At 60.3% G+C, this 113609-nt stretch carries 106 protein-coding genes and 1 pseudogene (2 of these 107 cut by a window edge); 45 read left to right on the top strand and 62 right to left on the bottom strand.

Annotated elements, in window-relative coordinates; all coding sequences use genetic code 11:
* The 3 genes and pseudogenes from ABIE16_RS24070 to ABIE16_RS24080 all read left to right on the top strand — a co-directional run.
* On the top strand, positions 1 to 219 hold the 3' portion of the coding sequence (locus ABIE16_RS24070) for a PP0621 family protein (protein WP_057713250.1). 15 nt of this gene lie to the left of the window's left edge; the window shows 219 of its 234 coding nt (coding positions 16–234); the start codon falls outside the window, past its left edge; the stop codon is at positions 217 to 219.
* 31 nt (positions 220 to 250) lie between these two features.
* Positions 251 to 568: pseudogene (locus ABIE16_RS24075) on the top strand (hypothetical protein); the annotation flags it as partial.
* A complete protein-coding gene (locus ABIE16_RS24080) occupies positions 565 to 1902 on the top strand; it encodes a sigma-54-dependent transcriptional regulator (protein WP_429522102.1) in 1338 nt (445 codons plus the stop codon). The pseudogene ABIE16_RS24075 and the gene ABIE16_RS24080, both read left to right, overlap by 4 nt.
* A 128-nt stretch (positions 1903 to 2030) precedes the next feature.
* Here ABIE16_RS24080 and thiO read toward each other — a convergent pair whose 3' ends face one another.
* Genes thiO through ABIE16_RS24115 form a run of 7 tightly spaced genes read right to left on the bottom strand, consistent with a single transcriptional unit; the run spans position 2031 to position 6117 of the window.
* On the bottom strand, positions 2031 to 3131 hold the full coding sequence (gene thiO, locus ABIE16_RS24085) for a glycine oxidase ThiO (RefSeq protein ID WP_429522103.1): 1101 nt from the start codon (positions 3129 to 3131) through the stop codon (positions 2031 to 2033).
* Positions 3132 to 3187: 56 nt separating this feature from the next.
* Positions 3188 to 3589 (bottom strand): type IV pilin protein, encoded by a 402-nt coding sequence (locus tag ABIE16_RS24090; RefSeq protein WP_429522104.1) that lies wholly within the window; start codon positions 3587 to 3589, stop codon positions 3188 to 3190.
* Positions 3590 to 3603: 14 nt separating this feature from the next.
* The gene (locus tag ABIE16_RS24095; RefSeq protein ID WP_429522105.1) at positions 3604 to 4017 is read right to left on the bottom strand and encodes a hypothetical protein; all 414 of its coding nucleotides are present in this window, start codon (positions 4015 to 4017) and stop codon (positions 3604 to 3606) included.
* The gene (locus ABIE16_RS24100; RefSeq protein WP_429522106.1) at positions 4004 to 4483 is read right to left on the bottom strand and encodes a pilus assembly PilX family protein; all 480 of its coding nucleotides are present in this window, start codon (positions 4481 to 4483) and stop codon (positions 4004 to 4006) included. The genes ABIE16_RS24095 and ABIE16_RS24100 overlap by 14 nt, the downstream gene beginning before the upstream one ends.
* A gap of 10 nt (positions 4484 to 4493) precedes the next feature.
* On the bottom strand, positions 4494 to 5201 hold the full coding sequence (locus tag ABIE16_RS24105; protein ID WP_057713243.1) for a PilW family protein: 708 nt from the start codon (positions 5199 to 5201) through the stop codon (positions 4494 to 4496).
* Positions 5198 to 5647: a type IV pilus modification protein PilV gene (gene pilV / locus ABIE16_RS24110; RefSeq protein WP_057713242.1), complete on the bottom strand. Its 450-nt coding sequence runs from the start codon at positions 5645 to 5647 to the stop codon at positions 5198 to 5200. Before pilV ends, ABIE16_RS24105 begins: the two co-directional genes overlap by 4 nt.
* A complete protein-coding gene (locus ABIE16_RS24115) occupies positions 5644 to 6117 on the bottom strand; it encodes a GspH/FimT family pseudopilin (RefSeq protein WP_429522107.1) in 474 nt (157 codons plus the stop codon). Before ABIE16_RS24115 ends, pilV begins: the two co-directional genes overlap by 4 nt.
* Positions 6118 to 6247: 130 nt before the next feature.
* On the opposite strand from ABIE16_RS24115, the gene ABIE16_RS24120 reads away from it, so the two are divergent.
* Positions 6248 to 6787 carry a GspH/FimT family pseudopilin gene (locus ABIE16_RS24120; protein WP_349736301.1) on the top strand — a complete coding sequence of 180 codons (540 nt, stop codon included), beginning with the start codon at positions 6248 to 6250 and terminating at the stop codon, positions 6785 to 6787.
* On the opposite strand, the gene ispH is transcribed toward ABIE16_RS24120, so the two are convergent.
* The 6 genes from ispH to murJ form a co-directional block, all read right to left on the bottom strand.
* Positions 6756 to 7703 carry a 4-hydroxy-3-methylbut-2-enyl diphosphate reductase gene (gene ispH / locus ABIE16_RS24125; RefSeq protein WP_090451485.1) on the bottom strand — a complete coding sequence of 316 codons (948 nt, stop codon included), beginning with the start codon at positions 7701 to 7703 and terminating at the stop codon, positions 6756 to 6758. The two genes, ABIE16_RS24120 and ispH, sit on opposite strands and share 32 nt — an antisense overlap.
* 168 nt (positions 7704 to 7871) lie before the next feature.
* Positions 7872 to 8309, bottom strand: a complete 438-nt coding sequence (fkpB, locus tag ABIE16_RS24130) for an FKBP-type peptidyl-prolyl cis-trans isomerase (protein WP_172435403.1) — start codon at positions 8307 to 8309, stop codon at positions 7872 to 7874.
* A 7-nt stretch (positions 8310 to 8316) separates the two neighbouring features.
* Positions 8317 to 8829 carry a signal peptidase II gene (gene lspA / locus ABIE16_RS24135; RefSeq protein WP_015096890.1) on the bottom strand — a complete coding sequence of 171 codons (513 nt, stop codon included), beginning with the start codon at positions 8827 to 8829 and terminating at the stop codon, positions 8317 to 8319.
* A complete protein-coding gene (gene ileS / locus ABIE16_RS24140) occupies positions 8822 to 11653 on the bottom strand; it encodes an isoleucine--tRNA ligase (protein ID WP_057713238.1) in 2832 nt (943 codons plus the stop codon). The genes lspA and ileS overlap by 8 nt, the downstream gene beginning before the upstream one ends.
* Positions 11654 to 11666: 13 nt before the next feature.
* Positions 11667 to 12605, bottom strand: coding sequence for a bifunctional riboflavin kinase/FAD synthetase (gene ribF / locus ABIE16_RS24145; RefSeq protein ID WP_057713237.1), 939 nt, complete (start codon positions 12603 to 12605; stop codon positions 11667 to 11669).
* A gap of 129 nt (positions 12606 to 12734) precedes the next feature.
* Positions 12735 to 14273, bottom strand: coding sequence for a murein biosynthesis integral membrane protein MurJ (murJ, locus tag ABIE16_RS24150; RefSeq protein WP_429522108.1), 1539 nt, complete (start codon positions 14271 to 14273; stop codon positions 12735 to 12737).
* A 252-nt stretch (positions 14274 to 14525) separates the two neighbouring features.
* On the opposite strand from murJ, the gene rpsT reads away from it, so the two are divergent.
* Positions 14526 to 14804 (top strand): 30S ribosomal protein S20, encoded by a 279-nt coding sequence (gene rpsT, locus ABIE16_RS24155; protein WP_007970922.1) that lies wholly within the window; start codon positions 14526 to 14528, stop codon positions 14802 to 14804.
* 180 nt (positions 14805 to 14984) lie between these two features.
* On the opposite strand, the gene ABIE16_RS24160 is transcribed toward rpsT, so the two are convergent.
* From ABIE16_RS24160 to rplU, 5 genes are all read right to left on the bottom strand, one after another.
* On the bottom strand, positions 14985 to 15449 hold the full coding sequence (locus tag ABIE16_RS24160; protein ID WP_218432484.1) for a CreA family protein: 465 nt from the start codon (positions 15447 to 15449) through the stop codon (positions 14985 to 14987).
* A 12-nt stretch (positions 15450 to 15461) separates the two neighbouring features.
* Positions 15462 to 16580 (bottom strand): glutamate 5-kinase, encoded by a 1119-nt coding sequence (gene proB / locus ABIE16_RS24165; RefSeq protein ID WP_057713234.1) that lies wholly within the window; start codon positions 16578 to 16580, stop codon positions 15462 to 15464.
* A 137-nt stretch (positions 16581 to 16717) separates the two neighbouring features.
* A complete protein-coding gene (gene cgtA / locus ABIE16_RS24170) occupies positions 16718 to 17941 on the bottom strand; it encodes an Obg family GTPase CgtA (RefSeq protein WP_008052064.1) in 1224 nt (407 codons plus the stop codon).
* A 195-nt stretch (positions 17942 to 18136) separates the two neighbouring features.
* On the bottom strand, positions 18137 to 18394 hold the full coding sequence (rpmA, locus tag ABIE16_RS24175) for a 50S ribosomal protein L27 (protein ID WP_003281574.1): 258 nt from the start codon (positions 18392 to 18394) through the stop codon (positions 18137 to 18139).
* A 35-nt stretch (positions 18395 to 18429) separates the two neighbouring features.
* Entirely contained in the window at positions 18430 to 18744 is a 315-nt protein-coding gene (rplU, locus tag ABIE16_RS24180) for a 50S ribosomal protein L21 (RefSeq protein ID WP_003176051.1), read from the bottom strand.
* Between the two features lie 239 nt (positions 18745 to 18983).
* Here rplU and ABIE16_RS24185 point away from each other — a divergent pair, with 239 nt between their 5' ends.
* The 3 genes from ABIE16_RS24185 to ABIE16_RS24195 all read left to right on the top strand — a co-directional run bounded on the left by ABIE16_RS24185 (position 18984) and on the right by ABIE16_RS24195 (position 20954).
* Positions 18984 to 19952 (top strand): polyprenyl synthetase family protein, encoded by a 969-nt coding sequence (locus ABIE16_RS24185; RefSeq protein WP_090451493.1) that lies wholly within the window; start codon positions 18984 to 18986, stop codon positions 19950 to 19952.
* A gap of 203 nt (positions 19953 to 20155) precedes the next feature.
* Positions 20156 to 20497, top strand: a complete 342-nt coding sequence (locus ABIE16_RS24190) for a zinc ribbon domain-containing protein YjdM (RefSeq protein WP_008154270.1) — start codon at positions 20156 to 20158, stop codon at positions 20495 to 20497.
* A 199-nt stretch (positions 20498 to 20696) separates the two neighbouring features.
* Positions 20697 to 20954: a PA4570 family protein gene (locus tag ABIE16_RS24195; RefSeq protein WP_008052059.1), complete on the top strand. Its 258-nt coding sequence runs from the start codon at positions 20697 to 20699 to the stop codon at positions 20952 to 20954.
* Positions 20955 to 21092: 138 nt separating this feature from the next.
* Here the strand turns inward: ABIE16_RS24195 and ABIE16_RS24200 are convergent, their stop codons facing one another.
* The 3 genes from ABIE16_RS24200 to ABIE16_RS24210 all read right to left on the bottom strand — a co-directional run bounded on the left by ABIE16_RS24200 (position 21093) and on the right by ABIE16_RS24210 (position 22814).
* Positions 21093 to 21710 carry an FKBP-type peptidyl-prolyl cis-trans isomerase gene (locus ABIE16_RS24200; RefSeq protein WP_008022510.1) on the bottom strand — a complete coding sequence of 206 codons (618 nt, stop codon included), beginning with the start codon at positions 21708 to 21710 and terminating at the stop codon, positions 21093 to 21095.
* A gap of 121 nt (positions 21711 to 21831) precedes the next feature.
* Positions 21832 to 22122 carry a DUF6482 family protein gene (locus ABIE16_RS24205; RefSeq protein WP_218497994.1) on the bottom strand — a complete coding sequence of 97 codons (291 nt, stop codon included), beginning with the start codon at positions 22120 to 22122 and terminating at the stop codon, positions 21832 to 21834.
* Between the two features lie 203 nt (positions 22123 to 22325).
* A complete protein-coding gene (locus tag ABIE16_RS24210; protein WP_007970904.1) occupies positions 22326 to 22814 on the bottom strand; it encodes a TIGR00645 family protein in 489 nt (162 codons plus the stop codon).
* A 171-nt stretch (positions 22815 to 22985) separates the two neighbouring features.
* On the opposite strand from ABIE16_RS24210, the gene ABIE16_RS24215 reads away from it, so the two are divergent.
* On the top strand, positions 22986 to 24815 hold the full coding sequence (locus ABIE16_RS24215) for a hypothetical protein (protein WP_429522109.1): 1830 nt from the start codon (positions 22986 to 22988) through the stop codon (positions 24813 to 24815).
* 6 nt (positions 24816 to 24821) lie between these two features.
* On the opposite strand, the gene ABIE16_RS24220 is transcribed toward ABIE16_RS24215, so the two are convergent.
* Both ABIE16_RS24220 and ABIE16_RS24225 read right to left on the bottom strand, forming a co-directional pair.
* Positions 24822 to 25163 (bottom strand): hypothetical protein, encoded by a 342-nt coding sequence (locus tag ABIE16_RS24220; RefSeq protein ID WP_008052055.1) that lies wholly within the window; start codon positions 25161 to 25163, stop codon positions 24822 to 24824.
* Positions 25164 to 25403: 240 nt separating this feature from the next.
* A complete protein-coding gene (locus ABIE16_RS24225; protein ID WP_223500343.1) occupies positions 25404 to 27842 on the bottom strand; it encodes a Lon protease family protein in 2439 nt (812 codons plus the stop codon).
* Between the two features lie 420 nt (positions 27843 to 28262).
* Between ABIE16_RS24225 and ABIE16_RS24230 the strand changes: the two genes are divergently transcribed.
* The 3 genes from ABIE16_RS24230 to ABIE16_RS24240 all read left to right on the top strand — a co-directional run bounded on the left by ABIE16_RS24230 (position 28263) and on the right by ABIE16_RS24240 (position 31550).
* Entirely contained in the window at positions 28263 to 28751 is a 489-nt protein-coding gene (locus ABIE16_RS24230; RefSeq protein ID WP_007970900.1) for a DUF3015 domain-containing protein, read from the top strand.
* A 232-nt stretch (positions 28752 to 28983) separates the two neighbouring features.
* Complete coding sequence (locus ABIE16_RS24235) at positions 28984 to 30837, top strand: DUF4105 domain-containing protein (protein ID WP_429522110.1); 1854 nt, start codon at positions 28984 to 28986, stop codon at positions 30835 to 30837.
* A gap of 218 nt (positions 30838 to 31055) precedes the next feature.
* Entirely contained in the window at positions 31056 to 31550 is a 495-nt protein-coding gene (locus ABIE16_RS24240) for a GreA/GreB family elongation factor (protein ID WP_057713229.1), read from the top strand.
* Here the strand turns inward: ABIE16_RS24240 and gdhA are convergent.
* On the bottom strand, positions 31547 to 32884 hold the full coding sequence (gdhA, locus tag ABIE16_RS24245) for an NADP-specific glutamate dehydrogenase (RefSeq protein ID WP_057713228.1): 1338 nt from the start codon (positions 32882 to 32884) through the stop codon (positions 31547 to 31549). The genes ABIE16_RS24240 and gdhA overlap by 4 nt on opposite strands.
* 347 nt (positions 32885 to 33231) lie before the next feature.
* Positions 33232 to 34896, bottom strand: coding sequence for an energy-dependent translational throttle protein EttA (gene ettA / locus ABIE16_RS24250; protein WP_090451500.1), 1665 nt, complete (start codon positions 34894 to 34896; stop codon positions 33232 to 33234).
* A gap of 289 nt (positions 34897 to 35185) precedes the next feature.
* Between ettA and ABIE16_RS24255 the strand changes: the two genes are divergently transcribed.
* The 5 genes from ABIE16_RS24255 (at position 35186) to ABIE16_RS24275 (ending at position 43670) form a co-directional block, all read left to right on the top strand.
* Positions 35186 to 39034: a bifunctional diguanylate cyclase/phosphodiesterase gene (locus ABIE16_RS24255; RefSeq protein ID WP_340314619.1), complete on the top strand. Its 3849-nt coding sequence runs from the start codon at positions 35186 to 35188 to the stop codon at positions 39032 to 39034.
* A gap of 249 nt (positions 39035 to 39283) precedes the next feature.
* A complete protein-coding gene (gene glyA, locus ABIE16_RS24260; protein ID WP_057713225.1) occupies positions 39284 to 40537 on the top strand; it encodes a serine hydroxymethyltransferase in 1254 nt (417 codons plus the stop codon).
* A gap of 351 nt (positions 40538 to 40888) precedes the next feature.
* The gene (locus ABIE16_RS24265) at positions 40889 to 42202 is read left to right on the top strand and encodes a C4-dicarboxylate transporter DctA (RefSeq protein WP_090451504.1); all 1314 of its coding nucleotides are present in this window, start codon (positions 40889 to 40891) and stop codon (positions 42200 to 42202) included.
* A 57-nt stretch (positions 42203 to 42259) separates the two neighbouring features.
* Positions 42260 to 42964: a FadR/GntR family transcriptional regulator gene (locus ABIE16_RS24270; RefSeq protein WP_218497991.1), complete on the top strand. Its 705-nt coding sequence runs from the start codon at positions 42260 to 42262 to the stop codon at positions 42962 to 42964.
* Positions 42965 to 42989: 25 nt separating this feature from the next.
* The gene (locus tag ABIE16_RS24275) at positions 42990 to 43670 is read left to right on the top strand and encodes a GntR family transcriptional regulator (protein ID WP_218497990.1); all 681 of its coding nucleotides are present in this window, start codon (positions 42990 to 42992) and stop codon (positions 43668 to 43670) included.
* Positions 43671 to 43792: 122 nt separating this feature from the next.
* Here the strand turns inward: ABIE16_RS24275 and yjiA are convergent, their stop codons facing one another.
* From yjiA to ABIE16_RS24290, 3 genes are all read right to left on the bottom strand, one after another.
* Entirely contained in the window at positions 43793 to 44764 is a 972-nt protein-coding gene (gene yjiA, locus ABIE16_RS24280; RefSeq protein ID WP_057713220.1) for a GTPase, read from the bottom strand.
* Between the two features lie 162 nt (positions 44765 to 44926).
* Positions 44927 to 45124 (bottom strand): YbdD/YjiX family protein, encoded by a 198-nt coding sequence (locus ABIE16_RS24285; protein WP_007895266.1) that lies wholly within the window; start codon positions 45122 to 45124, stop codon positions 44927 to 44929.
* Positions 45125 to 45139: 15 nt separating this feature from the next.
* Complete coding sequence (locus ABIE16_RS24290) at positions 45140 to 47206, bottom strand: carbon starvation CstA family protein (protein ID WP_090451508.1); 2067 nt, start codon at positions 47204 to 47206, stop codon at positions 45140 to 45142.
* A gap of 160 nt (positions 47207 to 47366) precedes the next feature.
* Between ABIE16_RS24290 and ABIE16_RS24295 the strand changes: the two genes are divergently transcribed.
* Entirely contained in the window at positions 47367 to 47735 is a 369-nt protein-coding gene (locus ABIE16_RS24295) for a PilZ domain-containing protein (protein ID WP_150813500.1), read from the top strand.
* Positions 47736 to 47866: 131 nt separating this feature from the next.
* Here ABIE16_RS24295 and radA read toward each other — a convergent pair whose 3' ends face one another.
* Positions 47867 to 49234 carry a DNA repair protein RadA gene (gene radA, locus ABIE16_RS24300; RefSeq protein ID WP_429522111.1) on the bottom strand — a complete coding sequence of 456 codons (1368 nt, stop codon included), beginning with the start codon at positions 49232 to 49234 and terminating at the stop codon, positions 47867 to 47869.
* 631 nt (positions 49235 to 49865) lie between these two features.
* Between radA and mscL the strand changes: the two genes are divergently transcribed.
* A complete protein-coding gene (mscL, locus tag ABIE16_RS24305) occupies positions 49866 to 50279 on the top strand; it encodes a large-conductance mechanosensitive channel protein MscL (protein ID WP_150813502.1) in 414 nt (137 codons plus the stop codon).
* A gap of 41 nt (positions 50280 to 50320) precedes the next feature.
* On the opposite strand, the gene ABIE16_RS24310 is transcribed toward mscL, so the two are convergent.
* The gene (locus ABIE16_RS24310; RefSeq protein WP_090451514.1) at positions 50321 to 51097 is read right to left on the bottom strand and encodes a ferredoxin--NADP reductase; all 777 of its coding nucleotides are present in this window, start codon (positions 51095 to 51097) and stop codon (positions 50321 to 50323) included.
* A gap of 306 nt (positions 51098 to 51403) precedes the next feature.
* Between ABIE16_RS24310 and ABIE16_RS24315 the strand changes: the two genes are divergently transcribed.
* Together ABIE16_RS24315 and ABIE16_RS24320 are read left to right on the top strand one after the other, a co-directional pair.
* On the top strand, positions 51404 to 52117 hold the full coding sequence (locus ABIE16_RS24315; RefSeq protein ID WP_429522112.1) for an autoinducer binding domain-containing protein: 714 nt from the start codon (positions 51404 to 51406) through the stop codon (positions 52115 to 52117).
* Positions 52118 to 52292: 175 nt separating this feature from the next.
* Positions 52293 to 53417: a methyltransferase gene (locus ABIE16_RS24320; RefSeq protein ID WP_218497987.1), complete on the top strand. Its 1125-nt coding sequence runs from the start codon at positions 52293 to 52295 to the stop codon at positions 53415 to 53417.
* A gap of 64 nt (positions 53418 to 53481) precedes the next feature.
* Here ABIE16_RS24320 and ABIE16_RS24325 read toward each other — a convergent pair whose 3' ends face one another.
* From ABIE16_RS24325 to ABIE16_RS24335, 3 genes are all read right to left on the bottom strand, one after another.
* A complete protein-coding gene (locus ABIE16_RS24325; RefSeq protein WP_015096916.1) occupies positions 53482 to 53649 on the bottom strand; it encodes a DUF2474 domain-containing protein in 168 nt (55 codons plus the stop codon).
* Between the two features lie 86 nt (positions 53650 to 53735).
* Entirely contained in the window at positions 53736 to 54743 is a 1008-nt protein-coding gene (cydB, locus tag ABIE16_RS24330) for a cytochrome d ubiquinol oxidase subunit II (RefSeq protein WP_056728750.1), read from the bottom strand.
* A 3-nt stretch (positions 54744 to 54746) separates the two neighbouring features.
* Complete coding sequence (locus ABIE16_RS24335; RefSeq protein WP_057713213.1) at positions 54747 to 56183, bottom strand: cytochrome ubiquinol oxidase subunit I; 1437 nt, start codon at positions 56181 to 56183, stop codon at positions 54747 to 54749.
* Between the two features lie 470 nt (positions 56184 to 56653).
* Here ABIE16_RS24335 and ABIE16_RS24340 point away from each other — a divergent pair, with 470 nt between their 5' ends.
* Complete coding sequence (locus ABIE16_RS24340; protein WP_429522113.1) at positions 56654 to 57904, top strand: MFS transporter; 1251 nt, start codon at positions 56654 to 56656, stop codon at positions 57902 to 57904.
* 6 nt (positions 57905 to 57910) lie between these two features.
* Here the strand turns inward: ABIE16_RS24340 and ABIE16_RS24345 are convergent, their stop codons facing one another.
* Both ABIE16_RS24345 and ABIE16_RS24350 read right to left on the bottom strand, forming a co-directional pair.
* The gene (locus ABIE16_RS24345; protein ID WP_057713211.1) at positions 57911 to 58462 is read right to left on the bottom strand and encodes a DJ-1 family glyoxalase III; all 552 of its coding nucleotides are present in this window, start codon (positions 58460 to 58462) and stop codon (positions 57911 to 57913) included.
* A 67-nt stretch (positions 58463 to 58529) separates the two neighbouring features.
* Complete coding sequence (locus tag ABIE16_RS24350; RefSeq protein ID WP_429522114.1) at positions 58530 to 58976, bottom strand: DUF4879 domain-containing protein; 447 nt, start codon at positions 58974 to 58976, stop codon at positions 58530 to 58532.
* 222 nt (positions 58977 to 59198) lie between these two features.
* Between ABIE16_RS24350 and ABIE16_RS24355 the strand changes: the two genes are divergently transcribed.
* On the top strand, positions 59199 to 60494 hold the full coding sequence (locus tag ABIE16_RS24355) for an NCS2 family permease (protein WP_057713210.1): 1296 nt from the start codon (positions 59199 to 59201) through the stop codon (positions 60492 to 60494).
* Positions 60491 to 61570, top strand: coding sequence for a tRNA (uridine(54)-C5)-methyltransferase TrmA (gene trmA / locus ABIE16_RS24360; RefSeq protein WP_429522115.1), 1080 nt, complete (start codon positions 60491 to 60493; stop codon positions 61568 to 61570). The genes ABIE16_RS24355 and trmA overlap by 4 nt, the downstream gene beginning before the upstream one ends.
* A 30-nt stretch (positions 61571 to 61600) precedes the next feature.
* Here the strand turns inward: trmA and ABIE16_RS24365 are convergent, their stop codons facing one another.
* Positions 61601 to 62071 (bottom strand): DUF2442 domain-containing protein, encoded by a 471-nt coding sequence (locus ABIE16_RS24365; protein WP_090451526.1) that lies wholly within the window; start codon positions 62069 to 62071, stop codon positions 61601 to 61603.
* Positions 62068 to 62496, bottom strand: coding sequence for a DUF4160 domain-containing protein (locus ABIE16_RS24370; protein ID WP_150813511.1), 429 nt, complete (start codon positions 62494 to 62496; stop codon positions 62068 to 62070). Before ABIE16_RS24370 ends, ABIE16_RS24365 begins: the two co-directional genes overlap by 4 nt.
* Positions 62497 to 62722: 226 nt before the next feature.
* Here ABIE16_RS24370 and ABIE16_RS24375 point away from each other — a divergent pair, with 226 nt between their 5' ends.
* From ABIE16_RS24375 to ABIE16_RS24385, 3 genes are all read left to right on the top strand, one after another.
* On the top strand, positions 62723 to 63634 hold the full coding sequence (locus ABIE16_RS24375; RefSeq protein ID WP_090451530.1) for a LysR family transcriptional regulator: 912 nt from the start codon (positions 62723 to 62725) through the stop codon (positions 63632 to 63634).
* A 140-nt stretch (positions 63635 to 63774) separates the two neighbouring features.
* The gene (gene aroQ / locus ABIE16_RS24380) at positions 63775 to 64215 is read left to right on the top strand and encodes a type II 3-dehydroquinate dehydratase (protein ID WP_429522116.1); all 441 of its coding nucleotides are present in this window, start codon (positions 63775 to 63777) and stop codon (positions 64213 to 64215) included.
* A gap of 5 nt (positions 64216 to 64220) precedes the next feature.
* Positions 64221 to 65075 (top strand): shikimate dehydrogenase, encoded by an 855-nt coding sequence (locus ABIE16_RS24385; protein WP_340314645.1) that lies wholly within the window; start codon positions 64221 to 64223, stop codon positions 65073 to 65075.
* A gap of 36 nt (positions 65076 to 65111) precedes the next feature.
* Here the strand turns inward: ABIE16_RS24385 and ABIE16_RS24390 are convergent, their stop codons facing one another.
* Both ABIE16_RS24390 and quiC read right to left on the bottom strand, forming a co-directional pair.
* Positions 65112 to 65789, bottom strand: a complete 678-nt coding sequence (locus ABIE16_RS24390) for a TetR family transcriptional regulator (RefSeq protein WP_057713206.1) — start codon at positions 65787 to 65789, stop codon at positions 65112 to 65114.
* Between the two features lie 102 nt (positions 65790 to 65891).
* On the bottom strand, positions 65892 to 67793 hold the full coding sequence (gene quiC, locus ABIE16_RS24395; RefSeq protein ID WP_429522117.1) for a 3-dehydroshikimate dehydratase QuiC: 1902 nt from the start codon (positions 67791 to 67793) through the stop codon (positions 65892 to 65894).
* A gap of 505 nt (positions 67794 to 68298) precedes the next feature.
* Here quiC and ABIE16_RS24400 point away from each other — a divergent pair.
* Positions 68299 to 69636 (top strand): MFS transporter, encoded by a 1338-nt coding sequence (locus tag ABIE16_RS24400; protein WP_057713204.1) that lies wholly within the window; start codon positions 68299 to 68301, stop codon positions 69634 to 69636.
* Positions 69637 to 69748: 112 nt separating this feature from the next.
* Here ABIE16_RS24400 and ABIE16_RS24405 read toward each other — a convergent pair whose 3' ends face one another.
* From ABIE16_RS24405 to ABIE16_RS24420, 4 genes are all read right to left on the bottom strand, one after another.
* Positions 69749 to 70627, bottom strand: coding sequence for a DMT family transporter (locus ABIE16_RS24405; RefSeq protein WP_090451535.1), 879 nt, complete (start codon positions 70625 to 70627; stop codon positions 69749 to 69751).
* Between the two features lie 149 nt (positions 70628 to 70776).
* The gene (locus tag ABIE16_RS24410; RefSeq protein ID WP_429522118.1) at positions 70777 to 71592 is read right to left on the bottom strand and encodes a sugar phosphate isomerase/epimerase family protein; all 816 of its coding nucleotides are present in this window, start codon (positions 71590 to 71592) and stop codon (positions 70777 to 70779) included.
* 2 nt (positions 71593 to 71594) lie between these two features.
* On the bottom strand, positions 71595 to 72650 hold the full coding sequence (locus tag ABIE16_RS24415; RefSeq protein WP_429522119.1) for a Gfo/Idh/MocA family protein: 1056 nt from the start codon (positions 72648 to 72650) through the stop codon (positions 71595 to 71597).
* 179 nt (positions 72651 to 72829) lie between these two features.
* Positions 72830 to 73606, bottom strand: a complete 777-nt coding sequence (locus tag ABIE16_RS24420; protein WP_218497978.1) for an IclR family transcriptional regulator — start codon at positions 73604 to 73606, stop codon at positions 72830 to 72832.
* Positions 73607 to 73781: 175 nt separating this feature from the next.
* On the opposite strand from ABIE16_RS24420, the gene ABIE16_RS24425 reads away from it, so the two are divergent.
* The 4 genes from ABIE16_RS24425 to ABIE16_RS24440 all read left to right on the top strand — a co-directional run bounded on the left by ABIE16_RS24425 (position 73782) and on the right by ABIE16_RS24440 (position 78427).
* Positions 73782 to 75530 carry an FAD-dependent oxidoreductase gene (locus tag ABIE16_RS24425; protein WP_429522120.1) on the top strand — a complete coding sequence of 583 codons (1749 nt, stop codon included), beginning with the start codon at positions 73782 to 73784 and terminating at the stop codon, positions 75528 to 75530.
* Positions 75514 to 76347 (top strand): aldo/keto reductase, encoded by an 834-nt coding sequence (locus ABIE16_RS24430; protein ID WP_429522121.1) that lies wholly within the window; start codon positions 75514 to 75516, stop codon positions 76345 to 76347. The genes ABIE16_RS24425 and ABIE16_RS24430 overlap by 17 nt, the downstream gene beginning before the upstream one ends.
* A 226-nt stretch (positions 76348 to 76573) precedes the next feature.
* The gene (gene ypfJ, locus ABIE16_RS24435; protein WP_057713197.1) at positions 76574 to 77467 is read left to right on the top strand and encodes a KPN_02809 family neutral zinc metallopeptidase; all 894 of its coding nucleotides are present in this window, start codon (positions 76574 to 76576) and stop codon (positions 77465 to 77467) included.
* Positions 77468 to 78427, top strand: a complete 960-nt coding sequence (locus tag ABIE16_RS24440; RefSeq protein WP_429522122.1) for an alpha/beta hydrolase — start codon at positions 77468 to 77470, stop codon at positions 78425 to 78427.
* A gap of 143 nt (positions 78428 to 78570) precedes the next feature.
* Here ABIE16_RS24440 and ABIE16_RS24445 read toward each other — a convergent pair whose 3' ends face one another.
* The 3 genes from ABIE16_RS24445 to ABIE16_RS24455 form a co-directional block, all read right to left on the bottom strand.
* Positions 78571 to 79164 (bottom strand): HAD family hydrolase, encoded by a 594-nt coding sequence (locus ABIE16_RS24445; protein WP_008052432.1) that lies wholly within the window; start codon positions 79162 to 79164, stop codon positions 78571 to 78573.
* Complete coding sequence (tesB, locus tag ABIE16_RS24450) at positions 79161 to 80030, bottom strand: acyl-CoA thioesterase II (protein ID WP_090451550.1); 870 nt, start codon at positions 80028 to 80030, stop codon at positions 79161 to 79163. The genes ABIE16_RS24445 and tesB overlap by 4 nt, the downstream gene beginning before the upstream one ends.
* A gap of 106 nt (positions 80031 to 80136) precedes the next feature.
* The gene (locus ABIE16_RS24455) at positions 80137 to 80706 is read right to left on the bottom strand and encodes a GNAT family N-acetyltransferase (RefSeq protein WP_150813523.1); all 570 of its coding nucleotides are present in this window, start codon (positions 80704 to 80706) and stop codon (positions 80137 to 80139) included.
* 79 nt (positions 80707 to 80785) lie between these two features.
* Between ABIE16_RS24455 and ABIE16_RS24460 the strand changes: the two genes are divergently transcribed.
* Entirely contained in the window at positions 80786 to 81706 is a 921-nt protein-coding gene (locus tag ABIE16_RS24460) for a histone deacetylase family protein (protein WP_223500261.1), read from the top strand.
* A gap of 283 nt (positions 81707 to 81989) precedes the next feature.
* Complete coding sequence (locus ABIE16_RS24465) at positions 81990 to 83231, top strand: TIGR03862 family flavoprotein (protein ID WP_429522123.1); 1242 nt, start codon at positions 81990 to 81992, stop codon at positions 83229 to 83231.
* Between the two features lie 117 nt (positions 83232 to 83348).
* On the opposite strand, the gene ABIE16_RS24470 is transcribed toward ABIE16_RS24465, so the two are convergent.
* On the bottom strand, positions 83349 to 84689 hold the full coding sequence (locus ABIE16_RS24470; RefSeq protein ID WP_429522124.1) for a DEAD/DEAH box helicase: 1341 nt from the start codon (positions 84687 to 84689) through the stop codon (positions 83349 to 83351).
* A gap of 65 nt (positions 84690 to 84754) precedes the next feature.
* The gene (gene yedA / locus ABIE16_RS24475; RefSeq protein WP_057713189.1) at positions 84755 to 85696 is read right to left on the bottom strand and encodes a drug/metabolite exporter YedA; all 942 of its coding nucleotides are present in this window, start codon (positions 85694 to 85696) and stop codon (positions 84755 to 84757) included.
* A gap of 165 nt (positions 85697 to 85861) precedes the next feature.
* Between yedA and ABIE16_RS24480 the strand changes: the two genes are divergently transcribed.
* Positions 85862 to 86317: an Lrp/AsnC family transcriptional regulator gene (locus tag ABIE16_RS24480; protein ID WP_057713188.1), complete on the top strand. Its 456-nt coding sequence runs from the start codon at positions 85862 to 85864 to the stop codon at positions 86315 to 86317.
* Positions 86318 to 86454: 137 nt separating this feature from the next.
* On the opposite strand, the gene ABIE16_RS24485 is transcribed toward ABIE16_RS24480, so the two are convergent.
* From ABIE16_RS24485 to ABIE16_RS24495, 3 genes are all read right to left on the bottom strand, one after another.
* Complete coding sequence (locus tag ABIE16_RS24485; RefSeq protein WP_150813529.1) at positions 86455 to 87060, bottom strand: 3'-5' exonuclease; 606 nt, start codon at positions 87058 to 87060, stop codon at positions 86455 to 86457.
* A gap of 22 nt (positions 87061 to 87082) precedes the next feature.
* A complete protein-coding gene (locus ABIE16_RS24490) occupies positions 87083 to 87562 on the bottom strand; it encodes an NYN domain-containing protein (RefSeq protein WP_007990686.1) in 480 nt (159 codons plus the stop codon).
* A 120-nt stretch (positions 87563 to 87682) separates the two neighbouring features.
* Positions 87683 to 88456: a DUF2076 domain-containing protein gene (locus ABIE16_RS24495; protein WP_349736279.1), complete on the bottom strand. Its 774-nt coding sequence runs from the start codon at positions 88454 to 88456 to the stop codon at positions 87683 to 87685.
* Positions 88457 to 88634: 178 nt separating this feature from the next.
* Between ABIE16_RS24495 and ABIE16_RS24500 the strand changes: the two genes are divergently transcribed.
* Positions 88635 to 89309, top strand: coding sequence for a YciC family protein (locus tag ABIE16_RS24500; RefSeq protein ID WP_057713185.1), 675 nt, complete (start codon positions 88635 to 88637; stop codon positions 89307 to 89309).
* 66 nt (positions 89310 to 89375) lie between these two features.
* On the top strand, positions 89376 to 90455 hold the full coding sequence (locus ABIE16_RS24505) for an endonuclease/exonuclease/phosphatase family protein (protein WP_429522125.1): 1080 nt from the start codon (positions 89376 to 89378) through the stop codon (positions 90453 to 90455).
* Positions 90456 to 90599: 144 nt separating this feature from the next.
* On the opposite strand, the gene ABIE16_RS24510 is transcribed toward ABIE16_RS24505, so the two are convergent.
* The 5 genes from ABIE16_RS24510 to ABIE16_RS24530 form a co-directional block, all read right to left on the bottom strand.
* Positions 90600 to 91433, bottom strand: a complete 834-nt coding sequence (locus ABIE16_RS24510) for an ABC transporter ATP-binding protein (protein ID WP_429522126.1) — start codon at positions 91431 to 91433, stop codon at positions 90600 to 90602.
* Positions 91421 to 92224 carry an ABC transporter permease gene (locus ABIE16_RS24515; RefSeq protein WP_007990681.1) on the bottom strand — a complete coding sequence of 268 codons (804 nt, stop codon included), beginning with the start codon at positions 92222 to 92224 and terminating at the stop codon, positions 91421 to 91423. The genes ABIE16_RS24510 and ABIE16_RS24515 overlap by 13 nt, the downstream gene beginning before the upstream one ends.
* An 8-nt stretch (positions 92225 to 92232) precedes the next feature.
* Positions 92233 to 93219, bottom strand: coding sequence for an ABC transporter substrate-binding protein (locus ABIE16_RS24520; RefSeq protein WP_057713182.1), 987 nt, complete (start codon positions 93217 to 93219; stop codon positions 92233 to 92235).
* Positions 93220 to 93609: 390 nt separating this feature from the next.
* Positions 93610 to 94980 carry an aspartate aminotransferase family protein gene (locus ABIE16_RS24525; protein ID WP_218497968.1) on the bottom strand — a complete coding sequence of 457 codons (1371 nt, stop codon included), beginning with the start codon at positions 94978 to 94980 and terminating at the stop codon, positions 93610 to 93612.
* 21 nt (positions 94981 to 95001) lie between these two features.
* Positions 95002 to 96492, bottom strand: coding sequence for an aldehyde dehydrogenase (locus ABIE16_RS24530; protein ID WP_429522127.1), 1491 nt, complete (start codon positions 96490 to 96492; stop codon positions 95002 to 95004).
* A gap of 227 nt (positions 96493 to 96719) precedes the next feature.
* Here ABIE16_RS24530 and ABIE16_RS24535 point away from each other — a divergent pair, with 227 nt between their 5' ends.
* Positions 96720 to 97640 carry a LysR family transcriptional regulator gene (locus tag ABIE16_RS24535; protein WP_057713179.1) on the top strand — a complete coding sequence of 307 codons (921 nt, stop codon included), beginning with the start codon at positions 96720 to 96722 and terminating at the stop codon, positions 97638 to 97640.
* 128 nt (positions 97641 to 97768) lie between these two features.
* Here ABIE16_RS24535 and hrpB read toward each other — a convergent pair whose 3' ends face one another.
* Positions 97769 to 100285: an ATP-dependent helicase HrpB gene (hrpB, locus tag ABIE16_RS24540; RefSeq protein WP_429522128.1), complete on the bottom strand. Its 2517-nt coding sequence runs from the start codon at positions 100283 to 100285 to the stop codon at positions 97769 to 97771.
* 109 nt (positions 100286 to 100394) lie between these two features.
* Here hrpB and ABIE16_RS24545 point away from each other — a divergent pair, with 109 nt between their 5' ends.
* Positions 100395 to 100814: a hypothetical protein gene (locus tag ABIE16_RS24545; protein WP_057713177.1), complete on the top strand. Its 420-nt coding sequence runs from the start codon at positions 100395 to 100397 to the stop codon at positions 100812 to 100814.
* 42 nt (positions 100815 to 100856) lie between these two features.
* Positions 100857 to 101753, top strand: a complete 897-nt coding sequence (locus tag ABIE16_RS24550) for a cation diffusion facilitator family transporter (protein WP_349736274.1) — start codon at positions 100857 to 100859, stop codon at positions 101751 to 101753.
* On the opposite strand, the gene ABIE16_RS24555 is transcribed toward ABIE16_RS24550, so the two are convergent.
* Positions 101747 to 102790: a DUF6515 family protein gene (locus ABIE16_RS24555; RefSeq protein ID WP_429522129.1), complete on the bottom strand. Its 1044-nt coding sequence runs from the start codon at positions 102788 to 102790 to the stop codon at positions 101747 to 101749. The genes ABIE16_RS24550 and ABIE16_RS24555 overlap by 7 nt on opposite strands.
* Before the next feature lie 437 nt (positions 102791 to 103227).
* Between ABIE16_RS24555 and ABIE16_RS24560 the strand changes: the two genes are divergently transcribed.
* Together ABIE16_RS24560 and ABIE16_RS24565 are read left to right on the top strand one after the other, a co-directional pair.
* Entirely contained in the window at positions 103228 to 103707 is a 480-nt protein-coding gene (locus ABIE16_RS24560; protein ID WP_007937367.1) for an Lrp/AsnC family transcriptional regulator, read from the top strand.
* A 213-nt stretch (positions 103708 to 103920) separates the two neighbouring features.
* Positions 103921 to 104130 (top strand): DUF2788 domain-containing protein, encoded by a 210-nt coding sequence (locus ABIE16_RS24565; RefSeq protein WP_008022976.1) that lies wholly within the window; start codon positions 103921 to 103923, stop codon positions 104128 to 104130.
* On the opposite strand, the gene ABIE16_RS24570 is transcribed toward ABIE16_RS24565, so the two are convergent.
* From ABIE16_RS24570 to ABIE16_RS24585, 4 genes are all read right to left on the bottom strand, one after another.
* Positions 104125 to 104760, bottom strand: a complete 636-nt coding sequence (locus ABIE16_RS24570) for a pseudouridine synthase (protein ID WP_102670798.1) — start codon at positions 104758 to 104760, stop codon at positions 104125 to 104127. The two genes, ABIE16_RS24565 and ABIE16_RS24570, sit on opposite strands and share 6 nt — an antisense overlap.
* Before the next feature lie 72 nt (positions 104761 to 104832).
* A complete protein-coding gene (gene amn / locus ABIE16_RS24575; protein WP_191622263.1) occupies positions 104833 to 106332 on the bottom strand; it encodes an AMP nucleosidase in 1500 nt (499 codons plus the stop codon).
* Positions 106333 to 106484: 152 nt separating this feature from the next.
* Complete coding sequence (locus tag ABIE16_RS24580; RefSeq protein WP_218497964.1) at positions 106485 to 108146, bottom strand: acyl-CoA dehydrogenase family protein; 1662 nt, start codon at positions 108144 to 108146, stop codon at positions 106485 to 106487.
* A 74-nt stretch (positions 108147 to 108220) separates the two neighbouring features.
* Positions 108221 to 110605, bottom strand: a complete 2385-nt coding sequence (locus tag ABIE16_RS24585; protein ID WP_429522130.1) for a 7TM diverse intracellular signaling domain-containing protein — start codon at positions 110603 to 110605, stop codon at positions 108221 to 108223.
* A 395-nt stretch (positions 110606 to 111000) separates the two neighbouring features.
* Between ABIE16_RS24585 and ABIE16_RS24590 the strand changes: the two genes are divergently transcribed.
* The 3 genes in view from ABIE16_RS24590 to hemL are tightly spaced (at most 31 nt apart) and all read left to right on the top strand, a layout consistent with a single transcriptional unit that may run on beyond the window.
* A complete protein-coding gene (locus tag ABIE16_RS24590; RefSeq protein WP_057713171.1) occupies positions 111001 to 111798 on the top strand; it encodes a hydroxymethylpyrimidine/phosphomethylpyrimidine kinase in 798 nt (265 codons plus the stop codon).
* 31 nt (positions 111799 to 111829) lie between these two features.
* Positions 111830 to 112453, top strand: a complete 624-nt coding sequence (gene thiE / locus ABIE16_RS24595; protein WP_057713170.1) for a thiamine phosphate synthase — start codon at positions 111830 to 111832, stop codon at positions 112451 to 112453.
* Between the two features lie 10 nt (positions 112454 to 112463).
* A protein-coding gene (gene hemL, locus ABIE16_RS24600) for a glutamate-1-semialdehyde 2,1-aminomutase (protein ID WP_429522131.1) crosses the window boundary here: on the top strand, positions 112464 to 113609 show its 5' portion. 138 nt of this gene lie beyond the right edge of the window; the window shows 1146 of its 1284 coding nt (coding positions 1–1146); the start codon lies at positions 112464 to 112466; its stop codon lies beyond the right edge, outside the window.

The raw sequence follows: 113609 nt of genomic DNA on the forward strand, positions 1-113609 counted from the left end.
TTCTGGATTGCCCTGATTGCCGCTGCAGTGTGGTTCTGGCGCAAGTTCAAGGGTCAGGCTTCCACCCCCAGGCCCCCTGCCGAGCGGGACGCGGCGCCCATGGTCCGTTGCGCCCATTGTGGCGTCCACCTGCCCCGCGACCGCGCGCTGAGCCTCGACCAACGTTGGTATTGCAGCCAGGCTCACCTCGAGCAAGACAAGGATTCCAGCGGCCGCTGACACGTCACCCGAAATAGCGGCCGATTAAGGACTATCGCGCGCACCCAAGGAACTGAAAGGTGCAGATCGACGTCTGACACAGATTATTCAAGACCTCTCTCTGCGAATGAACCGGGTAATCGAAAACGTCCTGCACCTGCAGCGCCGCGAGCAAATGTCGCCGCTACGGCTCGAGCTGAAATCACTGGAAATACTCGAAAATGAAGCCCCAGCCCGCCATATCAAGGGCCTGGGGCTTTATCTGTCCGGCCAGCCGGGCGAAAGCATTCTGTCCCGCCTAGACTTCAAGGCACGCCAGGAAAGCGGCTGCTTTTGCATGACCTTTGCTCTCGGACGGAACCCACGTTGAACACCAGACCACGACAAAAAGTCTTGATTGTCGATGACGAACCGGACATTCGCGAACTCCTGGAAATCACCCTGGGAAGGATGAAGCTGGAGACGTTCAACGCCCGCAACGTCGGCGAAGCGCAATCCCTGCTCAAACGCGAAACCTTCGATCTATGCCTGACCGACATGCAGTTGCCGGACGGTACCGGCCTGGAGCTGGTGCAGCACATCCAGCAACGCCACCCCCGGGTCCAGGTGGCGATGATCACCGCCTATGACAGTCTCGAAAACGCGATCAGTGTGCTCAAGGCCGGGGCATTCGACTTCCTGACCAAACCGGTGGACCTTACGCGTCTGCGTGAGCTGGTCACCAGCGCCCTGCTGGTTCCTGCCCGCGGGGTCGGCATCGATCGTCGCTTGCTGGGCGACTCATTGCCCATGCGCAACCTGCGCGAACACATCACCAAACTGGCTGGCAGCCATGCGACGGTATACATCAGCGGAGAGTCCGGCAGCGGCAAGGAGTTGGTCGCGCGCCTGATCCACGATCAAAGCCCTCGCGCCAATCAGCCGTTCATTGCGATCAACTGCGCGGCGATTCCCTCGGAACTGTTGGAGAGCGAGTTTTTCGGCCATCGCAAAGGCAGTTTCAGCGGCGCTATCGAAGATAAGCCCGGTCTGTTCCAGACAGCCCACGGCGGCACCCTGCTGCTCGACGAAGTCGCCGACCTGCCGCTGTCCATGCAAGTCAAATTGCTGCGCGCGATTCAGGAGAAATCCGTACGCTGCGTTGGCGGGCAGCAGGAAGTGGCGGTGGATGTGCGCATTCTCTGCGCCACGCACAAGGACCTTGGTACCGAAGTCGCCGCCGGACGATTTCGTCATGATCTTTACTACCGTTTGAACGTGATCGAACTCCGGGTGCCGCCCTTGCGCGAGCGCCGTGATGACATCGAAATGCTAGCCAGCCACATTCTCAAGCGTCTGGCCGCCGATACCGGTCAACCTGCGGCGAGACTCCACCCCCTAGCCCTCGATGCGCTGAAGAGCTATCGCTTCCCGGGCAATGTGCGGGAACTGGAAAACATGCTCGAACGGGCGCACACCTTGTGTGAGAACAAACAGATCGAAGCCGGTGACCTGCGCCTGGCTGAAGGCAACTGTGGGGCTGAGGGTGGCGTGCCGGACCTGACCCGGATCGACAATCTGGAAGCCTACCTGGAAAACATCGAACGCCAACTACTGCTCCAGGCCCTGGAGGAAACCCGCTGGAACCGCACGGCGGCGGCTCAGCGGTTGAACCTGTCATTCAGGTCGATGCGCTATAGGCTCAAGAAGTTTGGATTGGATTGAGGCCCTTATCGCGAGCAAGCCGCTCCCACAGGGTCATTGGTGAACACAACAACTGCGAACACCTCAGAACCATTGCAGGAGCGAGCTTGCTCGCGATAGCGACCGGGTAAACGACAGCGATCCAGCAGTCAGAGCCGCCCGGCAGGCGCATAAGGCGCCGGATCGATAATCGGCGCACGGCCCAGCATTACATCGGCAAACAACTGGCATGACGCTGGCGCCAGCACCAGCCCGTTTCGGTAATGCCCACAGTTGAGCCAGAGCCCGTCAAAACCCGGCACCGGGCCGATGTAGGGAATGCCCTCGGGTGATCCCGGGCGCAATCCGGCCCAATGCCCCACCACTTCGGCATCGGCCAGCGCCGGGATCAATTCCACCGCGGACGCCTTCAGGCTTTCCAGTGCCGACCCGGTCGGCGTCTTGTCAAAGCCTTCATGCTCCAGCGTACTGCCGATCAATATGTGCCCGTCGCGCCGGGGAATCGCATAACGGCCCTTGGCCAGGACCATGCTCGGCAGGAAGTCCGCCGCACACTTGTAGAGAATCATCTGCCCTTTCACCGGTTCGACCGGCAGCGTCAGATCAAGAAGCTTGAGCAAATCACCGCTCCAGGCCCCCGCCGTCAGGACGACTTGATCGCCCGGGACAGCACCTGTGGAGGTCTGCACGCCGACCACTTTGTTGCCCTCACGAACAAACCCGCTGACTTCGCACTGCTCATGGATCGTCACGTTCGGCAGCGCCAGCAACGCAGCCTTGAGTGACTTCACCAGACGCGGATTACGCACGTTGGCGACGTCGGCCATGTAGATCGCCCGGGAAAAACCGCTGCCCAGCACCGGCACGGCGTCGTGTGCTGCCGAAATATCCACCGCGCTAAGCGGGCGATTTTCCCGGACAGCCCAAGCCAGCGCTTCAGCCTCGTCATCCAGATCCAGCCAGTACAGACCGGTGGTGTGCACTTCAGGATCAACGCCAGTGGCGGCAAACAAGCGCTCGCCCAGCTGTGGATAAAAGTCCTGGGACCAGTGAGCCAACGCGGTGACCGCCAGGCTGTATCGCCACGGGTAAAGCGGCGAAACGATGCCGCCGCCGGCCCAGGACGATTCCTGGCCGACGCTCGAGCGATCCAGCAGCACAACGCTTTGCACTTCGGAGGCGAGATTGAAGGCCGTCAGCAATCCAATCACCCCACCGCCGACAATCACCACTTGCTGTTGCCTGGTCATGTTCTGATCCAATCGTTAAATAGACAGAGGGTACAAAAGGCACCCGAAATAGAAACTCAGCGCCCCCAGCAGTCTTTGCTGGTCAGGCCGGATTTCGCGTTGACCATACCGAGCACACCGGTGTTGGTGATGGTCAGATCACCGCACTTGTCAGAGGCCATGCTCGAGTCAGCCTTGCGCACCGCCGTCAGCAGAAAGGTCTGGTCGGTCAGGGTCGGTGTGATGCTGTAGTAATCATTGCCGGTACTGAGGCCCGTCGCATCGGTGTAGGCATTTTTCTGCGAGTAGAAGCGCTCCAGGAGCTGCGCCTGCTCCGAGAGCAGACCGGCTACTTCTGCGCGACGGCCCTTGTTCAGGTATTCGGTGAAACTCGGGGCAGCAATGGTCATGACAATACCGATGATCGCAATCACGATCATGATTTCGATCAGGGTAAAACCGCGGTTGGAACTACGCATGCCTCAATTCTCACTCACTGTATTTGTCGCCACATGATGCGACGGCTGCCGCCGGATTTTTCCATCCCCGCAGTACCGTCGCCAGTGGAATCGTTCACGGCCCCGCCATTGTCGCTGGCGTCCTGGGTCGAATGTTCCCCGATAAAGATCACGCCATCGGATAGCGTGTCGCTGTTGTCGACCACTCCATCGGCGTTGCTGTCGAGCATCTTAACGCTGATCGCAGCGGGCAGCTTCAGGCAGACGGCCTTCAACCCCTGATTGCCATGGTAAAAACCGTACCAGTTGCCATTGGCCAGACAGGTGGGCCGGTTCAGCGCTGGCGAATCCGCTGATATGGCAGCGTGCGCCGACACCGACAGGTTAAGCGCGACGACGGCACCAAACAGTTGTGGCCATAACCTGACAGGTCGCTCAGTACTTCGCATAGATGCTCTCCACCACACTGCGCGAATGCCCCGCGATGCCGACCGCCGTTACCCGATACAACATCGCCCGGGTATTGATTGGCACATTCACCGCATCTTCGCTGTCACCAATATTTTGCACACCATAAAAGCCGTTGCCCGATGCAATCCAGGTCACTCCAGAAGAAGCGTTGAAACCGGCAGCGGTAATAGTCGAAGACTCGGACGGTGGCGCACATTGAACGGTGCCGCTACAAACAGGTAGCGCATAACTGTCCCGTTGCACTGTACTCTCGCCCACCCGCAATGCGGCTTCGGCACGCTGAAACGACTGGTTGCGCAAGGCGACACTACCGGCCATTTTTTCCTGCAGGGTGGCGCTTTGCATCGATGAAAGGCCAATCAACGTCAGCAAGAGCAAGAACACCAGGCTGACCAATAGGGCCATGCCGCGCTGGGTGTAACACGTCATGGGAGACCGATTCATTGGCACCCTCTCATGGCAAGCGGTTGCGCAGAGCGGCAACCACGTTGAAGGTTTGATCGCTCACGCGGTGGTTCGGATCGGTGAGGGTCAGGCTCAGGCGAACGCTACGAATCAGCGCGGGGTTCGGCGGGTTGCTGCTGTAGCGCGAAGCAGCCAGATCAGTGGCCGTGCTGGCCAGGCCGAAGCTCACGTCGAAAGCGCCGACGTTATCCACCAATACCTGGCCTGCTGCATCCCCGCCCTTCATGAGCAGTTGGTTGTTGTTGAAGCTGTAAATCAGCCGCCGGATCGGAAATGCCAGTTGCCCTGCCACTGGTGTCCGACCTTCACTGTAGGCCGTCGAATTGGTTCTACAATCGGAAAGCACGGTCCAGTCCGGCTTGTCGCCATTGCTGCCGACATCCGCCGTAACCAGCGTCAAACTGCGACTGCCATTGTCCCAACGGATCGGCGTTACACGATTGGCATGGAAATCACCTTTCTTGCTGGAATCAGTGATCCTTTCCAGGCAACCGAACATGCCGACCATGCGAATCTCCTGAATCATTTTGCTCAAAACGAAACGTGCGTCCTCCTGCATGTTCGCGGCCGCATTCTGGCTGAGATAGGTGTTCTTGGCCGCGATGAAAACCTGCACCACGCCCAGCACCACGATCAGGCTCAACGCCATGGCGATCAGCAACTCGACCAGGCTAAAACCCTTGCTGCGGCGCCTCACGGGATCACCATCGGATCAATGGCCGCGCGGCTGCTCAGGATGAAGCTGCGTCGTGAATCGGCAGTATTCGCGGCCCGTGAGTCGTCCCAGGTAATAGTGATGGTGTACACCTGCCGGTTGACGGTCACACTGCCCGTCGCGGAGGCTCCGAGTGAACTGACGATGTTGGCGTTGAAATCAAACAGGTCCTGATCCCGGGTAACGTCCGGATTGCCCGAGGCCGGCGGCGCAATGGTGTAATCCGCTGCGGCGTTGGCGCGAATGCGGTCCATCAGGTCGTAGGCGATAAAACTGGCCTGACTGGTCATGCGCGCACTGTCCGTGTACTTCAGCGCATTGAGCTGAACCGCCGCCGCCCCCAGCAGGCCCACTCCCAGAATGACTAACGCCACCAGGACTTCGACCAGCGTCATGCCCTCCTGCGCGCCTTGCCTCCCTGCCCTCATCCGCAACTCCCACCCAATAGAATTCGTCCGTTCAAACACACCGTCAGCGTCCTGCTTTGTGCTCCCCGCCCATAGCTGATCACCACCTCTGAGGACGGTGATGACAATCCGCCCATGCTGTTGAAATCGATGGCAGTGACGTCAGAGGTTAGTGCCAGAGTTGCACCGCCGCTCATCGCCGGAACAACCCGCAATACATTGGCCAAAGCGCCAGTACCGTCGTAAACCGTCAGTTCCCCACTCCAGGCAACCCCACCGGCCGTCGGTCGCACCCGTGTGGCATTGCCCCGCTCGATGGCTTCGAGCCGGGCAAAATTCAGGGCTCGTCGCAGGTCAGCGATTTCAGTATCCGCCCTCGTTGTTTGCATCGGGCGGGTAAACGCCGGGACAGCCAGAGTCAGCAGAATCAGAAGGATCGCGATCGCGACCAGCAACTCGATCAGCGTGAAACCTTTTGTAGGATGATCCATCGGGGCCTTCTGTTTCCTTCGGCTATACCTGCTCTTGCGCAGCACAACATTCGAGCGATGCGGTGCGTTTGCGTTGCCATTTCTCGTGCAGGGATTGCGCGGGCCACAGCACGCCACGGAGGGAGATGTCATGCGGCAACAAGGCTTCAGCCTGATCGAACTGCTCATGGGACTGGCAATTACAGGAATTGTTCTGCAGTTGGTCAGCCCGGCGTTCGCAACGCTGATCGAGTCGAACCAGAGACAGCAAGCGGCGCAGGCCCTTTTCAGCAGTATTCGCACCGCCCGGAGCGAAGCCATCGTCCGCAACCAGGCCGTGGTGATTCACGGCATCAATGGCGACTGGAGCCAAGGCTGGCGGATGATTCTGGATATCAGCGGCAAGGGGGAGATGGACAGCGACAACCCACTGCTGGCCGAACGCCAGAGCGGCGCACGCGTGTCGATTGTGGGGAACGGTCCGGTCGAAAGCTCCATACGATTCAGAGGTCAGGGCGAGTCACTGATTGGAGGGACGTTATACATTTGCACCGTTCGCGAACCGGTAAGCCAACATCAAGTGGTGTTGGCACGGACCGGTCGCGTCAGCCTGCGCAACGACAAGGTTGGGCAGCCGTTATGCGAAAAAGGGAATAAATTCAGAGCAACGAACGAACGCGCAGTTCTTTAGGCATAGAGAACGTGATGTTCTCCTCGCGACCTGCCAATTCATCGGCTCCGGTGGCACCCCAGGCCTGCAACTGCTGGATCACGCCGCGCACCAGGACTTCCGGGGCGGATGCGCCAGCGGTGATGCCGATACGCTCGACGCCGTCGAACCAGCTCTTTTGCAGGTCTTCGGCGCCGTCGATCAGGTAGGCCGGAGTGGACATGCGCTCTGCCAATTCGCGCAAGCGATTGGAGTTCGAGCTGTTCGGACTGCCGACCACCAGCACCACATCACACTCGTCGGCCAGTTGCTTGACCGCGTCCTGACGGTTTTGCGTGGCGTAGCAAATGTCGTCCTTGCGCGGTCCACCGATGGCCGGGAAGCGCGCACGCAGAGCGTCGATAACGCGACTGGTATCGTCCATCGACAATGTGGTCTGGGTCACGAAGGCGAGCGCTTCAGGGTTTTTCACCTGCAAAGCCGCGACATCCTTCTCGTCTTCGACCAGGTAGATCGCGCCGCCATTGCCAGCATCGTACTGGCCCATGGTGCCTTCGACTTCCGGGTGACCGGCGTGGCCGATGAGAATGCACTCTCGGCCGTCACGGCTGTAGCGCGCCACTTCGATGTGGACTTTGGTCACCAGCGGGCACGTGGCGTCGAACACTTTCAACCCACGGCCAGCCGCTTCGCTGCGCACGGCCTGGGAAACGCCGTGGGCACTGAAGATCACGATGACGTCGTCCGGCACCTGATCCAGCTCTTCGACGAAGATCGCACCACGGGAGCGCAGGTCCTCGACGACAAATTTGTTGTGGACCACTTCGTGGCGCACATAGATCGGCGGCCCGAAGACTTCCAGGGCGCGGTTGACGATTTCGATCGCCCGGTCCACACCGGCGCAGAAGCCACGGGGGTTGGCGAGTTTGATTTGCATGCTGTGCCTCGTGTCTTGCGCGCGAAAACAATGAAAAACAAACTGTGGGAGCGAGCTTGCTCGCGATGGCGGAGTGTCAGTCAATATCAATATTGAATGTCAGGTACTCATCGCGAGCAAGCTCGCTCCCACAGGGTCCGGTGGCAACAGAAGCTGCCCCGTAATGCCTTACAGCGCTTTGACGGAGATGATCTCTACGTCAAAGGTCAACGTCTTGCCCGCCAGCGGGTGGTTGAAGTCGATGGTCACTTGCGCGTCATCGAACTCTTTGACCACGCCCGGCAGTTCAGTATTGGCCGCATCGTTGAAGATCACCAGCAAACCTGGCGACAGCTCCATGTCCTGGAACTGTGAACGCGGGATGATCTGCACGTTTTGCGGGTTGGGCTGGCCGAAAGCGTTTTCCGGCTCGATGCTCAGCGTGCGCTTGTCACCGGCCTTGAAACCAAACAGCGCCGCTTCGAAACCTGGCAACAGGTTGCCGTCACCGACCTTGAAGGTCGCCGGGGCTTTATCGAAGGTGCTGTCCACCGTGTCGCCGTTCTCCAGGCGCAATGCGAAATGCAAGGTGACTTCCGTGTTCTGGCCGATGCGTTGCTCAGCCAATACCTGTTCAGTCATGAACGGTTTCTCCGGTCTTTTTACTTTTGAACATATCCAGTGCCAGCATGACAGCACCAACCGTGATTGCGCTGTCGGCAAAGTTGAACGCCGGGAAATACCAGCGATTCTGCCAATGCACCAGAATGAAATCGATCACATGGCCCAGGGCAACGCGGTCATACAGATTGCCCAGCGCGCCGCCGAGCACCAGTGCCAGCGCAACCGCCAGCCAGGTCTCGTTGCGCCCCAGACGCTTGAGCCACACCACCAGCACCGCACTAACCACGACAGCGATCAACGCGAACAGCCAGCGCTGCCAGCCGGAGCTGTCAGCCAGGAAGCTGAACGCCGCACCCGTGTTGTAGGCCAGGGTCCAGCTGAAGTAATCGGGGATGATTACAATCTGCTGGTACATCTGGAGCTTGCCTTCGAAGTAGAACTTGCTGGCCTGGTCGATGACCAGGACCAGCAAACTCAACCAGAGCCAGCTCAGCCGTCCGAAACGGCCAACGGCATTAGGCATAGTGACGAACCTCGCCAGCGCCGCTGATGTTGTCGACGCAACGGCCGCAGATTTCCGGATGCTCCGGGTTCACACCGACGTCTTCACGGCAGTGCCAGCAACGAGCGCACTTGGCGTGGCCCGACTTGACGATTTTCAGCTTCAGGCCGCTGACTTCAGTGACCACGGCATCGGCCGGTGCCTGCACCAATGGCGCAACACTGGCGGTCGAAGTGATCAGTACAAAGCGCAGTTCGTTGCTCAACTTGGCCAGGTCGGCGGTCAGCGCGTCTTCGGCGAACAGCGTCACTTCGGCCTGCAGGTTGCCACCGACAGCCTTGGCTGCACGCTGGATTTCCATTTCCTTGTTGACCGCGACCTTGACCGCCATGATCCGGTCCCAGTAAGCGCGATCCAGCTCGATGCCTTCCGGCAATTCGCTCAGGCCTTCGTACCAGGTGTTGAGCATGACAGACTCGTTACGCTCGCCCGGCAGGTACTGCCACAGTTCATCGGCGGTGAACGCCAGGATCGGCGCGATCCAGCGCACCAGCGCTTCGGAGATGTGGAACAGCGCGGTCTGGCACGAACGGCGGGCCTTGCTGTCGGCGCCAGTGGTGTACTGACGGTCCTTGATGATATCGAGGTAGAAGCCGCCCAGTTCCTGCACGCAGAAGTTGTGGATCTTCGAGTACACGTTCCAGAAGCGGTATTCGCCGTAGTGCTCTTGCAGTTCGCGTTGCAACAGCAGGGTACGGTCCACGGCCCAACGGTCCAGAGCAAGCATTTCTTCGGCCGGCAGCAGGTCGGTGGCCGGGTTGAAGCCGGTCAGGTTCGAAAGCAGGAAACGCGCGGTGTTACGGATACGCCGGTAGGCGTCCGCACTGCGTTGCAGGATCTGCTCGGAAACCGCCATTTCACCCGAATAGTCGGTCGAAGCGACCCACAGACGCATGATGTCGGCGCCCAGGGTGTCGTTGACTTTCTGTGGCGCGATCACGTTGCCTAGGGACTTGGACATCTTGCGGCCGGACTCGTCGACCGTGAAGCCGTGAGTCAGCAGTTCGCGATACGGTGCGTGGTTGTCGATGGCGCAACCGGTCAGCAGCGACGAGTGGAACCAGCCACGGTGTTGGTCCGAACCTTCCAGGTACAGGTCGGCGCGCGGGCCGGTTTCGTGACCCATCGGGTGCGAACCGCGCAGAACGTGCCAGTGCGTAGTACCCGAGTCGAACCAGACGTCGAGGGTGTCGCTGATCTTGTCGTACTGCGGCGCTTCATCGCCCAGCAGTTCGGCGGCGTCCAGCTTGAACCAGGCCTCGATGCCTTCGACTTCAACACGCTTGGCAACTTCTTCCATCAGCTCGACGGTTCGTGGGTGCAGCTCGCCGCTTTCCTTGTTCAGGAAGAACGGGATCGGCACGCCCCAGTTGCGCTGACGGGAGATGCACCAGTCCGGACGGTTGGCGATCATCGAGTGCAGACGCGCCTGGCCCCAGGCCGGGACGAACTTGGTGTCTTCGATGGCCTTGAGCGAACGCTGGCGCAGGGTGTCGCCGGTGGTCGGCTGCTTGTCCATGCCGATGAACCACTGCGCGGTAGCGCGATAGATCAGCGGGGTCTTGTGGCGCCAGCAGTGCATGTAGCTGTGTTCGATGACGGTGGTGTGCAGCAGCGCACCGACTTCGGTCAGCTTGTCGACGATGGCCGGGTTGGCCTTCCAGATGAACTGGCCGCCGAAGAACTCCAGCGACGGCACGTAAACGCCGTTGCTTTGTACCGGGTTGAGGATGTCATCGTTGACCATGCCGTACTTCTTGCAGGTCACGAAGTCGTCCACGCCGTAGGCCGGAGATGAGTGAACCACACCGGTGCCGGCGCCCAGTTCAACGTAGTCGGCCAGGTATACCGGCGACAGACGGTCGTAGAACGGGTGACGGAAGTTGATCAGTTCCAGCGCTTTACCGGTGGTGGTCGCAACGACCGAGCCTTCCAGCGAGTAGCGCGCCAGGCACGACTCGACCAGCTCTTCAGCCAGCACCAGCAGTTTGTCGCCGACGTCGACCAGGGCGTAGTTGAATTCCGGGTGAACGTTCAGCGCCTGGTTGGCCGGGATGGTCCACGGGGTGGTGGTCCAGATCACGATCGAGGCAGGCTTCGCCAGCGACGGCAGACCGAAAGCGGCAGCCAGTTTGGCTTCATCGGCAATCGGGAAGGCCACGTCGATGGTTGAGGACTTCTTGTTTTCGTACTCGACTTCCGCTTCGGCCAGGGCCGAACCACAGTCGAAGCACCAGTTCACAGGCTTCAAGCCCTTGAACACGAAACCGCCCTTGACGATTTCGGCCAAGGCACGGATTTCACCGGCCTCGTTCTTGAAGTCCATGGTCTTGTACGGGTTGGCGAAGTCACCCAGCACACCCAGGCGGATGAACTCGGACTTCTGCCCTTCGATCTGCTCGGTGGCGTAGGCCCGGCACAGTTCGCGGGTCTTGTCCGCGCCCAGGTTCTTGCCGTGGGTCACTTCGACCTTGTGCTCGATCGGCAGGCCGTGGCAGTCCCAGCCCGGAACATAAGGCGCGTCGAAGCCCGACAGGGTCTTCGAGCGGATGATCATGTCCTTGAGAATCTTGTTCAGCGCATGACCGATGTGAATCGAGCCGTTGGCGTACGGAGGGCCGTCGTGCAATACGAACTTCGGACGATCCTTGCCAATCTCGCGCAACTTTCCGTACAGGCCAATACTGTCCCAGCGCTGCAGGATCTGCGGTTCGCGCTGTGGCAGGCCGGCCTTCATTGGGAAGGCGGTGTCCGGAAGGTTTAGCGTGGCTTTATAGTCGGTCATTTAAGGCTCTTCATTAGCGATGGGCGCTAGGTGCGGCTAGTGCACGGGCGGCGGCGACATCCGCGTTGATCGCCGTTTTCAACGCCTCCAGAGAGGCGAAACGCTGCTCTTCACGCAGCTTGTGGTGGAAAACCACCGTTAAACGCCGGTCATACAGATCGCCGGCAAAATCTAAAAGATGTATTTCGAGGTGGGCCTTGCCATCACCTTGTACCGTTGGCCGCACGCCGATATTGGCGACGCCTGGCCAGGTCTTGCCGTCGATGTCGACGTTGACCAGGTAAACCCCGGAAAGCGGAACGCGACGGCGCTTGAGTTGTATGTTGGCCGTGGGCGTACCCAACTGGCGAGCCAGCTTCTGGCCGTGGAGTACCCGCCCGGTAATCTGGAACGGGCGACCTAGCAGTCGCTCGGCCAAGGCAAAATCAGCTGCGGCCAGGGCATTGCGGACCTGAGTGCTGCTGACGCGAAGACCATCCAGCTCAACGGTTTGCGCCGCCTCGACGGTAAAACCCTGAACGATGCCGGCCTGTTGCAGGAAATCGAAATCTCCCGCGCGGTCACAGCCGAAACGGAAGTCATCCCCGACCTCCAGGTGCTGGACGCCAAGACCATCGACCAGAATGGTATCGACGAACTCACTGGCACTGAGCTTGCTCAGGCGCTGGTTGAAAGCCAGGCACAGAACACGGTCGACGCCTTCGGCAGCCAGCAATTGCAGCTTGTCCCGCAGGCGGGCCAGACGGGCCGGCGCGGTGTCCGGAGCGAAGAACTCTCGCGGTTGCGGCTCGAAAATCACCACGCAACTGGGCACGCCCAACTCGAGCGCACGCTCACGCAGGCGCGCCAGGATAGCCTGGTGGCCGCGGTGTACACCGTCAAAGTTGCCAATAGTGGCGACACAGCCCCGATGCCGGGGGCGCAGATTGTGGAGGCCTCGAACCAGCTGCATAACGCGCTTCTTGCTCATAAAGTGGTCGATTATAACCACACCCGGCGGCCGACGACAGGCAACACCGTAACCCAAAGTGATCGAGCCGACAAAACCGCCGGCTCGCCCGTGTTTATCAAGGCCAGAACCTCAGCCCAGTGCCTTGCGATTGAAGTCGCGCAAACGGAAGCCCATCAACACTAACATGCCGAAATAAGCCACCACACCGGCAACTACCAAGGCACCCAGACGCAGGAAACGCTCAAGCATCTGCCCCTCGCCCCAGACCGGCATGAAATGCATCCCTGCCAGCAACACGCCAGACATCACCGCTACCGCAACCACCAGCTTGAAGCCGAACTTTGCCCAGCCCGGTTGCGGCTGGTACATCTGCTGTTTACGCAGCTGATAGAAGAGCAGCCCTGCATTGAGGCAGGCGCCGGCGCTGATGGCGAGCGCCAGGCCCGCGTGAGCCAGCGGACCGATCAGCAACAGGTTGAACAACTGAGTGACGACCAACGTGAAAATTGCGATTTTTACCGGCGTGCGAATGTTTTGTTGCGCATAAAAGCCCGGCGCGAGCACTTTGATCACGATAATTCCGAGCAAACCGACGGAATAGGCGATCAACGCGCGCTGAGTCATGGCCGCATCATGGGCATCAAACTGGCCGTACTGGAACAGCGAAACCGTCAACGGTTCGGCCAGAATCCCCAGCGCGAAGGCGCAAGGCAATACCAGCACGAAGCATAGACGCAGGCCCCAATCGAGGATGCGCGAGTATTCGTGGCGATCCTTGCTGGCGTAAGTCTTGGCCAGAGTCGGCAGCAGAATCGTCCCCAGCGCCACGCCCAACACGCCGGATGGCAACTCCATCAAACGGTCGGCGTAGTACATCCAGGACACGGAACCCGCGACCAGGAACGAAGCGAAAATCGTATTGATGATCAGCGAGATCTGGCTCACCGATACGCCGAGAATCGCCGGCAACATCTGCTTCATCACCCGCCAGACGCCGCTGTCGCGCAGGTTCAGGCGCGGCAACACCAGCATGCCGATCTTTTTCAGGTGCGGCAGCTGATAGAGCAACTGTGCCAGACCACCCACCAGCACCGCCCAACCGAGCGCCATTACGGGCGGATCGAAGTACGGTGTCAGGAACAACGCAAAAATAATCATGCTGACGTTAAGCAGCGTCGGCACGAATGCCGGGACCGAAAAACGGTTCCAGGTGTTGAGGATCGCACCCGCCAGCGACGACAGGGAAATCAGCAATATGTAAGGAAAGGTCACACGCAACAGACTCGTGGTCAGCTCGAACTTCTCGGGCGTATCGATGAAACCCGGCGCGGTCACCCAGATGACCCACGGGGCGGCAATCATGCCCAATGCCGTGACGAGTGCCAGCACCAGCGTCAGCAGGCCGGAAACATAGGCAATGAAGGTTCGCGTCGCCTCATCCCCTTTCTGACTTTTATATTCGGCAAGAATCGGTACGAATGCCTGGGAAAACGCCCCTTCGGCGAAAATCCGCCGCAACAGATTGGGCAGTTTGAAGGCGATGAAGAAGGCGTCGGTCGCCATTCCCGCGCCGAATGCACGTGCAATTAGGGTGTCACGAACAAATCCCAAAACCCGGGAAAGCATCGTGATAGAGCTGACGGCGGCCAACGATTTGAGCAGATTCATTGAAAGAGTTTGTGCCTGTCGATAAACAGCAGGCGAACTAAGCGCCCACTTATGCGATACTCCGCGCCGCAACAGCACAGAGCCAAAGCTCGCGAGTTTACAGGTCGCACGCTGGAAAGAAATATCCAGAGGTGTAGCGCCTACCACTTAGCGGAACGTCTCAACCGCCCTTGACAAGACCTCAACTCATCGGCATGATTCGCGGCCTATTTTGTTTGCTATTTCCTAAAAAGTCTTTCGAGGAGCTCGACGGTGGCCAACTCACCTTCCGCCAAAAAACGTGCAAAACAGGCTGAGAAGCGTCGCAGCCACAACGCCAGCCTGCGTTCCATGGTTCGTACCTACATCAAGAATGTAGTTAAGGCCATCGACGCAAAAGACGCTGCCAAAGCTCAAGCTGCTTACGTTCTGGCTGTGCCAGTTATCGACCGTATGGCCGATAAAGGCATCATCCACAAGAACAAGGCCGCTCGTCATAAGAGCCGCCTGAATGGCCACGTGAAGGCCCTGAACGTTGCCGCTGCTGCCTAAGCGACTCGTTCATTAAAAAACCGACCTCAGGGTCGGTTTTTTATTGCCTGCGATTTTATGGGCACAAAAAAACTGTGGGAGCGAGCCTGCTAGCGATAGCGGATATCCAGCCAATGTAGATGCTGAATGTTAATCCGTCATCGCGAGCAGGCTCGCCCCCACAGTTTGACTTGCGTGAAATTACTGAGCGTGCGCCCACGGCAAAATCGGAATCGCCGTCACCGCATTCTGCGGACTACCCTCGATCAGGCGATCGCTGTACACCAGATACACCAGCGTATTGCGTTTTTTGTCGAGGAAGCGCACCACCTGCATGGTCTTGAACACCAGGGACGTGCGCTCCTTGAACACCTCGTCACCATCCTTGAGCTCGCCCTTGAAGCTGATCGGTCCGACCTGCCGGCAAGCGATAGACGCTTCGGCACGGTCCTCGGCCAAACCAAGACCACCCTTCACCCCGCCGGTCTTGGCCCGCGACAGATAGCAGGTCACGCCGTCAACCTTGGGATCATCAAAGGCCTCGACCACGATCCGATCATTCGGCCCGACGAACTTGAACACCGTCGACACCTGACCGATCTCTTCGGCCGACGCCAGCAGCGGCATCGTCAACAGCAATCCCAACAATCCTTTTGCCACGCGCATTCAGGTATTCCTTCAGACCAGGATCAGGTTATCGCGGTGAACCAGCTCCGGTTCCGCCATGTAACCCAACAGACCGACAATCGCCTCAGACGACTGACCGATGATTTTTTGCGCCTCCAGTGCACTGTAGTTGGCCAGGCCACGGGCAATCTCGCGACCGTCCGGCGCCACGCAAACCACCATCTCGCCGCGACGGAAGCTGCCCTGCACCAATTTGACCCCAACCGGCAGCAAGCTCTTGTTGCCCTGAGACAACGCAGTCACCGCACCCGCATCCAGCACCAGAGTGCCACGGGTTTGCAGATGACCGGCCAGCCACTGCTTGCGCGCCGCCAACATGCCGCGCTCCGGCGACAGCAGGGTGCCGATGCGCTCGCCCGCCTTGAGGCGATCCAGCACACGCTCAAGCCGCCCGCCAACGATGATGGTGTGAGCACCGGAACGGGCCGCCAGACGCGCAGCACGCAATTTGGTCTGCATACCACCACGCCCCAGCGCACCACCGGTGCCACCCGCCACCGCGTCGAGCGCCGGATCATCGGCGCGCGCCTCGTAAATCAGCTGGGCATCCGGATTGTTGCGCGGATCAGCATCGAACATGCCGTCGCGATCCGTCAGGATCACCAGCAAGTCCGCCTCGACCAGGTTCGCCACCAGCGCCGCCAGGGTGTCGTTGTCGCCAAAACGGATTTCGTCGGTGACCACGGTGTCATTCTCGTTGATCACCGGGATAACCTTCAGTTCGACCAGCGCACGCAAGGTGCTGCGGGCGTTCAGGTAGCGCTTGCGGTCGGACAAGTCGTCGTGAGTCAGGAGAATCTGCGCGGTATGCCGGCCATGCTTGGCGAAGCTCGACTCCCAGGCCTGCACCAACCCCATCTGGCCGATTGCGGCGGCAGCCTGAAGTTCGTGCATCGCACTGGGTCGCGAGGTCCAGCCCAAACGGCTCATACCGGCCGCCACCGCCCCGGAGGACACCAGCACCAGCTCGACACCCGCCTCATGCAAGGCCACCATCTGCTCAACCCAGACACCCATTGCCGCGCGATCCAGGCCTTTGCCGTCCGCCGTCAGCAAAGCGCTGCCGATCTTCACGACCCAACGCTGCGCACCTGTCACCTTGCTCCGCATCATCTTCAACCTTAGCTTGAGGGCAGCGCGACCCAGCGCTGCCCGTGACGTTATTCGTGGTTACTCGTGACCAACAATCGATTTCCAGATACCAAAACGCCGCTCGATTGAGCGGCGCTTAAGTTTATCGCAACGAATCAGTCACGCACGTAAATGATTTCCGGACCGTCTTCGTCATCCACATCTTCTTCGTCCCAGTCATCGTCGCCGATGTCGTGGACCGACTTCACGCCGCTGCGACGCAGGGCACGCTTGTCATCCAGCGCCTGCAGTTGCGCGCGAGCTTCGTCTTCGATGCGCTGATCGAGATCAGCCAGCTCTTCCTTGTAGGCCGGGTCATTGGCCAGGCGATCGGCACGATCTTCCATGTAACGCATGATGTCGTGGCACAGACGCTCGGTACCGAGCTTGGAGATGGCCGAGATCACGTAGACCGGACCAGTCCATTCCAGGCGATCAACGATTTCCTTGACGCGAGCATCATGCTCTTCATCAAGGATCTGGTCGCACTTGTTCAGGACCAGCCAGCGATCACGCTCCGCCAGGGACGGGCTGAACTTGATCAGCTCGTTGACGATCACTTCAGCGGCATCCGGTGCGCTAGCATCATCCAGCGGCGCCATGTCCACGAGGTGCAGCAGCAGACGCGTACGCGCCAAGTGCTTGAGGAAGCGAATGCCCAGACCAGCACCTTCGGAAGCGCCTTCGATCAAACCCGGAATATCGGCAATGACGAAGCTCTTCCAGCGATCGACGCTGACCACACCCAGGTTCGGCACCAGCGTGGTGAACGGGTAGTCGGCAACTTTCGGCTTGGCAGCCGAAACCGAACGGATAAAGGTACTTTTACCGGCGTTCGGCAAACCCAGCAGACCTACGTCAGCCAGTACTTTCATTTCCAGCTTCAGGTCGCGCTGCTCGCCCGGCTTGCCCGGAGTGGTCTGGCGCGGCGCACGGTTGGTACTGGATTTGAAACGGGTGTTGCCCAGACCGTGCCAGCCGCCCTGCACCACCATCAATTTCTGACCGGCCTTGGTCAGGTCGCCGATGACTTCCTGAGTCGCGGAGTCGATCACCGTGGTGCCGACCGGAACACGCAGGATCAGGTCTTCACCCTTCTTGCCGGTGCAGTCGGTGCTGCCGCCGTTGGAGCCACGCTCGGCATCGAAGTGCCGGGTGTAACGGTAGTCCACCAGGGTGTTGAGGTTTTCGTCGGCCATCATGTAGATGGAACCGCCGTCGCCGCCATCACCGCCGTTCGGGCCACCGTTCTCGATAAATTTTTCCCGACGGAAACTCATGGCGCCATTGCCGCCATCACCAGCCTTTACGCGAATCGATACTTCATCAACAAACTTCATAACAAACGCCTCTCGCCATACGGACGAGCCGAAAAACAATCAAGACATAAGACTCTTGCAAAAATGAGCGCAGCGACCCTGAACCACGATACCTACATCGTACGCCGACAGCCCATACAAACAGCTTTGCAAGAGACTCACCCCACAAACGAAAAAGCCCCGTCGCGAGACAGGGCTTTTCCAGCGATCGCGCAATTAAGCTGCGACTACGCTCACGTAACGACGACCGAAGGCGCCTTTTACTTCGAACTTGATCACGCCTTCGACTTTAGCGAAGAGGGTGTGATCTTTACCCATGCCAACGCCGTAGCCAGCGTGGAATTGGGTGCCGCGCTGACGCACGATGATGTTGCCTGCTTTGATAGCCTGGCCGCCATACATCTTCACGCCAAGGCGTTTGGCTTCTGAGTCGCGACCGTTACGGGTACTACCACCAGCTTTTTTGTGTGCCATGAGTTCAATTCTCCTAGTGAGGAATTAGGCTGTAATTAAGCCTGAATACCGGTGATTTTGATCTCGGTGTACCACTGGCGGTGGCCCATACGCTTCATGTGGTGCTTACGGCGACGGAACTTGATGATGCGGACTTTATCGTGACGACCTTGGGAGATCACTTCAGCCACAACGGTAGCGCCAGCAACAACTGGAGCGCCGATATTCACGTCATCACCGTTGGCAACCAACAGAACGCGATCAAAGGTAACGGATTCGCCGGTAGCGATTTCCAGTTTTTCGATCTTCAGGTATTCACCTGGGGCGACTTTGTACTGCTTGCCGCCAGTAACGATTACTGCATAAGACATGGTATTTCTCCGATAATCCTGCTCACCCAGCTCTTTATAAGAAGAGGTATTGGCTGGCATGGCTGCGTGGGGCTGGAGGCCCGCTTGCAATTGCGTAAGGCAGGTGCTGCCCAGGAAGTTCAGGGTGCGCGATTGTACGCAAGCCACGCTAGCCTTGCAAGAGGCCGTCCATCGCGCCTTGACACCTGCAAGCGTGGGTCCTAGCATGCCGCGCAACCCTTCTGGAGCGACTGTCGCTGATGCAACCCCAAGCTTTCTACCGCGCGGTGGCGGACGATTTTAGCGCCGTCGACGGCATCATCAAGAAGCAGCTGACTTCCCGAGTGCCGCTGGTATCGAAAATCGGCGATTACATTACCTCGGCCGGCGGCAAACGCCTGCGCCCTTTATTGGTGTTGCTGTGTGGCAAGGCTCTTGGCCGTGAGGGCGACGAACTGCGTCTGCTGGCCGCGACCATCGAGTTCCTGCACACCGCCACCCTGCTGCATGACGATGTGGTCGACATGTCCGGCATGCGCCGTGGCCGCTCGACCGCCAACGCCATGTGGGGCAACGCGCCAAGCGTACTGGTCGGCGACTTCCTGTATTCGCGCTCATTCGAAATGATGGTCGAACTTGGCTCGATGCCGGTGATGAAGATCCTTTCGCAAGCCACGCGCATCATCGCCGAAGGCGAAGTATTGCAGCTGTCGAAGGTGCGGGACGCCAGCACCACCGAAGAAACCTACATGGAAGTCATCCGCGGCAAGACCGCGATGCTTTTCGAAGCCTCGACCCACAGCGCCGCCGCCCTGTGCCAGGCCACGCCGGAACAGGCCGAAGCCCTGCGTACATTCGGTGATCATCTGGGCGTGGCCTTCCAACTGGTCGACGACCTGCTCGACTACAAAGGCGACGCCGAAACCCTGGGCAAGAACGTCGGTGACGATCTGGCCGAAGGCAAGCCGACCCTGCCACTGATCTACACCATGCGCGAAGGTACGCCGGAACAGGCCGCCCTGGTGCGCAAGGCGATCCAGAAAGGCGGAATCGAAGACCTGGAAAGCATCCGCGAAGCCGTGGAAGCCTCGGGCTCGCTGGAGTACACCGCACAACTGGCACGCGACTATGTGGCACGCGCAATCAAGTGTCTCGAAGCGCTGCCTGCCAGCGAGTACCGCGATGCACTGGTTGAACTGAGCGAGTTCGCGGTCGCGCGTACGCACTGACAACACTGCAAGCCCCCTGTGGGAGCGAGCTTGCTCGCGATTAGGCACTTACATTCAACATTGTTGTTGACTGAAAGGACGCCATCGCGAGCAAGCTCGCTCCCACAGGTTTGTTCCCCACAGGTTTTCCTGCGCTGCACCCCTCCCGGCTAAAACCCTATATAATGTGCGCTTTTTAGCGATCCTGAATCCAAGGAGCCTTAGTGAGCACGTTGCCACCCTGCCCAAAATGCAATTCCGAATACACCTATGAAGACGGCGCCCAGCTGATCTGCCCCGAGTGCGCCCACGAATGGTCCGCCAGCGGTGAAGCCGAAGCTGTGTCCGATGACACAGTGAAAAAGGATTCGGTCGGCAACGTCCTGCAAGACGGCGACACCATCACCGTGATCAAGGACCTCAAGGTCAAGGGTACGTCTTTGGTGGTCAAGGTCGGCACCAAGGTCAAGAACATCCGCCTGTGCGATGGCGATCACGACATCGACTGCAAGATCGACGGCATCGGCCCGATGAAACTCAAGTCCGAGTTCGTCAGAAAAGTCTGAGCCTGCTGTTATCCATCCCGCGCCTGGCGCGGGATGCCCTCCCTCCCCGCTTCACCCAATAAATCCTCGCAATAGCCAAACGCCGGTCGGTTTGACCTGACGCAATCTTTACCCGGAAAAAAGCGCAAACCGCCAATAGGCCCTTGCTATTTGATGAATAAGAATTATTCTCATCAAACCTTCAATGGAGATGAGAACCATGACTTATCTGATCGATGCCTGGCTGGACCGCCCACACCCTTACCTCAGGATCCTGCATCGGGAAACCGGGGAAGTCTGTGCAGTGCTTGAAGAAGAAGCCTTGAGCGAACTGCAGGACCAAGGTGATCTTGACCTCAATGGCCTGAGTTCCAGCGAGCCGGTGGTGCTCAAGGAACTGGTGCGTAATCTGTTTCTGTTCTGCTATGCCAGGGCGTTGCGCCCGCACAGTGAACTGCACCACAAGATCGAAATATGAAAAACGCTGCAAAACTTTGTAGGAGCGAGCTTGCTCGCGAAGAACTCAAACACACCGCGTTCATTCAGGATGGCCGCGTTATCGTTAACGCCCATCGCGAGCAAGCTCGCTCCTACAGGTACAGGTAATCAGCGGGTCTTACAGAACGTCGAGCAGTTCGACGTCGAATACCAGTACGCTGTGCGGCGGAATGCTGCCAACGCCTTGAGCGCCGTATGCCAGCTCGCTCGGCACGTACAGGCGCCATTTGCTACCGGCGTTCATCAGTTGCAGGGCTTCGGTCCAGCCAGCGATCACGCCGCCAACCGGGAACTCTGCTGGCTGGCCGCGCTCGTAGGAGCTGTCGAACACAGTGCCGTCGATCAGGGTGCCGTGGTAATGAGTACGCACGGAGTCTTCACGGGATGGCTTGGCGCCTTCGCCAGCGGTCAGGACTTCGAACTGCAGGCCGGAAGCCAGAGTGGTGATGCCTTCACGCTTGGCGTTTTCAGCCAGGAAGGCCAGGCCTTCGCCAGCAGCCGCTTCAGCCTTGGCTGCAGCTTCGGCCTGCATGATTTCGCGGATGACTTTGAAGCTGGCGGACATTTCTTCCTGACCCACACGGCTTGGCTTGCCGGCGAATGCGTCGGTCAGACCCGCCAGGATCGCGTCCAGGCTTACGCCCGGTGGCGGGTTGTCGCGCAGTTGGTCGCCCAGCTGACGGCCAATACCGTAGCTGACGCGGGTTTCGTCGGTGGACAGATTTACTTCGGACATGACACTGCTCCGCTGTGCGGACGGCTCGGGAACTTGCCATGCGTGCACAGCGCGTCCCGGAGCGCCCGGAACCAAAAGGGCCAGCAGACTAGCACAGATGTCATGCCATTGATGAGGGGCCTCAGGCGATCGGCACCTTCAGGTTTTCCTCAACATCGGCAACCAGACCGCACATTTCGTCGTGCACGACCGTGTGCACAAGGTTGAAGTGCAACTTGGGAAAGGAGCGCAGCACATCACGGGCATGCTCCACCGAACGCAGGCTCATCATGTGTCCGTGGGTATCGCTCAATGGATACGCCGCGCCATGCATCCGCGCCTCCAGCAGGTAGATGCCCCCCTCCATCGAGATCAGGTTCAGCTCATCGACCTTCCCGGCGACGGCATACGCATTCAACTCATTCAGGGTCATGAGCGCACCTCACGCAGTGGCGAACCAACATACTTACAGGGATAGGCCTCGGCGCATCAAAGCACAAGCCACAAACGACGCCGCCCGTCTGTTTTGCAACCCTGTGGGAGCGTGGCTTGCCCGCGATGGCATCACCTCGGTCTAACGATGAACCGCAGTGATGCCATCGCGGGCAAGCCACGCTCCCACAATGGAAGTTGAAATCAGTGCTTGGTGACTTTATCCAGGTAACCCATGGCGAAGGCCGAAACCACGAAGGTCATGTGGATGATCACGTACCACTGCAAATGCTCGGGATCGACGTTCTTGGCGTCCATGAAGATGCGCAGCAGGTGAATGGACGAGATCGCCACGATCGATGCGGCCACCTTCATCTTCAGCGACGAAGAGTCCATGGTGCCCAGCCAGTTGAGCTTTTCCTTGCTGTCGTCGATGTCCAGTTGCGAGACGAAGTTCTCGTAGCCGGAGATCATCACCATCACCAGCAAACCGCCCACCAGGGCCATGTCGATCAGCGACAGCAGCACCAGGATCAAGTCCGATTCGGCCATCGAAAACACGTTCGGGATGACGTGGAAGACTTCCTGGAAGAATTTCAGTGCCAGCGCCAGCAGTCCGAGGGACAGGCCGAAATAGATCGGCGCCAGCAGCCAGCGCGAGGCGTACATTGCATTTTCGATAAAGCGTTCCATTGAATCTCACACGTTGGACTGGAAATGGCGGCGAGTATACCAGCCACCCGTCCATACCCAGAAGCAGCCAGAAACCGTCGAAAAATCCGTCACCTGCGCCTGTGTATCAAAGTTTTTCTGCTAGTGTCCAAATCATTGACTGCTCAGTGATGGCGGACAGGAAGACTGGAAATGGATGTGCAATTGCCTTTGACGAGTGCCGGAATTTGCCTGGCGCTGCTGCTGAGCGGCTGCTCACCCAGCGAAGAGAAACGCCAGGTCAGCCTCGAAGAAAAAACCGCGCAGTTCGAAAAGTCGCTGGACGCCATTCAGGATCCGAAGCTCAAGGATGCCGTGTCGGAACTGGGTGGCTCACTGCTGCTGCTCGAACGCGCGCAACTCAAGCTCGACAGCAAGCCGGTGGAAACCGAATACGGCGAAGACGCCCTCGCCATGCTCAAGCACTACCCGAGCCCGCAGGCCCTGGTCGACACCTACATCAACGGGGTGTTCGTGCTGCAAAAGGACTCCGGTTCCGACTATCTGATCGATCTGCAGCCAGTGTTCCCCTTCACGTTCAGCGTTCCTGCCGCGTTTTTGTTTCCCCATGGCCTGGAATGGCAGTCGGTCACGCTAAGCAACAAACGAGTGATTCCCTTCCAGCCGGAATGGTCGGAAACCGACCCCGGCATTCAGCTCAGCCCATCGAGCTCCAACCTGACCAACCCCGATGACCTGACCGTGGCCTACCCCTTCATCGAAGGCCTCGACATTGACAGAAAGCAGCAACCGCAACCGGTGAGCCTGCAAGGCAAAGTCGAAGTCATCGCGCCACGGCGCCTCTACAGCTTCGACCTGACGAAAAAGGACGTAGGCCAGACCCGCACCAATGACAACCTGAGCGTCACCCTCCTCACATTGACGAACAACTACGCGGAAATCGAATACAACAACAGCACGCCGCTGGCCCCCGAAGTCAGTGAAGCACCGCTCAACCCGCTGATCGTCCAGGCCAGGGACAGCACCGGGCAATTCATCGCGCGCGCCGGTTCAATCAACGAAACCTCGGTACAAATTGCCTTCTATCAGCAGCAACTGGCCAAGATGCAGCAGCAAAAGAGCTGGAGCGAGTCCCTGGAAAAACAGCTCGATGAAGAACAACGCAACTTTGAGAAACAGCAGGCTCGACATTATTCGAAGGTGTACTTCAACGGGACGATCGAAACTCTCGAAGTCAGCATGCTGGATTTTTCCGCCGTCACGGTCACCCGAAAGGACCTCGACCTGCCGATCCGGCGCTTCGATGCCTATACCACGGACAAGTCCATCCAGCCCTTGAACCTGTCCGTGGTGGTCTATGACGACCAGGCGGCGGGCTGGCTGAAAGGGGCAACGCTGAGTGAGGATCAACTGAAAAAGAACGTCAGCATCAGTCAGTCGGTCGACGACCCCAGCGCTGCGCGAATCGAATTCACTCACCTGCGTACCTTCAACGATGAGCTGCTCGGCACATCGTTCAACCCCGGTGAAAGTCCGGTGAGCTTCTTTACCGAAGACACTCGTGGCAATCGCGACGAGCCGATCGAACTGCCGTCAGAGGCATACCAGATCGATCCCCTGCGCGGCATCATCACTTACGATCTGAATCTGTTTCCACAAACCCCGGCCTATGCGGTGGGCTCGATGCCGTTGTTCCTGGCCACGGTCGACAAGCAAACCGTCGAAGCCCGTCAACTGCCCAAGGGCCTCGCGCTCAAAGACAATGCACTGGTGGTGGACCTGAAGGTATTTCCCGCCCAGGACTGGCGCTTTTTCGCCAAGGACGACAGCGGTAGTTACTTGAAGGAGATTCTATCGGTCAGTCATGGCGCGAGCGCACAGGGGCCGGCGCAGTTTGCCGTGCATTACTTCTACGGGCAGCCTACGCGCCTGGAAACCTATCAGCGCACTGATCTCACCACCGTGCAATATGGTTTCGAAGTCAAACTCGACAAGGCCGACATGACGCGCCTTGATCAATAGTGCCACTCAGTGCTCGGGGTGAAACTCGAAGCCGCCCATGTTCCGGCAGCGACCACCGTTGATTTCCCGCAGTTGGGCTTGCAGGTGCAGGCACCAGATTTGCGGATCGTCGGCCAACTCGTAGCCGTGCAGGGTCAGGCTTTCAACGATGGTGTCGAGGATTGATTCAGCGACGAACGGACCGTGGAACGGGCCTTGGGCCTTGATGGCCGAAGGTTGTTCACCGGCCATTCCGGCGGCGAACAGCAGAGTCCACATGCCCGTATCTCCCGCCAATGGACGGATGGCACATTCGATACGGGTCACAAGGCCCAGGCATTGACGGGTGAGGCAGAGGTTGCGCGACATGGCGGCGACCCTCGGTAGATCCGGTGTTCAGCCCCCATGGGAAGGCTGTTTCGATCCTGTGATTACGTCGATATCCTTGAGCAGAGAATAGAAGAAAAGTCTGCCTTGCAGGCCGAGACAAGACCGAAAGGCGCCGAATGGTCATAGTGTGAATATTGACGTCAGTTCGACGACGCTTTTCCAGGGTTCACACAAACAAATGTGGGAGCGGGCTTGCCCGCTCCCACATGAGTTACTGCATCAGGCCGGCTTGGTTTCCGCCAAAGCCTCTTGCGCCAACTCCTTCTCGGCTTCCTTGAGATCATCTTCGCTGATCATTTCCGCGATAACCCGCAGGCGCTCCACGACCCGCGCGTTCACGCTGCCTTCAGGGAACTCGCCATTCTCGTCCGGTTCGCCGGCCGGCTCGCCGACCAGCAGACTCAAGGCTTCGTCGGCCTGACGGACCGCGTAGACATGGAACTGACCCGCACGCACCGCCGCCAGCACCTTCTCATCGAGCATCAGGGTGGCGACGTTGGCGTGAGGAATGATTGCCCCCTGCTCGCCGGTCAACCCGCGGGCTTCGCACAAACGGAAGAAGCCCTCGATCTTCTCGTTGACTCCGCCGACCGCCTGCACTTCGCCGAACTGGTTGATCGAACCGGTGATGGCAAAGCACTGCTTGAGCGGGGTTTTCGACAAGGCCGAAATGAGGGTGCAGGCCTCGCCCAGGGAAGCACTGTCGCCATCGACATAACCGTAGGATTGCTCCAGGGCGATGCTCGCGGAAATCGCCAGCGGAAACTCCTGGGCGTAACGGCTGCCCAGATAACCGGTAAGGATCATCACGCCTTTGGAGTGGATCGGCTGCCCGAGGTTGACCTCGCGCTCGATGTCGACGATACCGCTGCCGCCCGGGTACACCGTGGCGGAAATCCGCGCCGGTATACCAAAGGCCGAGTCGCCGACTTCCAGCACCGTCAAGCCATTGCACTTGCCGACCGCCGCGCCCGCGGTGTCGATCAGGATGATCCCGGCCAGCATGTCATCGAGAATCCGCGCCGACACACGACCGGTGCGGGTAGCCTTGGCCTTGAGCGCGCGTTCGATGTGCCCCGCGTCGGTCCGTTCATCGCCGGCCAGATGGCGGATGAAGTCCGCCTCGCTGACCAGTTGGAACAAGTCACCGATACGCGCCGACAAGCGCCCCTGGTGCTCGGCCAGACGTGCACTGTAGGTCGCCAAACGTGCCACCGCATCAGCGGTCAGCGGTGCCATGCCTTCTTCGGAAGTACGGGTCTTGAGCAACTGGGCGAACTGCTCCAGGCTCTCGTCGACCATCGGGATGTCTTCGTCGAAATCCACCAGGACGCGGAACATCTCCTGGAAGTCCGGATCGAGGTCTTGCAGCGTGTAATACAGCTGACGGGCACCGATGATGACGACTTTGACCTGCAACGGAATGTGTTGCGGCGTCAGGGTTACGGTCGCAAAACGGCCCATCTCCCCCAACGGCGATTCCATTTTCAGTTTGCGTGATTGCAGGGCGCGTTTCAGTGCATCCCACACGAACGGCTCGCTGAGCATTTTGTCCGCTTCAAGGATCAGGAAACCGCCATTGGCCCGGTGCAAGGCACCCGGCCGCAGTTGGCGGTAGGTGGTGTAAAGCGCACCCTGATCGGTGCTGTATTCGATCCGGCCAAAAAGGTTTTCGTAGGTCGGGTGCGGCTCGAACACCACCGGCGCACCGCCGCTGGCCGAGTGACCGACCACCAGGCTCGGCGCGTATTGTTCTTCCAGCAACTTGCGGGCGACAGCGTCGGTCTTGCTGTCGTCTACCAGCTGCTCGACCACGGACTTGAGCAAGTACACCTGCATCGCCTGCAGATAACCGCATACCGCCGCGTTCTCGGCGTACTTCTCCGACAATGGCGACAACAATGGCTGCAAGGCCAGGGTAATGGTTTCTTCGTTCAGATGACGCAGCTGGTTGCTCGACTCGCGTTTCCATTGCGGCAGGCTGGCGAGCTCTTCGTTCAGGCGCTCCTCCAGTGCCGAAATATCCTCGTGAAAGCGCTCGCGCTCGGCTTCCGGCAACTGGGCGAACTCAGCTTCGTCCAACGCCTTGCCGTCGCTCATCGGGGTGAAGGCGATGTTGCTGGCGTCGCGGTACAGCGCAACTTCCTTTTCCAGCGCCAGTCGCTCGATGACGTCCAGGGCCTTGTCGTAGCGCTGGTTGAAGGCGCGGTCGATACTGCTTTTCTTCTGCTGGTAGGACGGATGCTCGAATACTGCCGGAAATGTCGCCAGCAGGTTGTCGATCAAACCGTTGATATCACCAATGAAGTTACCGGCAGTGCCCGACGGCAACTCCAGGGCACGTGGTTCGCGCGGTTCATCGAAGTTGTTGACGTAGACCCAGTCCGCCGGGGTCTGCAGGCGCTTGCCTTCGGCCTTGAGGTAGCGTTTGACGAACGAGAACCGGCCAGTACCGGGCTCGCCCATGACGAATACGTTGTAACCGGGGCGTGGCATGGCCACACCGAACTGCAAGGCTTCGACCGCACGTTCCTGGCCAAGCACACCGCGAAAGGGCTCCAGATCATTGGTGGTAGAGAAGCTGAACTGTTCAGCGGAAAACGGACGGGTCAGCGCTTCGGGCGCTAGACGCAAGCTGGCAGCAACAGGATCAGGCATCGGGCTTCCTTAACAATCAGGCGGGGCAGATGGCAGCATTCTGGCGCCGCCCATGCCCGACTGGCAAGGAGCGCCGCAGGCCTGATCACCGTCAACCGGCCAACCCCAGGCGGGCCGGGCTTGCGCGGCCGTTTTCCATGAATGTTTTGCAAAAAATCACGGAACCCTGTGATCGTGCCTAAACTCCAAACTGCGCGGCTGGACTAATGACCGGCCCACTGGCACCGGAAGGGTCTGCAGGAAAACTCGCCGAGCGGCGATCAGGCAAGGCGAAAGCAGGCGAGGAAGCGGAGTGTAGGGGCCTACATGAGCATTCCGAGCCTGCTTTCAACGCAGCATGATCGTCGCGCAGGCAGTTTGCATGCAGAGCCGAGGCCAGACTCCCTTGTCTATTGGTACGCACACAAAGAGAACAAAGCTATGAAACGGATTCTTCTTGGTACTCTCTTCACCGCTGTATCCATCAATGCCATGGCGCAAGCGCCTGGCGGTCCGGATTGCGGTTGGGGCAACATGCTGTTCGAAGGCCAGCGTGGTACTCCAGCTCACTTCCTGGCATCCACCACCAACGGCACCTCCGGCAACGCAACCTTCGGCATGACCTCCGGCACCAACGGTTGCGCAACCAATGCGTCGCTGACCTATGGCGGCAAATCCTGGTTTGCCATGAATGGCATGATGAACGAGCTGTCCGAAGACATGGCCAAGGGTCAGGGCGAAGCGCTGACCACCTATGCCGTGGTACTGGGCGTGGCGCCGGAAGACCGTGCGCACTTCGCCGCCGTCACTCACGAGCACTTCCAGCAGATCTTCAGCAAGGCTGACGTGACCGCAGAAGACGTGCATACCAACACCCTGGCCGTGCTCAAAGCCGACCCTCGTCTGGCCAAGTACGCGACTCAGGCTTAAGCTCGACCCGCCCCGCTTCTTTCGGGAAGCGGGTTTTGTTTTTTGGACCTGCCCCTCTTTGGGTAATGTCGCTGACTGTAGGAGCTGGCTTGCCAGCGATGGTCGTTAACGATCACGCGTGTTTACTGGATAAACACAGCGCCTTTGAAACCATCGCTGGCAAGCCAGCTCCTACAGGCAAACGGCATCCACCTCGTTGGGTCTTTATTTTTCCCTGTTTAAGTTGCCTTCTATGCTCAAACGCCTTGCCTGGCTGGCGCTGTGTGTCTGCGCCCCGCTATCCGCCGCGCCTCACATCGAACCACAACGTTTGCAGCAACTGGCCAACGACCCTTTCTGGATATCCCTGGGCCATTACGAAACCGCCAAGCTCGGCGGCTGGCGCAGCTATGTCAGTGACCGCAAGTTCTTCCTCGCCGCTGACGGCAATGAACATCCGGACCATGAACTGGCGGCGACTGTACAAGCCTTGTACGCCCCGGCCAGTGCCGGTGAAACACACGCTCAATGCGTCTACCCGGCCCGCACCCGCTGGCTGAAAGAGCAACTCGGCCTGGCCGGACTGCCGACGCCGGACTGCGCCGGGTTCAAGCAATGGTTCAAGGATGTCTCGCCCGACAGCGCGGTGATGATCTTCCCGGCGGCTTACCTGAACAGCCCGTCCTCGATGTTCGGCCATACCCTGTTGCGCATCGACCAGGCCGAGGTGAAGAGCGACAAGACTTCGCTGCTCAGTTACGCGATCAACTTCGGCGCCTACATCGAGGGCTCGGACAACAGCATCATCTATGCCTGGAAAGGCCTGATGGGCGGCTATCCCGGCCTGTTCGCGATGGTGCCCTATCAGGAAAAGCTCTCGGAATACCGCAGCCTGGAAAACCGCGACCTGTGGGAGTACCGCCTGAACCTGACGCAACAGGAAACCGCGCGCATGGTCGAGCACGTCTGGGAGCTGAAGCAGATCAAGTTCGACTATTTCTTCTTCGACGAAAACTGCTCATACCGCTTGCTGGAACTGCTGCAAGTGGCCCGACCGGGCCTGCGCCTGACCGAGCAATTCCCACTCACCGCCATCCCGACCGACACCGTCAAAGCCGTGAAAGATGCCGGATTGGTGGAATCGATCCAGTATCGTCCGTCCCGGGAGCGCGAGTTGCTCAGCCGCGCCGAGCCGTTGGACCCTGAAGAGCAACAGTGGGTGCTGAAAGTCAGCGCCGATCAGAAACAATTGCAGGACCCGGCGTTCAAGGCGCAAGCCCGCGACCGTCAGGCACTGATCATCGATGCGGCCTATCGTCTGGAGCGTTACCGCGCCAATGGCCAGGAACGCGACCCGGCACGCGCCCAGCGCAGCTTCGAACTGCTGCGGGCCATCAACCAGAACCCGGCGCCGGAGCTGGATATCCCGCAACCGGGCCTGCCTGAAGACGGTCACGAGTCCCGCACCTGGCAGCTCGGCCTCGGCAGCCATGGAGATAAAGCCTTTGGCGAGTACGGCTTGCGCATGGCTTATCACGACCTCAACGACAACAACGAAAGCTTTCCCCTTGGCGCGCAGATCGAAATCCTGCAATTGAAACTGCGCCAGTACGAAAGCAATGAATGGCAAGTGCAACAACTGGACCTGGCAACGATTCGCTCCCTGACCCCGCGTAACGAGCTGCTGCAACCGCTGTCATGGCAAGTCGCCGGTGGTCTGGAGCGAGTGCCGGGCAAGCACGATGACCAAACCCTGGTCAGCCACGTCAACGGCGGTGGCGGTGGCACCTGGCAACTGGGCGATGACCTGCTCGGATTTGCCCTGGGCACTGTGCGCATCGAGCACAACAACGATTTCGCCGCTTTCATTGCCCCGGCCGCCGGGTTCAACAGTGGTGTGCTGTGGAAAAACCCGCTGGGCAATTTGAGCCTGGAAGCCAAGGGCGACTTTTTCACCAATGGTGAAGTGCGCCGTAGCCTGAGCCTGAATCAGCAATGGGAAATATCCCGCAATCTCGGACTGCGCTTGAGCGCCCAGCGCGAATTCAGCCATTTGGCGACGGCCGAGAACGAAGTGATGCTTGAGCTGAAGTGGTATCACTACTGACCTGACACACCTCCCACCCTGTGGGAGCGAGCTTGCTCGCGATGGCGGCCTTTCAGCCAGCACACTTGTTGAATGTCAGTCCCTCATCGCGAGCAAGCTCGCTCCCACTGAGAATCGTCGGTTGCAGACAGGCTATCACTCGCCGTAAGTCGCTTTCAGACATCCAGTGAAACCAAATGCCTGCGACCATGGCCCAAATCCTATACCGGGAGAATTCCATGAGCCGTGCCTTCGTCAATGAAGATAGTGCCGCCGCGCAAGCCGATCAGCCAGTCGAACGGCAGGTCAGCGCGCAGACCAATTACGTCACGCCGCAAGGCCTGAACCTGTTGCAGGGAAAAGTCGCCGAACTGCAATCCCTGCACGCCGAACAATCGGCAAAAGGCGAACAGGCCGACAAGCAGCGCCTGGCGGATCTCGAACGTGATTTGCGTTACTTCAAGCAGCGCCTGGGCAGCGCTCAAGTGGTTCCCGCCGCGACTTCGACCGAGAAAGTGCAGATCGGCAGTTGGGTGACCTACGCCGATGAACACGCCACCGAACGCCGGGTACAATTGGTGGGCGAAGATCAGGCCGATGCCGCCCACGGCCTGATCAATTGGAGCTCACCGCTGGGTCGGGCGCTGCTCGGCGCACGACTCAACGACGAAGTGCTGTGGCAGCGCCCCGCCGGGGATCAACTGATTGAAGTGATCCGTATCGAACCGACTTAGACGACGCCTTGGGCGAGCATGGCATCGGCGACTTTGACGAAGCCAGCGATGTTCGCGCCCTTGACGTAGTTGACCCGGCCATTCTCTTCGCCGTAATGCACGCAAGCGTGGTGAATCGACTGCATGATCGCGTGCAGTTTGCTGTCCACTTCGCCACCGGTCCACGCCAGGCGCATGGCGTTCTGCGACATTTCCAGCCCGCTCACCGCCACGCCGCCGGCGTTGGATGCCTTGCCCGGCGCAAACAGAATGTTCGCCTCGATGAACAGGTCCACCGCCTCAAGGGTGGTCGGCATGTTCGCGCCTTCGGCCACGCAGATGCAGCCGTTGCGCAGCAAGGTGCGAGCGGCTTCGGCATCCAGTTCGTTTTGCGTCGCGCACGGCAGCGCGATGTCGCAGCTCAGGCTCCACGGAAGCTCACCTGCGCGGAACTCCAGGCCAAAACGGTCGGCCAGTTCACGGATACGCCCGCGCTGTACGTTCTTCAGCTCCAGCACCGCCAGCCATTGCTCCTCGGTCAAACCGCTTTCGCAATACAGCGTGCCTTCGGAGTCGGACAGCGAAATCACTTTGCCGCCCAGGTCCATGACCTTGCGCGCCGCGTATTGCGCGACGTTGCCGGAACCGGAGATCGCTACGCGCTTACCTTCCACGGCCAGGCCCCGACGCTTGAGCATTTCTTCGGCGAAGTACACGCAACCGAAACCGGTGGCTTCCGGGCGAATCAGGCTGCCGCCGTAACTTGGGCCTTTGCCGGTCAGCACGCTGGTGAACTGGTTGCTCAGGCGCTTGTACTGGCCGAACAGGAAACCGATTTCCCGCGCGCCGACACCGATATCACCGGCCGGTACGTCAACGTCGGCGCCGATGTGGCGGTACAGCTCGCTCATGAAGGCCTGGCAGAAGCGCATGACTTCCGCATCACTTTTACCTTTCGGATCAAAGTCCGACCCGCCCTTGCCGCCGCCCATGGGCAGCGAGGTCAGGGAGTTTTTGAAGGTTTGCTCGAACGCGAGGAATTTCAGGACGCCCATGTTCACCGACGGGTGGAAACGCAGGCCACCCTTGTACGGGCCGATCGCGCTGTTCATCTGGATGCGGAAACCACGATTGACCTGGACCTTGCCCTGATCGTCGACCCACGACACGCGAAACACCACCGCCCGCTCCGGCTCGCAGATGCGCTCCAGGATGCCGGAGGTCAGGTAATGCGGATTGGCTTCAAGAAACGGCCACAGGGTACGCAGGACTTCTTCGACAGCCTGGTGAAATTCGGGTTGGTCCGGGTCGCGTTTTTTCAGGCGCGCAAGGAAGGATTCGACGGATTCGATCATGGAAAAGTCTCGGCAAATTTATTGTCGTTGGAGGAGATTGAGCCGGACTGTAACAAACGATTCACGCACAGGAACAGAGCAGAATGTCGCATTCATGAAATTAAATGGTGCACAGGATATAAATTATTCCGGTTTTCTGGCCTTTTTTGCACCCGAACAGGGATTCAAGATCTGGCTTTTGCACCACAAGGGAGATCGCTATCGCGAGCAAGCTCGCTCCCACAGTTTGAAATGCATTCCCCTGTGGGAGCGAGCTTGCTCGCGATGAATGCGCCGCGGTATCACTGAAAAAACGCGCAAAAAAAACGGAGCCCGAAGGCTCCGCTCTTTATGCAACCAACCCGAAATCAGGCCAGTTTCTTGTGGCGTACACGATGCGGCTGGGCAGCTGCTTCGCCGAGACGCTTTTTGCGATCAGCTTCGTATTCGCTGTAGTTACCTTCGAAGAACACCGCTTGCGAGTCGTCTTCGTACGCCAGGATGTGCGTCGCGACGCGGTCAAGGAACCACCGGTCGTGGGAGATCACAATGGCGGCGCCCGGGAAGTCCAGCAAGGCCTCTTCCAGGGAGCGCAGGGTTTCGACGTCGAGGTCGTTGGACGGTTCGTCGAGCAGCAGGACGTTGCCGCCCTCTTTCAGGGTCAGGGCCAGGTGCAAGCGACCGCGCTCACCACCGGACAGATCCTTGACGAACTTCTGCTGATCGCCGCCCTTGAAGTTGAAGCGACCGACATAGGTACGCGACGGGATCTCGTAGTTGCCGATGCGGATCTGGTCGGAACCGTCGGAGATCTGCTGGAACACGGTCTTGCTGCCGTCCAGGTCCTCACGGCTCTGGTCCACGCAAGCGAGCTGCACGGTTTCACCGACTTCGATGCTGCCCGAATCCGGTGTTTCCTTGCCCATCAGCATGCGGAACAGGGTCGACTTACCGGCACCGTTACCGCCGATCACGCCGACGATGGCACCTTTAGGCATGGAGAACGACAGGTTGTCGATCAGCACGCGATCGCCATAGCCCTTGGTGACGTTCTTGAATTCGATGACCTTGTCGCCCAGGCGTGGACCGGCCGGGATGTAGATCTCGTTGGTTTCGCTGCGCTTCTGGAATTCCTGCGACTGCATTTCTTCGAAGCGTTGCAGACGAGCCTTGGATTTCGACTGGCGGGCCTTGGCGCCTTTGCGCACCCACTCCAGTTCTTCCTTCATGGCTTTTTCGTGAGCCGACTGCTGCTTGGATTCGGCAGCCAGACGATCGGACTTGGCTTCCAGCCAACCCGAATAGTTACCCTCGTAAGGAATGCCCGCGCCGCGGTCGAGTTCCAGGATCCAGCCTGCAACGTTGTCCAGGAAGTAACGGTCGTGCGTGATCGCGACCACGGTGCCCGGGAAGTCGTGCAGGAAGTGCTCCAGCCAGGCGACGGAATCGGCGTCCAGGTGGTTGGTCGGTTCGTCGAGCAGCAGCATGTCCGGTGCGGACAGCAGCAGACGGCACAGGGCCACACGGCGTTTTTCACCACCGGAGAGGACTTCAACCTTGGCATCCCACGCCGGCAGACGCAGTGCATCGGCGGCGACTTCCAGCTGACGCTCCAGGTTATGGCCGTCGCTGGCCTGCAGGATCGCTTCGAGCTTGGCCTGTTCGGCAGCCAGCTTGTCGAAGTCGGCATCCGGATCGGCGTAGGCGGCGTAGACCTCGTCCAGGCGTGCCTGGGCGTCCTTGATCACGCTGACCGCTTCCTCGACCACTTCACGCACGGTCTTGGTCGGATCCAGTTGTGGTTCCTGGGGCAGGTAGCCGATGTTCAGCTCCGGCATCGGACGGGCTTCGCCCTCGAACTCGGTGTCGACGCCAGCCATGATTTTCAGCAGCGTGGATTTACCCGAACCGTTGAGGCCGAGCACGCCGATCTTGGCGCCGGGGAAGAACGACAGAGAAATGTTTTTCAGGATTTCCCGCTTCGGCGGAACAACTTTGCCCAGCCGATGCATGGTGAATACGTATTGAGCCATGGAGAACCTAGGGTCAGTGACTGATGAATGATTGGAGCGCAGGCAATGCCCGGCCAGACTGTGCGCGTCGCCCGCTTGAGGAGATCAAGACGTGCGCGCTGAAAAAAGTCTGAGTCTAGGAGCTGGAACGCTCCCGCGTAACCCGCAAAGCTACCTTAATGACCGGTGGCAGTCCAGCCGACGGACAGGGGCTGGCACTTCGCCACAACTCAAGGCATGCTAGCCGCCCTTCGGGCGTCCGGCTTATAGTGCATGTCGCGCCAGTCCAGCCAAACCGCAGGATTACAGCTTGTCCATTGTCCCTCCGCCTCCGATTTCCAGTGCGCCGGCCACAGTGCTCGGCTCCCCCCTGCGCGGGACTTTGAAGGGCACCTTGGCGACACTCGTATTATTGCTGCTGGCCCTGCTGTTCTGGCAGTTGCTCGACCAGTTGCGCGAAACCCAGAAGAACCAGCGTCAGTACACCATCGACTACACCGCCGATCTGGCCGCGCAGGTCAGCCTGAACATGGCGCTCAACGCGCAGATCGCCCTCAACCTGTTGCCGATCGTCGAGCAACCGCAGGGCGCCGATGAACTGCAGGCCCTGTTGCGCAAGCTGCAACAGTCGCTGCCTGATCTGCGCAGCCTGGCGTTGCTCAGTCCCTCGGGAAGAGTCATCAGTGACAGCGCTCCCGACAGCGATGACAACAACTACCTGGGTGAACTGGTACGCCGCAGCCACGCCCAGGCGCACTACTTCAGCAACGCCACCGACGGTTCCGTGGTGCATTTATTGTTGCATCAGGCCAGCGGCAGTTCCCGAGGCTATTGGGTCCTGCGCCTGACGCCCACCTTCTTTTCGTCCCTGACCAAGCAACGCGAGGCCGGTGGCCGCCCGTTGTGGCTGGTGGAGAACCGCATCAGTCATCAAATAATCAGCCGCGACGAAGCGCTGCCCTCGGTCAATCCGGGCACGCTGACCGAGGACGATGTCGCCAACAGCGTGCTGACGGTTCCGCTGAGCAGCAGCGATTGGCAATTGCGCGGCCTGTTCGACCGTCAGCGCGTGCTGGAAGAGCTGCTGCCGGCGTTCATCGGCAAATGTCTGCTGGGCCTGGCGTTTTCCATGCTGCCGTTCCTCGCCTTGCTGAACACGCGCCGGCGTCAGCGCCAGTTGAATGAAGGCCGCCGGCGTTACCAGGACATTTTCGAAGGCACCGGCGTGGCCTTGTGCGTCCTCGATATGTCCGGGCTCAAGGTCTTTTTCGACAAGGCACAACTGCAGGGCAGCGAGCAACTGCAAGCGTGGCTGGCGATCCCGGAGCAACGCCGGCCATTGCTCAAGGAACTGCGGATCACCGAGGTCAACCAGGTGGCGTTGCAACTGCTTAATGTCGATAGCGCCGACCAAGCCTGGAAACTGCTGATCGACGGTAATCCGCAGGACGGCACCGCCATCGGCAACCAGGTGCTCGACGCGATGCTCAACCAGCAGCAACAGCTTGAGCTGGAAATCAAGTTGCAGGACGCCAGCGGCCGCGTCCAGCACCTGTGGCTGGTGCTGTGTCTGCCGCAAACCCCGGACGACTACAATGCGGTGATCCTGAGCATCACTGACATCACCAGTCGCAAGCTCATCGAGCTGTCGCTGCAGGAGCGCGAAGGCTTCTGGTCGGACGTGGTGCGCACCGTGCCGGATCATCTGTATGTGCAGGATGTGATCAGCCAGCGCATGATCTACAGCAACCACCATCTGGGCCAGACCCTGGGTTACAACCGCAACGAACTGCACCAGATGGGCGAATACTTCTGGGAAATCCTCCTGCATCCCGAAGACGCCGACTATTACCACCGCTCTCGCCAGATCCAGCGCCAGGCCGGTTATCGCCAGTTGATGCAGTGCCAGTTGCGTTTCCGCCATCGGGACGGCCAGTGGCGACGCTTCGAGATTCGCGAGCAGGCACTGGCGCGGGACAAGGACGACCAGGTCACGCGGATCATCGGCGTGGCCAAGGACATCACCGACCAGATCGAAGCCAGCGAATCGCTGCGCGACAGCGAGCAGCGCTACCGCATGCTTGCCGAAAGCATCAGCGACGTGATCTTCTCCACCGACAGCCGCCTTAACCTCAATTACGTCAGCCCTTCGGTACTAGCAGTGCTGGGCTACGACGCCGAGTGGATTTTCCAGAACGGCTGGCAATCGACCATTGCCAACCCGCAACAACTGACCGGCATCTACCACCTGATGGACCGGGTCAGCAAAGCGCTGGATCAACCGGACCAACTGGCGCTGTTGCGCAGCCAGGTGCAAACCCAACTGTTCCTGTTCGATTGCCTGCGGGCCGACGGGCGCAAGATCCCGATCGAACTGCGCCTGGTATTGGTCTGGGACGAATACGGTACGTTCGAAGGCGTGCTCGGCGTCGGCCGCGACATCAGCCAGCAACGCCGGGCCGAAAAAGATCTGCGCATGGCCGCCACGGTATTCGAACACTCGACCTCGGCGATCCTGATCACCGACCCGGCCGGCTACATCGTCCAGGCCAACGAAGCCTTCAGTCGTGTCAGCGGTTACGCCGTGGAGCAGGTCCTCGACCAACTGCCGAACATGCTGACCGTCGACGACCAGCAAGAAGCCCATCTGCGTTATGTGCTCAAGCAATTGGGCCAGCACAGCACCTGGGAAGGCGAAGTCTGGCTCAAGCGTCGCAACGGCGAGCACTACCCGGCCTGGGTCGGGATCACCGCCGTACTCGACGACGAAGGCGACCTGGCCAGTTATGTGTGTTTCTTCAGCGACATCAGCGAGCGCAAGGCCAGCGAGCAACGGATCCACCGCCTCGCCTACTACGACGCCCTGACCCACCTGCCCAACCGTTCACTGTTCCAGGATCGCCTGCACACGGCCCTGCAATCGGCCGAACGGCAGAAGTCGTGGGTGGTGCTGATGTTCCTCGACCTCGACCGTTTCAAGCCGATCAACGACTCCCTGGGCCACGCCGCCGGCGACCGCATGCTCAAGGAAATGGCCACGCGCCTGCTCGGTTGCGTCGACGAAGACGACACCGTGGCGCGCATGGGCGGTGACGAATTCACCTTGCTCCTGCAACCGCGAGCCAACCGTGAAATCGCCCTGAACCGGGCGATCCATGTGGCCGAACAGATTCTCGCCAGCCTGGTGAAACCATTCGTGCTCGAAGGCCGCGAGTTCTTCGTCACCGCCAGTATCGGCATCGCTCTGAGTCCGCAGGACGGCAACGAACTCAGCCAGTTGATGAAGAATGCCGACACTGCGATGTACCACGCCAAGGAGCGTGGCAAGAACAACTTCCAGTTCTATCAGGCGGACATGAACGCCAGTGCGCTGGAACGTCTGGAGCTGGAAAGCGACTTGCGCCATGCCCTGGAACAGAACGAATTCGTGCTGTATTACCAGCCGCAGTTCAGCGGTGACGGCAAGCGCCTGACCGGTGCCGAGGCACTGTTGCGCTGGCGCCATCCACGCCGTGGGCTGGTGCCGCCGGGGGATTTCATTCCGGTGCTCGAAGAGCTCGGGCTGGTGGTGGATGTCGGCGACTGGGTGATCAGCGAAGCCTGCCGTCAACTCAAGGCCTGGCATCAGGCCAGGGTACGGGTGCCGAAGGTGTCGGTGAACATCTCGGCGCGACAGTTCTCCGACGGCCAGCTCGGTACGCGTATCGCCACCATCCTCAAGGAAACCGGCCTGCCGCCGGCGTGCCTGGAACTGGAACTGACCGAAAGTATCCTGATGCGCGAAGTCAGCGAGGCGATGCAGATCCTCGACGGCCTGAAAAACCTCGGCCTTAGCATTGCGGTCGACGATTTCGGTACAGGTTACTCATCGCTCAACTACCTCAAGCAGTTCCCGATCGACGTTCTGAAGATCGACCGCACCTTTGTCGATGGCCTGCCCAGCGGCGAGCAGGATGCACAAATCGCCCGGGCAATCATTGCCATGGCCCACAGCCTCAACCTGGCGGTGATCGCCGAAGGCGTGGAAACCCATGAGCAGCTGGATTTCCTGAGGGAGCACGGTTGCGACGAGGTACAGGGTTATCTGTTCGGTCGGCCGATGCCGGCGGGCCGGTTCGAAGGGCAGTTCAGCAATGATGCCCTGTTCATGTTCGATTGAGATTTGCGGCGCGGCAACTGGCCTCATCGCGAGCAAGCTCGCTCCCACAGTGGATCTACAGTGTTCGCACACTTTGTGTACACCCGAGAGCCCTGTGGGAGCGAGCTTGCTCGCGATGAGACCGGCACGATCACCGCTGACCCCGTCATGAAGCCCGCTTGTCTGCGACATGATGCCGTTTCATATGCCATCTAAAACCCATTAGGTTAGAATGCCCCCCTTTTCCGCCCCCGATCCTTGAGGACCGCCATGTTCAGCCGTGATTTGACTATTGCCAAGTACGACGCCGATCTCTTTGCCGCCATGGAGCAAGAAGCTCAGCGCCAGGAAGAGCACATTGAGCTGATCGCTTCGGAAAACTACACCAGCCCTGCGGTGATGGAAGCTCAAGGCTCGGTACTGACCAACAAGTACGCCGAAGGTTACCCGGGCAAGCGCTACTACGGTGGTTGCGAGTACGTAGACATCGTCGAGCAGCTGGCTATCGACCGCGCCAAAGAGCTGTTCGGCGCCGACTACGCCAACGTTCAGCCGCACGCTGGCTCGCAAGCCAACAGCGCCGTTTACCTGGCCCTGCTGTCGGCCGGCGACACCATCCTGGGCATGAGCCTGGCCCACGGTGGTCACCTGACTCACGGTGCCAGCGTTTCGTCCTCCGGCAAGCTGTACAACGCCATCCAGTACGGCATCGACGCCAACGGTCTGATCGACTACGACGAAGTCGAACGCCTGGCCGTTGAGCACAAGCCAAAAATGATCGTGGCCGGTTTCTCTGCCTATTCGCAGATCCTCGACTTCCCGCGCTTCCGTGCAATCGCCGACAAGGTAGGTGCCTACCTGTTCGTCGACATGGCCCACGTGGCCGGCCTGGTTGCCGCTGGTGTCTACCCGAACCCGGTTCCATTCGCTGACGTGGTGACCACCACTACCCACAAGACCCTGCGTGGTCCACGTGGCGGCCTGATCCTGGCTCGCGCCAACGCCGACATCGAGAAGAAGCTGAACTCCGCGGTATTCCCGGGCGCCCAGGGCGGCCCGCTGGAGCACGTGATCGCGGCCAAGGCGATCTGCTTCAAGGAAGCGCTGCAGCCTGAGTTCAAGGCTTACCAGCAACAAGTGGTGAAGAACGCCCAGGCCATGGCCGGCGTGTTCATCGAGCGCGGCTTCGACGTAGTGTCGGGCGGTACTCAGAACCACCTGTTCCTGCTGTCGCTGATCAAGCAGGAAATCTCCGGTAAAGACGCCGATGCCGCTCTGGGCAAAGCGTTCATCACCGTGAACAAGAACTCCGTGCCAAACGACCCACGCTCCCCGTTCGTCACCTCCGGCCTGCGCTTCGGCACCCCGGCTGTGACCACTCGTGGCTTCAAGGAAGCAGAGTGCAAGGAACTGGCTGGCTGGATCTGCGACATCCTGGCTGACCTGAACAACGAAGCGGTGATCGATGCCGTTCGTGAGAAGGTCAAGGCTATCTGCAAGAAGCTGCCGGTATACGGCGCTTAATCAGCCCCGCTAAACCGCAGTCATGAGAAACCGGCCAGAGATGGCCGGTTTTTTTTCGCCCGTGAAATGCTTCTATAGGAGCGAGCTTGCTCGCGATGATTTCAATGATGATGCGTTGAACCAGCAAGCACTCGTTATCGTTGACGACCTTCGCGAGCAAGCTCGCTCCTACAGGCCCAGCACCAACTGGTAAGACCGGTCATGCCAATTTTCTAATTTTTACTTGCGAACACCTAAAAATAGCGCCTAGACTGCGCCTGCACTGGACATACCGGTAAGACCACAATAATTAAGTCCTGAAGTCGATGCGCCTTGCGCACGGCAGCCAGGACACCGACCAGGATTCCTCCCATGCTCAGATGGTGCTCGCGTTCAATCTTCCTCCAAGTGGTTCTCGGACTGGTGCTCGGCATCGTCTGTGGGCTGACCCTTCCCGAATACTCCGCTCAGCTCAAACCGCTCGGTGACGGTTTTATCAAGCTGATCAAAATGCTCATTGGCTTGATTGTGTTTTGCGTAGTGGTCAGCGGCATCAGCGGTGCCGGCGACCTGAAGAAGGTCGGCCGTATCGGCCTCAAATCGGTGATCTACTTTGAAGTGCTGACCACCATCGCCCTGGTGATCGGCCTGGTGTTCGCCTTCAGCACCGGCATCGGCAGCGGTGCGAACATTCACCTGGAGCAGCTTTCCGCAGCCGACATGGGCGACATTGCCCAGCGCGGACAGCACATGCACACCACCACACAGTTCCTGATGGACCTGATTCCGACGTCGGTGATCGGTGCCTTTGCCGATAACAACATCCTGCAGGTCCTGCTGTTCTCCGTGCTGTTCGGCAGTGCACTGAATCTGGTGGGCGAGGCGGCATCGGGTATTTCGCGGCTGATCAATGAACTCAGCCACGTGATTTTCCGCATCATGGGCATGATCGTGCGACTGGCACCGATCGGCGTATTCGGCGCGATCGCCTTCACCACCAGTAAATATGGCCTGGACTCGCTGCAACACCTGGGCAACCTGGTCGGCCTCTTCTACCTGACCTGTGTGGCCTTCGTGGCCCTGATTCTCGGCCTGGTGATGCGCCTCTCCGGCTTGAAGATGTGGCCATTGCTCAAGTACCTGCGCGAAGAGTTGCTGATCGTCATGGGCACCGCTTCGTCCGACGCTGTGCTGCCACAAATCATGCGCAAGCTCGAACATCTGGGCATCGGCAGTTCGACGGTGGGGCTGGTGATTCCAACGGGTTACTCGTTCAACCTCGACGGCTTCTCGATCTACCTGACCCTGGCCATCGTGTTCATCGCCAACGCCACCGGCACGCCGTTGGCCATGACTGACCTGCTGACCATTTTGCTGGTGTCGCTGATCACCTCCAAAGGTGCCCACGGGATTCCCGGATCGGCACTGGTGATTCTGGCGGCAACCTTGACGGCGATCCCGGCGATTCCGGTGGTCGGTCTGGTGTTGGTGCTCGCGGTGGACTGGTTCATGGGCATCGGCCGCGCGCTGACCAACCTGATCGGCAATTGTGTCGCCACCGTGGCCATCGCCCGCTGGGAGAAGGACATCGATATCCAGCGTGCGAACAAGGTGCTTTCCGGCCAGATGGGTTATACCTTCCAGCCGAAAAAACCGGTCGCGCCGGCGCATCAGCAGGAGTTTTGAATCATGTGGGAGCCCGCCAGATGGCGGGTTCCCCTGCCTTTATCCATGGAGCACACAGTGATTACCACCTCAACGGTCGTCAATTCAGTCGTAGAAAAACTTCGGGCCGCACTGGCCCGTGGTCAGTGGCGCTCCGGCGAAATGCTGCCGGGGCAACGCGAGCTGGCCGAACAACTGGGTATCAGCCGCCCAAGCCTGCGTGAAGCGGTCATCGTCCTGGAAACCCTTGGCCTGGTGCGTTCGATGCCGGGCAAAGGCGTCGTCGTACTCGAGACCAGTCTCAGCGATGACCAGCCCTACGACAGCGCGGTGGCCGCCGCGAGCCTGGAAGACGTGCTGCAACTGCGCTACACCCTGGAGCCATTCATCGTCGGCCTCGTGGCGCAGTCGATCAGCAGCAAGGAAGTCGGGCAACTGCGCCTGACCCTGATGGACATGCGTGAAGCCCTGGAGGCCAATGACAGTGAAGCCGGCGTAAGCGCCTACATCGCGTTCCACGAAGAGCTGTTCACGCTGACGTCAAACCCGATCTTCCAGAGCGTGGTCCAGCAAACCAGCAATGCCCTCAAGCAAAGCGCCGAAGTGTTGCGCAACTCCCCGGAGCATCTGGCTGAACGCCTTGAAGAAAACGAAGCCGTGGTGCGGGCGATCCGCAGCAAGAACAGCGCGCAGGCCAGCGCCGAGATGCGTCGGCACATTTTGCGCGAAGGCCAGCGCATGGGCATCGAACTGAACATCCCGGAAGACAACCTCGGCAGTTGAAACCTCTTCGATCTGGAGATTGGCCATGAACAGCTTCGCTTCGCCACAAACGCTCGCTACCCTGCCCGTCCGCCCTTCGGTGAATGATCTGTATTCGCGGGTCCTCGATGCCATTTTCGAGCAGCGCATCCATTCAGCCAGTCGCTTTACCGAAGAAAGCCTGGCGCAGATGTTCGGTGCAAGGCGCAGCGACATGCGTGATGTGCTGACGCGACTGTCCCACCAGCAAATCATCATACTTCGAGCCAACCATCGTCCCCGCGTCGCCGAACTTGATGCCGAGCAGACCCGGCAGACACTGCATGCCCGGCGTCTGGCCGAGATCATGCTGGTACGGCTGGCGTGTCAGCGGCCATGCGCGCAAGACTTGAAGCGCCTGCGGACACTGGTCGATAACGAGCGTCAATGCGCCGAGCGTGGCCAGGCGATTCGTTTGTCGGGAGAGTTTCATTTGCAGTTGGCCGAAATGGCTGGAAATGCACCGCTGGCGCATTTTCTTGGCAGTCTGGTGCCGCTGACGTCATTGGCGATTGCGCAGTGTGAGGAGCAGACGCACAGTTTTTGCGCGTGGCAGGAGCATTTGGCGATTGTTGATGCTGTTGAACGTGGAAATGCTGCGACAGCGGCCATGCTGATAAACCGGCATCTGGATCATCTGGAGCAGACACTGCTCAATACACCCCGTGAACATTGTGTTGCCGGCTAGATCGCATCGCGGGCAAGCCCGCTCCCACAGTGTTCGAGGCCAAGCACAGACTTTGTGTTCAACCAGAAACCTGTGGGAGCCGGGCTTGCCCGCGATGGCGTCCTCACAGACGCCATAAAACTTCAGACCGCCGCCACCCGCGCAAATCCCTCGCGAATCTTTTCCTCCGGCAAGTCATCGGCAATGAACACGATCACGCTCTCGCGCACCTCGTCTTCAGCCCACTCGGTATCCCAGTCGAAACCATAAAGTTTCAGCACCCCCTGAAACACCATGCGACGCGATTCGCCGAGGATGTTCAACACGCCTTTGTAGCGCAGCAACTGCTTGCCATGCTCCTCCAGCAACTCGTTCATGAACTCGCTGAGCTTGTCGATATCCAGCGCTTTTTCAGTGCGCAGCACCAGGCTGGAAATGCGGTCGATGGACGGTGCCTGGCTGACCGGGCGCAAACTCACGCCGCCACCGAGGTCGGCATTGAGGTTGAAGCCGCGCACGTCGAGCAATTCGGCCAGGTCGATCTTTCCGTGATCAACCACGCGGATCGGGGCGCGTCGGTTGATACGGGTCAGGCGCTCGCTCAACGCGGTGAATTTTGCTTCGTCCACCAGGTCACGCTTGCTCACCAGCAAGCGGTCGGCGAAACCGATCTGCGCCTGGGCGATGGTCTGGGTCAGATGCAAGTCGGCATGTGCCGCGTCGACCAGGGTGATGATGCCGTCGAGGATATAGCGCTCGCGCAACTCTTCGTCGATGAAAAAGGTTTGTGCCACGGGCGCCGGGTCGGCCAGGCCGGTGCATTCGATCACCAGGCGGTCGAAGGCGATGTCGCCCTGGTCCAGACGCTCGAGCAATAGATAAAGCGCTTTGGTCAGGTCCGTGTGGATGGTGCAGCAAACGCAGCCGTTGGACAGTGTCATCACTTGTACCGGCTCATCGCCCAACAACTGGGTATCGATACCGGCATCGCTGAATTCATTCTCGATCACGGCGATTTTCAGGCCGTGCTCGGCCTTGAGCAGGTGACGCAACAAAGTGGTCTTGCCGGCGCCGAGGAAGCCGCTGAGGATCGTGACCGGGATGGGAGAGGACAAACTGGATCTCCTTTTTCACACAGTGAAAAAACAACACAAAACAAATGTGGGAGCGAGCTTGCTCGCGATAGAGGCTTAACATTCAACATCACTGTTGATTGACAGTCCGCCATCGCGAGCAAGCTCGCTCCCACAGGTATGGCTGTTAATCCGACAACCGGATCAACAGCATTTCGGCCCACCCTTGCCACCGTAACGGGCTTCCTGACGCTCCCGAAAGAACATCTCATAGCTCATCACCGGTTTGTCCGGGTGCTTGGTCTGCATATGCTCGACGTAGTTGTCGTAGTCGGGCATGCCGACCATCAGGCGCGCGGCCTGACCGAGGTATTTACCGAGGCGACTCAAGTCATTGAACATGCTGCAATCCTCTGGTTACGCATCCGGCAGCGCCTGGAATGGCGATTCTTTGTCCGTACGTTCCTTTTTACCCCAGGCGGCAATGCCGACCTTGAGTGCATAGAACAGGATGCTGAATACCACGAACAGGAACAGCGCAGTCAGCGTTGCGTTGGTGTAGGCGTTGAAGATCACGTGCTGCATCTGGGTGATGTCCTTGGCCGGGGCGAGGATCTGGCCGTTGGCCAAGGCATCGCTGTATTTCTTGGCCAGGGCCAGAAAGCCGATCGCCGGGTTGGCGTCGAACAGCTTGATGAAGCCCGCCGTCGTGGTGCAGATCAACAGCCATACCGCCGGCAACATGGTGACCCAGACATAACGCTGGCGCTTCATCTTGATCAGCACCACGGTGCCGAGCATCAGCGCGATACCGGCCAGCATCTGGTTGGAGATACCGAACAGTGGCCACAGGGTATTGATGCCACCCAACGGATCGATCACCCCCTGGTACAGCAACCAGCCCCACATCGCCACGCAGCCTGCGGTGGCGATCAGGTTGGCGGTCCAGGATTCGGTGCGTTTGAGCGCCGGGACGAAGGAGCCGAGCAAGTCCTGGAGCATGAAGCGCCCGGCACGGGTGCCGGCGTCGACTGCGGTGAGGATGAACAGCGCTTCGAACAGGATCGCGAAGTGGTACCAGAACGCCATGGTGTTCTCGCCCGGCAGAACACTGTGCAGGATCTGCGCGATCCCGACCGCCAGGGTCGGCGCACCACCGGCACGGGCCAGGATGGTGGTTTCACCGATGTCGTGGGCCACCGCTTGCAGGGCTTCCGGGGTGATTGCAAAGCCCCAGTTGCTGACGGCTGTCGCAACGGCCACCACATCACCGCCGACCACGGCCGCCGGGCTGTTCATGGCGAAGTACACGCCAGGCTCGATCACGGAAGCGGCAACCATGGCCATGATTGCCACGAACGATTCCATCAGCATGCCGCCGTAACCGATGTAGCGAGCGTTGGTTTCGTTATCCAGCAGCTTCGGCGTGGTGCCGGAGGAAATCAGCGCGTGGAAACCCGACACCGCGCCACAGGCGATAGTGATGAACAGGAACGGGAACAGACCGCCCTTCCATACCGGGCCGGTGCCGTCGACGAACTGGGTCAGGGCCGGCATTTTCAGCTCGGGCATGGTCACCAGGATGCCGATGGCCAGGGCAACGATGGTGCCGATTTTCAGGAAGGTGGACAGATAGTCACGGGGCGCCAGGATCAGCCACACCGGCAATACCGCCGCGACAAAACCGTAGCCGATCAGCATCCAGGTGATCTGGATACCGGTAAAGCTGAATGCCTTGGCCCACACCGGATCGGCGGCGATCTGCCCGCCGAGCCAGATCGAGCCCAGCAGCAGCAATACGCCGATCACCGAGATTTCACCAATGCGACCCGGGCGGATGTAGCGCATGTAGATGCCCATGAACATCGCGATCGGGATGGTCGCCATCACCGTGAAAATGCCCCAAGGGCTTTCGGCCAAGGCCTTCACCACGATCAGCGCCAGCACCGCGAGGATGATGATCATGATCAGGAAGCAGCCGAACAGCGCGATGGTGCCGGGGATGCGGCCCATTTCTTCGCGGACCATGTCGCCCAGGGAACGACCGTTGCGGCGGGTGGACATAAACAGGACCATGAAGTCCTGCACCGCACCGGCCAGCACCACGCCGGCGATCAGCCACAGCGTGCCGGGCAGGTAGCCCATCTGCGCCGCCAACACCGGACCGACCAAAGGCCCCGCGCCGGCAATGGCCGCGAAGTGGTGACCAAAAAGAATGTGCTTGTTGGTCGGCACGTAGTCCAGACCGTCATTGTTGAGCACAGCGGGAGTGGCCCGTCGCGCATCGAGTTGCATGACATTGTTAGCGATGAACAGACTGTAGTAGCGGTAGGCGACCAGATAGATGGCGACGGCTGCGACCACAATCCACAAGGCGTTGATTGCCTCGCCTCGGCGTAATGCCACGACACCCAGCGCACACGCACCTACGATTGCCAGCACCAGCCAAGGCAAATGGCGTAGCGGGCTATTATTATTTTTCATTTTATTATTCCAGCCAGAGTGGACAAGAAAGACAGCAATCCCGAGTTTAGCTCTCCTGACGGCAATGACCATAGCCCGACATTGGTCTGGACACCTGCACGCGCTGGCAGCCTTTGATCATGCGGGTCTATAGTCAGCGTACATTTCCGAGGATCGCGCCATGAGCGAGTACCCTGCCGAACGTCGCCGCTTCAAACGTATTGCGTTCGATGCCCGAACCGAGCTGAGTCAGGGGGAGTCCACTTGGCCGGTGAAGTTGATTGACCTGTCGCTCAAGGGCTTGCTGATTGAACGACCCGAACACTGGCAGGGCAATCCGCAGCAGGATTTTCTGGTCGACATTCATCTGAGCGAAGAAGCCGACATCACCATGGATGTGCAACTGGCCCACGACGACCATGGTCAGCTCGGCTTTGTCTGCTTGCACATCAGTCTGGAGTCCATCGAGCGCCTTCGGCGATTGATCGAGCTCAACCTGGGCGACCAGCAGGAGCTTGAGCGCGAACTGGGTGCCCTGATCGAAGTCTGACCGCCCGGCATCCATCCAGTGTGGGAGCGGGCTTGCTCGCGAAGAGGCCGTTACATTCAGCATCTCTGTTGACTGACACACCGCTTTCGCGAGCAAGCCCGCTCCCACAGGGTTTGTGTTTCCTCTGTGAGTTACTCGAACAACGCGTCCAACGCTTGCTCCAGACGCGTGACGGCAATGATCTGCAACCCGGCCGGCGCCTCTTTCGGCGCATTGCCCTTGGGCACGATGGCCCGCCTGAACCCGTGCTTGGCGGCTTCCTTCAATCGCTCCTGACCGCTCGGCACCGGACGCACCTCACCGGAAAGCCCGACCTCACCGAACACCAGCAGATCGTGGGGCAACGGTCGGTTACGCAAACTGGACATCACCGCCGCCATCAACGCCAGGTCGGACGCCGTTTCCAGCACCTTGACCCCGCCGACCACGTTGAGAAACACGTCCTGATCGTGGGTCGGAATGCCACCGTGACGGTGCAGCACCGCCAGCAACATCGCCAGCCGGTTCTGATCCAGCCCCAGCGTGACCCGACGCGGATTGGCCAGGTGACTGTCGTCCACCAGCGCCTGTACCTCCACCAGCATCGGCCGCGTGCCTTCCCAGGTTGCCATCACCACGCTACCCGGGACTTCCTCCTGGGCACGGGTCAGAAAAATCGCCGAGGGGTTGGAGACTTCTTTCAGGCCCTTGTCGGTCATGCCGAACACACCCAGCTCATTGACTGCACCGAAGCGGTTCTTCACCGCCCGCAGCAGACGCAGGCGCCCGTCGGACTCGCCTTCGAAATACAGCACGGTGTCGACCATGTGTTCCAGCACCCGAGGGCCAGCCAGAGCACCTTCCTTGGTGACGTGGCCCACCAGGAAAATCGCCGTACCGCTCTGTTTGGCATAACGCACCAGCAACGCTGCACTTTCACGCACCTGGGACACACCGCCCGGTGCCGATTGCAGTTGCTCGGTAAAGATCGTCTGGATCGAGTCGATCACCATCACCTTGGGCTTTTCCTGACGGGCCGTGGCAATGATGGCTTCGATGCAGGTTTCGGTCATGACCCGCAGTTGATCCTGGGGCAACCCCAGGCGCCGTGCACGCATGGCCACTTGCTGCTGGGATTCCTCACCGGTGACGTACAGTGCCGGCATGCTCTTGGCGAGGTTGCACAAGGTTTGCAACAGAATGGTCGACTTGCCGATGCCGGGGTCGCCACCGATCAGCACCACCGAGCCATCCACCAGACCACCACCCAGAACCCGGTCGAGCTCGCTGGAAGCGGTGGAGAAGCGCGGAATTTCTTCGACACTGACTTCGGCCAGGGTCTTGATTTGCGCCTGCTGGCCGGCCCAGCCGGTACGACCACTGGGGGCGGCTGCCCCGCCGCTTTCCACCATGGTTTCGGTGAGCGTGTTCCAGGCTCCGCACTCACCGCACTGGCCGGCCCATTTGGGGAAGGTTGAGCCGCACTCGGTGCAGCCGTACATGCGCTTGGCCTTGGCCATCGGAACTCCCGGAAAAAAACGCGATGATAGCTCAGCTGAAGCGCGCGAGTGCGGCCGGATACTTCGCAACCCTTTTGATGATTACAAATACCCCCATAAAAATCAGGTATATTGATAAACACCCGCCAAACAAAACCTTGTATAGGTTTTTCGTTCAATATACTCAACAAACTCTAAGGGCATGCCTGTCTGAACAACCTGAAAACTTATACAAACTTTATTCACTTACACACTTAATGTACAACTCTGAATCACTCACACAGAGCACAGTGATTAATTCAGGGAAGCACGCTACTTGCTAACTAACGAAACAGTTAATATCGCTACAACTGCAATCAATTTCAATACCGCCCCTGACCACTAACTACACGACCAACTTTAACGTCCCGCTTCAGGGATGGCCTCCCTCAACCTTGGTTTGCTCACACAAACGAAACCATATCGCTGAAAAAACATCACATTCAAAACACCGCGCAAGGCCCGGCCGCCCACAGATGAGATCAATCGGTGAATTTTTTACACCACCCGGTGTCGATTGCTGGCAAGCACGGCAGGCAGTTGATTCAAGCAGAATGCGATTTGCTGATTTACACTGCGTTCATCAACCTCATCTGTAACAAGGAAATAACCTATGGGCGTGCTAAATGAGTTCAAGGCCTTCGCGGTCAAAGGCAACGTGGTCGACATGGCCGTCGGCATCATCATCGGTGCGGCCTTCGGCAAGATCGTTACCTCGTTTGTCGGTGACCTGGTCATGCCGCCAATCGGGATGCTGATCGGTGGCGTGGACTTCAGTGATCTGGTCATAACGCTCAAGGCAGCGGAGGGCGAGATTCCGGCGGTGGTGCTCGCCTATGGCAAATTCATCCAGACCATCATCGACTTCGTCATCGTCGCTCTCGCGATCTTCATGGGCGTCAAGGTCATCAACCGCCTGAAGCGCGAAGAGGCCGTGGCCCCTAGCCTGCCGCCGGTTCCAACCAAGGAAGAAGAGTTGCTGGGCGAGATCCGCGACTTGCTCAAGGCCCAGAACAACCGGCCTTGACGGCATTAGCAAAAAAACGGCGCCTTCGAGGCGCCTTTTTTTTACCAGAAATTTTCCACTGCCACCTGACCAGGTCGCCGGCTGAGGCTCAAGTGCATGTCCCGCTGTTTAAGCAGCTTGCGCGTATCATCGATCATCTGCGGATTGCCGCACAGCATGACCCGTGAATGCTCAGGCGTCAGCGCAACACCCGCGACCCGCTCCAGTTCGCCGTTTTCAATCAGCGCGGTGATCCGCCCGTTCAATGAGCCGGGATGCTGTTCACGAGTGACCGTGGTGATCAATTGCAGTTTATGGGCGTACTCCGCCAGATAATCACGCTTCGCCAGCCCTGCGATCAGCTCCTGATACGCCAGTTCCCGGGCTTCGCGAACGCTGTAGACCAGAATGATCCGCTCGAATCGCTCCCAGACTTCGAAATCCTGGAGTATCGACAGGAACGGCGCGATGCCCGTGCCTGTGGATAACAACCACAGATCACGCCCATCGACAAACCGGTCCAGCGTCAGATAACCGAAGGCCTGGCGGTCGACCAGCAATGCATCGCCAACACCCAGTCGGCTCAGCTCGCTGGTGAACTCACCGCCCGGTACGACAATGGAAAAGTACTCGAGGAACTCGTCAAAAGGCGAGGACACCATGGAATAGGCGCGCCATACCGTGCTGCCGTCAGCCTTGGTGACGCCCAACCGGGCAAACTGCCCCGCCCGAAAACGAAACCCTGCATCCCGGGTGGCACGCAAGGTAAACAGGCTCTGGGTCAGCGGATGAACCTCAAGCAAGGTCTGACGGGTAAATTTTTCTTCACTGACGGACATGGAAGGCTCCAATCAAAAGACACCCCAGTGTCCCGCAAAGAAAGCAGCGTAACCACCGACAGTTTGTAGTGACATTAATCTGCACTAGTGACTGTTTACCAAATGTGGCGCATACCCATCATTATAAAATGACATATGGCATTTTATATCCCATCGATTGCCTAAGAACCTGAAATACACTTTTCCAACAGTCAAAAGAGCAAAATTGTCGCAGCATCACCGTAGGAATTATCCTACACTTCGTGACGTGCCGAATCTTGGATCCAAGATCGCACCCAGAAGAAACGGTGATGGAGAGACCCTTGTATGGAAATCTGGAAGGAGTCACAGCTCAAGCAATTGTCACACACGCAAGAGATCAAAACCGCCTATCGAATCGCGCTCAACTTCGCTAGAAACCTTGGATATAAATTTTGTGGCTTTTCAATTACTTCGAACTCAGTCGGAGTCGATAGCAGTGCGGTGAACCTGAATAATTTCCCCCATGAGTGGAACACTCAATATGAAAAAAACAACGCCACGCAAATAGATCCGATAGTGGCGCATTGCAATCGTTCAACGCTGCCTGTTCTCTGGAGCGAAGAGCTTTTTTCCAAGACGCCATGGCTATGGCACTTGCTGCAGCAACAAGGTTTGCAGCATGGCTGGTCCCAGGCGATCTCTGATGAGGAAACCGGTCAGCGCAGTATTCTCAGCCTGGCCAGAAGCCACTGCCCGATTTCAGCCTATGAGCTGTACGAGCATCTTGGATTCTCGGTGTTCATCACTCGCCATTTGCACGCGCTGGCGATCGCAAGGCAACCGAGAAAACCGGCTCACCCCCAGGCTGCCCCCTTGTCACGGCGGGAACTCGAAGTATTGAAACTGTCGGCCGATGGCAAGACGGCCTATGAAATTGCCAGGATCCTCAGTTTGAGTGAACGCACAATCAACTTTCATGTGCACAGGGCTATCGAGAAGCTCGGCGTCAACAACAAGATGGCGGCCGTCATCGCCGCGGCCCGGTCCGGAGCCATCTGAAAGCGCCCGGCTGCGGGAAAACCTGCGAGTAATCCAGGCAAAAAAAACGTACCATTTGCGGTCCCTCCTGAGTGATGGCGTGTAAACCTTCACGACGTATTACACTCGGACGGCTCCGCCCGCTCCACCGCCTTCGGGCAGCGGGACATCCGTTGATTACCCAGAGCCCCGCCCCATGCCTTTGCTCGAAACACCCTTCGCCAGCCTCGACCTGATCCGCCAGCCCGAACAGCAGAATGAACCGCTGCAAGCTTTCGATGCGGCCGATGAATACCTGCTCAATCATCTGGCCGAACAGCAACCGGCTTCGGACACCCGGGTATTGGTGCTCAATGACAGTTTCGGCGCGTTGGCGGCCAGCCTGGCGGGCAAGGTGCGGGTGATCAGCAGCGGTGATTCGTTCCTGGCTTTCCAGGGTCTGGAAAAGAACCTGGTGCGCAACGGCCTGGCCTTTGATGCCGTGCCGAGCGTACCCGCCAGCGAAACCCCTGCCGGGCTGTTCGACTGCGTGCTGATTCGTGTACCGAAAACCCTGGCCCTGCTGGAAGAACAACTGATCCGCCTGCAAGGTCAACTGGCACCTGGCGCCCAAGTGGTTGCCGCAGCCATGATCAAGCATTTGCCCCGGGCGGCGGGCGACTTGCTGGAGCGTTACATCGGCCCCGTGCAAGCCTCGTTGGCGGTGAAGAAGGCGCGGCTATTGATTGCCACCGCCGAAGACAAAACCCCGGCGGTGTCGCCCTACCCAACGCGATACAGACTCGACGAACCGGCCATCGAACTGCTCAACCACGCCAATGTGTTTTGCCGCGAAGGCCTGGACATCGGTACCCGGGCGTTTTTGCCACACCTGCCGAAAAACCTCGGTTCGGCGCGGGTCGCCGATCTCGGTTGCGGTAACGGCGTCCTGGCCATCGCCAGCGCCCTGCAAAACCCCGAGGCCCACTACACACTGGTGGACGAGTCGTACATGGCCGTGCAATCGGCCTCCGAAAACTGGCGCGCAGCGCTGGGTGAACGGGAAGTGATCGTGCGCGCCGGTGATGGCCTGGCCGGCCAGGAACCGCAATCGCTTGACGTCGTGCTGTGCAATCCACCGTTTCACCAGCAACAGGTGGTGGGCGACTTCCTGGCCTGGCGGATGTTCCAGCAGGCCCGCGAAGCGCTGGTGGTGGGCGGCGCGCTGTACATCGTCGGCAATCGTCACCTGGGTTACCACAGCAAGCTGGCGCGATTGTTCCGTGGCGTCGAGCAAGTGGCGGCCAATCCGAAATTCGTGATCCTCAAGGCGCGCAAGTAACAGGCAAAAAAAACCCTCCGGCAGGAGGGTCGTAAATCCGTGCCTCGAGGCCACGGGAGAGATGTCAGTGCGTGGTCAGGCCGGCCGCGTTCATGAACAGACGCATCAGGCTGGCGACGATGAACAGGGCGCCCACGCTGCCGACCCAGATCAGGGCCAACCAACCGAGCCGCTGCCACAGCGGCTTTTTTTCGGCTTCTTCAATGTCGTGCAGGGAATGTTTGCCGTTCATTGATAAATCCTCCGATGTAGATCAATGGCGTCTGTCAGGACGCCATCGCGAGCAAGCTCGCTCCCACAGATTCGTTGTGCAGCAGACTAGTGGTAACCATCTTCATGGGTGACCTTGCCGCGGAACACGTAGTAGCTCCAGAAGGTGTAGCCCAGGATGAACGGGATGATGAACAGCGTGCCCACCAGCATGAAGCCCTGGCTTTGCGGCGGCGCGGCGGCGTCCCAGATCGAGATCGACGGCGGGATGATGTTCGGCCACAGACTGATGCCCAACCCGCTGTAACCGAGGAAGATCAACACCAGAGTCAGCAGGAACGGCGTGTAATGCGCGTTGCGGGCCACGGCGCGGATCAGTCCGTACATCGTCACCAGCACCAGGATCGGCACCGGCATGAACCAGAACAGATTTGGCATGGTGAACCAGCGTGCGGCGATATCCGTGTGGGCCAACGGGGTCCAGATGCTGACAATACCGATCACCGCCAGCAGCACGAAGGCCAATGGCCGTGCCAGGTCATGCATCTGCTCCTGCAACTTGCCTTCGGTCTTCATGATCAGCCAGGTGCAACCGAGCAATGCATAGGCCACGACCAGCGCCGCACCACAGAACATCGTGAACGGTGTCAGCCAGTCCAGTGAACCACCGGCGAACTGCCGGTTGACCACAGGCAGCCCGTCGATGAACGCGCCAAGCGCAACGCCTTGGAAGAACGTCGCGGTGACCGAGCCACCGATGAACGCCTTGTCCCACAGATGGCGCTTGTCGTCCCTGGCCTTGAAGCGGAACTCGAAGGCCACGCCGCGGAAGATCAACCCGATCAACATCAGGATCAGCGGCAGGTACAACGCCGAGAGCACCACCGAATAGGCCAGCGGAAACGCGCCGAACAACGCCGCGCCACCCAACACCAGCCAGGTCTCGTTGCCGTCCCAGACCGGGGCGACGGTGTTCATCATCACATCGCGATCAGTCTTGCCCGGAATGAACGGGAAGAGAATCCCGATGCCCAGGTCGAAACCGTCCATGACCACGTACATCATGATGCCGAAGATGATGATCACGGCCCAGATCAGCGGAAGATCAATACCCATGATTCAAATCTCCTTGGTCAGGCTGTGGCCGGCATCGGCGTGATCGTCGTCGGCGGCGGACAGCGGCCGGGCCGGTGTGCGCTTCTGGCCGGGGCCACCGTCGTTGGTTTCCTTGCCTTCGTCGATCTTCGGCCCCTTGCGCACCAGGCGCATCATGTAGCCAAGACCGGCGCCAAACAGCGCGAAATAAACCACGACAAACAGGATCAGGGTGATGCTCATCTGCATGAAGCTATGGTTGGACGACGCATCCGCCGTACGCATCAGACCATAGACCACCCAAGGCTGACGGCCGATTTCCGTGGTGAACCAGCCGGCGAGAATCGCGATCAGGCCGGACGGCCCCATCCACAGCGCCAGGTACAGGAACGGCCGCGAGGTGTAGAGGGTGTCGCGCTTGCGCAGCCACAGGCTCCACAATCCGGTGAAGATCATCAGCAAGCCCAGCCCCACCATGATCCGGAACGACCAGAACACGATGGTCGAATTCGGCCGGTCTTCAGGCGGGAACTCCTTGAGCGCCGGCACCTGTTTATCCAGGGAGTGCGTGAGAATCAGGCTACCCAGGTACGGGATTTCGACAGCGAATTTGGTCTTCTCCTCCTTCATGTCCGGCCAGCCGAACAGGATCAGCGGCGTCGCCTCGTCGCCCTTGTTTTCCCAGTGGCCTTCGATGGCGGCGATTTTCGCCGGCTGATGCTTGAGCGTATTGAGACCGTGGAAGTCGCCGATGACCGCCTGTATCGGCGCCACGATCAACGCCATCCACATGGCCATCGAGAGCATTTTGCGGATCGCCGGATTGTCCTTGCCGCGCAGCAAATGCCAGGCCGCGGAGGAACCGACGAAGAAGGCCGTGGCGACGAAGGCTGCCGTGGCCATGTGCATCAGGCGATACGGGAACGAAGGGTTGAAGATAATCGCCAGCCAGTCGGTGGGTATGACCTGACCGTTGACGATCTCGAAGCCCTGCGGGGTCTGCATCCAGCTGTTGGAAGCGAGAATCCAGAACGTGGAGATCAACGTACCGATGGCCACCATCACGGTGGCGAAGAAGTGCAGGCCACGCCCGACCTTGTTCCAGCCAAACAGCATGACACCGAGGAACCCGGCCTCGAGGAAGAATGCAGTGAGCACTTCATAGGTCAGCAACGGCCCGGTCACGGAACCGGCGAAGTCCGAGAAGCGGCTCCAGTTGGTGCCGAACTGATAGGCCATTACCAGCCCGGAAACCACCCCCATGCCGAAGTTGACGGCAAAGATCTTCGACCAGAAATGGTAGAGGTCGCGGTAGGTGTCGTTATGGGTTTTCAGCCACAGGCCTTCGAGTACCGCCAGGTAACTCGCCAGGCCGATGGTGATGGCCGGAAACAGGATGTGGAACGAGATGGTGAACGCGAACTGAATTCGGGCGAGATCAAGTGCCTCTAAACCGAACATAAGTCTTCCTCTGTCAGGTAGTACGGCTGCGGGCTGGAAGCCTGCACCCACGGCCCCCACGGGTATGGAGTGTGGCGAATCCCCTTTTGTTCTTTTTTTGCACGCATCACAACGCAGGGAGTCTGGCCTTGCGGCCGCCGGATCAATTCCTTTTGTGGGTTTTGATCTGGATCAATCAACGTTGAAAGAGTAGTCCCAATTTCGGGGATGAACCGCGTGGTCTTTTGCCGCGTGACAAGTTGCCTCACGGCCGGGGTAACAGGCAGAAACATATCTCCTTGTGGGAGCGAGCTTGCTCGCGAAGGGGGCATCAGCTTCAACATCAATGTCGACTGACACTCAGCCTTCGCGAGCAAGCCCGCTCCCACATGAAAATCGATGTCTGGCTAACTAAATCTTTTGTCACAGCAACTTTTTGTTACAGGCTGGTGATAATCTCGCCACTCCCCTCTCCCCAGATCTTCGCGAAGATGCCCAGCCAAGAGCCCTTGCTGTTACGTCACCATCGCCCTTTTCTCGCGTTCTGGCTGGCCCGGGTATTTACCGCCAGCGGCTTCCAGATGCTCACCGTGGCCATCGGCTGGAACCTGTACCAACTGACCGGCAATGTGCTCGACCTGGGTCTGGTCGGCCTGGTCGAGTTCGCCCCGCGCGTACTGTTCATGCTGCACACAGGGCACGTCGCCGACCGTTATGACCGGCGCAAGGTCGCGGCGATCTGCCAGTCCCTCCAGGCATTAATCGCCCTGTCGCTGGCCATCGGCAGCGCCACCGACCATGTCACCCGGGAAATGATCTTTATCCTGGCCTTCCTGCTCGGTGCCGCTCGTTCCTTTGAAATGCCGACCACCCAGGCCCTGTTGCCCAGTATCGTGCCCAGCGCGTTGTTTCCCCGTGCAGTGGCCGCCGCACAATCGGCCCAGCAATCGGCAACCATCGTCGCTCCAGCCCTCGGCGGCTTGCTCTACGCCTTCGGCAGCGTCTGGGTGTATAGCCCGACGGTGCTTTTGTATGTCATCGCCTGCTCGCTGATGCTCAACCTGCCGGCCCGACAAACCCCGCTGAACAAGGGCAAGGCCACTCTGGATTCGCTGCTGGCGGGCATTCGCTTCATCCGCAGTCGTCCGGACATTCTCGGGGCGATCTCCCTCGATCTGTTTGCGGTGCTATTGGGTGGCGCCACAGCGCTGCTGCCGGTGTTCGCCAAGGACATTCTGCTGACCGGCCCGTGGGGGCTTGGCCTGCTGCGCTCGGCGCCGGCGGTAGGCGCGCTGCTGATGTCGCTGTTCCTGGCGCGGTTTGCCGTGGAACGCAACGTCGGACGGGTGATGTTCACGGCCGTGGGCATCTTCGGCGTGGCGACCATCGCCTTCGGCCTGTCGACCTCGTTCTGGTTTTCCCTGGCGGTGTTGGTGGTGTTGGGCGCGGCAGACATGATCAGCATGGTGATCCGCGCCTCGTTCGTTCAACTGGAAACCCCGGACGAAATGCGCGGCCGGGTCAGCGCCGTCAATGGACTGTTCATCGGTGCCTCGAACCAGTTGGGCGAATTCGAATCGGGACTGACTGCCCACTGGTTCGGCACCGTGCCAGCGGTGGTCATGGGCGGGATCGGCACGCTGGTGGTGACCGGGGTGTGGGTCAAACTGTTCCCGACACTGGCCAGCCGCGATCGCATGCACATGGCTAAAGATGAAGAGAAGGAAGAGGCGAAGGTCTGACACTCTCTAAACGAGCAACTCCCCCGCCACGGCCATACGAGTGGCTTTACCGCAGAGTTGCTCCACCAGCGCCAGGGAAAATGCCAATGCGCCGGCCGAGCCTTGGGCGGTGATGCAATTGCCGTCGACCACCACTGGTTGATCGACGAAGGTACAGCCCAGCAGTTGATGGCTGGCCGAGGGCAGGCAGGTCATGCGCCGCTGACGCAATACGCCAAAGGCCTGCAGTGCCACGGCGGGCGCTTCGGCGATGCCGGCGAACAGGCGACCAGCCGCCGCCTGATCCTTGACCAATTGTTGCAGGGGTTGGTGGGCTGCCAGGTGCTGCGAACCCACCGCTCCACCGGGCAAGGCAATCAGGTCGAAGGGTTGCGCCAGCAAGTCCACCAGCATCGCATCGGACGTCAGGCGAGTGCCGCGGGCGCAAGTGAGCATGCGCCGCCCTTCGATACTGGCCACCACCACTTCTATTTTGGCGCGGCGCAGCACGTCGATCAGGGTCACGGTTTGCAGGTCGTCGGTGCCCTCGGCAAGGGCAATCAAGGCTCTAAAAGTCATCGGGTACTGTCCACAGAATGATCTTTTAAGCGTAGTCAGCTTTCTGACCCTTGTTCGATACGTGCGGTTACTGGATATAAAGCTGCGTCGACATCGTATTGCCGGGCGCGTTGATCGAGGTATTGCTGAAAGTCAGCGTGCCTTCCTGCTTGCCCGCCAGATCGAGGGCATACAAATAGCCGACGGTTTTTTCCCCGGGAGTGCAGCTGGTCAGGTTGCCGTTCTTGAACGCACAAACGGGTGTGCGGGTGCCATTCACCTCGAAACCGTCCAGGGCGACATGGGCCTCACGCCCATAACCCACTTCCAGCACGTACACCATGATGTTCGGGCCAATGTGATCGCAGCGAGTCCGGGTTTGCCCTTCGTCGATATTCTCGACACCACAGGACGACGACGCGACCTTGAGCACTCTCAATTGCGTCAGCGGTGGAGCCGAAGCCGCCACGGCCGTTTGCGCCCCGAGAAACAACGCTCCCCCTATTCCGAGGGCGGCAACCAGACGCTTTTTCATGCAGGACCCATCCACCCCAAAAAACCAGCGCGCAGTATGGCGCACTTGGCTTTGTCGCAAAACATCGACGACGATCACCGCCAAAGCAGCCATATTCCCAAGCTACTGGTATGATGCGCGGCTTTTTCCGGCCCACAGTAATTTCCAGGCGCGTTCTGCTGCCTGTGCTTTGCTGTTGAGGTCGATACATTCACGGCGCCCGGCGCGCCACGGGGAGCAGACATGCTGGAAAGGCTGTTTCAACTCAAGGCACACAACACCAACGTGCGGACCGAGATTCTGGCGGGCGTCACGACCTTTTTGGCCATGGCCTACATTCTGTTCGTCAACCCGAGCATCCTCGGCGAGACCGGCATGGACAAGGGCGCAGTGTTTGTCGCCACCTGTCTGGCAGCTGCCATCGGCTCGACGACCATGGGCCTGATCGCCAACTACCCGATCGCACTCGCACCAGGCATGGGCCTGAACGCCTTCTTTACCTACACCGTGGTCCTGCACATGGGCCATACCTGGCAAGTGGCGCTGGGTGCGGTGTTCATCTCGGCGGTGTGCTTCTTCCTGCTGTCGATCTTCCGCATCCGTGAATGGATCATCAACAGCATCCCGCTGCCGCTGCGCTCGGCGATTGCTGCCGGTATCGGCCTGTTCCTGGCACTGATCGCCCTGCACAACGCCGGCATCGTGGTCAGCAACCCGGCGACCATGGTCGGCCTCGGTGACCTGAAACAACCGGCCCCGATCCTCGCCACCCTCGGTTTTGCCCTGATCGTCGCCCTCGAAGCCCTTGCCGTGCGCGGCGCAGTGCTGATCGGTATTCTGGTGGTGACCATCATTTCCATCGTGATGGGCTTCACCCCGTTCGGCGGCGTGATGTCGATGCCGCCGTCCCTGGCCCCGACCTTCCTGCAACTGGACATCAAGGGTGCGCTGGACATCGGTCTGGTCAGCGTGATCTTCGCCTTCCTGTTCGTCGATCTGTTCGATAACTCCGGCACTCTGATCGGTGTGGCCAAGCGCGCCGGTCTGATGCGCAAGGACGGTCACATGCCGAAAATGGGCCGCGCGCTGATCGCCGACAGCACCGCCGCCATGGCCGGTTCCCTGCTGGGCACCTCGACCACCACCAGTTACATCGAGTCCGCAGCCGGCGTGAGTGCCGGTGGCCGCACCGGCCTGACCGCCATCGTGGTGGCGATCCTGTTCCTGCTGGCGCTGTTCTTCTCGCCACTGGCCGCCAGCGTTCCGGCCTTCGCCACTGCGCCGGCACTGCTGTTCGTCGCCGTGCTGATGACATCCGGCCTGGCCGAAATAGACTGGGACGACATTACTGTCGCCGCGCCGGTGGTGATCACCGCGCTGGCAATGCCGTTCACTTACTCCATCGCCAATGGCATCGCCTTCGGTTTCATTTCCTGGACCGCCATCAAGCTGATGTCCGGTCGTGGCCGTGAGCTGAACCCGGCGCTGGTGATCCTGTCGATTCTGTTCGTGATCAAGCTGGGTTGGTTCAACGCATGACTTTTGATTCCCAGGCCTACGCCGTTCAGCTCGAAGAAAAGGTCACGCGCCTGCGTGACCTGCTGGCCCCGTTCGATGCACCGGAGCCAGCCGTTTTCGATTCGCCGCTGAAAAACTTCCGCCTGCGCGCCGAGTTCCGCCTGTGGCGCGAGGCCGGCGAGCGTCACTACGCGATGTTTTCCCAGGAAGACAAACGCACGCCAATCCTGATCGAAGAGTTCCCGATTGCCAGCCTGCGCATCAACCAGTTGATGCCGCAGCTGAAGGCAGCGTGGCAAGCCAGCGCGCCCCTGAGCCACAAGCTGTTCCAGGTGGAGTTCCTGACCACTCTGGCCGGTGACGCGATGATCACCCTGTGCTATCACCGCCCGCTGGACGAGCACTGGCATGCGGCGGCGTCGAAACTGGCGACGGACCTGAACGTCAGCATCATCGGCCGCTCCAAGGGCAAGCGCGAAGTCATCGGTCACGATTACGTGGTCGAGAAGCTGGAAGTCGGCGGCCGCACCTTCAGCTATCGCCAGCCTGAAGGCGCGTTCACCCAGCCCAACGGCACGGTGAACCAGAAGATGCTCAACTGGGCATACGATGCGCTCGGCGATCGCTCCGATGATTTGCTGGAGCTGTACTGCGGCAACGGCAACTTCACCCTGCCCCTCGCCACCCGCGTGCGCAAGGTGCTGGCCACCGAAATCAGCAAGACCTCGGTCAACGCGGCCTTGAGCAATCTCAGCGAAAACGCGGTAGATAACGTCACCTTGGTGCGTTTGTCCGCCGAAGAGCTGACCGAAGCCCTGAACGAAGTCCGTCCGTTCCGCCGCCTGCACGGCATCGACCTCAAGAGCTACGAGTTCGGTAGCGTCTTTGTCGACCCGCCCCGCGCCGGCATGGACCCGGACACCTGCGAGCTGACCCGGCGCTTCGACAACATCCTGTACATCTCCTGCAACCCGCAGACCCTGGCAGCCAACATCGCCCAACTGCACGACACCCACCGCATCAGCCAATGCGCGATGTTCGACCAGTTCCCGTGGACCCATCACATGGAATCCGGGGTGATGTTGACCCGGCGTTGATGACACCTGCCAGGCACAAAAAAGCCGTCTTCACGACGGCTTTTTTGTGGGTACCGGCAAGACAACATCGACCTTGCGCGGGCGCCCGCCCTTCTTGCCATTGGCCCGCGCAGCTTCAGACTTTGCGGCGCTGCTCTGGCGACCATTGCGCGAAGCAACGACCGACGCCGCCATGGCCATCAGGGGCTTGCTCGCAGAAATCAACCCGGCAATAGATACATGCAGGTCCTTGCCTTCATGGCACAGGGCAGTACCCGCGTAGCCAACAGTCAGACTGGCAAGTTCCTCGCCCTCAAAATCATCGAACTCCGGATAGTTGGCTACGGGCAACAATACGCCGCTGCCGTCTTCGAAGCTGACGGCCAGACAGGGGGGCAGGTAGGTAACCGCCGTCGCTTGCAGGCTATTTTTTCTACGTAACTCGCCACGTTCAATGGCTTTGTCCAGGCTGCTTTCCGTTACGGGATTATCGGCCTGAACCTTGGCTTTTATCGTTTTCATAACTCGATCTCTACACTTTCCTGTGTGCCTATCAGGGACAGCAACGTCTTGTTCGATTCAGGTTCGTAGCAAGCCGACCCAATCATGTTGGTCGTACTGACAACCCTTTTCACCACAACGACTTCGTTGCTTTGCCAGTCCCACAATTGATTATCAAGACAAGCCGTTTGCAATTTTCGCCACCAGATGCCCCGGGCGCGCCGCAAATGGGCAGGCTGCTGGAGCGATTGGCGCAATCCCTCAAGCACTGCTAACGGTGGCCGACGCGAAAGCGGAACTACATCCCAGAGCTCGACACCGTTGTGCCAAAAGCTGAACCTGAACCTCGCACTCCATGTACCCGCCTCCACATGCGCATGAGGCGGACAATGCTCGTCTCGCAACATGATCACCACCGACAGTCCCTTGTGATTACATACCTTCATGCTAACCCATCCGTTAGGTTTATGAGTCCGAGGATTCGACATTCCCTGGAGAATCCGACCGCTGGCATTGGCCGTCGAATCAATTCTTGCGTCCTCAGACTAGCGTCCTGGCGTTACCCGGCCCTGCGGAACACCACGCGCAATGGTAAGAAATCCTTTCATTACGACGCTGGCACCTGATAAATACTGGTCCAGTTTCTTCATCTGATCCCCGGTGTAATCAATCATGCAGCGACAATTCGACGATCTTCAGTTGGGCAGCATCGAGCTGTTTTGCCTGGCCGCCGAGGCCGGCAGTTTTACTGCCGCGGCGCTGGTGGCGGGTGTCACCCCCGCTGCCGTGAGCCGTTCGGTGTCGCGCATGGAAGAACGCCTTGGTGTGCGCCTGTTCGCGCGCACCACGCGTAGTGTGAAGCTGACCGACAGTGGTCGCCGTTACTACGAAGAATGTCGCCAGGCCCTTGCGCAACTGGTCGAGGCCCAGCGCGAGGTGATGGGTCAGCAGCAAGTGCCGTCCGGTACGTTGCGCATCAGTATTCCGACCACCTACGCGCATCATCGAATTCTGCCGCTGTTGCCCGAATTTCGGGCGCGTTATCCGGCGGTGAAGGTCGAGTCGCACATCAGTAATCGCAACATCGATTTCGTCGGCGAAGGCTACGACATGGCGATTCGCGTGCGAGCCATCCCGGATTCCGGCCTGATCGCCCGACCGTTGGAAGATGCCGCCCTGGTGATGATCGCCAGTCCTGATTACCTGAAACGGGCCGGCACTCCGCAAACCCTCGACGACCTCGAAAACCACGAATGCATCCAGTACGAATTGCCCAGCAGCGGCCGACGCATTGCCTGGCTGTTCAACGATGAAGGCGTGCCCCGGGAGATTCTGGCCGAGGGCAACCTCAGTTGCTCCGACGATGTGCTGGGCGGTGTGACCTTGGCCAAACACGGGGCGGGGTTGTTTCAGACCTACCGGTTTATCGTGGAAAAGGAACTGGCCGACGGCTCGCTGGTGGAAGTGCTCAAGCCCTATGGCGGGCGCTCGCGGCCGTTTACCTTGCTGTACCCGCAAAGTCGCCATGTACCGCTGCGCTTGAGGGCGTTTATCGATTTCCTCGTGGAGCACCTGCCGCGCTGACCTGCGAAAGTGTCCGATCACCGCCCACAAACAGCCTGCATACCTTCACTTCAATTGACCAAATTAACCAGTTAGTACAATTTATCTCCACAGGCTGAAACACTCGGCCGATTCCAAAAATAACAAGTGGAGAGATTCCGATGCCCCCTATCGTTCTGGTGCTCAACGGCCCGAACCTGAACCTGCTCGGCACCCGTGAACCGGCGACTTACGGCCACGAAACCCTGGCAGACATTTCGGCCCTGTGCGCGCGCGCCGCCGAAGAGTTCGGCCTGGCGGTGGAGTTTCGCCAGACCAACCATGAAGGCGAATTGCTCGACTGGATTCACGCCGCCCGCGGTCGTTGCACCGGGATCGTCATCAATCCTGCCGCGTGGACCCACACCTCGGTCGCCATCCGCGACGCCCTGGTCGCCAGCGAACTGCCGGTGATCGAAGTCCACCTGTCCAACGTGCACGCCCGCGAGCCCTTCCGCCACCATTCGTTCGTATCCGCCATTGCAACGGCGGTGATGGCCGGTTTTGGCAGTCATGGCTATCGCCTGGCGCTGGAACACTTCAGTCATCGTTTGAAGGGGTGATCGCCGTGACTCAGAACCACGTGATACTGGCCGGGCTGATTGGCGCCGGCATCCAGGCTTCCCGCACACCGGCCATGCATGAGCATGAAGGCGATGCCCAGGGGCTGCGCTACCTGTATCGCCTGATTGATCTTGATCAGTTGAAGCTCGACAGCAACGCCCTGCCCGACCTGTTGATGGCTGCCGAGCGCATGAACTACACCGGGCTGAACATTACCTTTCCATGCAAGCAGGCAATCATCCCGCTGCTCGACGAACTTTCGCCGGAGGCCCGCGGTATCGGTGCGGTCAACACGGTGGTGCTCAAGGATGGCAAACGCATCGGCCACAACACCGATTGCCTGGGCTTTGCCGAGGGGTTTCGCCGGGGTTTGAAAGGCGTTGCCGTTGAACGTGTCGTACAGATGGGCGCTGGTGGCGCAGGTGCGGCGGTGGCCCACGCGTTATTGAGCGAAGGCGTACAACAGCTGAGCATTTTTGACGTGGACATCCGCCGCGCTCAGGATCTGGCTGACAACCTCAATCAGCATTTCGGCGTCAGTCGGGCGGTGGCCGGGTATGACCTGCCCGACGCCTTGGCCCAGGCTGACGGCCTGGTGAACACCACGCCGATGGGCATGAAAAAACTGCCGGGCATGCCCGTGCCGGTCGAGCTGCTGCGAACCGAATTGTGGGTGGCGGAGATCGTTTACTTCCCACTGGAAACCGAACTGCTGCGCAACGCCCGCGCCCTCGGTTGCCGGACGCTGGACGGCGGCAACATGGCGGTGTTTCAGGCGGTCAAAGCATTCGAGTTGTTCAGCGGCGTAGTCCCGGATGCCCAGCGGATGCTTGAGCATTTCCAGAGCATGAATGACTGAATGAGTGAAGTGAGGGGGCAACCCCCTCACCTCGCCTCAGGCTTGCAGGTACCGCAGAACCGACTCGCAAATCATCTCCCGATGACGCTGCTTGATACGTTCGTCCGGCAGGTCGATCTGAAAAATCTCACCAAAGGTATGGCGGTTCGAGACGCGATAGAAGCAGAACGAACTGATCAGCAAATGCACGTCCAGCGGATCAAGCCCGGTACGGAACAGCCCCTGCTCGGCGCCGCGACGCAGAATCTCGCCCAGTGAATCGAGGATAGTGTTGTTCATCGCCTTGATCGCATCGGAGCGCTTCACGTACTCGGCGTTGTGAATGTTCTCGATACTGACGATGCGCACGAAATCGACGTTGCGATCATGGTGATCGAAGGTGAACTCCACCAGCCGCCGAATGGCTTCGACCGGCGCCAGCTCTGCCAGGTGCAGGCGATTTTCGGTGTTGCGGATATCGCCGTAGAGTTTCTCCAGCACCTCGACGTAGAGCTGTTCCTTACTGCCGAAGTAGTAATAGATCATGCGCTTGGAGGTGTGGATGCGCTCGGCGATGGCATCGACACGGGCACCGGAAAGCCCCTGCTGGACGAATTCGACAATCGCCTCCTGCAGGATGTTTTCGCGGGTCTTTTCCGGGTTGTTCTTGCGACTCTTGCGCGGCTCGGCACCAGGTTCTACGGAGGCTGCGGGGAGTTCTGAAGTCATTGTCATTGCGGGCTCACGGCCATCACTGCACAGGCTGGCGATTATGGGCTGCACGGCACAGTGAAGGAAGCCGCGCGGCCCACGTTTAATCCCGCGTTTACGAATTACCTACAACTTCGCCTGGCGCAATGCACCGCTACGGGATTTGGCCATGGCCGCCAGGCGCACCGCGACGTTGGCCGCGCCGTAGCCGGCATAACCGTTTTTACGCTGGATGATCTCGAAGAAGAACCGCCCCTCGAACGGCTCGGTGTACACATGAAACAGTTCACCGCCCTGGGCGTCGCGGTCGTACAACACATTGTAGTAGGCCAGCTCACTGAGGAACTCGTCGTCGAAATCGAACCGCGCCGCCAGGTCATCGTAGTAGTTGAGCGGAATATCCAACAGCGGCACGCCCGCCTCTTTTGCACGGCTGACCTGGGCAAAGATGTCATCACAATCAAACGCGATGTGGTGCACGCCGGAGCCGCGATAACTCGACAGCGCGTGTGAGATCGCGGTGTTGCGGTTCTCGGAAATGTTCAGTGGCAGGCGGATCGAACTGTCCCGGCTACGCAAGGCACGGCTCTTCACCAGACCATAAGGATCCGGCAGCACGACTTCATCGTCTGCCTCGAAATCCAGCAGGCTCTTATAGAACAGCACCCAGCTGTCGAGGCTGTCGGCCGGCAGCGCCATGGCCATGTGGTCGATGCGCTTGAGGCCACCGCTGACCGGTGCATCCGCCAGCAGATTGAAGTCGGTACCGTAGACGTCGGCATCCTGGTCCACCAGATAAATCAGGCTGCCATCCGGCGCACGTACCGCCGCCAGTTCCAGTTCATTGGGGCCCACCAGCCCGCGATAGGGTTGACCCTTGTAAGCCACGGCTCGTGCCAGCGCACTGGCGCTGTCCTTGACCCGCACGGCGGTAGCGCACAACGAAGGGCCGTGGGCTTCGAAAAAGCTGTGGCCGAAGGAGTAAGGTTCGGAGTTGAGGATCAAATTGATATCGCCCTGGCGCATCAGGCTGACGCTCTTGGAACGATGCTGCCCGGCCTTGACGAAACCCAGTCGCTCAAGCCAATGCGAGAGCTTGGCGCCGAGGCTTTCGTCCACGGCGAACTCGAGAAACTCGATGCCGTTGTACTCACTGGCCTTGGGCGTCTCGAACAGAATCTCAGAGTTGGCCGCAGGCTTGGCTTCCTGGGCCAGACGCTCGCGGGTTTTCTCTTCCAGATACAGCAACGAACGCAAGCCGTCGGCGGCGTTGGCTCGTGGCGGCGCGGCGCGGAAGCCATCGTTGAAGATTTCCAGCGACAGAGGCCCGGTGTAGCCACTCTTGATGATCGGCGCGAGGAACCCCGGCAAGTCGAATTCACCCTGGCCCGGGAAGCAGCGAAAATGCCGGCTCCACTCCAGCACGTCCATGGCCAGGATCGGCGCGTCAGCCATTTGCACGAAGAAAATCTTGTCGCCGGGAATCTCGGCGATAGCACTTGGATCGCCCTTGAGCGACAGGGTGTGAAAGCTGTCCAGCAACACGCCGAGGCTTGGGTGATCGGCCTGACGCACGATGTTCCACACCTGTTGCCAGGTGTTCACATGCCGGCCCCAGGCCAGTGCTTCGTAGCCGATGCGCAGGCCACGTGCCCCGGCGTGCTCGGCCAGCAGTCGCAAGTCGTCGACCAGAACCTGTTCATCACCGATGGACTCGGCCGAGGCATTGCTGCACACCAGCACCAGGTCAGTGCCCAACTCCTGCATCAGGTCGAATTTACGCTCGGCGCGCTCCAGGTTGCGCGACAGGCGATCGCGGCGGCAACCTTCGAAATCACGGAACGGTTGAAACAGGGTGATGGCGATCCCGAGATCGGCGCACATCTGTTTAATTTCCCGTGGACTACCGTCGTAGTAGAGAAGGTCGTTCTCGAAAATCTCGACGCCGTCGAACCCGGCGGCGGCAATGGCTTCGAGTTTTTCCGGCAGGGTACCGCTCAAGGATACGGTGGCAATGGAACGCTGCATGTTTCGGCTCCCGGTGGAGGCTTCGGCTACAGGGAATTTGCGCCGCTTTTAAAAGAGTGAACGGATTATTGAGCTGGTCGATGCATTGAGCAATTTAAAGTGTACTACCCAGTTAGTTTTGCGTGCGATTATCGAACACAATGGCCGATAGCGAATTGACGATTTTTTGTTCACTGCGCAACATCAACACCACATTGGGTCCGGTCTTGAAATCGTCGGCCCCGGTCAACAAGACCCAGAACACCACATAAAAATTTCAAAAAACGGGTATACGCTCATGCGCTCATTCAACGCCTTGCTCACTCGCTCTACCGTCATTACGCCTTGCCTGGCGTCCATCCGAACCCCGCGCTCCGCCGGCACAACCGTGCCGCTCGCTGAATAACCCGTCAGCCGACGAACACAGCCGATCAGCCCTTTCGCGCACGCCGCGACAGACCGATTGATCACGCGCCCTTGAAGTCACGACGAGCCCCGCTTGTCAGTCATTGAACGGATGGCACACATGATTCCTTCTCAAAGTTCTCGCATGGCACCTGCCATGAGCACCGCCACAGGTGGCATCGGCGACAAGATTCGCGGCGCCATGGCAGTCGGCAAAACCCGTTGGGGCATGCTGGCGCTGGTGTTTTTCGCCACCACCCTGAACTACATCGACCGCGCCGCCCTGGGCGTGATGCAGCCTATCCTGGCCAAGGAAATGAGCTGGACGGCGATGGACTACGCCAACATCAACTTCTGGTTCCAGGTCGGTTACGCCATCGGTTTCGTGCTGCAAGGCCGTTTGATCGACCGGGTCGGCGTCAAGCGCGTGTTCTTCTGCGCCGTGCTGCTCTGGAGCCTGGCGACCGGTGCCCACGGCCTGGCCACTTCGGCGGTCGGCTTCATGGTCTGCCGATTCATCCTCGGCCTGACCGAAGCGGCCAACTACCCGGCCTGCGTGAAAACCACGCGCCTGTGGTTCCCGGCCGGTGAACGTGCGGTAGCCACCGGTATTTTCAATGCCGGGACCAACGTCGGCGCGATGTTCACGCCGATGCTGCTGCCACTGATCCTGCACGTCTGGGGCTGGCAGGCCGCGTTCCTGTGCATGGCATCACTGGGCGGGATCTGGCTGCTGTTCTGGGGCTTGAAGTACTTCAACCCGGAAGACCACCCGAGCGTGAAACAGTCGGAGCTGGACTACATCCAGAAAGAAGTCGAGCCGGAACAAACCCGCGTGCCGTTCTCGAAAATCCTGCGCATGCGCGGCACCTGGGCCTTCGCCCTCGCCTACTCGATCACTGCGCCAGTGTTCTGGTTCTACCTGTACTGGCTGCCACCGTTCCTCAATCAGCAATACAACCTGGGCATCAACGTCACCCAGATGGGTATCCCGCTGATCATCATCTACCTCACTGCCGACTTCGGTAGCGTTGGCGGCGGCATCCTCTCCTCGTTCCTGATCGGTCGCGGCGTCAACCCGATCAAGGCGCGACTGATGTCCATGTTCCTGTTCGCCTGCTGCATCATCGGCGTGATCATGGCGGCCGGTTCCAGCAACCTGTGGGTTGCGGTGGCCGCCATCTCCCTGGCCATCGGCGCGCATCAGGCCTGGACCGCGAACATCTGGAGCCTGGTGATGGACTACACGCCCAAGCACATGATGAGTACGGTGTTCGGCTTCGGTGGCATGTGTGCGGCGATTGGCGGGATGTTCATGACCCAACTGGTCGGCCACATCCTGACCATCACCAACAACAACTACACCGTGCTGTTCACCATGATTCCGGCGATGTACTTCATTGCGCTGATCTGGATGTACTTCATGGCACCGCGCAAGATTCCGACCGTCACCGAATAAAACATCGTCACCCTCTGTGGGAGCGAGCCTGCTCGCGAAAGCGGACTGTCATTCAACATTGATGTTGTCTGATACATCGCCTTCGCGAGCAAGCTCGCTCCCACAGGTTTTTTTACCGGCGGCTTTGCTGCCAGGCCGCCGCCAACCCGCTGCAGCAGATCACGGCGATGCCGAGCACGGTGGTCAGTGTCGGCGTATGGGAAAACAGCAGCCAGCCCAGCAGGCCGGCGAAGATGATCTGGCAATAGCTGAACGGTGCCAGCAGTGCCGGTGCCGCGAGGCGGAAAGCCTGGGTCAGGAACAGGTGAGCCGTCATCCCGCAGGCCCCCAGCGCCAGCATCATCGCGCCATGCACCAGGTTCGGCGTCTGCCAGAAGAACGGCACCAGCGCACTCATCACCAGCGTGTTGCACAAGCCTGCGAAGAAGTTACTGGTGGTCGGGCTGTCGATCTCGCTGAGCTTGCGGGTCAGCAGTTGGTAGAAGCAAAAAAACAGCGCCGAGCAGAACGGCAGCAACACCGCCGGGGTAAACAGATCGCCCCCGGGGTGAACGATGATCAGCACTCCGCTAAAACCGAAAATCACCGCCAGCCATTGCCCCCGGGTCACCCGCTCGCCAAGCAGCGGTACCGACAGCGCGGTGACCAATACCGGAGCGAGGAAGTTGACCGACGTGGCCTCGGCCAGCGGGATGTACATCAGTCCCGTGGTGAAAAACAGACTGGTGCCCAGCAGGCACAGCGCCCGGATCACCTGCAGCAATGGCCGTTTGGTGCGAAGCACCCGCAACCCGGACTGCGGCAGGAAAATCCCGGCCATCAACAAGGTGTGAACCACGTAGCGCGCCCAGACCACCATGACAATGGGATAGAAACCGGAGAGGTATTTGGAAAAGGCGTCGTGGGTGGAAAACAGGAAGGTTGCGACAACGATCAGCAGGATCCCTTTGAAGGGCTGATTGACGCCGGAAAGCGGGGTGCTGACGGTCATTGGGTTTCCTTTATTACATCCTTATTTTGTAGGAGCGAGCTTGCTCGCGATGAACCTGAGGGCGCCATGTTTTTCCAGGCAGCCTTCATTATCGTTGACGACCATCGCGAGCAAGCTCGCTCCTACCAGCGAAAGGTGCGCAGCACCGATTAGAGCCGCGCAAACAATTCCCGGGTTTTATCCAGCGCCATCTGCGCCCGCTCCAACCCACTCACGCCCTGCTCCAGCAACTGCACGGTGGGAATCTCCAGGCTCAATGGAATGTCAGCCGGCAAACCGCGCAACAACCCCGGCAGGTCACAATCGCCATCGCCGGGGAAACGCCGCTCGTTACGCGCCTGACGCAAGATCTCCGCCATATCCGCCGGCCGTGGTCCTGCGACGTCACACAACTGTGCATACCGTAACCGTGAGGGGGCAACTTTGACCAGTTCTTCCAACAGCGATCCAGAGCGGTCGAAGTGAAAGGCGTCCACCAGTACGCCGCCATTTTCACGCCCGGCGTTTTCCACGATTCGCGCGGCTTGTTGAAGATTGCGCGCATCGGTCCAGGGCATGAACTCCAGATGCGGGTGCAGCCCATAGAGTGCCGCCAGATCACAGAGTTCGGCAAAATGTTCCGTCAGCCGTTGTTCATCAGGGTCGTTACCGGCCACCAGCAACTCACTGGCGCCGAACTCGGCACCCACAGCGAGGACTCTTTCGAAATCGGCGACGACGGTTTCCGGTTTGAGCCGCAGGATTTCGACGTCCAGCACCCGAATACCGGTATCGCGCAGACGCGCCAGGGTCTGGCGCCGCAGTTCGTGGTCGGCCACCAGGGCAAAATGGTGCTCCTCCGGGGTTGCCGGTACCAGACGCAAGCCGACATGGCTGTAACCGGCCCGCGCGGCGACCTCGACCATATCGGGCGGTGACAACTCCAGCACGGTCAGGCTGGCCAGAGAGAAGATACGCTCGCTCATGCTCACCCCTCGATCAAGGATGGCGCGCAGGCACGCCCGGTTTCGGCGGCTTCGCGGATGGCTTCGATCAGCGCCAACGTACGCGCGGCATCGGCGGCACTCACCAGCGGCTCGACCTCCCGGCGTGCAACACGCACGAAGTGCTGCAACTGCAGACGCAGGGCTTCATCGGCACTGAAGTTTTCCTGGGTTGCCAGCAACGGTTGATGCCAGCCGCCATCGACATCGTTGTAGTGCCAGCGTTTAAGCTGCGGAATGCTCAGCGCCCCACCTGTCCCGGCCAGCAAGTAGCACGGTTGATCAGGATGACGCGGGTACACCGGGTTCTCCCCCGAATCCAGCTCCCAGCTCCAGGGCGCAGCCACCGCATCGGAGCCGGTCAGGCTGCCCAGTGCACCGTTGTCGAATTGCAGCAGTACCGCCGCGCAATCTTCGTTGGCAAACCCACGAATGGCGTTGCTGGTGATGGCCTGAACCTGGCGCACTTCACCGCACAAATGCCGCAGCAGATCGAGGTCGTGGATCAGGTTGGTCAACAGCATCCCCGCGCCGGCCTCGCGCCGCCAGGGTGTTTCAAAATAGCTGTCGGGCTTGCGCAACTGCCAGAGCGCCGTGACCGTGGTCAACCGACCCAATGCGCCGCTGTGGACAAGCTCGTGGGCGCGGGCGATCAACGGGTTGTGGCGACGATGATGTCCGACCAGTACCGGAACGCCACTGGTCTTCGAGGCAGTCACCAGCTCCCTGGCTTCATCCAGGTGCACGCCCACCGGTTTTTCCAGCAATACCGGCACGCCGGCCGCGAGGCAATCGAGGGCCGTGCTGACGTGCAGCGTGTTCGGGTTGGCGACTATCACGGCGTCCGGTTTCGCCTGCTCCAGCATCTGACGATGATCGGCGAAACAGGCTACGCCCCATTGCGCCGCAAGACTGGCCGCCTGCGGTCCCGGATCGGCCACGGCGCACAACGTCGCTTCAGTCAGGGATTGCAGATGCTGGTAGTGCTGCTGGCCCATGTTGCCAGCACCGATCAGGGCGATGCGAAGTGGCGAATTCAAGATACGGTCCTCTTGTGAGTGTTATTGGAGCGATGAACTCCAATAATTTAGAACCTGGTTCCAGATTCTTACACAGACCTATCCTGAAAGTGTTCGAACAGCGCACAGCTTCTCAAGCTGGACACTGTTCAAAATGTGGGAGCGGGCTTGCTCGCGAATGCAGTCGATTTGCACAGGCCTTAGTTGAACAACTCCGACGCCAGGCTCGCTGCACTCAACTCCTCGGTGTACGCCAGCAACAACGGCGCCAGCTCATGCAGCCGCGCCCCCGGCATCCGTGCACTCGGCCCGGCGACGCTGAGCACGCCGATCACCCGCCCATCGGCGGGATGGCGCACCACTGCCGCAATCGCCGAAGTGCCGACCGCCGAGCTCTCCTCGACCCAGGCGTAGCCCTGGTCCCGCGCCAGACGCAGGCGTTCGAGCAATTCGATGTTCGAGCGCGGCGCGTTCGGCCCCACATGTTCCGGCACTTGTGCGCCCTGCCGCTCCACCAGCGACAAGGCTTCGGCATCGCTCATGCAGGCCAGCCACGCATGCCCCGAGGCTGTGTAAAACAACGGCGCATCGCGGCCCATGTCCGGGTCGTAACGCAGACCGGAGCGCGCGCCCTGGGACTTGGCGATCCAGGTCTGACGCTCACCGTCGATCACCCCGAGACGCACCAGTTCGCCGGTTTCCTGCGCCAAGCGGTCAAGCACTGGCTGCACGATGTCGGCACCGCTGCTCGACAGGTAACGGAAGCCCATCGCCACCAGTTTGGTCGAGAGGTGATAACGCAGATTATCCGGATTCTGCCGCACGTAACCGAGGCGGATCAGCTCGGCCAGCAGGCGATGGGTCGCGCTCTTGGGGATATCCAGTTGCTCTGCCAGGGTCTGCATCGGCAGGCCACGGGGATCGCTGGTGAGGCTTTCGAGCACACTGAAAACACGTTCGATCTGACTGCCGGCCATGGTCGCTTCCACGCAAAATTTGCTCGATTCTAGAAGACATCTGAACGAATGCGAAATCTGGAACTGAACGTTCGATAACCGCCCGTTTTACACCCTCAAGACTTGTTCGGCTTCACCTGATTCCTATATTTTCTGGAACAAGATTCCAAAACAATAAAACACCGGAGTTCAAACAATGCCTGCCCAAGCGCACTTTCTTCCCGACATCGACTGCGATGTGCTGATCGTTGGTTCCGGTGCGGCGGGACTGTCGGCGGCCGTGACCGCCGCGTGGCATGGACTGAAAGTCATAGTGGTAGAAAAGGACCCGGTGTTCGGCGGTGCCACGGCCTGGTCCGGTGGCTGGGCCTGGGTGCCTTGCAACCCGCTGGCCCGACGCGCAGGTATCGTCGAAGACGTTGAACTGCCGCGCACTTACCTGAAACACGAACTGGGCGAGCGCTTTGATCCGGCAATGATCGACGCTTTCCTGGAAGCCGGCCCGCGGATGGTGTCGTTCTTCGAGCAGTACACCTCGCTGCAATTCGCCGACGGCAACGCCATTGCCGACATTCATGGCGACACGCCGGGGGCCGGCACCGGTGGACGCTCGGTAATCGCCGCCCCGTACGACGCACGAAAAATCGGCACACTGCTCAAGCGTCTGCGCAAAACCATGCGGGAAACATCGTTCATGGGCATGCCGATCATGGCGGGGGCGGACCTCACGGCATTCCTCAACCTGACCCGTTCACTGTCGGCGGCCTGGCACGTTACGCGGCGCTTCAGCCGCCACCTGTTCGATCTCGTCGTACATGGCCGGGCGATGCAACTGGTCAACGGCGTGGCCTTGGTGGCGCGCCTGGCGAAATCCGCCGATGACCTCGGTGTGTTGCTCTGGGAATCAGCGCCCGTGAGTCGATTGCTGCGCGAGAATGACCAGGTACGAGGTGCGGTGGTCAACACCGGCAAAGGCTCGGTGCGCATCCATGCACGCAAGGCCGTGGTGCTCGCCGCGGGTGGTTTCGCCAATGACATCGACCGCCGCAAGGCACTGTTCCCCCGCACACCGACCGGGCATGAGCATCTGGCCTTGCCGCCCCTCGGCGTTTGCGGCGATGGCCTGCGCCTGGGCGAAAGTGCCGGTGCCCGGGTCAATAGCGACATGGCGTCCGCCGTCGCCTGGGCACCGGTTTCGCAGGTGCCGCACAGCGACGGCAGCACGGGACACTTCCCGCACATCATCGAGCGCGGCAAACCGGGCATCATCGGTGTGCTGAGCAACGGCCAGCGCTTCGTCAATGAAGCCAACGGCTACTACGACTACGTCACGGCCATGGTCGCCGCCGCCCCGCCGGGTGAGGAAGTGGCGTCGTGGTTGATCTGCACCCATGGTTTTCAGCGTCGATATGGCCTGGGCATCTCTCGGCCATTTCCGGTGCCGCTGTCATCCTTCATCCGCAGCGGCTATCTGAAAACCGGCAACACCCTTGAGGAATTGGCTGCAGCCTGCGGCATCGACCCGGTTGGCTTGCGCACCACCGTGTCGGACTACAACCGCCACGCGCGCAACGGCGAGGACCCGCAATTCGGCCGTGGTTCCACACCCTACAACCGCAAGCAGGGTGACGCACTGCAACAGCCCAACCCATGCGTCGCACCGATCGAACAAGGCCCCTTCTATGCCGTGAAAGTCCAGCCGGGCTGCTTCGGTACCTTCGCCGGGCTCAAGGTCAACCATCATGCCCAGGTCCTGGATGGCGCGGCGCAACCCATCGCCGGGCTGTACGCGGCGGGCGGCGACATGGCCAGCATCATGGGCGGTCACTACCCCGCTGGCGGCATCAATCTCGGCCCGGCGCTGACCTTCGGCTACATCGCCGCGCGCCATATCGCAGGTGTCACTGCTTATGAAAAGGAGATCGACCATGCAGCACATCATTAACGCTCAGGGTTTGAACATGCCGAAACTCGGCCTCGGCACCTGGCCAATGCTCGGCGAGGAATGCACCCGAGCAGTGGAGCAGGCTCTGGCCCTGGGTTACCGGCACATCGACACGGCAGCGGCATACAACAACGAAGACGCTGTCGGTCAGGCGCTGGCGAACAGTCCGACACCCCGCGAACAGATCCACGTCACGACCAAAGTCTGGTGGGACCAACTGCAACCCGATGCCATGCGCCACTCCATGGACCGTAGCCTCGAAGCCCTGCGCAGCGAATACGTCGACCTGTTCATGCTCCATTGGCCAACCACCGATTGGGATTTGCCGCGCACCATAGAAACCCTGGTGTCGTTCAAGGAGCAAGGCCTGGCGCGCAACATTGGCGTGGCGAATTTTCCACTACCCCTGCTACGCAAAGTCGTCGAAGAACTGGGGGCGCCGCTGTCGGCGATCCAGGTCGAGTACCACGTGCTGCTCGGACAAAACGCCCTGCTCGACTACGCCCGTCAACAGGATCTTGCGCTGACAGCCTACACGCCACTGGCGCGCAACAAGGTATCCGACATTCCGGCCATCCGGCTGATCGCCGCGAAACACGGCGTACTGCCGACGCAGGTCGCGCTCAAATGGCTGCTTGATCAACCCAACGTGGCCGCGATCCCCAAGGCCAGCAGCGAGCCCAATCAACTGGCCAATCTCGCGGCGCTGGATGTGCGACTGGATGATGAAGACCGTGCCTTGATCGCCAGCCTGTCCAAACGCGAGCGCCAGGTCAGCCCTGACTTTGCGCCGGTGTGGGATGCATTCGACGAATAATCCGCAGGACCGGCGATCGCTCTCACGATAAAAACCCATCGCCCGAGGGAATTCGATGGGTTATCCGTGTTCAATACAAGCCTGAGACCTTCTCGGCAACCCTTCACGGGTAGCCGAGAATCAACCTGTGCGCGGAAAAAAGACGGACGGCCGGACTGGCGCCGCTCCCACTTGGCAGCAACACTCATCGGACGACGCTTTCCCCGGAACAGAAGAGGATTCCCACATGCTATGGAAAAAAGGCCGACGCAGCGACAACGTGGTCGACGCCCGTGGCGATGATGTCGGCGGTGGTGGCGGCGGCATGCGTTTTGGCGGTGGCAAGGGTTTGAGCCTGACGGCGATCCTCCTGATTGTCGGCATCGGCTGGATCACCGGCCAGGATCCACTGCAGATCCTCGGACAACTGACCGGGCAAATGGAGCAGCAATCGGCGCCCGCCACCAACCAGAGTCGCCAGGCACCGCCGGCCAATGATGAGAGCGCGGAATTCGTGCGCTCGATCCTCGGCGATACCGAAGACACCTGGGGCGCGATATTCCAGCAGGCCGGCCGCCAATATAAGGACCCGACCCTGGTGTTGTTCAGCAACCGCGTGAATTCGGCCTGCGGTCTGGCCACCTCGGCGACCGGCCCCTTCTATTGCCCGGGCGACCAGAAGGTCTACCTGGACATGGCATTCTTCCAGGAGATGTCCCAACGCTTTTCCGCCGCGGGCGACTTCGCCCAGGCCTACGTGATCGCTCACGAAGTCGGACACCATGTGCAGACCCTGCTTGGGGTGTCCACGAAAATTCAGGCAGCGCGCCAACAAGGCCGGCAGATGGAAGGCGACGGTGGTTTGCTGGTTCGCCAGGAACTTCAGGCCGATTGCCTGGCCGGCGTCTGGGCCAACAATGCGCAGAAGCGCCTGAACTGGTTGGAACCGGGCGACATCGAAGAAGCACTGAACGCCGCGAACGCCATCGGCGACGATCGTTTGCAGCAACAGGGTCAGGGCCGTGTGGTCCCGGACTCATTCACCCATGGTACGTCGGCGCAACGGGTGCGCTGGTTCAAAACCGGTTTCGCCCAAGGCCAGGTTGGCCAGTGCGATACCTTTGCGGCGAAAAATCTGTAAATGAAGAAGTGGTTGTTGGTTGTTCTGTTTACTTGCACAACGTCCCAGGCCACCGAGCATGGGGTCAAGGAACTCAGCTCAGGGCGCCTGCTGTTGAAGTCAGGTGAAATCGCGGTGGGCATCAGCCCCGCCCCGGCAAAAATCGAACGGGTGCTGATCATCCTCCACGGTCGCTTGCGCAATGCGCAAACCTATCTGCAGAGTGGTGAGCACGCGGCCGAACTGGCGGGGCAAAGCGCAACGACCCTGGTGATCGCCCCGCAATTCCTCAATGAAACCGACGTTGCGGTCCATCCGGTGGCCGACACCGTTTTGCGCTGGCAAGGCAATGAATGGATGGCCGGCGGCGAATCCACGGCACCCTTTCGGCTGAGTTCCTACGCGGCGCTCGACGAAATCATCGCCCGCTTGGGTGACCGTCAGCAGTTTCCGGATGTGAAGCAAATCGTCATCGCCGGGCACTCCGGCGGCGCGCAGGTGGTTCAGCGCTATGCGTTGCTCGGCCACGCGCAATCCGACCTCGATGCAGCCGGCGTGCAGGTGCGCTACGTGATCGCCAATCCGTCCTCCTACGCTTATTTCGATGAGCGCAGGCCCGTGGCGTTCAGCCACGCCGGCTGCCCGAATTTCCATCGCTGGAAGTACGGGCTGGCGGATTTACCGGCTTACGCCGAAGGACAAACCGCAGCACAGTTGCAGGAAAGTTACCTCAAGCGTGAAGTTGTTTATCTGCTGGGGCAGCAGGACACCGACCCGAATCATCCGGCGCTGGATAAAAGCTGTGAAGCCAGGGCGCAAGGGCCGTCTCGATTGGCCCGCGGGCGTTTTTACTTCGATTATCTGAAGCGGCTGCAACCGCAAGGGTTGAAGCAGCAATTGGTTGAAGTGCCCGGGGTCGGGCATAACGGGGATGGGATGTTTACCTCGCCAGAGGGACAAAGGGCGTTGTTCAGTCAGTAAGTTTTGCAGTGCCGCGTCTGACGCCATCGCGAGCAAGCTCGCTCCCACATTGGAATCAATGTGAACACATGATTTGTGAACACCAGGGAATCATTGTGGGAGCGAGCCTGCTCCCGATGGCGATTTACCAGGCAACCACCTGATCAGGCTGAAAGCATCTGCCGCAACTCGACACAATCCGCCGCATGCCAATCGGTCAATTCCGGCCATGGATTATCCGGCAGATTCACCAACACAGTCCGCGCTCCCGCTGCCCGCCCACAATCGAGATCGAAGCGGTAATCACCGACCATCACCATCTCGCTCGCCGGCACCTTCCATGCTTCGGCCAGTTTCAGCAACCCGCCCGGATGCGGCTTGGGCGGAGCATCATCGCGGCCCAACACATCCTCCAGCGCAAAGCAGTCGGCCAGGCCAATGGCCTCCAGCGTGACATGCGCCAGCTCCCGGGCGTTGCGCGTGAGAATGCCCAGGCGATAACCACGCCCGGCCAGTTCGCGCACCAGTTCCACCGCGCCCGGCGCCGGTTGCGAACCAAGGGCTAGGTCCCGCTCGTGCTCCAGCAGCCATGCATGTTTGGCTGCGGCTTCATCGGCCGGCAGTGCGGCGAGGTGGGTCAGGATGTCGTGTTCGGCAGGGATCGCCAACGCCACGCGAATCGCCGCGAAGTCGTGTACGGCCACCGTCAGGGTGCCGTCCATGTCGAACACCCAGTGACGCACGTCGGCCAGGCTCATGCCCAATCCTTGCGGTGACGGATCAAGCCTTCCTGGGTGACCGAGGCCACCAGTTGCCCGGCGCGATTGAACACGCTGCCACGGGAGAAGCCACGGGAATTGCCCGCCCACGGACTGTCCATCGCATAGAGCAACCAGTCATCGGCACGCAGATCCTGGTGGAACCACAGCGCGTGATCGAGGCTGGCGACCTGCATATCCTTGTGCCACACCGACTTGCCGTGGGGCTGCATCGAGGTAACCAGCAGACCGAAGTCCGATGCATAGGCCAGCAGATATTTATGCAGCGCCGGCGAATCGGCCAACGCCCCGTCGGCGCGGAACCAGACGTACTTGACCGGATCGGAGGGCAGCGGGTTGTAGGGATCTTTCTCGGTCACCGGGCGAAATTCGATCGGCTTCGGGCACAGCAGTTTTTCGCGCATTTTCTCGGGGATCAGGTGCGCGCGCTGCTGGGTGATCTCCAGTTCCGATGGCAGGTTTTCCGGACCGACCACTTGCGGCATTTCGGTCTGGTGCTGAAAGCCTTCTTCGTCGTACTGGAACGACGCACTGCACGTGAATATCGGGTGGCCCTTCTGGATCGCCGTCACCCGACGCGTGCTGAAACTGCCACCGTCACGCACCCGGTCAACCTGATACACCACCGGCAACCCGGCATCGCCTGGGCGCAGGAAATAGCCGTGCATCGAATGCACATGGCGCGCCTCTTCAACCGTCTGACTGGCCGCCGACAGCGACTGACCGAGCACCTGACCACCGAACAGCTGACGAAAACCCAGGTCTTGGCTACGGCCACGGAACAGGTTTTCTTCGATCGGCTCCAGCGTCAGCAGGTCGACCAGATCTTCCAACACTTGGCTCATTCAGACTCTCCTCACACAACGCAATACCGCGCAGTCTTGGCTGCGGCGGTCGATTCAGTTTCTGGCCCGGGCCAACATGTGGTCCATTGTAAACGTCCGTGTCAGGTTATCCATGCAAGGTTTGCAGCCATTGTTCACGGCTGATGCGGTACAACACGTGGTGATGCAGGGGATGATCGACGGAGAGCTTGGGATGATCGAAGTCATCGGCCGGATCGTGATGCATGCCAATCGCCTGCATGACTTTCTGCGACGGCAGGTTACTGTCAGCGGTAAAGGACACGACTTCGCTCAGCAGCAAGCGGTCAAACCCGCAGCGCAGAGCGGTCCACGCCGCTTCACTGGCGTAACCCAACCCCCAGTGCTCGCGGGCCAGGCGCCAGCCGATTTCCGTGGCCGGGGTGAAAGGCGCGTCGAAACCGACCACACCGAGCCCGGTAAAACCGATGAATTGGCCGGTGTCCTTGCGTTCCAGAGCCCATAGGCCGAAACCGTGCTCGGCGAAATGACCACGGATTCGCCCGATCAATGAGGCGCTCTCCAGCCGACTCAAGGCTGCCGGGAAATAGCGCATCACCTGCGGATCGGCACACATCGCCGCAAAGTCAGGTAAATCTTCATCGCGCCACTGGCGCAACAGCAGCCGAGCGCTTTCAAGCTCCAGTATTGGCTCCATCGTGCCCCGCCCCTCCATTTCAATGTCGCCAGTCTACAACGCTGGTAGGATCCGTCTCTCATTCCTACATGAAATGACCATGCCACTGCCGCTGATTTATCACGAAGACTACAGTCCAGAGTTTCCGGCGGATCACCGCTTCCCCATGGACAAGTTCCGCCTGTTGCGCGATCACCTGGTGGCCAGCGGCCTGACCCGCGACGCCGATCTGCTGCGCCCGGACCTGTGTCCCGCAGAGATTCTCGCCCTCGCCCATGACCCTTCGTATATCGAGCGTTACATGAGTGGCGAATTATCCCGCGAAGACCAGCGCCGCCTCGGCCTGCCCTGGAACGAAGCCCTGGCCCGACGCACGGTGCGGGCGGTGGGCGGCTCGTTGCTGGCGGCCGAGCAGGCGCTGGAGCATGGTCTGGCCTGCCACCTCGCGGGCGGCACCCACCATGCGCACTACGATTACCCGGCCGGGTTCTGCATCTTCAATGACCTGGCGGTGATCAGCCATTACCTGCTGGAAAGTGGTCGGGTGAACCGCGTGCTGATCTTCGATTGCGACGTGCATCAGGGCGACGGGACTGCACGAATACTTCATAACACCCCGGAAGCGGTGACCGTTTCCCTGCACTGCGAGAAGAACTTTCCCGCACGCAAGGCCGAAAGTGATTGGGACATTCCACTGCCCAAAGGCATGGGCGATGCCGACTACCTGAAGGTGGTGGACGATGCACTCAACTACCTGCTGCCGCTCTACCAACCGGATCTGGTGCTGTATGACGCCGGGGTCGATGTGCATAAGGACGACGCCCTGGGTTATCTGAAGCTGACAGACGAAGGCGTCGCCGCCCGCGATGAAAGCGTGATGCGCCATTGCCTGGGCCGTGACATTCCGGTGGTCGGGGTAATCGGCGGCGGCTACAGCAAGGACCGCCAGGCCCTGGCCCGCCGTCACGGCATCCTCCATCACAGCGCGCAGCGCGTCTGGCAGTCATCAGGTTGTCACTGAGTTGTGGATGCTTTACCCACAATGCCTGTGGAGCTGCCTGTGGATAACCTGAGTGAAAGGGCCTGCAGCCCATGCGGAGCTTGGGCTACAGTGCGCTGGTTGTTTTTTAACCAGCCTTTTATAAACAACAAAAACCAAATGTGGGAGCGGGCTTGCTCGCGAATACAGTGTGTCAGGCGCCATAGATGTCAGCTGACACTCCGCTTTCGCGAGCAAGCCCGCTCCCACATGGATTTGGGCTGGTAGAATGCCCGGCTTATCCCGCCAGACCGCAGCGCACTCCATGACTCAATCCTTACCAGCCCTCTCCCCTCACGTCGCCATCATCGGCGGCGGCCCCGCCGGTCTGATGGCGGCCGAAGTGTTGAGCCAGGCCGGGATCAAGGTCGACCTGTACGACGGTATGCCTTCAGTGGGGCGAAAATTCCTCCTGGCCGGCGTCGGCGGCATGAACATCACGCACTCCGAAGCCTACCCGGCATTTCTCTCACGCTACGCCGAACGCGCCCCGCAGATCGCCCCGCTGCTGCGCGGCTTCGGCGCCGAAGCGTTGTGTCAGTGGATTCATGAACTGGGCATCGAGACCTTCGTCGGCAGCTCCGGCCGGGTATTCCCCACCGACATGAAGGCCGCACCGCTACTGCGCGCCTGGCTCAAACGCCTGCGCGACAGTGGCGTAGTTATCCACACCCGCCACCGCTGGCTCGGCTGGGACGAGCGTGGCGGATTGCGTATCGACAGCCCGGAAGGCGAAACAACCGTGCAAGCCGATGCCACCCTGCTCGCCCTCGGTGGCGGCAGTTGGTCGCGCCTGGGTTCGGACGGCGCGTGGATGCTGCCACTGGAGCAACGCGGCGTAGGACTGGCGCCGTTGCAACCCAGTAATTGCGGCTTCGAGGTGCAGGCCTGGAGCGAATTGATGGTCAGCAAATTCGCCGGCTCGCCGCTGAAAAACATCGCCATCGGCCTTAACGATGACGTGCCGCGACTCGGCGAATGTGTGATTACCGCCACCGGAATTGAAGGCAGTTTGATCTACGCCCTGTCAGCACCGATCCGCGAGGCAATCAACCGGCACGGTTCGGCAACCATTCATCTGGACCTGTTGCCGGGCCGGCCTGTGGATAAAGTTGCAGCGGCGTTGAGCAAACCCCGGGGATCGCGCTCCATGGCCAACCACCTGCACAGTCAGTTGGGCATCGATGGGGTCAAAGCGGCGCTATTGCGTGAACTGACCAGCGCCGACTGCTTTGCCGACATGGCCTTGCTGGCCAACGCGATCAAGGCTTTGCCACTGACACTGGTGAAAACCCGTCCACTGGACGAGGCGATCAGCAGCGCGGGGGGTGTGGTGTTTGAGGCGATGGATGAGCGTTTGATGCTCAAGCAACTGCCTGGCGTGTTTTGCGCAGGAGAAATGCTCGATTGGGAGGCGCCGACCGGCGGCTATCTGCTGACCGCGTGTTTCGCCAGTGGGCGAGCGGCGGGGTTGGGGATGGTGGAGTGGTTACAGCGCAAAGATTGAAGACCGCAGCGCGCCCATCGCGAGCAAGCTCGCTCCCACATTGGAATTGTGTCGATCACAAATCCCCTGTGGGAGCGAGCTTGCTCGCGATGGCGGCTTAACAGACGCCGAAGTTAATCAAGGCTTACGCTTACGCGGCCCGGTATTGAACACCGGCACCTTGCGCACAGGCTTGATCGAAGGCTCCGCCGGCGCAACCTCACCGCTATCAACCCACCGACCCAGATTGCGTTTACCACCGCCACCACCGGAAGCCTTGGGCTTCTTCGGTTTTTTCGGCTTTTTGACGACCTGGCCACTGGCATCGGTGTCCGGCACGCGGTGCTCGGGTTCGAAGTCCGGCTCGTTCTGCCGCTTCAAAGTCTGGCGGGTCAGCATCTCGATGGCCGACAGCAGATTCACTTCATCGGCGCAGACCAGGGAAATCGCCTCGCCGGTCGAACCCGCGCGGCCGGTACGACCGATGCGGTGGATGTAATCCTCAGCGACGATCGGCAAGTCGAAGTTGACCACCAACGGCAGGTCTTCGATGTCCAGGCCACGGGCTGCCACGTCGGTAGCGACCAGGATCTGCACGTCACTCGCCTTGAAGCGGTCGAGCGCACGCTGGCGGGTCGCCTGGGGTTTGTCGCCGTGGATGCCGTCGGCGTTGATGCCCAGGCCCTGAAGTTTCTCCACCAGCGCGTCCACGCCGTTGCGGGTCTTGGCGAACACCAGCACCTGCTTCCACTTGCCCTTGCGCATCAGGTGCACGAACAGTTCCGGCTTGCGCTTCTTGTCCACCGTCACGATCCATTGCTTGACCGTATTGGCTGCGACGTTGCGCGGGCTGACTTCGATAGTCAGCGGATCGTTGAGCATCTGCCCGGCCAGCAGGCGGATGTCATCGGAGAAGGTTGCGGAGAACAGCAACGTCTGACGTTTCTTCGGCAGCGCACGGTAAATGTTCGCCAGCTCCTCGGAAAAGCCCAGGTCGAGCATGCGGTCGGCTTCGTCCAGCACCAGGGTTTGCAGCTGGTTGAACTTCAGCGCGTTCTGGCGGAACAGGTCGAGCAAGCGGCCCGGAGTCGCTACCAGCAAGTCGACGCCACTGCGCAGCTTCATCATTTGCGGGTTGATGCTGACGCCGCCGTACACCGCGTAAGTACGCAGCGGCAGGTTTTCGGCGTACTGGCGCACGGCTTCGTGAACCTGCTCGGCCAACTCGCGGGTCGGTACCAGGATCAGCGCGCGGACCGAGTTGGCGGTGACTTTCGGCCCTTCCATGGCCAGCAGTTGCAACAGCGGCAGGGCGAAACCGGCGGTCTTGCCGGTGCCGGTCTGGGCGGCGGCCATCAGGTCGCGACCGGCCAGCACCGCCGGAATGGCTTGCGCCTGAACCGGCGTCGGAGTCTGGTAGCCGAGCGTCTCGAGGGAGCGCAGCAAGGGTTCGATCAGGCCAAGGGTGGCGAAAGTCATGGGAGTACCGTAGGAAAATTCAGCGCGGTTGTGCGAAACAAGAGTGCAATGGCGCGCAGTTTACCCTAATTCACACGGGATTCTGTCGGCACTACCGTCGGCACGACCTTCTCCACCGGCTGCTGCGGCTTACGACGCCACTGCGGCAAGCCAATCAGCACCACGGCACTGATAATCACCAGCATGGCCAGTGCTTCCTCGACTCCAATGGTCTCACCGACAAACACGATCCCCAGCAACACCGCCACCGCCGGGTTGACGTAGGCATAACTGGTGGCAGCGGCCGGACGCACGTGCTTCAACAGGTACATGTAGGCGTTGAAGGCGATGATCGAACCGAACACAGTCAGGTACGCCAGCGCAGCCCAGCCTTCAATCGGCGGAACCTTGTCCAGATGCTCACCGCTGACCGCACTGCCGATCAGCAACACCACGCCACCCACCAGCATTTCCACGGCACTGGCCATCGCCCCTTGAGGCAACGGTAAATGCTTGCTCCACACCGAGCCGAAGGCCCAGGTGGCCGCCGCAAAAATCAGCAGGGCTGCACCCAACGGGCTCGATTGCAGGTTGGAGCCGAGGTTGAGCATGACGATGCCGATCATTCCGAGCGCAACGCCAGCCCATTCGAGACGGGTATTACGCGCGCCCCAGAAATAGCCACAGAGCAAGGTAAACAGCGGCACCGTTGCCACCGCCAAAGCGGCCACTCCAGAAGCCACGCCGGTGTGTTCGGCCACGCTGACCGCTCCGTTACCGCACGCCAGCAGCAATACGCCAATGATCCCGGCGGCTTTCCACTGCGCCCAGGTCGGCGCCGGCGCCCCGCGCCAGCGCAGAAAGGCGTACATCAAAGTCCCGGCAATGACGAAACGGATACCGGCGAGCAACAACGGCGGCCAGTACTCCACGCCGATGCGGATCACCAGGTAGGTCGAGCCCCAAATCACATACAAGGCGAAGAAGGCAGCGATCAAGGGTAAAGGAAAGCGACGAAGGCCGGACATGGAGGCAGCTCACAGGCAAGTACAAGTGAACGGCTATTCTAGAAAGGCTGGAGCCGGAAAATAAGTTACAAAACCTGTTTAAAGCGCCGGTACACTTTTCAAAACACGGAGTTCAGCGCTATAAACCGTGTTTTCGAAAGTCGGCTATTTTCAGGAGTCACCCCGATGGATAAGTACGACCGCATGCTGCTCAGCGCCCTGCTGGAAAACGGTCGCGCGTCCTACGCGGACCTGGCGCGCAAGGTCAACCTGTCCGCCCCGGCGGTGGCCGAGCGCGTGGCCAAGCTTGAAGCCAGCGGCGTGATCACCGGCTATCAGGCGAAGGTCGACATGGCCAAGCTCGGCTTGCCCATCCAGTGCGTGATCGAACTGCGCCTGAACCAGCACGGCAACCAGAAAGCCTACGACGACCTGATCAAAATCCCGCAATTGACCGAATGCCATCGGGTGACCGGCGATCCCTGCGTGATCATGCAAGCGGCGGTGGGCTCGATGCCGGAGCTGGAAGAGCTGATCAACCGGATCGCCACGTTCGGGTTCAGCAAGACGTCGATTGTGTTGTCGAGCGCGATAGAGAAGCGGGTGCCGCTGGGGCACATTGAAGGGAATGGCAAATCCTGAGGCAATGATGTCCCTGTGGGAGCGAGCTTGCTCGCGATGGTCGCCAACGATAACGCGGGAAACCTGACACCCCGTGTTGTTCTCGGGTTCATCGCGAGCAGGCTCGCTCCTACAGGGAATTTGCGGTGTTTTCGGGATCAGCGATAGCGCTTGAGGTGTTCGTTTACCTTCGCCGCCGGCACTTTCTGCAACTTGCACAGCAAGTCATGGGACAGCTCGCGCAAGCCGTGTTTCTGGCGCAACTCTTCGGCCAGGTGTGCCGTAAGGTTGGCCGCCATCTCGGCGTCGGCCATGGCCCGGTGGGCCTTGCCGGTGTGGGGCAGGTTGGCGAACGTGGTGAGGGTGCCGAGTTTGTGGTTCGGCGCGGCGGGCATCAGGCGGCGAGCCAGCAGTAGCGAGCAGGCAAAGTTCTGCAGGCGGGTGCGTTTGATTCGCCCCAGTTCGAAGTCCCAGAACTTCTGGTCGAACGCGGCGTTGTGCGCGAGCAACGGCGTGCAGCCGACGAATTCATTCACTTCGTTCATCACCTGCTCGGCCGACGGGGCGGTGCGCAGCATGGCATTGCTGATGCCGGTGAGTTGTTCGATGAAGGCCGGGACGCGCACGCCGGCGTTCATCAGGCTTTGGTAACGCTCGACGATGCGCCCCTGTTCAAGGATCACCACGGCGATTTCCGTGGCCCGGCAGCTGCTGCTCGGTGAGATCCCGGTGGTTTCAAAGTCGATGACTGCGATGCGTTCCAAACCTGGTTCAACTCCGTAAAAATCAATTCTTGAGCAGCAACGCGCCTTCGATCGGCACGTAGCGGCTGGCGGCGCGTATCAGCGAGTTGGCGGTCAGGCCCGGTACGCCGTAGGCCACTGCTTGTACGCCGTGTTTGCTGATGATGCGTTCGAGCAGCATGTCGAAATCACCGTCGCCGGAGGCCAGGACGATTTCATCGACATGGTCGGCGGCATCCATGATATCGAGGGTGATGCCCACGTCCCAATCGCCCTTGGCTGAGCCATCGCTGCGCTGGATATAGGGTTTGAGCTTCACGGTGAAACCGAGGTTGCGCAGGATCTGCTGGAACTGCTGCTGTTTGCTGTCGCCACGGTCGATGGCATAGGCGTAGGCTTCGACGATCTCGCCCTGCTTGCTGATGTCAGCCCACAGTGCGGCGTAGTTGAAGTGGCAACCATAAGCCTGACGCACGGTGTAGTAGAGGTTCTGGACATCGGCGAACACTGCGATTTTTTTCACCGGCTTTCCTCAGGGCTGAATCAGGCACCAGGCCCGAAAAGTCGCCCAGTATGCCAGCCCTGAGGATTGTTCCGCGAATAATCGGCCCGGAGCGCGGTTGCGCTCCGGACGAATGGCGTATCAGACGAAGGAATCGTCGTCGCCGCCGAATAACGAGTCATCGCTGTAGTCAGCGTCGCTGAACCCGCCCTGATCGTTGCTGTAGGAGTCGTTACCGGCCATGCGCTGGTCATCGCCCCAGCCATTGTTGCCCTGGTCGTTGACCTGGGCCGGCTCTTCCTTGATGACTTCGACGACTTCCGGTTGCTGATTGTGATGGAACAGGCTGCTGATGCCTTGTGCCAGCATCACGCCACCCGCCACGCCTGCGGCGGTTTTCAGCGCACCACCGAGGAAACTGCTGCCGGCCGCTGCCGGAGCCTGTTGCTGGGGTGCATAGCCCTGCTGGGGAAAGTTCTGCGGCGCGCCGAAGTTCTGCTGTGGCGGTTGCGAACCGAACGACGAGCGTCCCGGCTCGCGCCAGCCACCGCTCGAGGGTAGTGAGCTCTGGGTGGGTGCAGGCTGTGGCTCACGAGAGTTGCCGCCAAAGATGCTCGACAAAAAGCCACCGCTGCTCGGTGCTGGAGCCGGGGTCGCCTGGGCCTTGGCTTGTTGCAGTTCGGCCTGCAACTGCTGGACTTGCTGGGTCAGTTGCCTGTTCTGTTCATCGAGGCTCTTGATCGCCGCCTCTTGCACCAGAATCGCCTGGGTCATGAAATAACCTGCTGCGGGCTGGCGCGTCAGGTGTTCCTTGATCCGCGCCTCGGCCTGGGCGTCGCGCGGGGCTGAGTCCGTTTCGGCCTGCTGCAGCCGGGAAAACAGTCCATCGATCAGGGTTTGTTCTTCGCTGTTCATGGCGACCTCGTAGATTGCCGGGAAAATCGTTGCCTTTATCCAATGAGGATAAGGTGCCCGACCTTAATGGAGGCTGAAACAAGATGTTTCAATGACATTTACCGAACGTTTACGTTTGCGTCTACGAGCGCTTGATCGGTTAAAGTGAGCCACTGCTTCCAACCTGCGATACCCACTGATGAATCCGTTAGATGTCCTGCGTGACTCGCTGTATTTCTTCAAGCGCAATCTGGGCCAGATCGTGCAGCTGTGCCTGCCGCTGGTGATGCTTGAGGCGCTGCTGCAACAAGTGGTCGACCACTCCACCGAGCCGGACAGTTTCCCCGGCATCAGCGTGATAGTCGGCTTGCTGGTGTACCCGCTGTACACCGCTGCGCTGATCCTGTTTCTCGACGCCCGCAGCCGTGGCGAGTCGCCGCGCAACCGCGACCTGCTGGCGATGGCGGCGAGCCTGTGGCCACGCTTCGCCCTGCTGACCGCGCTCAATACCGTGCTGATTCTGCTGGGCCTGTCGCTGTATTTCCTGCCGGGTATCTACCTGATGGTGACCCTGGCGTTTGGCGAATACCTGCTGGTGTTGCGCGGCCTGGCGCCACTGGCGGCCATGAAGGAAAGCCTGCGCATGACCCAAGGGCATTTCTTGCGCATCCTGCTGTGCATTCTGTGTGTGATGGGGCCGTTGTGGCTGCTCAAAGGCGTGACGCTGGCAGCGTACCCCGAACCTCAGAACCCGGTGGTATCCATGCTGATCGACAGCGCCCACAGTTTCCTGCAGCTGTTTACCAGCGTGGTGCTGTTCCGACTGTTCATGCTGATCAACCCGTTGCCTGAAAGAAATGACAACTCGCTCTGACCTTGGGCGCGACCCTCGCTCTCGGGTATGCTCGGGAACAATCCTGTAACGCTAATAAGCCGAGCCATGACCCGTCTACTGCGCTACATCCTGCCGGGCCTGCTGATCGTGATCGGCCTGATCGCCGCGATGATCTACAGCCTGACCTGGCGCCCCGACGCCAAAGAAGTGTTGACCGTCAGTTGCAGTGCCCAGGCCCCCTCCCTGGTCCCCGGGCAGGCGTTGAAGGTGATGACCTGGAACGTCCAGTACCTGGCCGGCAAGCGCTACGTATTCTGGAATGACCTGGCCGCGGGCACCGACGAACGTCCCACAGCGGAAGACATGGCTTTCAGCCTTGACGAAGTGGCGCGGGTGATTCGCGACGAACAACCGGACATCGTGCTGTTGCAGGAACTGGACGACGGCGCCAAGGCCAGCGATTACCAGCACCAGTTCAAGCTGCTGCAAGAGCGGCTCGCCGACTTGTATCCGTGTGGTACCAGCGCGTTCGACTGGAAGGCCGACTTCGTGCCGAATCCGCACATCTTCGGCAGTGTCGGCCGGCAACTGGCAACCCTGAGCCGTTACCGGATCGAACATGCCGAACGGCTGCAACTGCCAGTCGCCTCGGGCAATCCGGTCAGCCGCCAATTCAAACCCAGAGACGCCTTGCTGGTGAGCTACCTGCCATTGAGTGATGGCGGGCAAATAGCGGTGCTCAATACCCATCTGGAGCGCGCCAATCGAGCCGACAACACCTTGCAAAAACAGGTGAACGCCGTGGCCAGGGCCCTCGATAAACTCGAAAGCCGTGGCACGCCGTGGTTGATCGGTGGGGATTTCAACCTGTTGCCGCTGGGCCAGTATCGGCGCCTGCCCGATGCACAACGCGCGCCCTACTCCGCCGACAGCCTGTTGCACCTGCTGTGGGACAAGTACCCGATGATCCCGACCAACAACGAAGCCAGTGGTATCGACCGCGAGCGCTGGCTGACCCACTACCCGAACGACCCCGGACTGAACGGCCCGGACCGGACCGTCGACTACCTGTTCTACAGCCCGCGGATCAAACGGGTGGAGGCGATGGTGCGGCAGGACGATACATTGCGCATCTCCGATCACCTGCCGGTGATTGCGCGGTTTCTGTTGCCAGCTGTGCCCTGACACCTCACTCCAGCCAAACACAAAACCTGTGGGAGCGAGCTTGCTCGCGATGGCGTCGTGTCAGTCGACATCAATGCTGAATGACAAATCGCAATCGCGAGCAAGCTCGCTCCCACAGGGATGGTGCACGGGCTGGAATCGGGTTTAATGCACCTCTTCCAGATCATCATGCAGCAGCCCGAAGATCTCGCGCTTCATCTCGATGAACGAGCGCTCCATGACCATGTCCAGGTTGCGTGGACGCTCGATCGGCACATCCAGAATCTGCTTGATCCGCCCCGGCCTGGCACCCATCACATACACCCGGTCGCCCAGCAGAATCGCCTCGTCGATGTCGTGGGTCACGAACAACACAGTCTTCTTGCTGTTGCCCCACACCCGCAGCAACAGCTGCTGCATTTGCAGGCGCGTCTGGCTGTCGAGAGCGCCGAAGGGTTCGTCCATCAGCAGGATCTGCGGGTCATTGGCCAGTGCGCGGGCAATGGCGACACGTTGCATCATCCCGCCGGACAACTGCTTGGCGTAGTTGTCGGCAAAGCCGCTCAGGCCCACTTCATTGACGTAGTAGTCGACGATGTCCTTGCGTTGCGCCGCCGGCATGCCACGCCGCTTGAGGCCGAACTCGACGTTCTGGCGCACCGTCAGCCACGGGAACAGCGTGTAGCTCTGGAACACCATGCCGCGGTCCGCGCCGGGGCCTTCGACCTGCTGGCCGCCAACGTAAATCTCGCCCGAGGTCGGTTCGGCCAGGCCGGCGGTGAGATACAGCAGGCTCGACTTGCCGCAGCCCGAAGGCCCCACCAGCACAGCGAATTGCTGGTCCGGCACTTCGAACGACACTTCCTCCAACGCGGTAAAGGTACCGCCATCGGGTTTCTTGTAACTCAGGCTGACCTTGTCCACCTTCAGCCGGGGGGCGTTCACCGGGGCAGCCTGAGAGGCGACAAAACGATGAGTGGCGGCGGTTACTGAGCCCATGCGGTGATCCTCAGACGTAGGAAACGGAACAGTTGATCGGTGACCAGGCCCAGTAGGCCGATGATCGCGATGGCGAGGAAAATCACATCCACCTGGAAGCCACGCATGGCCTTGAGGCTCAGGTAACCCAGGCCACTGGATGCGGCCACCAGTTCAGCCACCACCAGGTAAGTCCAGGCCCAGCCCATGGTCACCCGCAGGGTGTCGAGCACGCCCGGCAAGGACGCCGGGGCAATCACATGCAGCACCGCGTCACGACGGTTAGAGCCAAGGGTGTAGGAGGCGTTGATCAGGTCCTTGGAGATGCCTTTGGACACGTCCGCGATCATCACCAGTTGCTGGAAGAACACGCCGAAAATGATCACCGACACACGCTGCTCCAGACCGATGCCGATCCACAGGATGAACAGCGGTACGAACGAGGTCACCGGCAGGTAGCGAATGAAATTCACCAGCGGCTCAAGGAAGGCCTGGACGATGCGAAAGCTGCCCATCAACAAGCCCAGGGGCACCGCCACCAGGGACGACACGATGAAACCGACCATCACCACTTCGACACTGGCCCACACATGTTGGCCAAGGGTGCCGTCGCGGCCTAACCGCACGGCGGCCTCGACCACCGCGCCCGGCGTCGGCAGGAACATGCCCGGCACCACGCCACCGTAGGACAACCCGGCCCACAGGCCGACCAACAGCACCCAGGCCAGGCCGCTCGCGCTCCAGATCACCGAGACCGGTAATCCGGTCTTGGGCGTGATGCAGCGGCTCAGCCATGAATTGCGCTTGAACATGCAGCCTCCTAGAGCGGGGTGACGAAGCGGTTGTCGATCAGGTCGTCATTGCTGACGTTGTAGGGCTTGCCTTGCAGCTCGCTGGCGGTCTCGTTGGCCAGCTTGATCAGCGGTGCGCTGTCACCCGGTTTACCCGGCGAGCCCAGCAGTTTTTCGCTCATGGCCTGATCGTAGAAACGCACGCCCTGTGCGGCCGCTTCCATTTCCTTCGGATCGGCCAGGTAACCGCCGACACCCTTGGCCATGATTTTGTAGGCTTCCTGTGGATGATCCTTGGTGTACTGCACAGCTTTGTACAAACCGGCCACCAGGGCCTTGACGTCTTCCGGCTGTTTTTCGATCACGCTGCAGTTCAGTGCGACCACATCGACGATCACCCCCGGTGTGCTGCTGCTGTCGATCAGCACCTTGCCCTGCTTCTTGTCGCGAACCATCGACAGGTGCGGCTCCCAGGTCACGGCAGCCGGTACGCGACCGGCGATGAACGCGGTGGCGGCGTCGTCAGCCGTCATGTTCTGCACGGTGATGTCGCTCATGCTCATGCCGTGTTTTTTCAGCAGATAGGACAACCAGAACTGCGAGGTCGAACCTTCGTTGACCGCAACGGCCTTGCCCTTGAGTTCCTGCAGGCTCTTGACGTCCTTGCCCACCAGCACGCCGTCGCCACCATGGCTGTCGTCCAGCGCGGCCACGGCCTTGAAGCAGAATTGCGGACGGTACTTGAGCACCTCGTCGATGGTCGACGCCGAGCCGGACAACTCGCCGGAGGCTTGTGCGGCCATGTACATCGCCGCCTCCTCGACCACCGGCAATTCGACGGTCAAACCGTTTTCCTTGAAGTAGCCAAGGTCCTTGGCCAGGTACAGGGTGCCGTAGCCGACCCAGGTGGTATGACCGATGGACAGGGTGCCGGCCTGGGCGCTGGTGGCGACCGTCGCGGCGATGGCGGTGACCGCCAGTGGATGGGCAACGCGGGTAAGCAAGGACTTGATCATGGAGCACTCCCAAAGCTGTTGATTTAGTTTTGTCATGGGCAGTACGGCGAGCCCTGAATCGGCTGCAACCTGTGGTCTCTCGGGGACCCTTCGGCGGGCAGCATTCGGTGGGCTGGCGAGATCGATGTTGGCCCAAGGGCGGGATTAGGAAAATGAGGAAATATGTGGATGCGAACGATGAAAAAACTCGTTAGCGCGCACCGCGAAAGGGCGCTGTGGGCGGGGATGCACAGGGTGAGAGCAAGACTTGGGAAATGTGTTGTTTGAGCAATAGCTATCGCGAGCAAGCTCGCTCCCACAGGGTTTGTGCCAGCCACAATATTTGGGCATTACACATAACCTGTGGGAGCGGGCTTGCCCGCGAAGAGGCCCGCAAGAACGCTACAAATGTCAGAGCCAGCCGTATTCCTGCGCTGTACGATCCACCGCTTTCAGGGTCTTGCTGATCAGCTCATCAATCTCTTCACGGCTGGCAATCAACGCCGGCGCCATGATCATCCGGCCCAAGGTCGAGCGAATGATCACGCCCTCTTCAAAACCGATCGTACGGCAGCGCCACGCAATGTCGTTCTCATTGGCAAAACGCTTGCGGCTGGTTTTGTCTTCGGCCAGTTGCAGCGCCGCGACCATGCCGGTGCCCTGGATGTCACCCACCAGCGGGTGCTTGCCGAACACTTCGCGCAGACACTGCTGCAGGTACGGGCCGATGTCGTCCTTGACCCGCGTCACCACGCCTTCATCGCGCAGGGCCTTGAGGTTGGCAATCGCCACCGCCGCCGCCACCGGGTGCCCGGAATAGGTCAGGCCGTGGGCAAACACACCGCCCTGCTCCACCAGCACCGAGGCCATTTTCTTCGACAGGATCAAGCCGCCCATGGGGATGTAGCCCGAGGTCAGGCCCTTGGCGATGGACAGGGTGTCTGGCTCGAACCCAAAGTACTCGTGGGCGAACCATTCGCCGGTGCGACCGAAGCCGCCGATCACCTCATCGGCGCACAGCAGCACATCGTACTTGCGGCAGATGCGCTGGATTTCCGGCCAGTAGCTTTCCGGCGGGAAGATCATGCCGCCGGCGCCCTGGAACGGTTCGGCGATAAAGCCCGCGACCTTGTCAGCACCCAGTTCGAGGATCTTCGCTTCCAGTTGCTGCGCCGCGCGCAGACCGAATTCGGCCGGGGTCAGGTTGCCTTCGTGGGCGAAGAAGTACGGCTCGTCGATGTGCTCGATGTCCGGAATCATGCCGCCCATTTCGTGCATGAACTTCATGCCGCCCAGCGCCGTCGCGGCCAGGGTCGAACCGTGGTAACCGTTCCAGCGGCCGATCATGATTTTCTTCTCGGGCTTGCCGAGCACCTGCCAGTAACGACGCACCGTGCGGATCAACACCTCGTTGGCTTCAGAGCCGGAGTTGGTGTAGATCGCGTGGCTGTAGTGAGCTGGCAGCAAGCTGAACAGCAGTTCGGACAGCTCGATCACCTGCGGGTGGGTGGTGTGGAAAAACATGTTGTAGTACGGCAGCTGTTCCAGCTGCCGGCTTGCCGCGGCGGCCAGGTCCTTGCGCCCGTAACCGAGGTTGGTGCACCACAACCCGGACATGCCGTCGAGGTAACGCCGGCCATCGTTGTCCCACAGGTGCAGGCGCTCGCCACGGACCATCACCCGTGGCCCCTCGTCATTGAGGGCTTTCTGATCGACGAACGCATGGATGTGGTGCGCAGCGTCGGCGGCCTGGTAGTCGCGGGTATCACGTGGTGTGGTCATCGCCAGTTCTCCGTTTTGTTATCAGCGCAATTGAAACCAGGTGGTCTTCAACTGGGTGTATTTATCGAATGAATGCAGGGACAGGTCGCGGCCGAAACCCGACTGCTTGCCACCGCCAAAAGGCACGGTCACGTCCAGCGCATCGACGCTGTTGACCGACACCGTACCGGCCCGCAATTGTCGCGCCACACGGTGGGCGCGGTTGAGGTCGTCGGTCCACAGCGAAGCCGCCAGACCGTAGACGCTGTCGTTGGCCAATTGCAAGGCGTGGGCCTCGTCGTCGAACGCCGTGACGGCCAGAACCGGGCCGAACACTTCATCGCGAAACAGCGGCATGTCCGGCGTCACGCCGGTGAAAATCGTCGGCTGGATGAAGTTGTCCGAGCCGTTGATGATCGACTGCCGACCGCCACAGATCCTGGTCGCGCCTTGCTGTTCGGCTTGCTGGATGAACTTCATGATGCGCGCGGTCTGACGGCTGTCGACGATGGCCCCGGCGGCGCTCGACGGGTCCAGCGGATCGCCCGGCAACCAGCGTTCGGCCTGGGCTTTGAGGCGTTCGACAAACTCGTCATGGATCGAGCGCTGCACCAGCAACCGCGAATTGGCCGAGCAGACTTCGCCCTGATTGAAGAAGATACCGAACGCGGCTTTCTCGGCCGCCAGGTCCAGATCCTGACAATCGGCAAACACCAGGTTGGCGCTCTTGCCTCCGCACTCCAGCCACACCTGCTTGAGGTTCGATTGTGCCGAGTACTGCATGAAATATTTGCCGACTTCGGTGGAGCCGGTGAACACCAGGCAATCGACGTCCGGGTGCAGGCCGAGGGCCTTGCCGGTCTGCTCGCCGAGCCCCGGCAGCACGTTCAGCACACCCGCAGGCACACCGGCTTCCAGCGCCAGCTCAGCCAGGCGCAGGGCGGAAAACGGCGACTGTTCGGCAGGCTTGAGGATCACCGAGTTACCGGCGGCCAGGGCCGGGGCGAGTTTCCACGCCGCCATGTCCAGAGGGAAATTCCACGGCACCACCGCAGCCACCACGCCCAGGGCTTCGCGAGTAATGGTTGCCAGCACGTTCTGCGCACTCGGCGCGACCTGATCGTAGAGTTTGTCGAGGCTTTCGGCGTACCAGCGGAACACTCCCGCGGCACCCGGCACGTCGATGTTGTAGGCATCCGCGACGGGCTTGCCCATGTTCAGCGAGTCGAGCAGCGCCAGTTCTTCACGGTTTTCGAGGATCAAATCGGCCAGGCGCAACAGCACTTGCTTGCGTTCGGTCGGTGAGCGCGCAGCCCAGGTGCCTGCCTCGAAAACCTGCCGCGCATTGTGTACCGCCGAGTTCACGTCTTCTTCGCCGCAGGCGGCAACGTTGGCCAGGCATTGGCCGGTGGCGGGGTTGATCGCGGCGAAAGTCTGCCCCGACTGCGCCGGGCGGCGCTGGCCGTCGATCACGGCCTGGTCGGGAAACCGCAGGGAAGCGGCCTTGCGTTGCCAATACTCAAGCTCGAACACGTTCAGATGCTCCAGAGGACATTCTTGTGTATTGGATAGTCGCTCAGGCCCAAGCGGTGGAAAACCAGTAAAAATGTGTTCGCAGGCCAAGAAAAAACTACGTAGCCAATCTCCCTTCTGGCGCAGCATGTGGTTATTGTTCAACCACAACAAATCGCTACCCGAGCGGATAGGGGTGGCGCGCAAATTGCCAGGATGCCTGATCCGTTCTCCCCCCGAGGTTCGCTGTGGCTGCCTACAATCTGCGTCAACTGAAATACTTCATCACCACCGTCGAGTGCGGCAGCGTGGCCGAGGCCTCGCGCAAGCTGTACATCGCCCAGCCCTCGATCTCCACGGCCATCAAAGGTCTGGAAGACAGCTTCGGCGTACAGCTGCTGATTCGTCACCATGCACAGGGCGTGTCATTGACCCCCAGTGGTGCACGCTTCTACCGCAAGGCCCAGGAACTGCTGCGCATGGCCAAGGAGTTCGAACAGAACGCCCTGGCCGACAACGATGTGGTCTCCGGGCAGATCGATATCGGCTGCTTCGAAACCGTCGCACCGCTGTACCTGCCGCAATTGATCGCCGGATTTTCGGCGTTGTATCCGGGGGTGGAAATCCGCATCCGCGACGGCGAGCAACAAGAGCTGGTGCAGGGCCTGACCTCCGGCGCTTTCGACCTGGCGATCCTTTACGAGCACGATCTGGACGGCACCATCGAGACCGAACCGCTGATGCCGGCGCAACGACCTTACGCGCTGCTGCCAGCCGATCACCGTTTTGCCCAGCAGGCACAGGTGTCGCTGCGGGACCTGTGCCTGGAGCCAATGATTCTTCTGGACGTGCAGCCGAGTCGGACCTACTTCGTCAGCCTGTTCGATGAGCTGGGCCTGACGCCACGCATCGCCTTCAGCTCGCCATCGATCGAGATGGTGCGGGGCATGGTTGGCCAGGGGTTCGGGTTCTCGATCCTGGTGACCAAACCGCATTCGGAGTGCACCTACGACGGGCAGAAAGTGGTGTGCGTGGACATCGCCGAAGACGTCACCGGTTCAGGGCTCGTGGCGGCATGGCTCAAGCGTGGGCAACTGACCAAACCGGCGCAGTTGTTTGCGGACTACTGCCGCGAACAGCTCACCGCCAAATCCGAAAGATCGCAGTAACTTCATGTGGCGAGGGGGCTTGCCCCCGTTGGGTCGCGCAGCGGCCCCAACTCTTCACCTGAAAAGCAGGGCCTGCTGCGCAGTCCAACGGGGGCAAGCCCCCTCGCCACAGAGTCCGGTGTTAACCGTTATTTACGGGGTTTGATCCGCGCAGTCGCCTCGGCCACCAGCGGATCATCCGGCCAGTAATGCTTCGGATAGCGCCCCTTCAAATCCTTCTTCACTTCGGCGTAGGTGCTGCGCCAGAAGTTGGCCAGGTCCTGAGTCACCTGCACCGGCCGCCGCGCCGGGGACAACAGATGCAGTTTGACCACCTGCCGCCCCCCGGCGATGCGCGGGGTCTCGGCCAGTCCGAACAACTCCTGCAAGCGCACCGCGAGAATCGGCGGCTGTTCGCTGTAATCCAGACGAATCGAGGAGCCTGACGGCACGCTCAAATGATGGGGCGCCAGCTCGTCCAAGCGTTGTGGCAGCGGCCACGGCAGCAGGTTGTGGACGATGCTCGACAGATCCAGGTTGGCGAAGTGACTGAGCCGCGAAACCTTGCCCAGATACGGCATCAGCCAGTGCTCCAAACTCTTGAGCAATGCCACGTCGCTGACATCCGGCCACTCGCTCTCGCCCTTGGCGGCGAGGTCCAGTTGCCGCAACAAGGCGACCCGCGCCTGCCACTGACGCAGCTCCGGGGTCCACGGCAACAGCTCCAGGCCTTTGCGCCGCACCAGGTTGACCAGCGCCTGGCTGCGAGCAGTTTCATCGAGACCGGTCAGCGGTTCACGACTGAGGATCAGTTCACCAACCTTGCGCTGACGCTCGGCCCGCAGTACGCCTTCACGTTCATCCCAATCCAGTTGATCGACGCAGCGAACCTGCTCGGCCAGCACTGAATCGAAGAGTGCCGGATCGAAGTCCGTCGCCAGATAAATCCGCTCCTCACGCTGGCCCTGGCGACTGCCCAGATCGGCGATCACCAGCCACGGCTGCTTCATCAGGCTATCGGCCTCGGCGAACAGTGCGGCACGTCCGTTGGCCAAGCGATATTCCGCACCACCGGCGCGCCGTTGCTGAGCGACCCGGTCGGGATAGGCCAGCGCCAGCAACGCGCCGAGCCAGCGCGGGTGATCTGGATCGCTGACCGGCTCCGCTGCTTTGCCCCGTAGGTAACCACGATACTGCCGCGCCAGTTGCCTTGCGCGCTGCACCCCACCCTGGGCACCCCGTGCGGCGCGTTCTTCGCCAGACAGCAATACCAGTCGGCTGTGCAAGTCCGCCCCGGCGCCGCGCAAGATATCGCGCTCGCCGAGCAGTGCCGAGACGTCGCAGGCCATGTCCGCCAGTCCCAGCGCCTGGCCGCGCAACAGCAAATGCGCGATGCGCGGATGCGCCGGCAGTTCGGCCATGGCCTGACCGTGACGGGTCAGCGTGTCACCCTGCAGAGCGCCCAAGCGTTCGAGCAAGTCCTGGGCCTGTGCATAGGCGGCGGCAGGCGGCACGTCGAGCCACACCAACTGTTCGGGTTTTACGCCCCAACGTTCCAGTTGCAAGGCCAGCCCGGCGAGGTCCGCCGAAAGGATTTCCGCACTGCCATAGGCCGCCAGTTGCTCATGCTGATCCTGGGACCACAAGCGATAACACACGCCCGGCTCCAGGCGCCCGGCCCGGCCCGCGCGCTGGGTGGCGCTAGCCTTGGAAATGCGCTGGGTGTCGAGACGGGTCATGCCGCTGCCGGGGTCGAAACGCGGCACCCGCGCCAACCCGGCATCGATCACCACGCGCACGCCATTGATGGTCAGGCTGGTTTCGGCGATGTTGGTGGCCAGCACCACTTTGCGCTTGCCCGCCGGTGCCGGATCGATGGCTGCCCGTTGCGCGGCGAGGTCCAGTTCACCGTGCAATGGGCACAGTAGAACCTGAGTGTTTTCGCCCAAGGCATCGGCCAGTTGCTGATGCACACGTCGGATTTCCGCCTGTCCCGGCAGGAACACCAACACACTGCCGGTTTCGTCGTTCAAGGCTTCAAGAATGGTCTGCACCAGACGCGGCTCGATGAATTCACCGGACTGGAACGGTCGGCCCCAGCGCATCGCCACCGGGAACATGCGCCCTTCGCTGCGCAGAATCGGCGCGTCGTCGAGCAACCCGGCCAAGCGTTCGCCTTCGAGCGTGGCGGACATCAAGAGGATTTTCAGCGGCTGATCGTCACGGAACAGTTCCCGGCCATTGAGGCTCAGGGCCAGCGCCAGATCCGCGTCGAGACTGCGTTCATGAAATTCGTCGAAGATCAGCAGGCCCACGCCCTCAAGCGCCGGGTCGTCCTGCAAACGCCGGGTGAGGATGCCTTCGGTGACCACTTCAATGCGGGTGTTGGGACCGACCTTGCTGTCGAGCCGAATGCGATAACCTACGGTTTCGCCGACCTTCTCCCCCAGCTCACTGGCCAGCCGTTCAGCCGCTGCGCGCGCGGCCAACCGACGGGGTTCGAGCATCAGGATGGTCTGCCCGGCCAGCCACGGTTCGTTGAGCAAGGCCAAAGGCACGCGGGTGGTTTTACCGGCGCCGGGCGGCGCTTCGAGCACGGCTTCGTGGCGTGTAGCGAGGGCTTCACGCAGGGCGGGTAAAACTTCATCGATCGGCAAAGAAATCATGCTGGCTCCCAAACAGAGCGGCGAGTATAACGGCGAACTGCAAGGCGTTCGTCAGGGTCTTAATTCATACCGACGACGTTTCGTTTCGAGATTACCCAGGAGATTTCATATGCGTGCTCCCTTTCGCCTGATTGGCGGTGTTCTGGTCGCAACCTTGCTGACTCAAGTGACCGCCTGCGGTTCGATCTTCTACCCGGATCGCCGTGGCCAGATCGAAGGCAAGATCGACCCGGCCATCGCCGCGCTCGACGCCGTGGGCCTGCTGTTCTACATCATCCCCGGCCTGATTGCGTTTGCCGTGGACTTCGCCACCGGCGCGATTTACTACGCGCCGGGAGAGACCGCACAAGTTGCACCGGAAAAACTCAAGGAAGCCATCGGCGCCGACGGCAAAGTCGATAACCGCAAGTTGCAGACTATTCTGGAAAGCGAACTGGGTCGCAGCTTCCCGCTGGACGATCCACGCCTGATCCAGAGCAAAGGCAACGCCCAGCAACTGGCGATGTTCGGCCTGCAACCCGCCGCGTAAATCCCTACGCACGAAAGGACTCTTCAAGGAACGATGGCCCCTATGACCTCCAGCTCCGAACACGCCCGCCTGCTGCGGCTGGCGACCCGTGCCTCGGTGGCGGTGGCATGCATCCTGATCGTCGCCAAAGCCATCGCCTGGTGGTTGAGCGGCTCGGTGAGCATGCTCGCCGGGCTCACCGACTCGACACTCGACGGCGTCACGTCATTGCTCAACCTGCTGGCGGTGCATTACGCCCTGCGCCCGGCCGACAATGATCATCGCTACGGGCACGGCAAGGCCGAGTCATTGGCGGGCATGGCCCAGGCGTTGTTCATCGGCGGCAGTGCGGTACTGATCGCGTTGCAGGCCTACGATCGGTTGAAGCATCCCGAGCCCGTGGGCGCGCCGTGGATCAGTATCGGCGTGATTGTGTTTTCCCTCGTGCTGACCCTGGCGTTGTTGATGTTTCAACATCGGGTGGTCAAGGCCACCGGCTCCAACGCGGTGCGCGCCGACTCCCTGCACTACCGCTCGGACATGCTGCTCAACGGCAGCATTCTGATCGCGCTGGTGTTGGCCGGGTTTGGACTGCATCAGGTCGACCCCTGGTTCGGCCTGGGGATCGCTGCCTACATTCTGTGGAGCGCGGTGCAGATCGCCAGGGAGAGCTTCGCGGTGTTGATGGATGAAGAACTGCCGCCGGAGGTCAGCCAGCACATGCTGGAATTGGCGTGCAGCGTCCCCGGCGTATTGGGTGCCCATGACCTGCGCACGCGGATCTCCGGCAACCAGTGGTTTGTGCAGTTGCATCTGGAGCTGCCGGGGGAGCTGACGTTATCCGTTGCCCATGGCATCAGCGATCAGGCTGCCGCAGCCATTCACACCGCCTACCCGCGGGCCGAAGTGCTGGTGCACGCCGACCCTCAGGAAGTGGTGAAAGCCGCGCGGGATCAGTAAGTCACCTGATAACCGCGACTGCTCAGGCAGTTACCCTGGGCCTGTCGGTAGGCTTGCACCACCGACGGGTCTGGCTGGTAGGTGGCGGTTCGTGGATCGAAACCACTCTGCTGCACCGCGTATTGATAACACTCGTAACCGTCCCGACTGACCTGCTCCGGCGACTGCCCGTTGGCTGGATACGCCTCCACGTCATATCCGCTGTTGCCAGCGGGTGGTTGCGGTTGGCCAACCGGCGGTTCGACCACGACGTAATCCTGAGTGCTTTGCTGATAGGCGTAATAGGAACCGGCCGCCAGGAACAGCAGCGCCCCGCCGATCCATACCTGCTCGGCGTAATCGGGCAGGTACCTGACACGAATCCCGCGCGGTGGCTGCACCACCACGTAACGCGGGCCCAGCGGGCGATACCAGTAGCCACCGGAATAGAAGTAATCCATGCCACGGTAAGGCACGCGGTAGTCGCGCTCGGGAAAGCGGTCGATCACTTGACCGGGACGATACCTGGGGCCAGGCCCCCAGCCGTTGCCGCGTCCACTCGGGCGCCCCTGCCCGTGATTGTCATAGGACGGTGCTACTGTGTAACCACTCCAGCGCTGTTTGTCATCGTTGCGACGTGGCTGGTCCTTGTAGTAACCGCGCTGCGGCTCCTGGGTCTGGCGCACGGTGTCGGGCCGGGGCTGGATTGGCATGTCAGTGGCCGGCATCTGCGGCGGTGGCGGCGGCGAGCGCACCTGGTTGTTGAAATCCGGCGCTGGACGGCTCTGCCTCTGGTCATTGTCCTGACGTTGATTCTGGCCGCCGTGCTCTTTCTGGCGGTTGTCCTTGTTCTGCGCCCGGGGCTGATTCTGCTGCTGGCCGTTTTGCGGATGCGGCTGGTCACCGCCACCACGGCCCTGGTTATCGCCCTGATGCCCACCCTGACCGCGTTGCCCGCCATCATGGCCACGGTTTTGCGGCTCATCGGCCATCGCTTGCACCGAGACACTGACACACAACAAACCAACACCGGCCAAACGCCAGATGCGCGATTTCATGCTTTACCTCATTGCGGGTAAGGGCCTGTACTTAAGACTGGGAAAGCGCTGGCCGGTTCTGCGACAGGTTATCTGTCACACAACTTATTTATTGAGGCCAGCGGGTCAAATTCCACGCAAGAAAAAGGGGAGACCCGTCGGCCTCCCCTTGGAGAACTTCGTCCTGGCTCGACACTTGTGGCGTCGGCTCACCTCACGCCGTCTTCTGGACAGTGTGTAGCTCGGGGGCCGGCACATCCCCGGTGGGGGTGGCGACCGCGGCGGGCCTGATTCGGCGAGCCGCACTGGACTGTTTGTCCGAGCAGTGATTCTGGTGATAAGAATAGGCCGGGAGCGTCGGCAGAGGATTGCGAAGATTGCTGAATTAAACATCACTTGCGCAATTTTTAACCCTAGATACATAATCCTCCGCAATAGTTACGACAAAGGACCGATTGATGAGCAAGCTCGACCGTTACGACCTGAGTATTCTGGCGGAATTGCAGCGCGACGCACGCATCTCTAACCAGGAGCTGGCCGAGCGCATCGGCCTGTCGCCTTCGCCGTGCTCGCGGCGGGTCAAGCAACTGGAAGACGACGGTTACATTTCCCGCCAGGTCGCCCTGCTCGACCGCAAGATGCTCGGCCTGAGCCTGACCGCTTACGTGCTGATCGGCATGGACCGTCACACGCCGGAGCGTTTCGAGAATTTCGAAGCGGCCATCCGCACCCTGCCCCAAGTGCTCGAATGCAGCCTGGTGACCGGGATGGATGCCGACTATCAGCTCAAGGTCGTGGTGCCGGACATGGATCACTACCAGAAACTGCTGCTGGGGCATCTGACGCGGATTGAAGGCGTGACCAGCGTGCGATCGAGTTTTGTGTTGAATCAGGTGTTGAACAGCACCGAACTGCCTTTGACTCATCTGCGCAGCTGAGGACGCCATCGCGAGCAAGCTCGCTCCCACAAAGTTTTGTGTTGACCGCAGTATCGTGATCCATACAAAACCTGTGGGAGCGAGCTTGCTCGCGATGGGGCCGGCACAGGCGACGAATGACTGCGACACACCGACGCAGGTCAATACTGCACGAAGCCAGTGCGGCGTATACTCGCCGCGCCCTTTTAGCCTCGCCTGTGCTGGAGATGTTCGATGGATCCTGCAGTATTCGAAGAGTGGATGATGACCGGACTGGTCACGATCCTGATCATTTTCATGGGTTTCATCGTCTGGGATCTGGCGAAGAAGTCCAAGGCCGGGCGCTTTGGCTCGTTCATTCTGTTCTTCGTGCTCGGCCTTGGTGTTGCTGCATTCGTGATCAAAAGTGTGGTCATCGGCCTGATCGAATCCGGCACTTTATAAGCGCGCCGGAACTTCTTTCCACTGCCCCTGATCGAGCCCTTCGATCGTCCAGTCGCCGATCCTGACTCGCACCAGGCGCAAGGTCGGCAACCCGACCGCAGCGGTCATGCGCCGCACCTGCCGGTTGCGCCCTTCGCGAATCACCAACTCCAGCCAGCTGGTCGGCACGCTTTTACGAAAGCGAACCGGCGGATTGCGTGGCCACAGCTCAGGCTCGTCCAGTTGCCGTGCCTCGGCGGGCAAGGTCATGCCGTCATTCAATTCGACGCCGTCGCGCAAGCGCTGCAACTGTTCGGTGTTCGGCTCGCCCTCGACCTGCACCCAATAGGTCTTGGCCAGCTTGTGTTTCGGGTCGGCGATCCGCGCCTGAAGCTGGCCATCGTTGGTCAGCAGCAACAAGCCTTCGCTGTCGCGGTCCAGCCGTCCGGCCGGATAGATGCCCGGTACATCGATGTAATCCTTGAGGGTCGCGCGCCCGTCGCCGTCGCTGAATTGCGTCAGCACATCGAAAGGTTTGTTGAACAGGATCAGCTTCGGCTCGGCTGGTGGCGCCTTGGCGACACGGCGCGGGGCTGATGGGGATGGTTTCGCGCCGGGGCGACGGGAAGGTGGACGAGATGGACGCGACATGGGCAAAACAACATCTAACGGTCAGGGCTGCTAATGCTAGTGCCCTGACCGCCAAATGACCATGACAAACCGTTAGCGGAACGGCGGCTCGTCGAAGCTGCGCAGTTTGCGCGAGTGCAGCGAGTTGAGTTCGGTGCGCAACAGATCCACCGCCTCGATACCGATCTTCAGGTGCTGGCTGACCGCGCGCTCATAGAAAGCGTTGGCCGAGCCCGGCAACTTGATTTCGCTGTGCAGCGGCTTGTCCGAGACGCACAGCAACGTGCCGTACGGCACTCGCAAGCGATAACCCTGCGCGGCAATGGTGCCGCTTTCCATGTCCACCGCCACGGCGCGGGACAGGTTGATCAGCGGCCGTTCCTGCGCCCAGCGCAGCTCCCAGTTACGGTCGTCGTAGGTCAGCACGGTGCCGGTACGCAGGCGTTTCTTCAGTTCGTCGCCCTTCTCGCCGGTGACGTTGGCCGCCGCTTGCTGAAGCGCGAGCTGCACTTCGGCCAACGCCGGAATCGGAATGTTCGGCGGCACCACCCGGTCGAGAATTCCGTCGCGACGCATGTAGGCGTGGGCCAGCACGTAGTCGCCAATGGTCTGCGACTGACGCAGGCCGCCGCAGTGACCGATCATCAGCCAGCAGTGCGGGCGCAGCACGGCCAGGTGGTCGGTGATGTTCTTGGCGTTGGACGGGCCGACACCGATGTTCACCAGGGTCACGCCGTGCCCATCGCTGGCGATCAGGTGATACGCCGGCATCTGGTAGCGGTGCCAGACCACCCCGGCGGCAATCGCCGAGGCTTCGCCGTGATCCATGCTCTTTTCGATGATCACGTTGCCCGGCAGCACCATGCGCACGAAACGCGGGTCGTTGCGCAGTTGCTCCAGACCATGGACGATGAACTGATCGACGTAGCGGTGATAGTTGGTCAGCAGAATCCACGGCTGCACATGCCGCCAGTCGCTGCCGGTGTAATGCACCAGTCGGCGCAGGGAGAAATCCACTCGCGCGGCATCGAACAGCGCCAACGGCAGCGGATCGGTGTTTTCCCAATCGTACAGACCGTCGGCAATGCCGTCGGTCGCCGCCGACAGGTCGGTACTCGGGAACACCCGCGCCAGCACGGGGGCAGTGACACCGGAACCCGCCAGCTCATCACCCTGCTCGACCACATACGGATACGGGATGTTCTGCTGGCTGACACCGACTTCCACGGTCACGGTGAAGTCGTGCATCAGCGGAACGAGCTGTTCCAGCAGGTACTTACGGAAAGCCGAGGGATGGGTGACGGTGACGCTGTAGGTGCCCGGCAGCTGAACCTTGGCGTAGGCACGGGTGGTCTGCGGGACTTCGCCCTGGCAGTGATAGGTCAGGCGCAATTCGGGATAGCGGAACATCGAGCGCTGTTCTGCATCGGGCTCGACGCGATCCTTGAGGTAGCGCTTGAGCGCCTGGCTCAACGCGGTGGTTGCACGATTGTGCAAGAGTGCAAGCCGATCCACGGCTTGCTCGGCGGTTTGAACGACAATAAAAGCTTCGGTCACGATCAGCATCCTGTGTTCTGACTTGCAGACCTTCATCTTGCCTGCATCGTCGCTTCACGGGAACAGTGGCATTGACTGTGTACAGAGAACAACTGTGGGAGCGAGCTTGCTCGCGATAGCGGCGCATCAGTCAACATCACTGTTGAATGTTGATCCGTCATCGCGAGCAAGCTCGCTCCCACAGGAGTTTACGGCGCTGACCAGAAGCCTTGAGGAGTCGAGCGCGCGACAATCGCTTCCACGTCCAGCCCTCGTGGTAACGCGCCATACACTCGGCCGCCGCCATCCAGGCGACTGGCAATAAACGCATCACTGACCACCGCATTCCCGGCTTCCAGCAACAGCTTGGCCTGCAGCCCCAGGGCAATGTCTTCAGTCAGTTGCCGGGCGCGGTACTGGATGTCGCTGGTGTCCTTGAAGGCCGCCTGCAATTGATGGATGTGCGCAGCCAGGCGCTTGTCGCCATGGCCATCGCCCAACTCGCTGAACAGCGCATCGAGCACGCCTGGTTCTTTCGACAGGGCACGCAGCACGTCGAGGCACTGCACATTACCGGAGCCTTCCCAGGTCGAATTCACCGGCGCCTCGCGGTAAAGCCGCGGCAGGATGCTGTCTTCGACATAACCCGCGCCGCCCATGCATTCGGCCGCTTCGTTGATCATCGCCGGCGCCCGTTTGCAGATCCAGTACTTGCCCACCGCCGTCACCAGGCGGGCGAATTTGGCTTCCTGCGAATCATCCAGATGATCCAGCGCCCGGCCCATGCGCAGGCTCAACGCCAGGGCCGCTTCGCTTTCCAGCGCCAGATCCGCCAGCACGTTCTGCATCAACGGCTGTTCGCTGAGCAGTTTGCCGCCAACCGATCGGTGAGCGCAGTGATGGCTGGCCTGGGTCAGCGCCTGACGCATCAGCGAACTGGAACCGACCATGCAATCGAAGCGGGTCATGGCGACCATTTCGATGATTGTCGGAACGCCACGGCCCTCTTCACCGACCATCCACGCCAATGCTCCACGGAACTCCACTTCGCTGGAAGCGTTGGAGCAGTTGCCGAGCTTGTTCTTCAAGCGCTGGATATAGAACTGATTGCGCGTGTCGTCCGGACGATGGCGCGGCAACAGGAAACAGGTCAGGCCCTTGTCGGTCTGCGCCAGTGTCAGGAAGGCGTCGCACATCGGCGCCGAGCAAAACCACTTGTGCCCCACAAGTTCATAGGCCTGGCCCGGACCGCTGGCGCCGACCGGATAGGCCTTGGTGGTATTGGCCCGCACGTCGGTACCACCCTGCTTCTCGGTCATGGCCATGCCGATGGTGACTCCGGCCTTGTGGACCATGCCGACATTGCGCGGGTCGTATTCGGTGGCGAGGATTTTCGGCAGCCACTTTTGCGCCAGGTCCGGTTGCAGGCGCATGGCCGGAACGCTGGCGAAGGTCATGGTCAGCGGGCATCCACTGCCGGCCTCGGCCTGGCTGTGCAGATAGGTCATGGATGCGCGGGCGACATGGGCGCCGTCCTGCGGGTGCGCCCAGGGCAGCGAGGTCAGGCCATGTTCGACCGCCGTGCGCATTAATTGATGGTAGGCCGGATGAAACTCCACCAGATCAATGCGATGACCAAACCGGTCATGGCTGTTGAACACCGGCTTGTTCTGATTGGCCAGGAACCCGGCTTCCATCAACGGGCCACCGGCCAGCGCGCCATAGGCGTCGATCCGCGATTCGGCCCAACCGGCCCCGAAGCGCCGCGACCATTCCTGCAACGGCAAGTCGATGCGGTACAGGTTGGCGCCGTCCAGTGACGGTGGCTGGTTGGTGACTTCGTGGGTTTCGGCGAACTGATGCAGGTTCATGACAGGGCTCCTTTGGTCGGCCAAGGGACTTCAGTTAAGCACCGCCCCTCGGCCGATCAAAGTGTCATATACGCCTAACTGTCGGCGCTTTCGCCCTGTTGCGGGCAGAGCACACGGCGGTAGAGCGCGGCCTGCAAGTCTTCGAATTTCACCGGTTTGCTCAAGTGATCAATCACTGCGCCGGTCGGGCAGCGCTCACGGTCACCGCTCAGGGCGATCATGAACAACGGCAGCTCGGCATAACCGGGTAACGCGCGGATCCGGCAGCACACCGACTCACCGTCCGGCAGCGGCAACTGACAATCGACCAGCACCGCGTCAAACACTTCGCGCTGCAACAGATCGAGCGCGACATCGACGCTGTTGGCTGTACGTACGCGAAAGCCCAGCTTGAGCAACATGCCGCGCATCACCAACTGGCTGATGCTGTTGTCATCCACCAACAGCACGGCACAATCCTGGGGCAAGCGCAGGCGCGGAAAATCCCGGGTCATCAACGGCGTCACCGGACGTTCGGCCGCCGGCAACCCGACTTCCACATCCAGCTGAAACCGGCTGCCGCGCCCTGGCTCGGAGCGATGAGTCAGTCGCCCACCGAGCAATTCGACCAACTGTCGGCAAATCGCCAGGCCAACCCCCAGGCCACCGTATTCACGGGTCATCGAGCCATCGAGCTGGAAGAACCGTTGATACATCGTGGCCTCCCCTAAATCGGTGAAACCAATGCCCGTGTCGATCACCGCAAAGGTCAACGCCAGCCGGTCGGGCTCGATGGTCTTGCCGGTCACCCGTAGCGCCAGACCGCCGACCTTTGTGAACTTGATGGCGTTATCCAGCAGGCATTCCAGGCACTGCGCGATCTTGACGTTGTCGCCGAGCAAGCGATCCGGCACACCTGGCGCGACATCGACCTTGAAGTCCAGCGACTTGCTCGATGCGTTGCCCTCGAACTGCGTGCGCAGTGCCTCGACCACGCCACGCAAGCTGAAGGTGTCGGCCGAGGCCTTGAGTTTGCCGGCCTGCAGTTCGGTGAGGGTGAGGATGCCGTTGACCATGCGCATCATGTCCCGCGCCGACCCCGAAGCCGTCTGCTGGTAGTACTCGAGTTCCGGGTCCATCTCGACCGTCTGCATCAGCTCCAGTGAACCGATCACACCATTCATGGGCGTGCGCAATTCGTGGGTCAGGGTGGCAAGGAACTCGTCCTTGAGCTTGTTACTGTGAGCCAGTTGCTGGTTGAGGACTTCAAGCTTCTGGCTGGCGTCGAACAGGGTTTGAGCCTGCTGCTCGCGCATCGCGTTGATGCGGTCGGCCAGCGCCAGGGACAGCAACGCCACTTCGATGGCCGAGCCGATCTGACTGGAATACATGGTCAGGAACACGTTCGGCAGGTATCCAAGCACCATCAGCGTATTGACGATGCCACCGAGTAAAAACGCCGACCAGGCAATGATGAAATACCGCGCCACCCGCAGGCCCCGCAGCCAGGCAAAGATCCCGGCGGCAAAAATCACCACGGTGAATGTCAACGCCAGGGCCGTGGCCAGGCGCAAGGCCAGGGCATAGCTGGTCATCAATGACAGGCCGATCACCAGCGCACTGAAGGCAACCAGCGCCAGCAACAAGCGGTCAAGCCAGCGACTGTGGGTAGCCATCTGCAGGAAACTGCGGGCGAACTGACTGCCGAACAGCCCCGCACAGCCGATGAAAAACGGCGTCGCAGCGTTAGCCCACCACGGATTGTCCGGCCAGAAATACTGCACGGCCGCACCGTTTACCGACAGCTGATACAAGCCGAACGAGGCGATATAAAAGATGTAGTAGAGGTAACTGGTGTCGCGCACGCTGAGGTAGATGAACAGGTTGTAGACCAGCATCCCCAGCAGTACGCCGTAGATCAGCCCCAGTACGTAGAGGCGCACGGGCTGCTCTTCGAGGTAGGCGGTGCTCGACCACAAGGTTACCGGCGCCTGGATCGAGCCTTCGCTTTGCAAGCGCATGAATACGGTTTCGGCCTGGTCCGGCTTGAACGTCAGGTCGAACAGATAGTTGTTCTGACGAATCTCGCGGCTGGCGAAGGGCAAGGCATCGCCGGTCTGCCTGACCAACTGATAGTTGCCGGCCGCATCGGGCAAATAGAGATCGAGATGATCGAGGGGCGGATAGGCCAGTTCCAGCAGCCAGGTCCTTTGCGCCGCCGGATTGGCTGGACGGTAATGCAGGTCGATTTTCAGCCAGAACACCGAACGCGAGTACCCGGCGTTAAGCGTATCTTTGTGGTGCGGTTTGAAGTTGCCGGCCGCCGCTTGCGCACGGATATCCGCGATGGTCGCCTGACCACCTGCGTCCTCATAGACCTGCAGGGTTCGGCCCAAGGGGAGGCTTTGAGTGAACTCATCGAACTCGACGGCGTTTGCCAGGAGGGGCAAACACAACAGCAACATCAGCAAATAGCGCATTGAAGCCCCAGCGTGGCCTGTCCGGTTCTGTCAGGAAGCCCCCCATTCCTTTTGAGCAGACGTAAAACCGGTATCACCTGTTATTGGTTTGGATCCACTCTAGCATAGCCGTTGATGGCCAATGAGAACCACAGAAATTTTTCCTACAAAGGCTCTAGAACGGGCGTTCCAGCAACACCAACGAACGATTATCAATGACAGGAATATCACTGTGGCGAGGGGGCTTGCCCCCGTTCGGCTGCGAAGCAGTCGTAAAACCAGCCGACTCGATGAACCTGACGGGTCACTGGGGCCGCTTCGCTGCCCAACGGGGGCAAGCCCCCTCGCCACAATGTATCGACCAAACACACTGCCACAACACCCGAAAAACAGGTTTGGTGGTAAGCTCGCGCACCATGAATATCTACAGCTCTCGCCCCGTTGTCCTCTGTCTCTCCGGCCACGACCCAAGTGGTGGCGCCGGCTTGCAGGCAGATATCGAAGCCCTGCTCGCACAGGGTTGCCATGCGGCTCCGGCCGTCACCGCCCTGACCGTGCAAGACACCGTCAATGTCACTGACTTCCGCGTCCTGGACCGTGAGTGGGTACTGGCCCAGGCCAATGCCGTGCTCAACGACTCCGAAGTCGCCGCCGTCAAACTGGGCATGCTCGGTTCCCTGGAAATGGTCGACACCGTGGTCGAACTGCTTTCGGCGCACCCGCACTTGCCGGTGGTCTGCGACCCGGTGCTGCGCGCTGGCGGCGGCGGACGCCTGGGCAAGGACGAGGTCGGCTACGCCATGCGCGAACGCTTGCTGCCCCTTTCGATCATTGCGACCCCCAACCTTCCCGAAGCCCGCATCCTCGCCGAACTGCCCGAAGGCACCGCGGACGAGTGCGCAGAAAAACTCCTGCCGTTCGTCAAACACCTGCTGATCACCGGCGGCCATGGCGACGAAACCGAAATCCACAATCGCCTGTACAGCCGCGACGGTCTGCGCGAAACCTTTACCTGCCAGCGTTTGCCGGGCAGTTATCACGGTTCCGGTTGCACCCTGGCCAGTGCGCTGGCCGGTCGTCTGGCCCAGGGCGAAAACCTCGCCAGTGCCGTGCAGACCGCGCTTAACTACACATGGCGCACCCTGCGTGATGCCGAGCAACTAGGCAAAGGCCAGTTCGTGCCGCGCCGCTTGCCACTGGATTTCTGCTCGTAACTTCTATTTGTAATGCGGTGAGGCTTGTCCGATGAAACTACGTGGCCTGTACGCCATTACCGACAGCCATTTGCTGGACGGTAAGCTGCTCAAGTACGTGGAGGCGGCGCTGGAAGGCGGCGTCACCTTGCTGCAATACCGCGACAAGAGCAGTGACGAAGCCCGTCGTCTGCGCGAAGCCGAAGCCTTGCGTGATTTATGCGAACGCTACAACACCCGGTTGATCATCAATGATGACGCTGAGTTGGCCGCACGCCTGAATGTCGGCGTGCACTTGGGTCAAACTGATGGTCCATTGTCTCCGACCCGCGCCCTGCTGGGTCGCGATGCAATCATCGGTTCGACCTGCCATGCGCAACTCGACCTCGCCGAACAGGCCGTCAAAGAAGGCGCCAGCTATGTCGCGTTCGGCCGCTTCTTCAATTCCAACACCAAACCCGGCGCCCCGACCTGCAGTCTCGACCTGCTCGACCAGGCACGCAGCAAACTGCACCTGCCGATCTGCGCGATCGGCGGCATCACCCTGGAAAACGCCGCGCCGCTGGTGGCCCATGGTGTCGACCTGCTGGCCGTGGTGCATGGCCTGTTTGGCGCCGAGAGCACGGCTGAAGTAACCCGCCGCGCCCGCGCATTCAATGAATTACTAAAAGTCTGAGAGCCCGATCATGTCTCGTTCCGAAACGCTGTTTGCCAATGCCCAGAAACACATTCCCGGTGGCGTGAACTCGCCGGTTCGCGCGTTCAAGAGCGTCGGCGGCACGCCACTGTTCTTCAAGCACGCCGAAGGCGCCTACGTCACCGACGAAGACGACAAGCGCTATGTGGATTACGTCGGTTCCTGGGGCCCGATGATTCTCGGCCACAGCCACCCGGACGTGCTGGACGCCGTGCGCAAACAGCTTGAGCACGGCCTGTCCTACGGCGCCCCGACCGAGATGGAAACGCAGATGGCCGACCTGGTCTGCTCCCTCGTGCCGTCGATGGAAATGGTGCGCATGGTCAGCTCCGGCACCGAAGCGACCATGAGCGCCATTCGCCTGGCCCGTGGCTTCACCGGCCGCGACAGCATCATCAAGTTCGAAGGCTGCTACCACGGTCACTCCGACAGCCTGCTGGTCAAGGCCGGTTCCGGCGCACTGACCCAAGGCGTACCGAGCTCGGCCGGTGTACCGGCGGCATTCGCCAAACACACCTTGACCCTGCCGTTCAACGACATCGACGCGGTAGAAACCATGCTCGCCGAAGTCGGCCAGGACGTGGCCTGCATCATCGTCGAGCCAGTGGCCGGCAACATGAACTGCGTGCCGCCGGCACCGGGTTTCCTCGAAGGCCTGCGGACCCTGTGCGACAAGCACGGCGTGGTGCTGATTTTCGACGAAGTGATGACCGGTTTCCGTGTCGCCCTCGGCGGTGCCCAGGCGTACTACGGCGTGACGCCTGACCTGACCACCTTCGGCAAGATCATCGGTGGCGGCATGCCGGTTGGCTGCTTCGGCGGCAAGCGCGAAATCATGCAGCGCATCGCCCCGCTGGGCCCGGTGTACCAGGCCGGTACGCTGTCCGGTAACCCGCTGGCGATGGCCGCCGGCCTGACCACCCTGCGTCTGATCAGCCGCCCGGGCTTCCACGCCGAGCTGACCGACTACACCACTCGCCTGCTCGACGGCCTGCAACAGCGCGCCGATGCGGCCGGCATTCCGTTCGTGACCACCCAGGCCGGCGGCATGTTCGGCCTGTACTTCAGCGGTGCCGACGACATCGTCACCTTTGATGACGTCATGGCCAGCGACGCAGTCCTGTTCGGCCGCTTC

Origin of the sequence: Pseudomonas sp. 2725 (assembly GCF_050434585.1) — a bacterium.
Classification (GTDB): domain Bacteria; phylum Pseudomonadota; class Gammaproteobacteria; order Pseudomonadales; family Pseudomonadaceae; genus Aquipseudomonas; species Aquipseudomonas jessenii.

Coding starts and splice junctions, on each gene's coding strand:
- ABIE16_RS24275 (WP_218497990.1), top strand. CDS start 42,990: ATGAACAGCTTCGCTTCGCCACAAACGCTCGCTACCCTGCCCGTCCGC.
- ABIE16_RS24550 (WP_349736274.1), top strand. CDS start 100,857: ATGACCTCCAGCTCCGAACACGCCCGCCTGCTGCGGCTGGCGACCCGT.
- ABIE16_RS24400 (WP_057713204.1), top strand. CDS start 68,299: ATGATTCCTTCTCAAAGTTCTCGCATGGCACCTGCCATGAGCACCGCC.
- ABIE16_RS24115 (WP_429522107.1), bottom strand. CDS start 6,117: ATGGATCATCCTACAAAAGGTTTCACGCTGATCGAGTTGCTGGTCGCG.
- gdhA (WP_057713228.1), bottom strand. CDS start 32,884: ATGATCGAATCCGTCGAATCCTTCCTTGCGCGCCTGAAAAAACGCGAC.
- ABIE16_RS24120 (WP_349736301.1), top strand. CDS start 6,248: ATGCGGCAACAAGGCTTCAGCCTGATCGAACTGCTCATGGGACTGGCA.
- ispH (WP_090451485.1), bottom strand. CDS start 7,703: ATGCAAATCAAACTCGCCAACCCCCGTGGCTTCTGCGCCGGTGTGGAC.
- ABIE16_RS24265 (WP_090451504.1), top strand. CDS start 40,889: ATGCTCAGATGGTGCTCGCGTTCAATCTTCCTCCAAGTGGTTCTCGGA.
- ABIE16_RS24210 (WP_007970904.1), bottom strand. CDS start 22,814: ATGGAACGCTTTATCGAAAATGCAATGTACGCCTCGCGCTGGCTGCTG.
- ABIE16_RS24505 (WP_429522125.1), top strand. CDS start 89,376: ATGACCCGTCTACTGCGCTACATCCTGCCGGGCCTGCTGATCGTGATC.
- hrpB (WP_429522128.1), bottom strand. CDS start 100,285: ATGATTTCTTTGCCGATCGATGAAGTTTTACCCGCCCTGCGTGAAGCC.
- ABIE16_RS24405 (WP_090451535.1), bottom strand. CDS start 70,627: ATGACCGTCAGCACCCCGCTTTCCGGCGTCAATCAGCCCTTCAAAGGG.
- ABIE16_RS24285 (WP_007895266.1), bottom strand. CDS start 45,124: ATGTTCAATGACTTGAGTCGCCTCGGTAAATACCTCGGTCAGGCCGCG.
- mscL (WP_150813502.1), top strand. CDS start 49,866: ATGGGCGTGCTAAATGAGTTCAAGGCCTTCGCGGTCAAAGGCAACGTG.
- ypfJ (WP_057713197.1), top strand. CDS start 76,574: ATGCTATGGAAAAAAGGCCGACGCAGCGACAACGTGGTCGACGCCCGT.
- aroQ (WP_429522116.1), top strand. CDS start 63,775: ATGCCCCCTATCGTTCTGGTGCTCAACGGCCCGAACCTGAACCTGCTC.
- ABIE16_RS24480 (WP_057713188.1), top strand. CDS start 85,862: ATGGATAAGTACGACCGCATGCTGCTCAGCGCCCTGCTGGAAAACGGT.
- cydB (WP_056728750.1), bottom strand. CDS start 54,743: ATGGGTATTGATCTTCCGCTGATCTGGGCCGTGATCATCATCTTCGGC.
- cgtA (WP_008052064.1), bottom strand. CDS start 17,941: ATGAAGTTTGTTGATGAAGTATCGATTCGCGTAAAGGCTGGTGATGGC.
- ABIE16_RS24225 (WP_223500343.1), bottom strand. CDS start 27,842: ATGCCTGATCCTGTTGCTGCCAGCTTGCGTCTAGCGCCCGAAGCGCTG.
- proB (WP_057713234.1), bottom strand. CDS start 16,580: ATGCGGAGCAAGGTGACAGGTGCGCAGCGTTGGGTCGTGAAGATCGGC.
- ABIE16_RS24320 (WP_218497987.1), top strand. CDS start 52,293: ATGCCTTTGCTCGAAACACCCTTCGCCAGCCTCGACCTGATCCGCCAG.
- ABIE16_RS24185 (WP_090451493.1), top strand. CDS start 18,984: ATGCAACCCCAAGCTTTCTACCGCGCGGTGGCGGACGATTTTAGCGCC.
- ABIE16_RS24200 (WP_008022510.1), bottom strand. CDS start 21,710: ATGTCCGAAGTAAATCTGTCCACCGACGAAACCCGCGTCAGCTACGGT.
- rplU (WP_003176051.1), bottom strand. CDS start 18,744: ATGTCTTATGCAGTAATCGTTACTGGCGGCAAGCAGTACAAAGTCGCC.
- ABIE16_RS24410 (WP_429522118.1), bottom strand. CDS start 71,592: ATGAGCGAGCGTATCTTCTCTCTGGCCAGCCTGACCGTGCTGGAGTTG.
- ABIE16_RS24230 (WP_007970900.1), top strand. CDS start 28,263: ATGAAACGGATTCTTCTTGGTACTCTCTTCACCGCTGTATCCATCAAT.
- ABIE16_RS24325 (WP_015096916.1), bottom strand. CDS start 53,649: ATGAACGGCAAACATTCCCTGCACGACATTGAAGAAGCCGAAAAAAAG.
- ettA (WP_090451500.1), bottom strand. CDS start 34,896: ATGGCTCAATACGTATTCACCATGCATCGGCTGGGCAAAGTTGTTCCG.
- ABIE16_RS24375 (WP_090451530.1), top strand. CDS start 62,723: ATGCAGCGACAATTCGACGATCTTCAGTTGGGCAGCATCGAGCTGTTT.
- ABIE16_RS24585 (WP_429522130.1), bottom strand. CDS start 110,605: ATGCGCTATTTGCTGATGTTGCTGTTGTGTTTGCCCCTCCTGGCAAAC.
- ABIE16_RS24565 (WP_008022976.1), top strand. CDS start 103,921: ATGGATCCTGCAGTATTCGAAGAGTGGATGATGACCGGACTGGTCACG.
- ABIE16_RS24220 (WP_008052055.1), bottom strand. CDS start 25,163: ATGTCGCGCAACCTCTGCCTCACCCGTCAATGCCTGGGCCTTGTGACC.
- murJ (WP_429522108.1), bottom strand. CDS start 14,273: ATGAATCTGCTCAAATCGTTGGCCGCCGTCAGCTCTATCACGATGCTT.
- ABIE16_RS24455 (WP_150813523.1), bottom strand. CDS start 80,706: ATGGAGCCAATACTGGAGCTTGAAAGCGCTCGGCTGCTGTTGCGCCAG.
- trmA (WP_429522115.1), top strand. CDS start 60,491: ATGACTTTTGATTCCCAGGCCTACGCCGTTCAGCTCGAAGAAAAGGTC.
- ABIE16_RS24500 (WP_057713185.1), top strand. CDS start 88,635: ATGAATCCGTTAGATGTCCTGCGTGACTCGCTGTATTTCTTCAAGCGC.
- ABIE16_RS24335 (WP_057713213.1), bottom strand. CDS start 56,183: ATGTTCGGTTTAGAGGCACTTGATCTCGCCCGAATTCAGTTCGCGTTC.
- ABIE16_RS24160 (WP_218432484.1), bottom strand. CDS start 15,449: ATGCGCGTGGCAAAAGGATTGTTGGGATTGCTGTTGACGATGCCGCTG.
- ABIE16_RS24315 (WP_429522112.1), top strand. CDS start 51,404: ATGGAAATCTGGAAGGAGTCACAGCTCAAGCAATTGTCACACACGCAA.
- ABIE16_RS24445 (WP_008052432.1), bottom strand. CDS start 79,164: ATGAGCCTGGCCGACGTGCGTCACTGGGTGTTCGACATGGACGGCACC.
- ABIE16_RS24345 (WP_057713211.1), bottom strand. CDS start 58,462: ATGACTTTTAGAGCCTTGATTGCCCTTGCCGAGGGCACCGACGACCTG.
- ABIE16_RS24195 (WP_008052059.1), top strand. CDS start 20,697: ATGACTTATCTGATCGATGCCTGGCTGGACCGCCCACACCCTTACCTC.
- ABIE16_RS24465 (WP_429522123.1), top strand. CDS start 81,990: ATGACTCAATCCTTACCAGCCCTCTCCCCTCACGTCGCCATCATCGGC.
- ileS (WP_057713238.1), bottom strand. CDS start 11,653: ATGACCGACTATAAAGCCACGCTAAACCTTCCGGACACCGCCTTCCCA.
- rpmA (WP_003281574.1), bottom strand. CDS start 18,394: ATGGCACACAAAAAAGCTGGTGGTAGTACCCGTAACGGTCGCGACTCA.
- ABIE16_RS24590 (WP_057713171.1), top strand. CDS start 111,001: ATGAATATCTACAGCTCTCGCCCCGTTGTCCTCTGTCTCTCCGGCCAC.
- tesB (WP_090451550.1), bottom strand. CDS start 80,030: ATGAGCCAAGTGTTGGAAGATCTGGTCGACCTGCTGACGCTGGAGCCG.
- ABIE16_RS24425 (WP_429522120.1), top strand. CDS start 73,782: ATGCCTGCCCAAGCGCACTTTCTTCCCGACATCGACTGCGATGTGCTG.
- amn (WP_191622263.1), bottom strand. CDS start 106,332: ATGAAGGTCTGCAAGTCAGAACACAGGATGCTGATCGTGACCGAAGCT.
- ABIE16_RS24290 (WP_090451508.1), bottom strand. CDS start 47,206: ATGAAAAATAATAATAGCCCGCTACGCCATTTGCCTTGGCTGGTGCTG.
- ABIE16_RS24365 (WP_090451526.1), bottom strand. CDS start 62,071: ATGAAAACGATAAAAGCCAAGGTTCAGGCCGATAATCCCGTAACGGAA.
- radA (WP_429522111.1), bottom strand. CDS start 49,234: ATGGCCAAGGCCAAGCGCATGTACGGCTGCACCGAGTGCGGCTCAACC.
- ABIE16_RS24100 (WP_429522106.1), bottom strand. CDS start 4,483: ATGAATCGGTCTCCCATGACGTGTTACACCCAGCGCGGCATGGCCCTA.
- ABIE16_RS24580 (WP_218497964.1), bottom strand. CDS start 108,146: ATGAACCTGCATCAGTTCGCCGAAACCCACGAAGTCACCAACCAGCCA.
- ABIE16_RS24520 (WP_057713182.1), bottom strand. CDS start 93,219: ATGATCAAGTCCTTGCTTACCCGCGTTGCCCATCCACTGGCGGTCACC.
- ABIE16_RS24355 (WP_057713210.1), top strand. CDS start 59,199: ATGCTGGAAAGGCTGTTTCAACTCAAGGCACACAACACCAACGTGCGG.
- thiO (WP_429522103.1), bottom strand. CDS start 3,131: ATGACCAGGCAACAGCAAGTGGTGATTGTCGGCGGTGGGGTGATTGGA.
- lspA (WP_015096890.1), bottom strand. CDS start 8,829: ATGCCTAATGCCGTTGGCCGTTTCGGACGGCTGAGCTGGCTCTGGTTG.
- ABIE16_RS24495 (WP_349736279.1), bottom strand. CDS start 88,456: ATGAACAGCGAAGAACAAACCCTGATCGATGGACTGTTTTCCCGGCTG.
- ABIE16_RS24555 (WP_429522129.1), bottom strand. CDS start 102,790: ATGAAATCGCGCATCTGGCGTTTGGCCGGTGTTGGTTTGTTGTGTGTC.
- ABIE16_RS24240 (WP_057713229.1), top strand. CDS start 31,056: ATGAGCCGTGCCTTCGTCAATGAAGATAGTGCCGCCGCGCAAGCCGAT.
- ABIE16_RS24570 (WP_102670798.1), bottom strand. CDS start 104,760: ATGTCGCGTCCATCTCGTCCACCTTCCCGTCGCCCCGGCGCGAAACCA.
- ABIE16_RS24440 (WP_429522122.1), top strand. CDS start 77,468: ATGAAGAAGTGGTTGTTGGTTGTTCTGTTTACTTGCACAACGTCCCAG.
- yedA (WP_057713189.1), bottom strand. CDS start 85,696: ATGTCCGGCCTTCGTCGCTTTCCTTTACCCTTGATCGCTGCCTTCTTC.
- ABIE16_RS24340 (WP_429522113.1), top strand. CDS start 56,654: ATGCCCAGCCAAGAGCCCTTGCTGTTACGTCACCATCGCCCTTTTCTC.
- quiC (WP_429522117.1), bottom strand. CDS start 67,793: ATGCAGCGTTCCATTGCCACCGTATCCTTGAGCGGTACCCTGCCGGAA.
- pilV (WP_057713242.1), bottom strand. CDS start 5,647: ATGAGGGCAGGGAGGCAAGGCGCGCAGGAGGGCATGACGCTGGTCGAA.
- ABIE16_RS24350 (WP_429522114.1), bottom strand. CDS start 58,976: ATGAAAAAGCGTCTGGTTGCCGCCCTCGGAATAGGGGGAGCGTTGTTT.
- ABIE16_RS24525 (WP_218497968.1), bottom strand. CDS start 94,980: ATGACCACACCACGTGATACCCGCGACTACCAGGCCGCCGACGCTGCG.
- ABIE16_RS24310 (WP_090451514.1), bottom strand. CDS start 51,097: ATGTCCGTCAGTGAAGAAAAATTTACCCGTCAGACCTTGCTTGAGGTT.
- ABIE16_RS24370 (WP_150813511.1), bottom strand. CDS start 62,496: ATGAAGGTATGTAATCACAAGGGACTGTCGGTGGTGATCATGTTGCGA.
- ABIE16_RS24470 (WP_429522124.1), bottom strand. CDS start 84,689: ATGACTTTCGCCACCCTTGGCCTGATCGAACCCTTGCTGCGCTCCCTC.
- ABIE16_RS24420 (WP_218497978.1), bottom strand. CDS start 73,606: ATGGCCGGCAGTCAGATCGAACGTGTTTTCAGTGTGCTCGAAAGCCTC.
- ABIE16_RS24430 (WP_429522121.1), top strand. CDS start 75,514: ATGCAGCACATCATTAACGCTCAGGGTTTGAACATGCCGAAACTCGGC.
- ABIE16_RS24095 (WP_429522105.1), bottom strand. CDS start 4,017: ATGCGAAGTACTGAGCGACCTGTCAGGTTATGGCCACAACTGTTTGGT.
- ABIE16_RS24090 (WP_429522104.1), bottom strand. CDS start 3,589: ATGCGTAGTTCCAACCGCGGTTTTACCCTGATCGAAATCATGATCGTG.
- ABIE16_RS24205 (WP_218497994.1), bottom strand. CDS start 22,122: ATGACCCTGAATGAGTTGAATGCGTATGCCGTCGCCGGGAAGGTCGAT.
- ABIE16_RS24460 (WP_223500261.1), top strand. CDS start 80,786: ATGCCACTGCCGCTGATTTATCACGAAGACTACAGTCCAGAGTTTCCG.
- ribF (WP_057713237.1), bottom strand. CDS start 12,605: ATGCAGCTGGTTCGAGGCCTCCACAATCTGCGCCCCCGGCATCGGGGC.
- ABIE16_RS24560 (WP_007937367.1), top strand. CDS start 103,228: ATGAGCAAGCTCGACCGTTACGACCTGAGTATTCTGGCGGAATTGCAG.
- ABIE16_RS24215 (WP_429522109.1), top strand. CDS start 22,986: ATGGATGTGCAATTGCCTTTGACGAGTGCCGGAATTTGCCTGGCGCTG.
- ABIE16_RS24390 (WP_057713206.1), bottom strand. CDS start 65,789: ATGACAATGACTTCAGAACTCCCCGCAGCCTCCGTAGAACCTGGTGCC.
- thiE (WP_057713170.1), top strand. CDS start 111,830: ATGAAACTACGTGGCCTGTACGCCATTACCGACAGCCATTTGCTGGAC.
- ABIE16_RS24295 (WP_150813500.1), top strand. CDS start 47,367: ATGAGCGAGTACCCTGCCGAACGTCGCCGCTTCAAACGTATTGCGTTC.
- ABIE16_RS24235 (WP_429522110.1), top strand. CDS start 28,984: ATGCTCAAACGCCTTGCCTGGCTGGCGCTGTGTGTCTGCGCCCCGCTA.
- ABIE16_RS24545 (WP_057713177.1), top strand. CDS start 100,395: ATGCGTGCTCCCTTTCGCCTGATTGGCGGTGTTCTGGTCGCAACCTTG.
- ABIE16_RS24515 (WP_007990681.1), bottom strand. CDS start 92,224: ATGTTCAAGCGCAATTCATGGCTGAGCCGCTGCATCACGCCCAAGACC.
- glyA (WP_057713225.1), top strand. CDS start 39,284: ATGTTCAGCCGTGATTTGACTATTGCCAAGTACGACGCCGATCTCTTT.
- ABIE16_RS24510 (WP_429522126.1), bottom strand. CDS start 91,433: ATGGGCTCAGTAACCGCCGCCACTCATCGTTTTGTCGCCTCTCAGGCT.